We start from the raw sequence: 113,348 nt of genomic DNA on the forward strand, positions 1-113,348 counted from the left end.
AACGGTGCGCTTGCCGTGGCCGAGAACGCCAACCTGCATCTGGCGGAACGGCTCAAGGCCCAGGAGGCGGAGCTGGCCCAGGCCCATGAGCGCCTGCTGGCCGTGGAGCGCGAGCAGACGCTGATGCAGGAGCGCCAGCGCCTGATGCGCGAGATGCACGACGGCGTGGGCTCCTCGCTGATGAGCGCGCTGCGCGTGGTGGAGTTCAACCAGGCCGGCACGGTGGACCTGGTGCAACTGCTGCAGGAGTGCATCGATGACCTGAAGCTGTCCATCGACTCGCTGGAGCCGCTGGACTGCGATCTGCTGGCGCTGCTGGCCGGGCTGCGCTACCGGCTGGGGCCGCGCCTGGAGGGGGCGGGGCTGCGGCTGCACTGGGAGGTGAGCGACCTGCCCGCGCTGCCCTGGCTGGACGCGCAGGCCGCCCTGCATGTGCTGCGCATCCTGCAGGAGGTGCTGACCAACATCATCAAGCACAGCGGCGCGCGCGAGATCACGGTGCGCACGGCCCAGGCCCCGCTGGACGGCCGGGCCGGCGTGCAGGTGCTGGTGGAGGACGACGGCCACCCCTTCGACCGCGCCCAGGCACCCACCGAGGGCCGCAAGGGACTGGTGAACATGCGCACGCGCGCGCTGGCGCTGCAGGCGCGGCTGGACTGGGCGCCGCTGGCCGGCGGCAATCGCTTCACGCTGTGGATGCCGCTGGAGCGGGCGGGGCCCTAGCCCTGCGCCGTGCGCGCCATGTAGCGCTTGCGCCAGAAGAACATGGTCAGGCCCACGGCAATCGCCATCATCGAGCCCATGGCCCACCAGAAGCCGTCCTGCTTGTGCACCAGGGGGATGAACTCGAAGTTCATGCCGAAGATGCCGGCAATCAGGTTCAGCGGCAGGAACACGGCCGTCAGCGCGGTGAGCGTGCGCATGATGTCGTTGGTGCGGTTGCTCTGCACCGAAAAATGCATCTGCACCACGGTCTCGGTGCTTTGCTCCAGCCGCCGCACATGGTGGACCACGCGCTCTATGTGTTCCAGCACGTCGCGGCTGCGCACCTTGAGCAGGTCCAGCTCGCGCAGCGCCGCCGCATCTTCAGGCGGCGCCCAGGTCTCCAGCGCGTCCGTCCAGTCCTGCACGGCAGCGCGCTGGTCTTCGCAGACTTCGTCCAGCTCATGCAGGGCCAGCCGTGCGTCCAGCAGCGCCCCCCAGTTGGCAAAGCGCGTGCGCGGGCGCAGCAGCTCGGTCTGCCAGTGGTCCAGCTGGCGCGACAGTTCGCGGCGCAGGTCCAGGAAGCCGTCCACGATGAGGTTGACCACGCGCAGCATGAGGTCGGCCGGGCTGGCCGGCAGCCGCGTGCCGGATGTGGGGTTCAGCCGTCCCTCGCGCAGATCGCTGGGCATGGCGGCCAGCAGCCGCGCGGCATAGGCGTCGCGCACGGTGCAGTCGTCGGGGTGCACGGACAGCAGCACCTGGTCGAACATGGCAAAGCCCACGGGGCTGGTGTCGATGTTGCGCAGCACGGGCGGGCCTGTGCGGCGCACGGGAGGCGAGGGGGGCGCCGCCTGCGCCGCAGGCGAAGAGGCCGTGCCGGCCTGCGCGGCGGCACGCGCCTGCCCGCTGGCCAGGCGGCGAAAGACCAGCAGGTCGTACTGCGAGGTGTAGTCGTAGCGCGATGGCAGCTGGGCGTTGAGCAGGTCCGAGACATGCAGGTCCACCAGCTGCTGGCCCGACAGCAGCTGCAGCGTGCGCTGCACCTCGGCCAGCCGCTCCTGCAAGGTGGCGCGGGTGCAGGAGATCCACAGGAAGCCCTGCGCGGGCGCCTGCCCGGGCAGGTCGGCCAGTTCGGTGGCGCCGCCCGGCTGCAGGTGGAAGATGCGCATGCTCCTGGCGTTCCCGGCTGGGGGAGCGGCTCCCGTGCCCGTGGGCGGCGTCACCGGCGGCATGCGTTCAGCCGCGCAGCTTGCGCGCGGCGTCGATGGCGAAGTAGGTCAGGATGCCGTCGGCACCCGCGCGCTTGAAGGCCAGCAGCGATTCCATCATCACCTGGTCATGGTCCAGCCAGCCGTTGGCGGCGGCGGCCTTGAGCATGGCGTACTCGCCGCTGACCTGGTAGGCGAAGGTGGGCACGCCGAACTCGTCCTTGACGCGGCGCACCACGTCCAGGTACGGCATGCCGGGCTTGACCATGACCATGTCGGCACCCTCGGCCAGGTCCTGGGCGACTTCGCGCAGGGCCTCGTCGGTGTTGGCGGGGTCCATCTGGTAGACGTTCTTGTCGGCCTTGCCCAGCGCGCCGCGCGTACCCACGGCGTCGCGGAACGGGCCGTAGAAGGCGCTGGCGTACTTGGCGCTGTAGGCCATGATGCGCGTGTGGATGTGGCCGTGGGCCTCCAGCGCCTCGCGGATGGCGCCGATGCGGCCGTCCATCATGTCGCTGGGCGCCACCATGTCCACGCCGGCCTCGGCATGGGTGAGGGCCTGGCCCACCAGGACCTGCACGGTCTCGTCGTTGATGATGTAGCCGGACTCATCCAGGATGCCGTCCTGGCCGTGGCTGGTGTAGGGGTCCAGGGCCACATCGGTCATCACGCCCAGTTGCGGGAACTCCTTCTTGAGCGCCCGCACCACGCGCGGGATCAGGCCGTCGGGGTTGAGCGCCTCCTTGCCGTCGGGCGTCTTCAGCGAGGTCTCGATGGCGGGGAACAGCGCCAGGAACGGGATCTCCAGCTGCACGCATTGCTCGGCCACGGGCAGCAGCAGGTCCAGACTCAGGCGGTCCACGCCGGGCATGGAGGGAACGGCCTCGCGCTGGTTCGTGCCTTCGTGCACGAACACGGGGTAGATGAAGTCATGGGCCGTGAGCACGTTCTCGCGCACCAGATTGCGCGTGAAGGCATCGCGGCGCAGGCGGCGGGGGCGGTTGTGCGGGAAGGGGGTGGGGCTGGACAGATGCATGCCGAAAATTGTGCCCCATTCCCGCCGCAGGCCCCGCAACCCCGGCGACGACGCCGGCACGCGGGACTCGGCTTTTGCGCCTGCGCAGCCTGGCGCACCCCTGTACGCACGTACACTGCCCGCATGCTGTGGGTCAAAGCCTTTCATATCGTTTTCGTGGCAAGCTGGTTCGCGGGCCTGTTCTATCTGCCTCGCATCTTCGTCAACGTGGCCATGGTCACGCCCGGCTCGGTGGCCGAGCGCGAGCGCCTGCTGCTGATGGCACGCAAGCTGCTGCGCTTCACCACGCTGCTGGCCGTGCCCGCATTGGGCCTGGGCCTGTGGCTGTACCTGGGCTACGGCATCGGCAAGGGGCCGGGCAACGGCTGGATGCATGCCAAGCTGGCCGGCGTGCTGCTGGTCATCGGCTACCACCATGCCTGCGGGCGCCTGCTGCGCAAGCTGATCGACAACCGGGACCAGCACAGCCACCGCTGGTTCCGCTTCTTCAACGAGGTGCCGGTGCTGCTGCTGGCGGCCATCGTCATCCTGGTGGTCGTCAAACCTTTCTGAGAAACCGTTCCAACGAAGAGGGAGGCAGGGCGTGGTGCAAAGGACTTCGGCCTGGCCGCTGGCACTGGTCTATGCGGTGCTCATCGTTTTCGCCAGCCTGTTTCCCTTCGATGGCTGGCGTGCCCAGGGCATTGATCCGCTGGTCTTCCTGACGGCAAAGATCCCGCCGCCGTACTGGACCTGGTTCGACGTCAATACCAATATCGTCGGCTACGCGCCGCTGGGCTTTTTCCTGGCGCTGGCCCTGGTGCGCAGCGGCAGCCCGCGCGCGGCCGTGCCGCTGGCGGCGCTGGCAGGCACCCTGCTGTCGCTGTCCATGGAGTTCCTGCAGATCTACCTGCCGCGGCGCGTTCCCTCCAACCTGGATCTGGTGCTCAATGCGGGCGGCACCTTGTTGGGCGCGCTGGTGGCGCTGCTGCTGGAGCGCCTGGGCGCCCTGGCGCGCTGGAGCGCCTTTCGCACCCATTGGCTGGGCGAGGATGGCGGCGGCGCCATGGTGCTGCTGGCGCTGTGGCCCTGGGCGCTGCTCTTTCCTGCCGCCGTGCCCTTCGGTTTGGGCCAGGTGCTGGAGCGGCTGGAGCAGGGCCTGCTGGACCTGCTCGAAGGCACGCCCTTTCTCATGTGGCTGCCGCTGCGCGAGTCGGCCCTGACGCCGCTATCGCCCGTGACCGAGATGCTGTGCGTGATGCTGGGCCTGTGGGTGCCCTGCCTGCTGGCCTATTGCGTGATGCGCCACATGGGTCGGCGCGCCGTGCTGGCGGGCTCGGCCATTGTGATCGGCATCGCGGTCTCGGCGATGTCGGCCGCGCTGAGCTGGGGGCCTGCCCATGCCTGGGAGTGGGTGGACCTGCCGGTGCGCATGGGCGTATGGGGCGGCGTGGGCCTGGCCATGGTGGCCCTGCCGCTGCCGCGCCGCGCCTGTGCAGCCCTGCTGATGCTGGTGCTGGTGCTGCAACTGAGCATCCTGAACCAGGCGCCCACCAGTGCCTATTTCTCCGAGACGCTGCAGGCCTGGGAGCAGGGGCGTTTCATCCGCTTCTACGGGCTGGGGCAGTGGCTGGGCTGGCTGTGGCCCTATGCCACCCTGGTCTACGTGCTGCTCAGGGTGGCGCGCCGCGATGCAGGGCCGCTGCCGCCTGCACCTTCAGCGCCCCCGGCGCCTTCGGGGCAGCAGACGCAGGCCTAGAATCCGCTGCATGAGCGAAAACCCACGTCCCGGGGCCGAAGGCGGCCAGCAAGGCGCAGGCAACTACTATGCGCGCCACATCTTCTTTTGCCTCAACGAGAGGCCTGGCGGCGAGGACTGCTGTGCGCTGCACGGCGCCAAGGCAGGCTTCGACCACTGCAAGAAGCAGGTCAAGCAGCTGGGCCTGGCCGGCAAGGGCCAGGTGCGCGTGAACAAGGCCGGCTGCCTGGACCGCTGCGCGGGCGGGCCCGTGGCCGTGGTCTACCCCGAAGGCACCTGGTACACCTTCGTGGACGAGACCGATATCGACGAGATCGTCGAGTCCCATCTCAAGAACGGCCAGCCCGTGGAGCGCCTGCTGCTGCCGCCCGACGTGGGCCGCTGAGCACCGGCTGGAACTTTGGGCCTTTCCGGGCATCAGTGCTTTGTCAGCTTGGACTGGCTGCTACTACTAGGATAGCGATTGTGAATGCGCAGACCGAACGTTTGACCCTGACCGGCCTTGCCGGGGCCGTGGAGGCCCTGCGCGACGCGCCGGCCGCCGATGCGACTGCGCGCGGCGTGGCCATCATCGCCCACCCCCATCCGCTGTTCGGCGGCACCATGGACAACAAGGTGGTGCAGACCCTGGCGCGTGCCTTCGTGCAGTGCGGCTACACGGCCGTACGCTTCAACTTCCGTGGCGTAGGTGCCAGTGCCGGCGAGCACGACGCAGGCATCGGCGAGGCCGAGGACATGCTGTCCGTGGTCCGCCAGGTCGCTCCCGAAGGGCCGATCGCGCTGGCGGGCTTTTCCTTCGGCGCCTTCGTCACCAGCCATGTGCTGGCGGGCCTGTGGAATGAAGGCCGGGTGGAAAAGGCTGTGCTGGTGGGCACGGCGGCCAGCCGTTTCTCGGTGGCCCCCGTGCCGCCCGAAGCCCATGACCGGACATTGGTGGTGCACGGCGAGGCCGATGACACGGTGCCGCTGTCGGCCGTCATGGACTGGGCGCGCCCGCAGATACTGCCTGTTACCGTCGTGCCCGGGGGCGGTCATTTCTTTCACGGACAATTGCCGCTGCTCAAGAGTCTCGTGGTCCGCCATTTGCGCTCACTTCCCTAGCGGCCCGCGCCGCTGCTCAATAGGCCCGCCCCAGCCGGCGGGCATCTTCCGCCTTTCCTGCTTTACCTGCCCTTTAGCGAGAGTTTTCCTCATGAAGCCCATTTCCTCCACGCTGCGAGTCCTGGCACTGGCAGCGGCCATGGCGCCGGCCCTGGCGCTGGCGCAGATCACCCCGCCCCAGCCGCCCGAGATCGCGGCGCGCAACTATCTGCTGGTCGATGTCACCGCCAACCAGGTGCTGGGTGCCAAGGACATCGATGCGCCCATCGAGCAGGCCTCGCTGACCAAGCTCATGACCGGCTACCTGGTCTTCGACGCACTGCGTGCGAAGAAGATCACGCTGGAGCAGCGCCTGCCCGTCAGCGAGCGCGCCTGGAAGATGCCGGGCTCGCGCATGTTCATCGACCCCAAGATGCAGGTGCCGGTGGATGACCTGATCAAGGGCATGATCGTGCAGTCCGGCAACGACGCCACCATGGCCTTGGCCGAAGGCGTGGGCGGCTCGGCCGAGAACTTCGTGCGGCTCATGAACGAGCAGGCCAAGGCGCTGGGCATGAAGAACACCAGCTACAAGAACCCCGAAGGCCTGACCGAGCCCGGCCACCTGACCACGGCGCGCGACCTGTCCATCCTCGCGCAGCGCCTGATGCAGGACTTCCCCGAGTACATGCACTACTACTCGACCAAGAAGTACTTCTACCCGGGCACGCCGGCCTCCAACGGCACCAACCGCAACTCGCTGCTGTTCCGCGACCCGACCGTGGACGGCCTCAAGACCGGCCACACCGCTGCGGCCGGCTACTGCCTGGTGGCCACGGCCAAGCGCGATCTGCCCAACGTGGGCAGCCGCCGCCTGATCTCCATCGTGCTGGGCGCCGCCAGCGAGAACGCGCGCGCCAATGAAAGCCAGAAGCTGCTGAACTGGGGCTATGCGGCCTTCGACTCGGTCAAGCTGTTCGATGCCGAGCAGGCCGTGGCCACGCCCGAGGTCTGGAAGGGCAAGGCGGGCACCGTCAAGATCGGCCGCACCACGCCCATCGTGGTCACCGTGCCGGCCGGCAGTGGCGGCAAGCTGAGCACCGAAGTCGTGCGCCAGGACCCGCTGATCGCTCCGTTCACCAAGGGCCAGGCCATGGGCACGCTCAAGGTCAAGCTGGGGGCCGACACCGTGGCCGAAGTGCCGCTGGTGGCGCTTGAAGGCGTGGAGCAGGCAGGCTTCTTCGGCCGTGCCTGGGATGCGATCCGCCTCTGGATCAAGTAAGCCCTGCGCCTGTCGCGCAGGCCCTCGCGTACCGGCTTGAAGGGGGTGCAGTTGTGCGATCTCCTGCAAGCTGGTACAGTCGAGGGCTTTTCGGAATTTCCGAAGGGATTCACGTTTTCGCTTTTCGCAAGCAATTCACGTTTAGGGACGTTTATTAATGCCAACCATTAACCAACTCGTGCGTCAGGGCCGCACGGTCGAAGTTGTCAAATCCAAGAGCCCTGCTATGGAAAACTGCCCTCAGCGCCGCGGCGTGTGCACCCGTGTGTACACCACGACGCCCAAGAAGCCTAACTCCGCTCTGCGTAAGGTTGCCAAGGTGCGCCTGACCAACGGCTTCGAGGTCATCTCCTACATCGGTGGTGAAGGCCACAACCTGCAAGAGCACAGCGTTGTGCTGGTGCGCGGCGGCCGTGTGAAGGACTTGCCCGGTGTGCGTTACCACATCGTGCGTGGCTCCCTTGACCTGCAAGGCGTCAAGGACCGCAAGCAAGCCCGTTCCAAGTACGGCGCGAAGAAGCCCAAGGCCAAGTAAGCCCTGCGTTTTTTCGAAGAAGGTGCTGTATCCCGCGTGGCGCGAGATCCAGCGTAGTGACCCCAAACGCAAGTGTTTTGCGCGGGTCGAGTAAGTGGGAGTCCTGTTGGCTCTCGCGGTGTCTGAAAAGACGCCAACTGAAGCAAGATAGAGGTAAAAAATGCCACGTCGTCGCGAAGTCCCCAAACGTGAAATCCTGCCGGATCCCAAGTTCGGCAATGTCGAGCTGTCCAAGTTCATGAACGTGATCATGGAAGGCGGCAAGAAGGCGGTCGCAGAACGCATCATCTACGGTGCCCTGGACCTGATTCAAAAGAAGCACCCTGACAAAGACCCGCTGGAAGCCTTCATCGTTGCCATCAACAACGTGAAGCCCATGGTCGAAGTGAAGTCCCGCCGCGTCGGCGGTGCCAACTACCAGGTGCCCGTCGAAGTGCGTCCCGTGCGTCGCCTGGCCCTGTCCATGCGTTGGCTGAAGGAAGCTGCACGCAAGCGCGGCGAGAAGTCCATGGCCCAGCGCCTGGCCAACGAGCTGCTCGAGGCCACCGAAGGCCGTGGCGGCGCCATGAAGCGCCGTGACGAAGTGCACCGCATGGCCGAAGCCAACAAGGCGTTCAGCCACTTCCGCTTCTAAGAGCGCTTCGCTCCTGATCAGACGGGCCGCATGCATTTTTGCCTGCGGCCTTGTCTCGATTAGGAGCATCCCCAGATAAGACTGCTGTCCGTCTGCACCATGAGGCTGGAACGGGCAGAGACTCCCTCCATACGATCAATCAAGGATCCATCATGGCTCGCAAGACCCCCATCGAGCGCTACCGCAATATCGGTATCTCCGCCCACATCGACGCCGGCAAAACCACCACCACCGAACGTATCCTGTTCTACACCGGTGTGACCCACAAGCTGGGCGAAGTGCACGACGGCGCTGCTACGACCGACTGGATGGAGCAAGAGCAAGAGCGCGGCATCACCATCACTTCCGCTGCAGTGACCTGCTTCTGGAAGGGCATGGACCTGTCCTACCCCGAGCACCGTTTCAACATCATCGACACCCCCGGCCACGTGGACTTCACCATTGAGGTGGAGCGTTCCATGCGCGTGCTGGACGGCGCCTGCATGGTGTACTGCGCCGTGGGCGGCGTGCAGCCCCAGTCGGAAACCGTGTGGCGTCAGGCCAACAAGTACAAGGTGCCTCGTCTGGCCTTCGTGAACAAGATGGACCGTACCGGCGCCAACTTCTTCAAGGTCGTCGAGCAGATGAAGCTGCGCCTGAAGGCCAACCCCGTGCCCGTCGTGATCCCGATCGGTGCCGAAGAAAACTTCAAGGGCGTGGTCGACCTCGTCAAGATGAAGGCCATCATCTGGGACGAAGCCTCGCAAGGCATGAAGTTCGAATACCACGAAATCCCCGCCGAGCTGGTGGAGACCGCCAACAAGTGGCGTGAAAACCTCGTGGAAGCCGCTGCCGAAGCCAGCGAAGACCTGATGAACAAGTACCTGGAAGAAGGTACTCTGTCCGAAGAAGACGTGAAGGCCGGCCTGCGCGCTCGTACGCTGGCTACCGAAATCCAGCCCATGCTGTGCGGTACCGCCTTCAAGAACAAGGGTGTGCAGCGCATGCTGGACGCCGTGATCGACTACCTGCCGGCGCCTGTGGACATCCCTGACGTCACCGGTACCGATCCCGAAAACGAAGAAACCAAGCTCAGCCGCAAGGCAGACGACGGCGAAAAGTTCTCGGCCCTGGCCTTCAAGCTGATGACCGACCCGTTCGTCGGCCAACTGACCTTCGTGCGCGTGTACTCGGGCGTCCTGACCAAGGGCGACACCGTTTTCAACTCGGTCAAGGGCAAGAAGGAGCGTATCGGCCGTATCGTGCAGATGATGGCCAACGAGCGCGTGGAAGTCGAAGAAATCCGCGCCGGCGACATCGCTGCCTGCGTGGGCCTGAAGGACGTGACCACCGGCGAAACGCTGTGCGCCGTCGAAGCTCCCATCGTGCTGGAACGCATGGTCTTCCCCGAGCCCGTGATTGCACAGGCCGTGGAGCCCAAGTCCAAGGCCGACCAGGAAAAGATGGGCATCGCCCTGTCGCGCCTGGCTGCTGAAGATCCGTCCTTCCGCGTGCGCACCGATGAAGAATCGGGCCAGACCATCATCGCCGGCATGGGCGAGCTGCACCTGGAAATCATCGTTGACCGCATGAAGCGCGAATTCAACGTGGAAGCCAACGTGGGCAAGCCCCAGGTGGCCTACCGCGAAACCATTCGCCAGAAGGTTACCGATGTGGACGGCAAGTTCGTTCGCCAGTCCGGCGGCAAGGGCCAGTACGGCCACGTCGTGCTGACCCTGGAACCCCAGGAAGCCGGCAAGGGCTTCGAGTTCGTCGACGAAATCAAGGGCGGTGTGGTTCCTCGCGAATACATCCCTGCGGTCGAGAAGGGCGTGATCGAGGCGCTGACTTCCGGCGTGCTGGCCGGCTACCCCGTGGTGGACGTCAAGGTGCGCCTGACCTTCGGTTCGTACCACGATGTGGACTCGAACGAAATGGCCTTCAAGATGGCTGCCATCTTCGGCTTCAAGGAAGGCGCCAAGAAGGCCAGCCCCGTCATCCTCGAGCCCATGATGGCCGTGGAAGTCGAGACGCCCGAAGACTACGCCGGCACCGTGATGGGCGACCTGTCCTCGCGTCGCGGCATGGTCCAGGGCATGGACGACATGGCCGGCGGTGGCAAGTCCATCAAGGCTGAAGTGCCGCTGTCGGAAATGTTCGGCTACGCCACTTCGCTGCGTTCGCAGACGCAAGGCCGCGCTACGTACACGATGGAGTTCAAGCACTACGCCGAAGCTCCCCGCAACGTGGCCGAAGCCATCGTGGCTGCTCGCGCCAAGTAAGGCTTTTTGTATAATCGAAGGCTTTTGAGTCGCAGCCCCTGAAAAGGGGCTGCGATTTTTGCCGGTCTGCGATCCCATGCCGTCCTGTCACCTGTGCGGGGCGACCAAGCAATGGGATGCAGACCTTAAACATCACACAGGTTTTGCTCTTTCGGAGAAATCATGGCAAAGGAAAAATTCGAGCGGACCAAGCCCCACGTCAACGTGGGCACCATCGGTCACGTGGACCACGGCAAGACGACCCTGACGGCTGCCATCGCCACCGTTCTGTCCAAGAAGTTCGGCGGCGAAGCCAAGGCTTACGACCAGATCGACGCAGCACCTGAAGAAAAGGCCCGCGGCATCACGATCAACACCGCCCACGTCGAGTACGAAACGGCCAACCGCCACTACGCTCACGTTGACTGCCCCGGCCACGCCGACTACGTCAAGAACATGATCACCGGCGCTGCTCAGATGGACGGCGCTATCCTGGTGTGCTCGGCCGCTGACGGCCCGATGCCCCAGACCCGCGAGCACATCCTGCTGGCTCGTCAGGTGGGCGTGCCCTACATCATCGTGTTCCTGAACAAGTGCGACATGGTGGACGACGAAGAGCTGCTGGAGCTGGTCGAAATGGAAGTGCGCGAGCTGCTGGCCAAGTACGACTTCCCCGGCGACGACACCCCCATCATCCGCGGCTCGGCCAAGCTGGCCCTGGAAGGTGACGCAAGCGACAAGGGCGAGCCCGCCATCCTGCGTCTGGCTGAAGCCCTGGACACCTACATCCCCACGCCCGAGCGCGCTGTGGACGGTGCCTTCGCAATGCCCGTGGAAGACGTGTTCTCGATCTCCGGCCGTGGCACCGTGGTGACCGGTCGCGTTGAGCGCGGCATCATCAAGGTCGGCGAAGAAATCGAAATCGTCGGTATCCGCGACACCCAGAAGACCATCGTCACCGGCGTGGAAATGTTCCGCAAGCTGCTGGACCAAGGCCAGGCTGGCGACAACGTGGGCCTGCTGCTGCGCGGCACCAAGCGTGAAGACGTGGAACGCGGCCAAGTGCTGTGCAAGCCCGGCTCCATCAAGCCCCACACCCACTTCACGGCTGAGGTGTACGTGCTGTCCAAGGACGAAGGTGGTCGCCACACTCCGTTCTTCAACAACTACCGTCCCCAGTTCTATTTCCGCACGACCGACGTGACCGGCTCTATCGAGCTGCCCGCCGACAAGGAAATGGTGATGCCTGGCGATAACGTGTCGATCACCGTCAAGCTGATCGCCCCCATCGCCATGGAAGAAGGTCTGCGCTTCGCTATCCGCGAAGGCGGCCGTACCGTGGGCGCTGGCGTGGTTGCAAAGATCATTGCGTAATTCTTAGAAAACTAGGAATACACAATGTCCAAGCAAAAAATCCGCATCCGCCTGAAGGCGTTTGACTACAAGCTGATCGACCAGTCGGCTGCTGAAATCGTTGACACTGCCAAGCGCACCGGCGCCATCGTCAAGGGTCCCGTGCCCCTGCCGACACGCATGAAGCGCTTCGACATCCTGCGCTCGCCGCACGTCAACAAGACCAGCCGCGACCAGTTCGAAATCCGCACTCACCAGCGCCTGATGGACATCGTTGACCCGACTGACAAGACGGTTGACGCTCTGATGAAGCTGGACCTGCCCGCAGGTGTGGACGTCGAGATCAAGCTGCAATAAGTACTTCACAGGCCCCTTGCGGGGCCGTTGAAGGGCTTTGATTTAACGCGAACTTGCTTGAAAAGGCAGTTCGCGTTAAAATTTGGGGCTTCGCCTTTCTTGAGCGAAGTTTTATCAACCTTCTTTCGTGCGCAAGGCCTTGGTCATCTGGGGCGGGAGCGCAACGCTGGGCCAATTGCAGTTTCAGCGGCGGAAGTTTTGGAGCAAACAAATGAGTCTGAGCAACTCCCTCGGGTTGCTGGGTCGCAAGGTGGGCATGATGCGTCTGTTCACTGATGATGGGGACGCAGTGCCTGTCACAGTGGTGGATGTGTCGAACAACCGCGTGACTCAGGTCAAAACCCAAGAGAACGATGGCTACGTGGCCCTGCAGGTCACTTTCGGTTCGCGCAAGGCATCTCGCGTGACCAAGCCAGAAGCCGGCCACCTTGCCAAGGCAGGTGTCGAAGCCGGTGAAGTGATGGGTGAATTCCGCGTGACCGAAGAAACCGCTGGCAAGTACGCCGCAGGCTCCGTCCTGCCCGTCGCCGAGCTGTTCTCGGTGGGCCAGAAGGTGGACGTGCAAGGCACTTCCATCGGTAAGGGCTTCGCCGGCACCATCAAGCGTCACAACTTCCGCTCGCAGCGCGCCTCGCACGGCAACAGCCGTTCGCACAATGTTCCCGGCTCCATCTCGATGGCCCAGGATCCAGGTCGCGTGTTCCCGGGCAAGAAGATGACCGGCCACATGGGCGATGAAACCATCACCACCCAAAATCTCGACGTGGTTCGCATTGACGAAGCACGCCAACTGCTCTTGATCAAGGGCGCTGTTCCGGGCTCCAAGGGTGGCTTCGTGACGGTGCGCCCCGCCATCAAGGCCAAAGCTTCCAAGGGAGCGAACTAATGCAGCTCGAACTCCTGAATGAACAAGGCCAGGCCGCATCCAAGTTTGATGCGCCCGAGACTGTTTTCGGCCGTGAATTCAACGAAGACCTCGTCCACCAGATCGTGATCGCCTACCGTGCCAACGCACGCCAGGGCACTCGCGCTCAGAAGGACCGCGAGCAGGTTCGTCACACGACCGCCAAGCCGTTCAAGCAAAAAGGCACCGGCCGTGCTCGTGCCGGTATGTCCTCCTCGCCTCTGTGGCGTGGCGGCGGCCGCATCTTCCCGAATCTGCCTGAAGAAAACTTCACGCAGAAGATCAACAAGAAGATGTACCGCGCCGGCATGGTTGCCATCCTGTCGCAGCTGGCCCGCGAAGGCCGTCTGGCCGTGGTGGACTCGCTCAAGCTCGAAAGCCCCAAGACCAAGGTGCTGGCCGACAAGTTCAAGGCCATGAACCTGGAATCGGTCATGGTGATCGCTGAAGAAGTCGACGAGAACCTGTACCTGGCTTCCCGCAATCTGAAGAACGTGTTCGTGGTCGAGCCGCGCTACGCCGACCCCGTGTCGCTGGTGCACTACAAGAAAGTGCTCGTCACCAAGGGTGCGATCGACAAACTCAAGGAGATGTTCGAATGAGCACGCTCAAGTTTGACGAAGGTCGTCTGATGCAGGTGTTGGTTGCTCCCATCGTGTCCGAAAAGGCCACCATGGTTGCAGAGAAGTCCAACGCCGTGACGTTCAAGGTGCTGCAGAGCGCCACCAAGCATGAAATCAAGGCCGCCGTGGAACTGATGTTCAAGGTGGAAGTTGCTGGTGTCTCCGTGGTGAACATCAAGGGCAAGACCAAGCGCTTTGGCAAGACCACCGGCCGCCGCGACCACGTTCGCAAGGCCTACGTGATGCTCAAGCCCGGTCAAGAGCTGAACCTGTCCGGGGAGGCTGCGTAATCATGGCTGTTATCAAGCTCAAACCGACGACCCCCGGCCAACGCGGCACGGTCAAGGTCACGCGTGACCATCTGCACAAGGGTGCAGGTTTCGCCCCCCTGCTGGAGCCTCAGCACCAGAAGTCGGGGCGTAACAACAACGGTCACATCACCACCCGTCACAAGGGCGGTGGCCACAAGCACCACTATCGCGTGGTGGACTTCAAGCGCACCAAGGACGGCATCCCCGCCAAGGTCGAGCGCATTGAGTACGACCCCAACCGTACGGCCCACATCGCTCTGGTGTGCTATGCCGACGGCGAGCGTCGCTACATCATTGCTCCGCGCAACCTGGAAGTCGGCGCAACGATCGTCAGCGGTTCGGAAGCCCCGATCCGCGTGGGCAACACCCTGCCGATCCGCAACATCCCCGTGGGTTCGACCATCCACTGCATCGAACTGAAGATCGGCGCTGGCGCGCAGATCGCCCGTTCGGCAGGTACGTCGGCTACGCTGCTGGCCCGTGAAGGCATCTACGCCCAAGTGCGTATGCGTTCCGGCGAAGTGCGCAAGGTGCACATCGAATGCCGCGCGACCATCGGTGAAGTCGCCAACGAAGAGCACAGCCTGCGCCGTCTGGGCAAGGCCGGTGTGAAGCGCTGGATGGGTATCCGCCCGACCGTTCGCGGCGTGGTGATGAACCCTGTCGATCACCCGCACGGTGGTGGTGAAGGCAAGACCGGTGAAGGTCGTCACGCTGTTGACCCATGGGGCAACCTGACGAAGGGCTACCGTACCCGTAACAACAAGCGCACGCAGTCGATGATTGTGTCGCGTCGTAAGAAGTAAAGGGTAGCAAATGACTCGTTCTCTTAAAAAGGGTCCGTTTGTTGACCATCACTTGCTGGCAAAGGCCGAGAAGGCCGTCGCCACCAAGGACAAGAAGCCCGTCAAGACCTGGTCGCGTCGCTCCATGGTTCTGCCCGAGTTCATCGGTCTGACCATTGCCGTGCACAACGGCAAGCAGCACGTGCCCGTGTATGTGACTGACCAGATGGTCGGCCACAAGCTCGGCGAATTCGCGCTGACCCGTACCTTCAAGGGTCACCCGGCGGACAAAAAAGCCAAGAAGTAAGGAATAGAACATGTCTGAAACACGTGCTGTTCTCCGTGGCGTCCGCCTGTCTGTGGACAAGGGTCGCCTGGTCGCGGACCTGATCCGCGGCAAGAAAGTGGACCAAGCCCTGAACATCCTGACGTTCACGCAGAAAAAAGCTGCCGTGATCATCAAGAAGGTGCTCGAGTCCGCCATCGCCAACGCCGAGCACAACGACGGCGCCGACATCGACGAACTGAAGGTCAAGACCATCTTCGTCGAACAAGGCACCACGCTCAAGCGCTTCACCGCGCGTGCAAAGGGCCGCGGCAATCGCATCAGCAAGCCCACGTGCCACGTGTACGTGACGGTTGGCAACTGAAAGGCCTGGGAAGAATATGGGACAGAAAATCCATCCTACCGGCTTCCGCCTGGCTGTTAGCCGCAACTGGGCCAGCCGTTGGTACGCAAGCAACCGCGACTTCGCCGGCATGCTGGCCGAAGACATCAAGGTGCGCGAGTTCCTGAAGGCCAAGCTGAAGAACGCCGCCGTGTCGCGCATCCTGATCGAGCGTCCTGCAAAGAACGCCCGCATCACGATCTTCTCGGCACGTCCTGGTGTCGTGATCGGCAAGAAGGGCGAGGACATCGAGAACCTGAAGAAGGAACTCGCAACCCGTCTGGGCGTGCCCGTGGCTGTGAACATCGAAGAAGTGCGCAAGCCTGAAATCGATGCCAAGCTGATCGCCGACTCGATCTGCCAGCAGCTCGAAAAGCGCATCATGTTCCGCCGCGCCATGAAGCGTGCGATGCAAAACGCCATGCGTCTGGGTGCCCAAGGCATCAAGATCATGTCTTCGGGCCGTCTGAACGGTATCGAAATTGCACGCTGCGAGTGGTACCGCGAAGGCCGTGTGCCACTTCACACGCTGCGCGCCGACATCGACTATGGCTTCTCCGAAGCCAAGACGACCTACGGTGTGATCGGTGTGAAGGTCTGGGTCTACAAGGGTGACACGCTGGGTCGTAACGACCTGCCGGCAGCCGAGACCCCCCGCCCCGAAGAAGAGCGTCGTCCTCGCGGCCCCCGTCGCGATGGTCGCGGCGATGGTCGTCGTGACGGTGCTGGCCGTGGTGCCCGCCGCCCCGCAGGCGCTAACGCAGCACCTGCAGACGGCAGCGACAAGCCCGCCGGCGCTGGCGCTGATTCCGTTAAGCGCGTTCGCAAGACTGACGCGCCCGCTACAGCAGCGGACGGTAAAGGAGAATAAAGATGCTGCAACCTGCTCGCCGCAAATACCGCAAGGAGCAAAAGGGTCGCAACACCGGTATTGCAACGCGTGGTAACTCCGTTGCTTTCGGTGACTTCGGCCTGAAGTCCACTGACCGTGGTCGCCTGACGGCACGTCAGATCGAAGCGGCTCGCCGCGCGATCTCGCGTCACGTCAAGCGCGGCGGTCGTATCTGGATCCGCGTGTTCCCGGACAAGCCAATCTCTACCAAGCCCGCAGAAGTGCGTATGGGTAACGGTAAGGGCAACCCCGAGTACTACGTGGCCGAAATCCAGCCCGGCAAGGTGCTCTACGAAATCGTGGGCGTCCCTGAAGAGCTGGCTCGTGAAGCGTTCCGCCTGGCCGCTGCAAAGCTGCCGCTGCGTACGACCTTCGTGTCCCGTCAAATTGGTGCCTAAGGAGAACAACATGACGAAAGCTGCTGAACTCCGCCAAAAAGACGTTGCCGGCCTGGAAGCCGAAGTGAAGTCCCTGCAAAAGGCTCACTTTGGTCTGCGTATGCAAAAGGCCACGCAACAGCTGGGTAACACGAACACGCTGCGTACCACGCGCCGTGACATCGCCCGCGCCAAGACCATCCTTGCTGAAAAGCAAGCCGCCAAGTAATCAGGAAGCCGACATGACGGAAGCTAAAAAATCCCTCAAGCGCACCTTGATTGGCAAGGTGGTCAGCGACAAGCGTGCCAAGACCGTGACGGTCATGGTTGAACGCCGCGTCAAGCACCCGATCTATGACAAGATCATGATCAAGTCCAGCAAGTACCACGCTCACGACGAGCAAGGTGAGTACAAGCTGGGCGACGTGATCGAAATCACGGAAAGCCGCCCGCTGTCCAAGACCAAGAACTGGGTTGCTACCCGCTTGGTGCAAAAGGCTGCTCTGGTGTAAGCCTACCTAGGCCCACCGGCTGCAAAGCCACAGGAAACGACCCACAATGTGGGTCGTTTTTTCGTTTGGGGACCGCCATTTCGGCGGCCCCCGGTTTTGCACCACAAAGGAGATAGAGATGATCAAAGTCGGAGATGCCCTGCCCGCTGCCACCCTGATGGAATACGTGGAAGTCGAAGGCAATGGCTGCAGCATCGGCCCCAACCCCGTGAAGCTGCCCGAAGCCGCTGCAGGCAAGACCATCGCGGTCTTCGCCGTGCCCGGGGCATTCACTCCCACCTGCTCGGCCAAGCATGTGCCCGGCTTCGTGGAGCAGGCCGAAGCCTTCAAGGCTGCCGGCGTGGACGAGATCTGGTGCCTGTCGGTCAACGACGCCTTCGTGATGGGCGCATGGGCCCGCGACCAGAAGACCGATGGCAAGGTGCGCATGCTGGCCGACGGCGACGCCGCATTCGCCAAGGCCACCGGCCTGACGCTGGATCTGAATGGCAAGGGCCTGGGCCTGCGCAGCAACCGCTATTCCATGCTGGTCAAGGACGGCAAGGTCGTCACGCTGAACGTGGAAGGCCCTGGCAAGTTCGAGGTCAGCGACGCGGCCACTTTGCTGGGCCAGGCCAAGGCCTGATCGCGCTGCAGGCCTTCTGGCCTGCGCACCGTGCTATTGCGAAAAAAGGCATTGCACCCGGGTGCAATGCCTTTTTGTATTGGGGGCGCTGGTTCAGCCAGGCCGGCCTAGAAAATATCGGCCTTGAGGTAGTGCGCCCCCGCGATGGGGTTGTGATAGTAGGGCGGGATTTCCTCGAAGCCCAGGTCGACGTAGAGGGCGCGGGCCGATTCCATGTCGTCCAGCGTGTCCAGCAGCACATGGTCATAGCCGGCCTGGCGCGCCACATCAAGCATGGCTTCGGCCAGCTGCCGACCCAGCCCGAAACCGCGAAAGGCCTTGCGCACGAACAGGCGCCTCATCTCGGCGGCATTGGCGTAGTCGCAGTTGTCCAGGGGGCGCAGGGCGCAGCAGCCGGCCACTGCGCCATCGACCCTGGCCAGCAGGATGTGGCCGCGCGGCGCAGCGTAGTCGCCGGGCAGATCGGCGATCTCGGCCTCGAAATCTTGAAATTGCAGATCGACATCCAGGCTTGCAGCGTACTCCCGGAAGATCTGGCGGACTTCGTCCCAGTCTTCCGCGGGATTCGGCGCCAGCAAGGCGACAGCAGGCTTGTCCACGGGCACTCAGCTAAAACGACGGAAAGCGCAGTGTAGCGGCAAGCGGCCCACCTCTGGCTGCGCCGTCAGAAAGCGCCACCAAGCTGCTGTACCCACCATGCCGCAGCGCCTGCCCCGAAGGCCAGGGCCAAGGCCAGCCAACGGCTGCCTGCCGTGTCGCGTGAGGCGGGTACTGGCGCGGACAACTGTTTGTCCCCGGTCACCATGGCTCGCACCAGGCCGCGCCCGCGCCAGGCATAGAACACGATGGCCAGAAGATGCAGGGCCACCAGTGCGTACAGCAAATACTGTCCCCAATGCGCGTGATAGGCCGTGGCCTGCGCCACCGTGCCGCCCGATGCGAAGCGGCTCAGCGGTCCGGAGAACGCAATCTCGTCATCGCTGAGCAATCCGCTGCCTACCTGGGCGATCAGCACCGCCAGCATGGCCAGCACGGACAGAGCGCCCAACGGGCTGTGGCCTGCGCTGTCGCTCTCCGCTCCTTGTCCGCGCAGATGGCGCAGCAGGGCGGAAGGTGCATGGATGAAGCTGGCAAAGCGCGACCAGCGGCCACCCACCAGGCCCCACAACAGGCGAAACAGCAGCAAGGCCAGCATGACATGGCCCAGCAGCAGATGCCAGTTCATGGCATTGCCGCCCAGTTTGGCCGTCACGACCAGGGCAATCACGGTTGCGGCCAGCAGCCAGTGAAACAGCCGGGTGGGCAGGTCCCAGATGCGGACCTTGTGCTTGGCGGCGCCTTGTGCGGTCGGTTCTTGTGCCATGGCATGAGCGTGTGGGTGGGAATGAGTGCATTGTGCCGACCTGCATTCCGGAGCCGGCAGTCAATGCACCCTGGCTGCGGTCAATCAAAGCTGCGCCCGCAAGGCGTCACTGCCATACTGGCCCGGCAGATTTCCCCACACTCGAAAAGGAAAACCACGATGAAGAAAGTTTCTGCATGGGCGCTGGCCGCCCTGGTGGCCGCTACCGCGCTGCCGGCTTCCGCCCAGTTTGCCAAGTCCGAGGACGCCATCAAGTACCGCCAGGGCGCGCTCGACGTGCTGGGCCAGCATTTCGGGCGCCTGGGCGCCATGGCGAACGGAAAGATCCCCTTCGATGCCAAGGCGGCCCAGGAAAACGCCGAGGTGGTGGCCTTCATGGCCAAGCTGCCCTGGGCAGGTTTCGGCGCAGGCACGGAGGGTGGAAAGGCCAAGCCTGAAATCTGGAAGGAGCAGGCCAAGTTCCAGGATCTGTCGGAGAAGATGCAGGCCGAGACGGTCAAGCTCGCGGCTGCGGCCAAGTCCGGCAACCTGGACCAGCTCAAGGCGGCCTTCGGCCCGGCCGCTGCCAGCTGCAAGGCCTGCCACGACAGCTTCCGCAGCCGCTGATCGGCATGCAGATGCAAAAAAACCGGCGTGATGCCGGTTTTTTCTGGGCTTGCCTGCGCCGTATCAGGCTTCGGCCAGCAGTTTCTCGATCAGCCGGTGCAACTCGGCGAAGTCAGGCGCTCCCACATAGCGCTTCACGATGTCGCCGCGCTTGTTGACGATGTAGGTGGTGGGCGTCAGCTGCACATCACCCCAGGCGCGGGCCACGGCGCCGGTGTTGTCCAGCGCCACCTTGAACGGCAGCTTGCGCGAATCGGCGAAGTTCACCACATAGCTGGGCGGGTCGTAGCTCATGGCCACGGCCAGGGTCTCGAAGCCCTGGCCCTGGAATTTCTGGTGGGTGGCGACGATCTCCGGCATCTCGGCCACGCAGGTGGTGCAGCTGGTGGCCCAGAAATTGACCAGCGTCACCTTGCCCTTGAAATCGGCCGTGGTCTGCTTGCTGCCATCCAGCAGCACGAAGGTCGATTGCGGCGCCGCCGTCTGGCCTGCGCCCGAATACACCCATGCGCCCATTCCGGCGGCTGCGGCGATCACCACGCCTGCGATCCAATGTTTGCTTGCCATAGCGACGATTGTGCCCAAAGTTGTGCCCGTAGGCCTGCACGCATGCCGTGCACCGCGTTTCGATGCGCGGCAAGGGCAAAAGTTCGGGTCTCGGTCAAGCGGGCCGTGTCGATAATGCCGGCATGACATTGATGGAAAGCTTTTTGATCCCCATGGCAAGGCTCCGCGCTCCTGCCATGCGGTTTGCTGCCGCTGTGCTGGTGTTGACGCCCTTGGCCGCATGCAGTCCCCGGCTGGATTGGCGGCAGGTTGCGGTCGAGGGCACGCCACTGCGTGTGCTTTTGCCTTGCGATCCGCAATCGGCCACCCGGCCGGTGGAACTGGGCCAGGGCATGGGCACGGTGCAGATGTCCATGATGGGATGCGACGCCGATGCGTCCACCTACGCGGTTTCCCACTTCCTGGTCAGCGAGCCCTCCAGGGCCGCCGAGATGCTGTCGTACTGGCAGGCGGCCGTGCTCGGTCAGATGAATCCGGGTGCGCCGGGACAGGCGCCGGCCGGCGCCAAGCAATTGCGCTCCAAGGAAGATGGCTCCTTCGTGCCTGCAGGCGCCTTGAATCTGCCGCAGTCGCTGCGCACCACGTTTGAAGGCGTGGGTCCCCAGGGCTGGAAGCTCACGGCCCATGGCGTGTGGTTTGCACGAATGGAGCCGGCGGGCGCGCGCCTCTACCATGCCGTGATCTACAGCGACAAGCCGCGCACAGACGAGGCCAACAACTTCTTCGCCAGCCTGCAACTGCAGTAGCAACAGGTTTGGAGCCACGGATGCGGGAGGCAACTGTGGCATGGAGCGCAGCGCAGGCGCGCCGTTTGCCCTGCATGCGCCTTCGCACGCCATAATCGACTCCGAACCCTGTGACTTCATGACCACGCGCATCCTTTTGTTCACCCACGCACCTTTGGCCCAGGCACTGCGCGAATGCGCCCTGCATGTGTTCGCCGACAGTGCCGAGGACGTCCTTGCCCTGGATGTGCCCGCTCAGGAGCCGCCCGAGGCCACCCTGATGCGTGCCGAGCAGTTGCTTGAAGACCATGGCGGCCTGCTGGGGCTGCCCACGCTGGTGCTGACCGACCTCTTTGGTGCGACGCCCTGCAACGTGGCGCAGCGCCTTGTGGCGCAACTGCCTGCCGGGCGGCTGGTGGCCGGAGTGAACTTGCCCATGCTGCTGCGCTCCATAGGCTATCGCCACGAGGCGCTGGAAGCCGTGGCCGAGCGTGCCTTGGCGGGAGGCAGCCATGGGGTGATGCAGGTGGGCGTGAACACGCCTCAGAACCAGAGTCCGCGACCATCCAATGATCAAGACCCCTATCACCATCAGCAATAAACTGGGCCTGCACGCCCGCGCCTCCGCCAAGCTCACCAAGCTTGCAGGCAGCTTTCCCTGCGAAGTCTGGATGAGCAAGGGCGAGCGGCGCATCAATGCCAAGAGCATCATGGGCGTGATGATGCTGGCTGCCGGCATGGGCTCCGAGGTGTTGCTGGAGACCGACGGAGCACAGGAGCAGGAAGCCATGGATGCGCTGACCGCCCTGATCAACGACAAGTTTGGCGAAGGCCAGTAATGTGCCTTTGCGGCGCTGGCAGGCGGTGAGCGCAACAGAGCAACACGCGCTGGAACTGGACGATGCCGCATTGCGACGGTCCGGGGCCTGCGCAGCAGCAGGCAAAGGACAGGCGCAATGACGTTTGCAATCCACGGACTGGCCGTGTCACGGGGTATCGCCATAGGGCGTGCGGTGGTGGTGGCCTCCAGCCGCATGGAGGTGGTGCACTACTTCATCCGGCCCGACCAGGTGGACGCGGAAATCGACCGTGCCCGCAGTGCGCGCAATGCCGTCATCGACGAGCTGCGCCGCCTGCAGGATGAAATGCCCAAGGATGCGCCGGGCGAGCTCGATGCCTTGCTCGACGTCCACCTGCTGCTTTTGCAGGACGAGGCCCTGGCCGCCGCCATCAAGCACTGGATATCCGATCGCCTCTACAACGCCGAATGGGCGCTGACCACGCAGCTGGAGGTCGTCTCGCGCCAGTTCGACGAGATGGAGGACGAATACCTGCGCGAGCGCAAGGCGGACCTCGAGCAGGTGGTCGAGCGCATCCTGCGCCATATGAAGGGCATGGCCAGCCCCGTGCCCGCACCGGCCGAGCTGTTGGCAGTCGAGGCAACGGGGGAGAGCACGCCGCCGCAGCAGCCGCTGCTGCTCGATGGCGCCACCGAGGCGCCGCTGGTTCTGGTGGCGCAGGACCTGTCGCCAGTGGACATGCTGCAGTTCAAGAGCCGGTTGTTTGCCGGCTTCATCACGGCCGTGGGTGGCCGCACTTCGCACACGGCCATCGTGGCGCGCAGCATGGACATTCCTGCCGTGGTCGGCGCCCGGGCTGCGGGGCAACTGATCCGCCAGGACGACTGGATCATCATCGACGGCAATGCAGGGGTCGTCATCGTCGATCCCTCACCCATCATCCTGGCCGAATATGGCTTTCGCCAGCGCCAGAACGAGCTCGAGCGCGAGCGCCTCTCGCGCCTGCGCCACACGCCTGCACTGACGCTGGACGGAGAGCGTATCGAGCTGCTGGCCAACATCGAGCAGCCCGGCGACGGGCCTGCGGCCGTGCATGCGGGCGCGGTGGGCGTGGGGCTGTTCCGCACGGAATTCCTGTTCATGGGGCGTGGCGGCAACCTGCCCGGCGAGGAAGAGCAATACCGGGCCTACCGCGAAGCCGTGGATGGAATGCAGGGCATGCCCGTGACCATTCGCACGCTGGACGTGGGCGCCGACAAGCCGCTGGACAAGGCCCAGCCCAAGGACTACTACCTGAATCCCGCGCTGGGTCTGCGCGCCATCCGCTGGAGCCTGGCCGATCCGGCCATGTTCCGCACCCAGCTGCGCGCCATCCTGCGTGCTGCCGCGCATGGGCAGATCCATCTGCTGTTCCCCATGCTGGCCCACCAAAGCGAGATCGAGCAGACCCTGGCCCAGGTGAGGTTGGCGCAAAGCGAGCTTGACGCGCGCGGCGTGGCGCACGGCCCGGTCAAGCTGGGCGCCATGATCGAGGTGCCTGCGGCAGCGCTGATCGTGCGCACCTTCCTGCGCTATTTCGACTTCCTGTCCATCGGCACCAACGACCTGATCCAGTACACGCTGGCCATCGACCGCGCCGACGAGACCGTGGCCCATCTCTACGATCCCCTGCATCCCGCCGTGCTCAAGCTGGTGGCGGATGTGATCGCCGAAGGAAGGGCGCAAGGCAAGAGCGTCTGTGTCTGCGGGGAGACCGCCGGCGATGTGGCCATGACGCGCCTGCTGCTGGGCCTGGGCCTGCGCAGCTTTTCCATGCATCCGGCGCAGATCCTGGTCGTCAAGCAGGAAATCTTGCGTGCCGACACACGCAAGCTGGCCGCCTGGGCGCAGGAAGTCCTTCGTTCGGACAGCCCGGCAGCGCTGCTGAGCCCATGACTTCGGTCAAGTGAAGGCGCGAGGCAAAAAAATCAACTTCAGTTGCGATTGATTCTCATTCGATGTTATGATCCGCTCCAATGCAGCAAGAAGCTCTCTGGTGGGGAATTCGAGCTGCAAGCTTTTTCAGTTTCATCGTGGGGCGACTCGCCAGGCCTGTTCAGCCTGCAGCAAGTCGGTTTGCCAGCCAGCGGTCTGCCGGTTAGCCAGGCTTTTTTTCTACGTGGAACGGGAAAGCACGATTGCATTCAATTCAAGCAGGGCATGCACGTTGGCCCTGCTTTTTTATTGCCTTCAACTGCGTCGGCATCAGTTGTTTTCCGGCTCAGGATGGCCTCGTACGACAAAGCGCCGCGAAAACCCCAGGGGGCGCGTGACGGCGCGCGGATCGCCAAGAAATGGCAGCCGGAATCCAGGTTCCTGCAGGATTTCGACACTCCAGTCCGTATTTCCCATGAATCGAAATCGCACCAGCGATCGTTCGTCCGATGGCAGCAACGAGAAGCTGCCCGTGGAATACATGCTGCCTATCACGGCCTTGTCGAGTGCCTGCAAATTCTCGTCGAGCAGCGTGATCCGCAGCATATCCTCCATGGGCGTGTCATCGGTGGTGAACAGAAGGTAGAGGTCGTTCCATTGAAAGGCTGCCTCGAGAATGGTGCCGTCCACCAGAAAGGGCGTTGCATTCCCGTTGAGCACCAGGCGGCTTTGCGGTACCTGCCCTGCAGGATGGGATGCGGCGGGCTGCAGTGACAACTGCCGGTCGGAGAGGATGCGCATCTGTTGTCCTGAAGTGTCACCAGAGGAATTCGACGCCTATGGCAGCCAGTGCCCCGCCGACAAATGCGCCGACCACCACGCAGGCAGGTGCCCCGGGCCCGCAGGCCAGCCCGGCCAGGGCACCACCTGCCATGCCTCCACCGATCCCGGCACCTGTGACGGCCAATTCCTTGCCGGCGGCCTCCACCTTGTTGTCTGCGTTGGCGATGGTGTAGACCGATACCGCAATGGAGAAGACCAGGAGGCCGCGTCCTGCCCGGGAGAGCGTGCGCATTCTCTGGGTGATGGCGGCATTGGACTTGCCGGCGGATTTGACGATTTCGCCATACACGGCGTTTTGCTGGGCCGCCGTGAGGCGATCGAACCGCACGTTGGGGCCGTGCAATTGCTGGGCCTTGCGGGCAATCAGCTCATTGAGCGTCTTGCCCTCGCTCTTGATGCGTTGCGCCATGGCTCTGCCCACGGGGGTGCTGCGGCCTCGGATGATCTCCATGACGACATTGCGGGCCTCCTGGGCCTGTTGTGCAGCCTGTCCCCAGGTGATGCGGCCGCTCGTGGCCTGCAACTGAAGCTCGTTGGCCATGGCCTGAATCTGTCGGGCATAGGCCAGGCGTGCAGATGAGTCCAGCGAGAGATGCACCCCGGCATTGGCAACCTCTGCTTTCAGTGCCTGTATGGCGGCATCGAATGCTGCACGGTCCTTTTGCTCGTCATTGGCCATATGCACTTATCCCTTTGTCAATGGAGCGGCGCCCGAACGCCCGAAATCCGGGATTTCATGTCGTTGAGCCGCATTCCTGGGTCGTTCGGATTTTTTTGAATGCAGAAAGCATTCGGAAAATCGGCATCATAAAGAGATCGGGAAATTCATCAACCGAGATGCCGGTGACATCGATTGTTTGTTGCTGAATGTGTATTCAGGTCAAAACCGGCGCCTGAATGGCATGCCTCCAGACATGAAAAAGGGGATGGCCTGCAAAGGCCATCCCCGAAGTGCGTGAAGAAGGCCGCCCTGCAGGCAGGCGGCCATTGCCGGCTCAGACGCCGGCGGCGTGTGCCTGCTGGTCCGCGTGGTAGCTCGAGCGCACCATGGCGCCCACGGCTGCATGCGTGAAGCCCATCTTGTACGCCTCTTCCTCGAACATCTTGAAGGTGTCGGGGTGCACGTAGCGACGCACCGGCAGGTGGCTGTTGCTGGGTGCCAGGTATTGGCCGATGGTCAGCATGTCGATGTCATGCGCACGCATGTCGCGCATGACCTGCAGGATTTCCTCATCGGTCTCGCCCAGGCCGACCATGATGCCGCTCTTGGTCGGAACCTTGGGGTGCAAGGCCTTGAACTTCTTGAGCAGGTTCAGCGAGAACTGGTAGTCCGAGCCGGGACGCGCTTCCTTGTACAGGCGCGGTGCGGTCTCCAGGTTGTGGTTCATCACATCGGGAGGCGCGGCCTTGAGGATTTCCAGCGCACGGTCGTCGCGACCACGGAAGTCGGGCACCAGGATCTCGATCTGGGTCAGCGGCGAGAGCTCGCGGATGTTCTTGATGCACTCGACGAAGTGGCCCGAGCCACCATCGCGCAGGTCGTCGCGATCCACGCTGGTGATGACCACGTATTTCAGGCGCAGCTCGGCAATCGTCTTGGCGAGGTTGAGCGGCTCGTTAGTGTCCAGCGGGTCGGGGCGGCCGTGGCCCACGTCGCAGAACGGGCAGCGGCGCGTGCACTTGTCGCCCATGATCATGAAGGTGGCCGTGCCCTTGCCGAAACATTCGCCGATGTTGGGGCAGGAGGCTTCCTCGCAGACCGTGTGCAGCTTGTTGGCGCGCAGGATGTCCTTGATCTCGTAGAAGCGCGTGGTGGGGCTGCCCGCCTTGACGCGAATCCACTCGGGCTTCTTGAGCGCTTCGCCATGCTCGACCTTGATCGGGATGCGCGAAAGCTTCGCTGCCGCCTTCTGCTTGGCCAGCGGGTTGTACTCGGCTTGTGACTGCGCTTCGCGCACGACGGTGTTGGTGGTCATGGTTCTGGATTCAGGGGGCTAGGCGGCGCTGCAACTGTCGTCCCAGCACGCGCGCGGCTTCGTCCCAGGTTGTCTGAACGCCGATTGTAGAAAGGTCCACCGTTTGCAGCCCTGCGTAGCCGCAAGGGTTGATCCGGCCGTAGGGTTCCAGGTCCATGGCGGCGTTCAATGCAACGCCGTGATAGGTGCAATGCCGGCTGACCTTGATGCCCAGGGCTGCAATCTTGCCCAGCCCCGAAAAATCGGGTTGGGGCGCGGGCGAGCCGGGCGCGCGCAGTTGCGGACGCTGGGGCAGCATGGCATGGCTGCGAGGGTCGTCGAGGCGCACGTAGATGCCGGGGGCACCTTCCACGCGGTGGCCGGTGATGCCGAAATGCTCCAGCGTGCGGATGACCGCATCCTCGATGCGGAACACGTATTCCTTCACGAAGTAGCCCAGGCGCTGCAGGTCCAGCAAGGGATAGGCGACCACCTGGCCCGGGCCATGGTAGGTGACCTGTCCGCCGCGGTTGGTGGCCACCACGGGAATGTCGCCAGGGCTCAGCAAGTGGTCACTTTTGCCGGCGAGGCCTTGTGTGAAATGTGCGGAGTGCTCGCATATCCACAGCTCGTCGCGCGTGCAGGCATCGCGTTGGCTGGTGAAGGCCTGCATGGCCTGCACCGTGGCCTCGTAGTCCGTGCGGCCCAGCAGGCGCAGGTCCAATGACTGCGACTGCTGCGCGTCGAGGGTGCTCACAGCACCACTTTCACCAGCGGATGCGAGGTGAAGGCGCGGTACAGATCGTCGAGTTGTTCGCGGCTGGTTGCCGTCACCGTGACGGTGACGCCCAGGTATTTGCCGCTGCTGCTGGGGCGCAATTCAATGGTGCTGGCGTCAAAGGCAGGGTCGAAGCGTTGGGCGATCTGGGTGATCTCGTGCACCAGATGCTCGGCCTTGACGCCCATGACCTTGATGGGGAACTGCGACGGGTACTCGATCAGCGAATCCTTGCGCGGGTCCGCGCCCGGCTCGGTGGCTGGGGTGGGGGTAGGGGTGGAGGCGTCGGTCATAGGTGAATCAAGGTTAATCGCTTGGCGTTGGAGGCGATTGTGCGCTATCGTTCGCGGCCATGTCGCAGCCCGGGGCTGCCGCGTCGTCCGCCACGAGAACTCCACACACAACAAACAAGTGGCCTGCGGCGCGAGGCTGGCGCTGTTGGCCGGCTGCCACACAGCCCGGTCGCCGCCTCCGTTTTGGGCATGCCCGTAACAACCCCTATCGTTCGGCAGGGGTTTTTACTTATAATCAGAGGCTTTGTGAAAAAGTCTTGTCTGGTCTGCGGCCTTAGAGAATTCAATGAAAAACTACGCCGCCGACACAGACGCTGACAGGGAACTTGAGGGCGAGGATTCCGACTTCAAGCCCCTGACCTCCGAGGAGGCTCAGGAGTGGCGCACGCGAAACCCGCAGATGTCTGTGTGGCGTTTCGTGGTGGTCCAGGCGGTGGTGGGCGTGCTGGTGGCACTGGTCGCATGGCTGGTGACGGGGCGCGCCGAGGTCGGATGGTCGGCTGCCTACGGTGCCTTGTCGGTGGTGTTGCCGGCAGCGCTGTTTGCGCGTGCCGTCGTACGAAAGAGGCCGGGCGGCGCTGCAGCCGCCATGGTGGGAATTTTTGGCTGGGAACTGGTGAAGCTGGTGCTGTGCATTGCCATGCTGGCGGCTGCACCCAAGCTGGTCCCGGGGCTGAGTTGGCTGGCGCTGCTGGCGGGCTTGGTAGTCGTCATGAAAACGTATTGGGTCGCGCTGATAGTGCGATCCAGTGTCCGAAAAACCGATTGATATTTGAAGAGAAGTTGACCGATGGCCGCAGACGCGCACGCACCTACTGCAAGTGAATACATCGTTCACCACCTGCAGCACCTCCAGAACATCAAGCAAAAGTCGATCATCGACTTTTCGGTCATCAACCTGGACTCGATCGTCGTCAGCGCCACGCTGGGCGTGCTGAGCCTGTTCGTGCTGTGGCTTGCCGCGCGCAAGGCCACATCGGGCGTTCCGGGGCGCTTCCAGGCGGCTGTAGAGCTGCTGGTCGAGATGGTGGACAACCAGGCCAAGGCCAACATCCACAACGCGCAAAGCCGCAAGTTCATCGCTCCCCTGGCACTGACCGTGTTCGTGTGGATCTTCATGATGAACGCCATGGACATGCTGCCGGTGGACCTGCTGCCGGTGCTGTGGCAGGGCTTCCAGGGTGACTCGCACGCCTACCTGCGCGTCGTTCCCACGGCTGACCTCTCGACCACGCTGGGCCTGTCCTCGGCCGTGCTGATCCTGTGCTTCTTCTACAGCATCAAGATCAAGGGCATGGGCGGCTGGGCCCACGAACTGGTGACTGCCCCGTTCGGCACCAGCAAGAATCCCGTGTTTGCACTGATCCTGGGTGTCGTGAACCTGGCCATGCAAATCATTGAATATGTCGCCAAGACGGTTTCGCATGGCATGCGACTGTTCGGCAACATGTACGCTGGTGAGTTGGTGTTCTGTCTGATCGCTCTGATGGGCGGTGCGGCTGCCATGTCGCTTTCCGGTGTGTTGCTCCCCTTGGGGCACATCATTGCAGGCTCTATCTGGGCGATCTTCCACATTCTGATCATCACCCTGCAGGCCTTCATTTTCATGATGCTGACGCTGATCTATCTCGGCCAGGCGCATGAAGCCCACTGACCATTTCCTTTCCCTCTCAACCTTTCTCTTTCTTTAATCTCAGGAGTCATCATGGAAAACATTCTCGGTCTCGTCGCTCTGGCTTGTGGTCTGATCGTTGGTCTGGGCGCTATCGGCGCTTCGATCGGTATCGCCCTGATGGGTGGCAAGTTCCTGGAATCGTCGGCACGTCAGCCTGAGCTGATCAACGAACTGCAAACCAAGATGTTCATCTTGGCCGGTCTGATCGACGCTGCCTTCCTGATCGGTGTGGCCATCGCTCTGCTGTTCGCTTTCGCCAACCCCTTCGTCCTGGCCTAAGCTCCGATCAACGCCCTAGATAGAAAGGTGTTGCCGTGAGTATCAACGCGACCCTGTTCGTCCAGGCCATCGTTTTCCTGATCCTGGTGCTGTTCACGATGAAGTTCGTGTGGCCCCCGATCGCGAAGGCGCTGGATGAACGAGCTCTGAAAATCGCCGATGGCCTCGCTGCTGCCGACAAGGCCAAGACCGACCTGGCCGCTGCCAACAAGCGCGTCGAGCAGGAACTGGCACAGACGCGCAACGAAACGGCATCGCGGCTTGCGGACGCCGAACGCCGTGCCCAGGCCATCATCGAAGAAGCCAAGGCCCGTGCCTCCGAAGAAGGCAACAAGATTGTTGCTGCTGCCCGCGCCGAGGCCGAGCAGCAGACAATCCAGGCCCGTGAAGCCCTGCGCGAGCAAGTGGCTGCGCTGGCCGTCAAGGGCGCCGAGCAGATCCTGCGCAAGGAAGTGGATGCCGGCGTCCATGCCGACCTGCTGAACCGCCTGAAGACCGAGCTGTAAGGAAGAGCAAACATGGCAGAACTCGCCACCATTGCCCGTCCTTACGCAGATGCCCTGTTCAAGGCCAGCACCCAGCAGGGTGCTGACCTGTCCGGCACTGTTGCCTGGGCGGAGGAATTGGCGGCGATTGCCGCCAATCCGCAATTGCGCCAGCTGGCCGACGACCCCAAGGTGACCGACGAACAACTGTTCGACGTCATCAGCGGCGTGGCCGGCTCGGCATTGCCCGATGCCGCACGCAACTTTCTGCGCGTCATCATTGAAAACGGCCGACTGCAAGCCCTGCCAGAAGTGGCGGCCCAGTTTCGCAGCCTCGTGAACCGCGCCGGTGGCTCGTCCGACGCCGTGGTTCAAAGCGCATTCCCCATAGATGCTGCCGCACTGGCCGCACTCGGGACTTCGCTGGAGAAGCGTTTCGGCCGAAAGCTGAACCTGTCGGTGCAGCAAGATCAGTCCCTGATCGGTGGCATCCGCGTCGTGGTGGGTGATGAAGTTCTTGACACCTCCGTCAAGGCCCGCCTGGAACAAATGAAAGCGGCCCTCATTGCGTAACAACGCGACTGAGGTCTCGGCTAACCAAAGCTAAAGAAGGAAAGAGTCATGCAACTCAATCCCGCAGAAATTTCTGAACTGATCAAGAGCCGCATCGAGGGTCTGGCTGGCAGCAGCGACATCCGTAACGAAGGCACCGTGGTTTCGGTGACCGACGGTATCGTGCGCGTGCACGGCCTGTCGGACGTGATGCAAGGCGAAATGCTGGAATTCCCCGCAGGCAAGGACGGCCAGCCCTCCTTCGGCCTGGCGCTGAACCTCGAGCGCGACTCCGTCGGCGCCGTGATTCTGGGCGAGTACGAGCACATCTCCGAAGGCGACACCGTCAAGTGCACGGGCCGCATTCTGGAAGTGCCCGTCGGCCCCGAACTCATCGGCCGCGTGGTCAACGCCCTGGGTCAGCCCATCGACGGCAAGGGCCCGATCAACGCCAAGATGACGGACGTGATCGAGAAGGTCGCTCCCGGCGTGATCGCACGCCAGTCCGTGGACCAGCCCCTGCAGACCGGCATCAAGTCCATCGACTCGATGGTGCCCGTCGGCCGTGGCCAGCGCGAACTGATCATCGGCGACCGCCAGACCGGCAAGACCGCCGTGGCCATCGACGCCATCATCAACCAGAAGGGTCAGGGCGTTACCTGCATCTACGTTGCGATCGGCCAGAAGGCTTCCTCGATCAAGAACGTGGTGCGTGCCCTGGAGCAGGCCGGCGCGATGGAATACACCATCGTTGTGGCTGCCACCGCTTCCGAATCCGCTGCCATGCAGTACGTGTCGGCCTACTCGGGCTGCACGATGGGCGAGTACTTCCGCGACCGCGGCGAAGACGCGCTGATCGTCTATGACGATCTGTCCAAGCAGGCCGTGGCCTACCGCCAGGTTTCGCTGCTGCTGCGCCGTCCCCCGGGCCGCGAAGCCTTCCCCGGCGACGTGTTCTATCTCCACAGCCGTCTGCTCGAGCGCGCAGCCCGCGTGAATGCCGACTATGTCGAAGCCTTCACCAAGGGCGAAGTCAAGGGCAAGACGGGTTCGCTGACGGCTCTGCCCATCATCGAAACCCAGGCGGGTGACGTGTCGGCCTTCGTGCCCACCAACGTGATCTCGATCACGGACGGCCAGATCTTCCTGGAAACCAGCCTGTTCAACGCCGGTATCCGCCCCGCCATCAACGCCGGTATCTCGGTGTCGCGCGTCGGTGGTGCTGCACAGACCAAGCTGGTCAAGGGCCAGTCCGGCGGTATCCGTACCGACCTGGCGCAATACCGTGAGCTGGCTGCCTTCGCGCAGTTTGCCTCCGACCTGGACGAAGCCACCCGCAAGCAGCTCGACCGCGGTGCCCGCGTGACCGAACTGCTCAAGCAGGCCCAGTACAGCCCCCTGTCCACCGCCCTGATGGGCGCTTCGCTGTTCGCAGTGAACAAGGGCTACATGGACGACATCCAGGTCAAGCAAGTGCTGGCTTTCGAGTCTGGTCTGCACCAGTTCCTGAAGACCAGCCACGGCGCCCTGATCGACAAGCTGAACGCTTCCAAGGCCATGGACAAGGATTCCGAAGCCGAATTGAACGCCGCCATCGTTGCGTTCAAGAAGTCGTTCGCTTAAACCGGACGAGGAGCCATCATGGCAGCAGGTAAGGAAATTCGCGGCAAGATCAAATCGGTGGAAAACACCAAGAAGATCACCAAAGCCATGGAAATGGTGGCCGCATCCAAGATGCGCAAGGCGCAGGAACGGATGCTGGCTGCACGCCCGTACAGCGAAAAGATCCGCAACATTGCAGTCCATCTTGGCCAAGCCAACCCCGAGTACGTGCACCCGTTCATGCAAGTGAACGGTGATGCCAAGACTGCCGGCGTCATCGTTGTGACGACGGACAAGGGGTTGTGCGGCGGCATGAACACCAACGTGTTGCGTGCTGTCACGGCCAAGCTGCGGGAGCTGCAGGATCAAGGCGTGTCGGCAGAAGCGGTGGCCATTGGCAACAAGGGTCTGGGCTTTCTGAACCGTGTCGGCGCCAAGGTGGTTTCGCACGCGACGGGTCTGGGCGATACGCCCCATCTGGAAAAGCTGATCGGCCCTGTGAAGGTGCTGCTCGATGCGTACGCAGCGGGCAAGCTGAGCGCGGTGTACCTGAGCTACACCAAGTTCATCAACACCATGAAGCAGGAATCGGTGGTGGAGCAGTTGCTGCCCCTGTCGTCCGAGAGCATGCAGGCCGAGAAGACGTCTGGCCATAGCTGGGACTACATCTACGAACCCGATGCGCAGTCCGTGATCGACGAGCTGCTCGTGCGTTACGCAGAGTCCCTGGTCTACCAAGCGGTTGCAGAAAACATGGCGTCCGAGCAATCGGCGCGCATGGTGGCCATGAAGGCCGCGACCGACAACGCCGGCAACGTCATCAGCGAGTTGAAGCTCGTCTACAACAAGACGCGTCAGGCAGCCATCACGACCGAACTGTCGGAAATCGTGGCTGGCGCCGCTGCGGTGTAAACGGCTTTAACAGACAAACTAATTGGAGCAAAAAATGGCTCAAGTGCAAGGCAAGATTGTTCAATGTATTGGCGCTGTGGTGGACGTCGAGTTCCCCCGCAACGCAATGCCCAAGGTGTTCGATGCCCTGAAGCTCGACGGCTCGGCCCTGACGCTGGAAGTGCAGCAACTGCTGGGTGACGGCGTTGTGCGTACCATCGCCCTGGGCTCGTCCGACGGTCTGCGTCGTGGCCTGATGGTGTCCAACACCGGCAACCCCATCACCGTGCCCGTGGGCAAGGCGACGCTGGGTCGCATCATGGACGTGCTGGGCAACCCCATCGACGAACGCGGTCCCGTGGATCAGGCCCTGACGGCCCCCATCCACCGCAAGGCACCGGCTTATGACGAGCTGTCGCCTTCGCAGGAACTGCTGGAAACCGGCATCAAGGTGATCGACCTGATCTCTCCCTTCGCCAAGGGCGGCAAGGTGGGTCTGTTCGGTGGCGCCGGCGTGGGCAAGACCGTGAACATGATGGAACTCATCAACAACATCGCCAAGGGCCACGGTGGTCTGTCGGTGTTTGCCGGTGTGGGTGAACGTACCCGTGAAGGCAATGACTTCTATCACGAAATGTCGGACGCCGGCGTGGTCAACCAGGAGTCGCTGAACGACTCCAAGGTCGCCATGGTCTACGGCCAGATGAACGAACCCCCGGGCAACCGTCTGCGCGTGGCGCTGACCGGCCTGACCATGGCCGAAGCCTTCCGTGACGAAGGCAAGGACGTGCTGTTCTTCGTGGACAACATCTACCGCTACACGCTGGCCGGTACCGAAGTGTCCGCTCTGCTGGGCCGCATGCCTTCCGCCGTGGGCTACCAGCCCACGCTGGCCGAGGAAATGGGCCGCCTGCAAGAGCGCATCACCTCGACCAAGGTCGGTTCGATCACTTCCATCCAGGCCGTTTACGTGCCTGCCGATGACTTGACCGACCCCTCGCCTGCCACGACGTTCGCCCACTTGGACTCCACCGTGGTGCTGTCGCGTGACATCGCTTCGCTGGGTATCTACCCCGCTGTCGACCCGCTGGACTCCACCAGCCGCCAGCTGGACCCCCAGGTCGTGGGTGAAGAGCACTACAAGGTGGCCCGCGAAGTGCAGGGCACGCTGCAGCGCTACAAGGAACTGCGCGACATCATCGCCATTCTGGGCATGGACGAGCTGGCTCCCGAAGACAAGCTGACCGTGGCCCGCGCCCGCAAGATCCAGCGTTTCCTGTCGCAGCCTTTCCACGTGGCCGAAGTGTTCACTGGCGCTCCCGGCAAGTACGTGTCGCTGGCTGAAACCATCCGTGGTTTCAAGATGATCTGCGCCGGCGAGTGCGATCACCTGCCCGAGCAGGCCTTCTACATGGTTGGCACCATCGACGAAGCCTTCGAGAAGGCCAAGAAGCTGGCGGCTTGAGCCTGCGGCACCCCCTGAGCGACTGCGTCGCCTCCCCCTCTCTACCCGCTTTGCGGGGGAGGGGGACGACACCCTCGCCGAGGGGCGGCCCTTGCTCGGTGTCCCCGATCTGGGCCCTGCCGGTTCCAAGTTCCAGTCCTACCTTTTCTGAGGAGCAAAGATGAACACCATCCACGTTGATGTGGTCAGTGCCGAAGAGTCCATCTTCTCCGGTGAAGCGCGCTTTGTCGCCCTGCCCGGTGAATCCGGCGAACTGGGCATTTTTCCCCGCCACACTCCGCTGATCACGCGCATCAAGCCCGGCTCGGTGCGTATCGAGATGGCTGACGGCAGCGAAGAGTTCGTCTTCGTGGCCGGCGGCATCCTGGAAGTGCAGCCCAACTGCGTGACCGTGCTGTCCGACACCGCCATCCGCGGTGCCGACCTGGACGCCGAGAAGGCCGAGAAGGCCAAGCTCGAAGCCGAGGAAGCGCTGAAGAACGCCAAGAGCGAAGTCGATCTGGCGCGTGCCCAGTCCGAGCTGGCCGTCATGGCCGCCCAGATCGCGGCCCTGCGCAAGTTCCGCCAAAAGCGCTGAGCCCTCCCGGGACCAGCCGCAATAAAGCCGCCCTCGGGCGGCTTTTTTCATGGTGCGCAGGCGTCTCAGTCGCCGCAGCGGGCCTGGTAGACGTAGGTCACGGCGTTGTCCTTGGGGTCGACCGTGCGCGACTTGTGCGTCACGGCCTTGGCTGGCACGGGGCACAGCGCGCGGATCTGCTGCTCGCATCGCTTGGGGTCGTCCTCGCGCAGCTTGCAGCTGAGCACATAGTCGTACTCTTGCGAGTCATCGAGGACGGGGCTTGCGCAGGCGCTCAGGGTCAGCACGGCGGCCAGCAGGCCCAGGCGGGCCAGGGTGTTCTTCATGGTGTGGATGCTCCTTGATGAAATGGCGTGACGCTATCACAGCCTCCGTGCCCGCGATAGCTCGATGAAGGGGGGCGCTCGGTCTGAGGGTCGTTTTGCCTCAGTGCCGCTGTATCACGACGGTATCGGGAAGATTGTCGCCACCTTCGTGCACAGGCTGCAACGGGTCGCGCGGGAAGTTGGTTTCCAGCAGCAGGCTCACGCGCTCGAGCGCCGCCGTCATGCCCATGGCATAGTGGCCGCCCTGGAAAGCGGCCTGCATGTCACTGATCAGCGTCTGCCACTGCTGCGCAGGCAGGGTGCGCGCCAGGGCGCGGTCGGCGACGATCTCGATGGCGTGGTCGGCCAGCAGCAGATAGATCAGGGCGCCGTTGTTGTGCTCGGTATCCCAGACGCGCAGCTTGCCGAACAGCGTGATGGCGCGCTCGCGCGGCGTGGCATCGCGCCAGATGTAGCTGGGCGGCAGGCCGGGCTCGACGCAGATACGGATCTGTCCTGTATGGCGCTGCTCGCTCATGGTGATCAGGCGCTCCAGCTCCGCCAGGGTCTCGGGTGGGAGCGCACGCCGCAGCTGCCCTTCGGCCCAATGGTGGCGCAGCAGCCGGACCAGACGCTGAACAAAGCCTGTGATTGCAGCCGCCATCTCACCAACTCCCCGAGGCGCCGCCGCCCCCAAAACTGCCGCCTCCCCCGGAGCTGAAGCCTCCGCCGCCACTGCTTCGTCCGCCGCCTCCGCCAAAACCACCGCCATAGCCACCCCCTCCGCCCCATCCACCGCCACCCCTGCCGGAGCGGCCGCTGCCCAGCAAGGTGAACAGCAGAGCGACGATGCCCGCTCCGCCTGCCACCAGCAGACTGGTGGTCACCACATAGGCGGCAATGCCGGCGCCTGTGCCTGCCAGCACCGAGGCCAGGGGCCGGCCCAGCATCGAGCGCAGGATGGGGCCCGCGATGACCACACCGAGAAAGAAGAACAGCATCAGGTCTTCCATGTCGAAGCCACGGTCCGGGCTTTTGGAGGAAGGGGCATTGGGGGAGGGGGCCGGCAGCTGCTCGCCCGCAATGCGTGCCGCCACTTGGTCCAGCGCAGCGGCAATGCCGCCTGCATAGTCGCCCTGGCGAAAGCGCGGGGTCATCTGCTGGTCGATGATGCGAGCGGCCGCCAGGTCGGGGATGGCGCCTTCCAGCGCGCGGGCCACTTCCAGCCGCATGCGCCTGTCGTTCTTGGCAATCACCATCAACAGCCCGTCGCCCACGTCGCGGCGGCCTATCTTCCAGTCGCTGGCCACGCGCCAGGCATAGGCGGCGATGTCCTCGGGCGCCGTGGTGGCCACCATCAGCACAACGACCTGCGAGCCCGACTTCTGTTCAATGCTGCGCAGCCTGTCTTCAATGGCCCGTGCCTCGTCGGGCGACAGCGTGCCCGTCTGGTCGATGAGCCGGGCCGTCAGCGGGGGGACGGGTTGCGGAGCCTGCGCCAGCGCGCTGCCTGGCAGCAACAACGCTGCCAGGAGCAGGGCGCAAAGCATGCGCCAGAGCGGCGCCAGGGATGTGGTCACGGTTTACTTGTTGCCGAAGTCCACCGTGGGCGGGCGAGAGATTTCGGCCTCGTTCTGCACGCTGAAGGTGGGCTTGGGCTCATAGCTGAAGACCTTGGCTGTCAGATTGGTCGGAAAGCTGCGCGCCAGCACGTTGTAGGACTGCACGGCCTGGATGTACTGGTTGCGCGCCACGGTGATGCGGTTCTCCGTGCCCTCCAGCGTGACGCGCAGGTCACGGAAGCCCTGATTGGCCTGCAACTGGGGGTAGCGCTCGGCCACCACCATCAGCCGGGACAGCGCACTGGACAGCTCACCCTGCGCCTGCTGGAACTTGTTGAAAGCCTCGGGGTTGTTGACCAGCTCGGGCGTGGCCTGGATGGAGGTGGCCTTGGCGCGCGCCTCCACCACCTTGGTCAGGGTCTCCTGCTCGAAATTGGCCTCGCCCTTGACCGAGGCCACGATGTTGGGCACCAGGTCGGCACGGCGCTGGTACTGGTTGAGCACCTCGCTCCAGGCCGACTTGGTCTGTTCGTCAAGGCGCTGGAAATCGTTGTAGCCGCAGCCGGTCAGTACCAGAACGGTGGCAAGTGTGGCGAGTAGACGTTTCATGAGATGACAACCTGAAAGCGACAATGGAAGACAGTATCGTGCACGATGCTGCGCATCGCTGGCGATTGTGCTGCGCACCCGGCCCGCTGCCCTGTAGGGCAAAGGCCATTCGCAGCGACTAGGACAAGGACTGCAAACGGGCTCTATGCATCAATTCAACGCGGCGCGCTGGCTGCCCGGTGGCCACGCGCAGACCATCTGGCCGGCGCTGTTCGCGCACCGTCGGCCGGCCGGCCATGCGGCACCCCGGTGGCGGTGGGAGCGCTGGGATACCCCGGATGGCGACTTCATCGATGTCGCCTTCGGCAGTGCTCCCACCCCGCCTGCCGATGCGCCATGGCTGGTGCTTTTCCATGGCCTTGAAGGCTCGGCGAACAGCCACTATGCCCAGGCCATGGCCTGTGTGGCCGAACAGCGTGGCTGGCACATGGCCGTGCCGCACTTTCGCGGCTGCAGCGGCGAGGTCAACCGGGCGCCGCGCGCCTATCACTCGGGCGATGTGCAGGAGGTGGACTGGATACTGCGCCGCCTGCGCGAGCGGTCTTCTCGCCCGCTGCATGCGGTCGGTGTCTCCCTGGGCGGCAATGCGCTGGCACGCTGGGCGGGCGTGCAGGCGGACAAGGCTGCCGAGGTGGTGCAGGCCCTGGCGGCGGTGAGTGCGCCGCTGGACCTGGCCGCCGGGGGAACGGCGCTGGGGAAAGGGCTGAACCGCTGGATCTACACGCGCATGTTCCTGCGCACCCTGGTGCCCAAGGCGCTGCTCAAGTGGGCGCAGTTTCCCGGTCTCTTCGATCGTGATGCCGTGTTGCGTGCACGTGATCTGAGAGAGTTTGACGATGCGTTCACTGCGCCGGTCCACGGCTTTCGTGATGCGCAGGACTATTGGCATCGGGCGGCGGCCAGACCGCTGCTGGGAAGCATTGCCGTGCCTGCACTGCTGCTCAATGCGCTGGACGATCCCTTTGTCCCTTCGTACAGCCTGCCGGCGCCAGGCGAAGTCGGCCCGCGGGTTACGCTGTGGCATCCGCCGCACGGCGGTCATGTGGGTTTTGCACAGGGGCGTTGGCCGGGACATGTACTGGCCATGCCGCAGGCCGTCACGCAGTGGCTGGCACACAGCGAAAAAGGATGAATGCAATGGACGATATCGTGAAGCAGGCCATGGCCAAATGGCCCCATGTGCCTGCCTGCAGCGGCTGGCTGGGACTGGACGAGCGCGGGCGCTGGTATCTGCGCGATGAACAGGCCCAGGCCAGCGGCGCTTTCGACAGCGGAATCCCGGGAGCCAAGGGCGCGGAGGTGCGCAACGAAAAGCTGGCGGACTTCATCGCCCGCAACTACCTGGCCGAGCCCGATGGTCGATGGTTCTTCCAGAACGGTCCCCAGCGCGTGTATGTGGAGCTGGAGAATGCTCCCTGGATATGGCGGTTGCGCTGGGATGGCGAGGGCCTGCAGATGCACAGCCATACAGGAGCCGAACTGGATGCCGGGGCCATCACCGAAGCGCTGATGGACGAGACGGGGCGCCTGTACCTGGCGACGCCTTCCGGCCTGGGCCTGGTCCATACGCAGGACATGATCGATGCCGCGGCTGCGCTGGAGGCGGGCGCGTTGCCGGCCTGTGCAGAGGTGCGGGCCGAGGCGTTGCCGCAGCGCTACGGTTTCGTGCGCAGTCCTGCGCGGGCATGAAAAAACCGGCCGAAGCCGGTTGGTTCCAGAAGTCCCGCGTGTTGCTCAATTGGCGGGGGCTGCTGCGCCTTCTGCCGCGGCGCCTTCTGCGGCAGGGGCCTTGGGTTCTTCGAACTTGCCGCCCGCTGCGTTGGCCATGTAGACCACGCCGCGTGCAATTTCGGTGTCGTTGAAGTCGCCGCCACCCTGAGGGGCCATGGCGCCCTTGCCCTTGAGTGCCGAGTGCACCAGGCCTTCCAGTCCCTGTGCAAGGCGAGGGCCCCAGGCCGCAGCATCCTCGAACTTGGGTGCTCCTGCAGCGCCCGTGGCGTGGCAAGCGGCGCACTGGCCCTTGTAGACCTCTTCGCCCGCGCGCAGGGGGCGGTTGGCATCACGGATCTCCACAAGGCCGATCTTCTGCAGGCGCTGAGCCTTGGCCATTTCGGTCTGAGAAGCGCCGGCACCGGACTTGTCGGCCGAACTCACGTACTGCACGAGGCCGATGATCACGAACACCGGAACCACGAACGAGAAAAACACCGCTATCAGCAGTTGCCTGGGATTCTTGATCGGGCCCGTATGGGCTTCTTCGGTGTGGGTTGCGCTCATGAAGTCCTCTTGTGTTGTGGGGGCGTGAGTCAACAACAAATTATATCGACGGCCCTCTTGCAGACACTGCGCGCAGACCCGGGTTGACCTGGGACGCACATATGCCATGAGATGGATCAAGCAATTGGCAAATGCTTGCCGCACTGAATGACAAAGAGGCGTTCACCTTGCGGTGAACGCCTCTTTGCGGTTGGCGCGGCAGATGCGGTTATTGCTGCGCGGGAGTTTGCGTGGTTGCAGCCGCTGTCGCCGTCCTGTCGGTCCAGCCGCCGCCCAGAGCCTTGTACAGCTCGATCTGATTGAGCAGTTGCGCCAGGCGCACGCTCACGGTGGATTGCTCCAGCGCGAACAGGGTGCGCTGTGCGTCCAGCAGGTCCAGGTAGCTGGCCACGCCGTTGCTGTAGCGCAGGTCGGACAGCTTCAGGCGTGCCTGCTCGGCTTCGAGCTGGGCGCGCTGGGCCATGATCTGGTCACGCAGCGTGCCTTGGCTGTCCAGTGCGTCGGAGACTTCGCGGAAGGCGCTCTGGATGGACTTCTCGTACTGCGCAATGGCCACTTCGCGATCGACCTTGGCCGCAGCCAGATTGGCCGAGTTGCGGCCCGCATCGAAGATGGGCAGCAGGGCCGAGGGCGCCAGGGTGAAACCCCAGCTGCCGCTCTTGAACAGGCCCGACAACTCGTTGCTGGCCGTGCCGAACTGCCCGGTCAGCGTGATGCGCGGGAAGAAGGCCGCACGCGCCGCGCCGATGTTGGCATTGGCGCTGATCAGTTGCTGCTCGGCCTGGCGGATGTCGGGGCGCTGCGTGAGCAGGTCAGACGGCAGGCCGGCCGGCACTGCAGGCAGGTCGGCCGTGTCGCGCAGGCCCTGGCTGGAGCCCAGGCTGGCGACCACGTCTGCAGGCAGCGCCTGGCCCAGCAGCAGCACCAGGGCGTTCTCGTCCAGGGCACGCTGGCGCTGCTGCTGCGCCAGGGTGGCGCGCGCAGCTTCGGTCAGCGAGACGGCCTGGCGGTAGTCCAGCTCGGAGGCCACGCCCGTGTCGAAGCGCAGCTTGGTCAGCTTGATCGACTCTTCGCGGGTCTGCAGCGTGTCGCGCGAGATCTTCAGCAACTGCTCGTCGGCCAGCAGCGTGTACCAGCCGCTGGCCACGGCGGCCACCAGGCTGGTCTGCGCGGCGCGGCGCGCTTCCTCGGTGGCCAGGTACTGGGCCAGGGCCGCTTCCTTCAGGCTGCCGATGCGCCCGAAGAAGTCCAGCTCCCAGGAGGTCACGGCCAGGCCGACCTGGTAGCTGTTGACGTACTTGGTGCCGGAGCCCGTGGTATTCGGGGCGCGGCTGGCGTTGACGCCTGCACCGACCGTCGGGAACTGGTCGGCGCGCGTGATCCGGTACTGCGCCTGGGCGCGCTCGATATTGAGCGCGGCCACGCGCAGGTCGCGGTTGTTGTCCAGCGCGGTGCGCACCAGTTGCTGCAGGCGTGCGTCCTGGAAGAAATCCTGCCAGGGCAGCTGTGCGGCAGCCGTTCCGCCTTCTGCCGCAGCAGTGGCGTTCGCGCGGGTGTATTGGGCCGCGACCGGAGCGGCAGGGCGCTCGTAGGTGGGGATGAGCGAGCATCCCGCCAGGAGCACGGCGGTGGCGATGGCCACCGGGGTACTGCGATTAATCATGGCTCAAGGCCTCCTTGCCGGCCGGTGTGGACGGCGGGTTGTGCGTTTTGATCTTGCCCTTGAACAGCTTGCGCACCACGACGAAGAAGGTGGGCACGAACAGCACGGCCAGCACGGTGCCGGTGATCATGCCGCCGAGCACGCCGGTGCCGATGGCACGCTGGCTGGCGGAGCTGGCGCCGGAGGCGATCACCAGAGGCACCACGCCCAGGCCGAAGGCCAGCGAGGTCATGATGATGGGCCGGAACCGCAGGTGCGCGGCTTCCAGCGCGGCCTCGATCAGGCCCTTGCCTTCGGCCTGCAGGTCCTTGGCGAACTCCACGATCAGGATGGCGTTCTTTGCCGACAGGCCGATCACCGTCACCAGTCCGATCTGGAAGTACACGTCGTTGGAATAGTTGCGCAGCAAGGTGGCAAGCACCACGCCCAGCAGACCCAGCGGCACGACCAGAATCACCGACAGCGGAATCGACCAGCTCTCGTACAGAGCGGCCAGGCACAGGAACACGGCCAGGATGGCGAAGGCGTACAGGAAGATGGCTTGCGAGCCCGCCAGCTTTTCCTCACGCGACTGGCCGGTCCACTCGAAGCCGAAGCCTTCGGGCAGCTTGGCAGCCAGCTTTTCCATCTCGTCCATGGCATCGCCCGAGCTGAAGCCCGGAGCTGCCGAGCCTTCGATGCGCACGGCCGGGTAGCCGTTGTAGCGCACCGTCTGCTGCGCGCCCTTGACCCACTTGTTGGTCGCGAACGTGGACAGCGGCACCGGATCGCCCTTGGCATTGCGCGCGTTCAGGCGCAGCAGATCGTCGGGCTGCATGCGGGCCGGAGCGTCGGCCTGCACGATCACGCGCTGCAGACGACCCTGGTTGGGGAAGTCATTGACGTAGGACGAGCCCAGTGCCGTGGACAGCGCCGCATTGATCGAGGTGAAGTCCACGCCCAGTGCGTTGGCCTTGTCGCGGTCGATCTCGATGCGCAGCTGGGGTGCGTCTTCCAGGCCGTCGGGACGCACGCCGGCCAGCACCTTGCTCTGCCCGGCCATGCCCAGCAGCATGTTGCGCGCATTGATCAGCGCATCGTGGCCGTGGCCGGCACGGTCCTGCAGGCGGAACGAGAAGCCCACGGCATTGCCCAGTTCGGGAATGGGCGGCGGGTTCACGGCGAACACGAAGGCGTCGCGTATGCCCGCCGTCATGCCCATGATGCGGCCCGTCATGGCATCCACCGTGGAGTCCGCTCCCTTGCGCTCGGACCAGTCCTTGAGCGGCACGAAGGCGAGGGCGGCGTTCTGGCCCTGGCCGGAGAAGCTGAAGCCCAGCACGCTGACCATGTTGGCCACTTCGGGCTGCGGCAGCACGGCCTCCTCGACCTGCTTCATGACTTCCAGCGTGCGCTCCTTGGCGGCGCCAGGAGGCAGTTGCACGTTGACGATGAAGTAGCCCTGGTCCTCGGTCGGCAGGAACGAGGTCGGCAGGCCACGGAACACCACCACGGCACCGGCGATCACGGCCAGGTACACGCCGATCATCAGCACCGAGCGCTTGAGCAGGCGAGCCACCCAGCCTTCATAGGACTTGGCCGAGCGTGCGAACGTGCGGTTGAACCAGCCGAAGAAGCCTTTCTTCTCGTGGTTGTGGCCAGCCTCCACGGGCTTGAGCAGGGTTGCGCACAGAGCCGGTGTCAGCGTCAGCGCCATGAAGGCCGAGAAGCTGATGGAGGCGACCATCACGATGGAGAACTGCCGGTAGATATTGCCGGTGGACCCCGCGAAGAAAGCCAGCGGTATGAACACCGCGATCAGCACCAGCGTAATGCCCACGATGGCGCCCGAGATCTGGCCCATGGCCTTGATCGCGGCCTCGCGCGGCGGCAGGCCTTCCTCGCTCATGATGCGCTCGACGTTCTCCACGACCACGATGGCGTCGTCCACCACGATGCCGATGACCAGCACCATGCCGAACATGGCCAGCACGTTGATCGAGAAGCCCACGGCCTGCATGACCGCGAAGGTGCCCAGCAGTGCAATGGGCACCACGATGGTCGGGATCAGCGTGTAGCGCCAGTTCTGCAGGAACAGGTACATCACCAGGAACACCAGCACGATGGCTTCCAGCAGCGTGTGGGCCACCTTCTCGATGGAGATGCTCACGAATTTGGAGCTGTCGTAGGGAATGGAGTAATTCACGCCCTTGGGGAAGAACTTCTTCAGTTCCTCCATGCGTGCATGCACGGCCTTGGCCGTGGCCAGCGCATTGCCGCTGGGCGTCAGCTGCACGCCGATACCCACGGCATCCTTGCCGTTCAGGCGTGCGGAGGTCGCGTAGGCCTGGCCGCCGATCTCGATGGTGGCCACGTCCTTGAGTCGCACGGTGGAGCCATCGGCATTGGCGCGCAGCACGATGTTCTCGAACTGGCTGATCGAAGACAGCTGGCCCATCACCGTCACCGTGGCGGCGATCTTCTGGCCCGTGATGTTGGGCAGGTCGCCGATGGCGCCGCTGGCCACCTGGGCGTTCTGGCTGCGGATGGCGGCCGTCACGTCCTCGGCCGAGAGCTTGTAGCCCTGCAGCTTGGCGGGATCGAACCAGATGCGCATCGCCTTTTCCGTGCCGAACAGCTGTGCCTGGCCCACGCCTGCCACACGCTGGATTTCGGGAACGATGTTGCGCGAGGCATAGTCGCCCAGGGCCACCGTGTCATAGGCCTTGGCGTCCTCGGACGACAGCATGATGAACAGCAGGAAGTTGGACGACGCCTTGTCCACGCGAACGCCCTGCTGCGTCACCGACGCAGGCAGGCGCGGCGTGGCGCGCGAGAGGCGGTTTTGCACGTCCACCTGCGCCAGGTCCACGTTGGTGCCGGCCTCGAAGCTGATGGTGATGCTGCCCGTGCCGTCGGCCTGGGCCACAGACTCCATGTAGACCAGGCCGGGCGAGCCGTTCATCTCGCGCTCGATCACGGACAGCACGCTGTCTTCGAGCACCTTCGCGGACGCGCCTGGATAGGCCGTGTTGATGACGATGGCCGGAGGAGCCACCTTGGGATATTGAGCGATCGGGAGCTTGGTCAGCGCGATACCACCGAGGACGATGATGAACAGCGCGACGACCCATGCAAAGATCGGTCTGTCGATAAAGAACTTGGCCATTGCTGAGCCCCTTGATTACTTCTTGTCTGCCTGGTCCGCAGGCTTGGCATCGGCTGCGGCTTGCGGGGCTGGCGCTGCCATGCCGGCCGGCTTCTGGGCGCCTGCGGCCTCGGGCTGCCACGGTACGGGCTTGACCGGCGTGCCGGGTGGCAGCATCTGCAGCTTCTGGAAGCCGTCGACCATCACCTTCTCGCCCGCCTGCAGGCCTTCGCTGACCAGCCACTGGTTGTTCTGGGCCGTGGTCACCTTCACTTGGCGCTTGGTGATCTTGCCGTCGTCGCTGACCACGCTCACGGTGTCGCCGGTCTCGGTGCGCGTCACCGCCTGCTGGGGCACGGCAATGGCGTTGGACGCCTGGGCCTGCTCCATGCGCACGCGCACATACATGCCGGGCAGCAGCAATCCCTTGGGATTGGGCACCTCGGCACGCAGCGTGACCTGGCCGGTGGAGCTGTCCACGGTCAGGTCGGTGAACAGCAGCTTGCCCTTGAGTTCGTAGGCCGTGCCATCGTCCAGGCGCACTTCGACGCTGGCGGCTTCGGCGCCATCGGCCTTCTTGAGCTTGCCCTGCTCCATCGCGCGGCGCAGCCGGAAGGCTTCGCTGGACGACTGGGTGAAATTCACATAGACCGGATTGATCTGCTGGACCACGGCCAGCGGGGTCGCCTCGCCCTGGCCGACCAGCGCGCCTTCGGTCACCAGAGACTGGCCGATGCGGCCAGAAATGGGGGCGGTGACGCTGGTATAGCCAAGATTGATCTCGGCGGTCCGCACGGAGGCCTTGCCGGCCGCGACGTCAGCCTGGGCCTGCTTGTAGGCAGCCTCTGCATTGACGAAGTCCTGCTTGCTGATCGCGTTGGCGGCAACCAGCGGGCGGTAGCGTTCCAGTTGCGCCAGTGCCTGGGCCTGGTTGGCCTCGGCACGGGCCTGCGTGGCCTTGGCACTTTGCAGCGTCGCCTGGTAGGGCGCCGGATCGATGCGGTACAGCACCTGGCCGGCCTTCACGTCGCTGCCTTCCTTGAACAGGCGCTCCTGCACGATGCCGGCGCTGCGGGCCCGGATCTGGGCCACGCGGCGCGCGTCCACGCGGCCGGGCAACTCGGTCACAAGTCCCACATCGGCGGGGGTGGCCACCACCACACCTACAGGGACGGCGGGCATCTGCTGCTGTGCGGCAGCTTGTTCTTCGGGCTTTTTCCCGCAGGCGGCCATGGCCATTGCGGCGGTGACGGCCAGGGCCACGGTGGTGAGGCGCAGACTGTTGTAAGGGGACGGAGCGGCTGACACATTGCTGCGTGTGCTGGGCATGATGGGTCCTTGTGCTGAATCAAATAACGATGTTGACGTTCCGGTCAGCGCTATCCGGAACGCCCGTGTCCACGGGCAAGTCGCGGATTATACATACATACATGAATGTATAATGACCGCAGTTGCTGCAAGGCGGCGCGAAGCATGGCGTAGCGTGGCATGGCCGGGCTCAACGATGGAAGGAAATACATCTTGGCACGACGAACGAAAGAAGATGCGTTTGCAACGCGCAACAGTCTGCTGGACGCTGCGGAGCAAGTGTTCTACGAGCAGGGTGTCGCCCGGGCCTCGCTCAACGAGATTGCCCAGCGAGCCGGCGCCACGCGCGGTGCGGTCTACTGGCATTTCAAGGACAAGCTGGATCTCTTCTATGCCATGCTGGATCGCGTCACGCTCCCGCTGGAGCAGGCCGCTCAGGGCGACTGCGAAGATGACTCCGAATGCGATGCGCTGGAATATGTGCGGCGCCTGATGGCGGTGGTCTTCGGGCGCATTGCGGATGACGACAGCACGCGGCGCGTCTTCGAGATCCTGTTGCTCAAGGTGGAGTACGTGGGCGAGCTCATGCCGGTGCAGGAGCGCAATCGCGCGGCACTGGACTCCTTTTCGTCCCGGCTGGAGCTGGCGCTGTGTGCCGCCGCCGAAAGCCATGCGGTCACCATGCCCATGTCGGCGCACCAGGCATCGATCGCACTGTGCGCCATGTTTGACGGGCTGCTGCAGAGCTGGCTGCTGGGACGGGCTTTCGATCTCAAGCATGTGGGTGCCCAGGCGGTGGATGTCTGCCTGCGCGGGCTGGGCTTCACGGTTTCGGAGGCTCCTGCCCAATGAGCGGGCGGGGCCGCGGGGCTTGTACGCGGTAGTGCAAAGTCATGCGACAATCATCGGCTTGTGCAGGGCAGCGATGCCTTGAGCGGCTGTAGCTCAGTGGATAGAGTATTGGCCTCCGAAGCCAAGGGTCGTGGGTTCGATCCCCGCCAGCCGCGCCACATTTTTCTTGGATTGCCCCGGTGGCCTGAGAAAAAAATGCACTGAATTTTTTCAGACGAAAAAAACGGTGCTAGAATTCAAATCTCTTCGGAGGGGTGCCCGAGTGGCTAAAGGGGGCAGACTGTAAATCTGTTGGCTTACGCCTACACTGGTTCGAATCCAGTCCCCTCCACCAGTAATGGTGAAGAAGAGAAGTCATCTGAAAAGGTGGCAGCGTGCAGTCAATCTGTGCGGGAGTAGTTCAATGGTAGAACCCTAGCCTTCCAAGCTAATGACGCGGGTTCGATTCCCGTCTCCCGCTCCAGTTTGCAAGCAAAGTTTTTTGAGGTTGCTTCGGCGGCTTCAAGGCCCATGTGGCTCAGTGGTAGAGCACTCCCTTGGTAAGGGAGAGGTCGGCAGTTCGATCCTGCCCATGGGCACCATTCTCTCTGGTGCGCTCGCTAGATGGGGTTGCGCCAAATCCTGTTGTAGTGATTTAGATTTTTTTCGGAGTCGGAAAAATGGCTAAAGAAAAATTCGAGCGTACCAAGCCCCACGTCAACGTGGGCACCATCGGTCACGTGGACCACGGCAAGACGACCCTGACGGCTGCCATCGCCACCGTTCTGTCCAAGAAGTTCGGCGGCGAAGCCAAGGCTTACGACCAGATCGACGCAGCACCTGAAGAAAAGGCCCGCGGCATCACGATCAACACCGCCCACGTCGAGTACGAAACGGCCAACCGCCACTACGCTCACGTTGACTGCCCCGGCCACGCCGACTACGTCAAGAACATGATCACCGGCGCTGCTCAGATGGACGGCGCTATCCTGGTGTGCTCGGCCGCTGACGGCCCGATGCCCCAGACCCGCGAGCACATCCTGCTGGCTCGTCAGGTGGGCGTGCCCTACATCATCGTGTTCCTGAACAAGTGCGACATGGTGGACGACGAAGAGCTGCTGGAGCTGGTCGAAATGGAAGTGCGCGAGCTGCTGGCCAAGTACGACTTCCCCGGCGACGACACCCCCATCATCCGCGGCTCGGCCAAGCTGGCCCTGGAAGGTGACGCAAGCGACAAGGGCGAGCCCGCCATCCTGCGTCTGGCTGAAGCCCTGGACACCTACATCCCCACGCCCGAGCGCGCTGTGGACGGTGCCTTCGCAATGCCCGTGGAAGACGTGTTCTCGATCTCCGGCCGTGGCACCGTGGTGACCGGTCGCGTTGAGCGCGGCATCATCAAGGTCGGCGAAGAAATCGAAATCGTCGGTATCCGCGACACCCAGAAGACCATCGTCACCGGCGTGGAAATGTTCCGCAAGCTGCTGGACCAAGGCCAGGCTGGCGACAACGTGGGCCTGCTGCTGCGCGGCACCAAGCGTGAAGACGTGGAACGCGGCCAAGTGCTGTGCAAGCCCGGCTCCATCAAGCCCCACACCCACTTCACGGCTGAGGTGTACGTGCTGTCCAAGGACGAAGGTGGTCGCCACACTCCGTTCTTCAACAACTACCGTCCCCAGTTCTATTTCCGCACGACCGACGTGACCGGCTCTATCGAGCTGCCCGCCGACAAGGAAATGGTGATGCCTGGCGATAACGTGTCGATCACCGTCAAGCTGATCGCCCCCATCGCCATGGAAGAAGGTCTGCGCTTCGCTATCCGCGAAGGCGGCCGTACCGTGGGCGCTGGCGTGGTTGCCAAGATCATTGCCTAACTGATTCGTAGGGGTATAGCTCAATTGGCAGAGCGTCGGTCTCCAAAACCGAAGGTTGTAGGTTCGATTCCTACTGCCCCTGCCACCTGATGGTGGAATCGCAACGAGCCCGCCCCAAAGCGGGCTTCGGTGTCTTGGCGTTGCGCAAAAAATGCGCATTAGAAATGGATTATGGCCACTACTCAGGTTGAAACGGTCAGCTCCGGAGCTGACAAAGCCAAGCTTGCCGCAGTCGCGGCTTTAGTCGTTGCTGCGATCGCAGGTTTCTATCTGCTGAGCAAGCAAGGGCCCATCGTTCAGTGGCTGGTGCTGCTGGTCGGTCTGGCTGCGGCTGCTGGCACGTTCCTTGTTTCCGAGCCCGGAAAGCGTTTCGTCAGCTTTGCGCAGGATGCCTGGCGCGAAGTCAAGAAGGTCGTCTGGCCGACGCGCAAGGAGACCATGCAGATGACCTTGTACGTCTTCGGCTTTGTGGTCATCATGGCCTTGTTCCTGTGGTTCACGGACAAGACGCTGGAGTGGGTCCTGTATGACCTGATTTTGGGCTGGAGGAAGTAATGGATGCTGTCGAAACAGGTGTGAACGACGGAGGGGCAACGCCTGCCAATCCGGATCTGCGCTGGTACATCGTCCATGCCTACTCCGGCATGGAAAAGGCCGTGGAGCGCAACATCATCGAGCGCATCGCGCGTTCGGACATGCAGTCCAAGTTCGGCCGCATCCTGGTTCCCACCGAGGAAGTGGTGGAGATGAAGAACGGCCAGCGCCGTACCACCGAACGCCGCTTGTTCCCTGGCTACGTGTTCGTCGAGATGGTCATGGACGACGACACCTGGCACCTGGTCAAGCACACCAGCAAGGTGACGGGTTTCGTGGGTGGTGCCAAGAACCGCCCAGCACCGATCTCCGAAGAGGAAGTGCGCAAGATCGTCAGCCAGATGCAGGAAGGCACGGACAAGCCGCGCCACAAGATCGAATTCATGCCCGGCGAACTGGTGCGTGTCAAGGAAGGCCCCTTCACGGACTTCAATGGCTCGGTCGAAGAGGTCAACTACGAAAAGAGCCGCCTGCGCGTCTCGGTGATGATCTTCGGTCGCTCCACGCCGGTCGAGCTTGAATTTGCCCAGGTTGAAAAAACCTGAGTTACCGCTTACAATCTCTGGCTCTGCATTTTTAGGCTCGGTGCAGGGCGTGTCAGCAAGAGTCTTTTAACCCCCGGGGAGCTGCCGGCTGCAACTGTTGTTGGTTGGGCCGGCGGCGCTATACCCGCAAGGAGCATTCAATGGCGAAGAAAATCGTCGGCTTCATCAAGCTGCAAGTGCCAGCTGGTAAGGCCAATCCCTCTCCTCCGATCGGTCCTGCGCTGGGTCAGCGCGGCCTCAACATCATGGAATTCTGCAAGGCGTTCAACGCCCAGACCCAAGGTGTCGAGCCCGGCCTGCCCCTGCCCGTGGTCATCACGGCCTTTGCCGACAAGAGCTTCACCTTCATCATCAAGACGCCTCCGGCGACTGTGCTGATCAAGAAGGCCATCAAGCTGGACAAGGGCTCCTCCAACCCCCTGAAGAACAAGGTCGGCAAGATCACCCGCGCTCAGCTGGAAGAGATCGCCAACACCAAGCTGAAGGACATGAACGCTGCTGACGTCGACGCCGCCGTGCGTACGCTGGCTGGTTCGGCCCGTTCGATGGGCGTGATTGTGGAGGGCGTGTAAATGGCCAAGTTGACCAAGAAGCAAAAGGCTCTCCAGGGCAAGGTGGAGTCCACCAAGCTGTACGCTTTCGCCGACGCCGTGGCGCTGGTGAAGGAAGCCGCCACCGCCAAGTTCGATGAATCCATCGACGTGGCCGTGCAACTGGGCGTGGACGCCAAGAAGTCTGACCAAGTGGTTCGTGGCGCCGTCGTGCTGCCCCACGGCACTGGCAAGACCGCCCGCGTGGCCGTGTTCGCCCAAGGCGCCAAGGCTGAAGAAGCCAAGGCTGCTGGCGCCGACGTGGTCGGCATGGACGACCTGGCTGCCCGCGTGAAGGCTGGCGACATGCCCTTCGACGTGGTCATCGCTGCCCCCGACGCCATGCGCGTCGTCGGTACGCTGGGTCAGATCCTGGGCCCGCGCGGCCTGATGCCCAACCCCAAGGTGGGTACGGTGACTCCCGATGTGGCCACGGCCGTGAAGAACGCCAAGGCTGGTCAGGTGCAATACCGTGTCGACAAGGCCGGCATCATCCACGCCACCATCGGCCGCCGCTCGTTCGACAACGAGAAGCTGCAAGGCAACCTGGCTGCGCTGATCGACGCCCTGAACAAGTCCAAGCCCGCCTCGAGCAAGGGCCTGTACCTGCGCAAGGTGGCTGTTTCGTCGACCATGGGTGTGGGCGTTCGCGTCGACACGCAAACCATCTCGGCCTGATAGCCAAGAAATCTTGAGGCGGCTTGCGGGCTGCCTCAGTGGTGGGCCGGCGCAGCGATGCGCCGGGTCATCCAAGACCGTTGGTGTGCCTTGCGGCACTTAAACCTCAGGGGCCAACGCAGATGGCGATCCCGCTGCAGATGGATGCATTTCCAAAACAGTTGGTCGCTGCAACAAGAGCGCGCATGAGGGGCCTGCCCCGAGTGTGCATTTGAAGGAGTAGACCTTGAGTCTTAATCGCAGTGAGAAAGAAGCGGTCATCAATGAAGTGACCAGCCTCGCCGCAAAAGCTCAAACGCTTGTGATCGCGGAATACCGCGGCATCACGGTCGCCGACATGACCAAACTGCGCGTTGACGCCCGCAGCAAGGGTGTGAGCCTGAGCGTGTTGAAGAACACGCTGGCCCGCCGTGCTGTGGCTGGCAGCCAGTTCGACGTTGTCGCCGACCAGATGACCGGCCCTCTGATCTATGGCTTCTCTGAAGACGCAGTGGCTGCCGCCAAGGTGGTGGCCGACTTCGCGAAAACCAACGACAAGCTGGTGATCCGCGGTGGTGCGTTTGCAGGCAAGGCCCTGGACGTGAACGGTGTGAAGCAACTGGCGAACATCCCCTCGAAGGAAGTTCTGCTGGCACAACTGTGTGGCTTGCTGATGTCGCCTATCTCGCGTACGGCCGTTGTGCTGGGCGCCCTGGCGGCAAAGAAGAGCGAAGGCTCTGCCGAAGAACCGGCAGCCGAAGCAGTCGCAGCCTGAGCGCGCGGCAGTTAACCAATATTGTTAGGAAATCAAAATGGCATTCGATAAAGACGCATTTCTGACCGCGCTCGACGGCATGACGGTCCTGGAACTCAATGACCTGGTGAAGGCCATTGAAGAGAAGTTCGGCGTGAGCGCTGCCGCCATGGCCGCTCCCGCTGCTGGTGGCGCTGCTGGCGGCGCTGCTGCTGCAGAAGAAAAGACCGAGTTCAACGTTGTGCTGACCGAAGCCGGCGCGAACAAGGTTTCCGTCATCAAGGCCGTGCGTGAAATCACCGGCCTGGGTCTGAAGGAAGCCAAGGACCTGGTCGACGGCGCTCCCAAGAACGTCAAGGAAGGCGTTGCCAAGGCTGACGCTGAAGCCGCTGTGAAGAAGCTGGTGGAAGCCGGTGCCAAGGCTGAACTGAAGTAATTCAGTCCCCTCAAGGGCTGGAGGCTCCGAAAAAGGGCCTCCAGCCTTTGGCGCTTGTGGAGAGCGTATCCATAGAGCACACTAGAAAGCGGTCTGGAGCAGCCTGTTTTCTAGTGTCTTCTGACAACCCGACAGCAGAAGATGCCTTGGTTCGGGCGATGTGCAACGCATCGCCGTCAGCCATGGTTGGTAGTGGCCAACCGCCAAGCCCGCAGGGAGCTTTCCATGTGGGGCAGTCGTCGCAGACCCAGGACTCATGTCTTTGCCCGGAGATCTCATGGCCTATTCTTACACCGAACGCAAGCGAATCCGCAAAAGCTTCGGGAGCCGCGACAGCGTGCTCGAAGTGCCTTACCTGCTGCAGATGCAAAAAGATGCATATACCGCATTCTTGCAGGCAGATGTAGCCCCCAAAAAACGCACCATCGAAGGCCTGCAAGCGGCCTTCAACTCTGCCTTCCCCATCGTCTCCCACAACGGTTTTGTGGAGATGAAGTTCGTCGAGTACAACCTCGCCAAGCCTGCTTTCGATGTGCGCGAGTGCCAGACCCGTGGTCTGACCTTCGCCTCTGCCGTGCGCGCCAAGGTTCAACTGATCATCTATGACCGTGAGTCTTCGACCTCGCAGTCCAAGGTGGTCAAGGAAGTCAAGGAGCAAGAGGTCTACATGGGCGAAGTGCCCCTGATGACCGACAAGGGCTCGTTCATCATCAACGGCACCGAGCGCGTCATCGTCTCGCAGCTGCACCGCTCGCCTGGCGTGTTCTTCGAACACGACAAGGGCAAGACCCACAGCTCGGGCAAGCTGCTGTTCTCGGCACGCATCATTCCTTACCGCGGCTCGTGGCTGGACTTCGAGTTCGACCCCAAGGACCTGCTGTTCTTCCGCGTCGACCGTCGTCGCAAGATGCCCGTGTCCATTCTGCTGAAGGCCATCGGCCTGACGCCGGAATCGATCCTGGCCAATTTCTTCGTCAACGACAACTTCCGCCTCATGGATTCGGGCGCGCAGATGGAGTTCGTCCCCGAGCGCCTGCGCGGCGAGGTCGCGCGCTTCGACATCACCGACAAGTCGGGCAAGGTCGTGGTCGCCAAGGACAAGCGCGTCACTGCTCGCCACACGCGTGAGCTGGAGCAGTCGGGCACCAAGTTCATCAGCGTCCCCGAAGATTTCCTGATCGGCCGCGTGGTCGCCAAGAACATCGTCGATCCGGACACTGGCGAGATCATCGCCAAGGCCAACGAAGAGCTGACCGAGTCCCTGCTCAAGAAGCTGCGCAGCGCCGGCATCCAGGATCTGCAGTGCATCTACACGAACGAGCTGGACCAGGGCGCCTACATTTCGCAGACCCTGCGCACCGACGAAACCGTCGATGAGTTCGCTGCGCGCGTGGCCATCTACCGCATGATGCGCCCCGGCGAGCCGCCGACCGAGGACGCCGTGCAGGCCCTGTTCCAGCGCCTGTTCTACAACCCCGACACCTACGATCTTTCGCGCGTGGGCCGGATGAAGTTCAACGCCAAGGTCGGCCGCGATGGCGCCACCGGCCCCATGGTGCTGTCCAACGAGGACATCCTGGCCGTGGTCAAGATCCTGGTGGATCTGCGCAACGGCAAGGGCGAAGTCGATGACATCGACCACCTGGGCAACCGCCGCGTGCGTTGCGTGGGCGAACTGGCCGAGAACCAGTACCGCACGGGCCTGGCACGTATCGAGAAGGCCGTGAAGGAGCGTCTGGGTCAGGCCGAGCAAGAGCCGCTGATGCCCCATGACCTGATCAACAGCAAGCCGATTTCGGCCGCCCTGAAGGAATTCTTCGGTGCGTCGCAGCTGTCGCAGTTCATGGACCAGACCAATCCTCTGGCCGAAATCACGCACAAGCGTCGCGTCTCGGCCCTGGGCCCGGGCGGTCTGACGCGCGAGCGCGCAGGCTTCGAAGTGCGCGACGTGCACGTGACCCACTACGGCCGCGTCTGCCCTATCGAAACGCCTGAAGGCCCCAACATCGGCCTGATCAATTCGCTGGCCCTGTACGCCCGCCTGAACGAGTACGGCTTCATCGAGACGCCTTACCGTCGCGTGGCCGACGGCAAGGTCACGATGGAGATCGACTACCTGTCGGCCATCGAGGAAGGCAAGTACATCATCGCCCAGGCCAATGCCGAGCTGGATGCCGAAGGCCGCCTGATCGGCGACCTGGTGTCGGCACGCGAAAAGGGTGATTCGACCCTGGTGTCGGCCGAGCGCGTTCAGTACATGGACGTGTCGCCCGCACAGATCGTGTCGGTGGCTGCCTCGCTGATTCCGTTCCTGGAGCACGATGACGCGAACCGCGCATTGATGGGCGCCAACATGTCGCGTCAGGCCGTGCCTGTGCTGCGTCCCGAAAAGCCCATGGTGGGCACGGGCATCGAGCGCGTGGCGGCAGTGGACTCCGGCACCGTGGTGACGGCAACCCGCGGCGGTATCGTGGACTATGTCGATGCAACGCGCATCGTGGTCCGCGTGAACGATGCGGAAGCCGTGGCCGGCGAAGTCGGCGTGGACATCTACAACCTCATCAAGTACCAGCGTTCCAACCAGAACACCAACATCCACCAGCGTCCCATCGTCAAGCGTGGCGACAAGCTGGCCAAGGGTGACGTGGTGGCCGACGGCGCATCGACCGACCTGGGCGAAATCGCCATCGGTCAGAACATGCTGATCGCCTTCATGCCCTGGAACGGCTACAACTTCGAGGATTCGATCCTGATCAACGAGCGCGTGGTGGCCGAAGACCGCTACACCTCGATCCACATCGAAGAACTCGTGGTGATGGCCCGCGACACCAAGCTCGGTGCAGAGGAAATCACGCGCGACATCCCGAACCTGTCCGAGCAGCAGCTCAACCGCCTGGACGAGTCCGGCATCATCTACGTGGGTGCGGAAGTGCAGCCCGGCGATGTGCTGGTCGGCAAGGTCACGCCCAAGGGCGAGACCACGCTGACGCCTGAAGAGAAGCTGCTGCGCGCCATCTTCGGCGAGAAGGCTTCCGACGTGAAGGACACCTCGCTGCGCGTGGACCAGGGCTCGCAAGGCACCGTGATCGACGTGCAGGTCTTCACCCGTGAAGGCATCCAGCGCGACAAGCGTGCCCAGCAGATCATCGATGATGAACTCAAGCGCTACCGCCTGGACCTGAACGACCAGCTGCGCATCGTCGAGGCCGACGCCTTCGACCGTATCGAGAAGCTGCTCAATGGCCGCGTGGCCAACGGCGGCCCGCAAAAGCTGGCCAAGGGCGCCAAGATCGACAAGGCCTACCTGGACGGCGTGGAGAAGTTCCACTGGTTCGACATCCGTCCTGCAGAGGACGAGGTCGCCACCCAGCTCGAGTCCATCAAGAACTCGCTGGAGCAGACGCGCCACAGCTTCGACCTGGCTTTCGAAGAAAAGCGCAAGAAGCTCACCCAGGGCGACGAGCTGCCCGCTGGCGTGCTCAAGATGGTCAAGGTCTACCTGGCCGTCAAGCGCCGCCTGCAGCCCGGCGACAAGATGGCCGGCCGCCACGGCAACAAGGGCGTGGTCTCCAAGATCGTTCCGGTCGAGGACATGCCCTACATGGCCGACGGCTCCACTGCCGACATCGTGCTGAACCCGCTGGGCGTGCCTTCGCGCATGAACATCGGCCAGGTGCTGGAAGTGCATCTGGGCTGGGCCGGTAAGGGCCTGGGCCAGCGCATCGGCGACATGCTGCAGCAGGAAGCCCGTGCCGCCGAAATCCGTGCCTTCATGGAAGAGATCTACAACTCGCGCGGCCGCAAGGAAGACCTGGCCCAGCTCGATGACAACGAGATCGTGTCCATGGCGCAGGCGCTGACCACGGGCGTGCCGTTTGCCACGCCGGTGTTCGACGGCGCTTCCGAGCAGGAAATCCAGGACATGCTGCATCTGGCATATCCGGAAGAGCTGAAGGAGCGTAAGGGCCTGACCGAAAGCCGCACGCAGGCCTACCTGTATGACGGCCGCACCGGTGACCGCTTCGAGCGTCCGACCACCATCGGCTACATGCACTACCTGAAGCTGCACCACTTGGTCGACGACAAGATGCACGCCCGCTCCACGGGTCCGTACTCTCTGGTGACGCAGCAGCCCCTGGGCGGCAAGGCCCAGTTCGGCGGCCAGCGTTTCGGGGAAATGGAAGTGTGGGCGCTGGAAGCCTACGGCGCCGCCTATGTGCTGCAGGAAATGCTGACCGTGAAGTCCGACGACGTGGTGGGCCGTACCAAGGTGTACGAATCCATCGTCAAGGGCGAGCACGCCATCGAGGCAGGCATGCCCGAGTCGTTCAACGTGCTGGTCAAGGAAATCCGCTCCCTGGGCCTCGACATCGAGCTTGAGCGTTCTTAAATATTGAAAAGGGAAAGAGTCTTATGAAATCTCTACTCGACCTGTTCAAGCAATTCACGCCCGATGAGCATTTCGATGCCATCAAGATCGGTCTGGCTTCTCCCGAGAAGATCCGTTCCTGGTCCTTCGGCGAGGTGAAGAAGCCCGAGACCATCAACTACCGCACGTTCAAGCCCGAGCGCGATGGTCTGTTCTGCGCCAAGATCTTTGGCCCCATCAAGGACTACGAGTGCCTGTGCGGCAAGTACAAGCGCCTCAAGCACCGCGGCGTGATCTGCGAGAAGTGCGGCGTCGAAGTGACCCAGACCAAGGTGCGCCGCGAGCGCATGGGCCACATCGACCTGGCTGCGCCCTGCGCCCACATCTGGTTCCTGAAGTCGCTGCCGTCGCGTCTGGGCCTGGTGCTCGACATGACGCTGCGCGACATTGAGCGCGTGCTGTACTTCGAAGCCTACGTGGTGACCGACCCCGGCATGACCCCGCTGAAGAAGTTCAGCATCATGACCGAGGACGACTACGAGGCCAAGCGCACCGAGTACGGTGACGAGTTCGAAGCCAAGATGGGCGCCGAAGGCATCAAGGACCTGCTCGAAGGCATCGACATCGACGTCGAGACCGAGCGCCTGCGCGGCGACCTGACCGGCTCCGAAGTCAAGGTCAAGAAGAACGCCAAGCGCCTGAAGCTGCTGGAAGCGTTCAAGAAGTCCGGCATCAAGCCGGGCTGGATGGTCATGGAAGTGCTGCCCGTGCTGCCCCCGGACCTGCGTCCGCTGGTGCCGCTGGACGGCGGCCGCTTCGCAACGTCCGACCTGAACGACCTGTACCGCCGCGTCATCAACCGCAACTCGCGTCTGCGCCGCCTGCTGGAGCTGAAGGCTCCGGAAATCATCGCGCGCAACGAAAAGCGCATGCTGCAGGAAGCAGTGGACTCGCTGCTGGACAACGGCCGCCGTGGCAAGGCCATGACGGGCGCCAACAAGCGTGCCCTGAAGTCGCTGGCCGACATGATCAAGGGCAAGAGCGGCCGTTTCCGCCAGAACTTGCTGGGCAAGCGCGTGGACTACTCGGGCCGTTCCGTGATCACGGTGGGTCCGTACCTCAAGCTGCACCAGTGCGGTCTGCCCAAGCTGATGGCGCTGGAACTGTTCAAGCCCTTCATCTTCGCGCAGCTCGAGCAGCGCGGCATCGCCACCACCATCAAGGCGGCGAAGAAGGAAGTGGAATCCGGCACGCCCGTGGTGTGGGACATCCTCGAAGAGGTCATCAAGGAGCACCCGGTCATGCTGAACCGTGCTCCCACGCTGCACCGCCTGGGCATCCAGGCCTTCGAGCCCATCCTGATCGAAGGCAAGGCCATCCAGCTGCACCCGCTCGTCTGCGCGGCCTTCAACGCCGACTTCGACGGTGACCAGATGGCCGTCCACGTTCCGCTGTCGGTGGAAGCACAGATGGAAGCCCGCACGCTGATGCTGGCCTCCAACAACGTGCTGTTCCCCGCATCGGGCGAGCCCTCCATCGTTCCTTCGCAGGACGTGGTGCTGGGTCTGTACCACGCGACGCGCGAGCGCATCAACGGCAAGGGCGAGGGCATGGTCTTCGCCGACATCGGCGAAGTGCAGCGCGCGCTGGACGCCGAGCAGGTCGAGCTGGCCGCCAAGATCAGCGTTCGCCTGACCGAGTGGACGAAGAACAAGGACTCCGGCGAGTTCGAGCCTTCGACCAGCCTGGTGGAAACCACCGTGGGCCGCGCCCTGATGTCCGAGATCCTTCCCAAGGGCCTGCCGTTCAGCCACATGAACAAGGCGCTCAAGAAGAAGGAGATCTCCAAGCTCATCAATGCCTCGTTCCGCAAGTGCGGTCTGAAGGCCACGGTGGTGTTTGCCGACAAGCTGCTGCAAAACGGCTTCCGCCTGTCCACGCACGCCGGCATCTCGATCGCCATCGGCGACATGCTGGTGCCGCCGCAAAAGGCCGAGATCATCGGCCGTGCCGAAGCCGAGGTGAAGGAGATCGAACAGCAGTACGTCTCCGGTCTCGTGACCGCTGGCGAGCGCTACAACAAGGTGGTGGACATCTGGGGCAAGGCCGGCGACGAAGTCTCCAAGGTCATGATGGCCCAGCTGGCCAAGGAAAAGGTCATCGACCGCCACGGCAACGAAGTCGAGCAGGAATCGTTCAACGCCATCTACATGATGGCCGACTCCGGCGCCCGCGGCTCGGCCGCGCAGATCCGCCAGCTGGCCGGCATGCGTGGCCTGATGGCCAAGCCTGACGGCTCCATCATCGAGACGCCCATTACGGCGAACTTCCGTGAAGGCCTGAACGTTCTGCAGTACTTCATCTCCACCCACGGCGCCCGAAAGGGTCTGGCCGACACGGCGTTGAAGACGGCCAACTCCGGCTACCTGACGCGTCGTCTGGTGGACGTGACGCAGGATCTGGTGGTCAACGAGGACGATTGCGGCACGAGCAATGGCGCACTGATGCGCGCCATCGTCGAAGGCGGTGAAGTCATCGAATCGCTGCGCGACCGCGTGCTGGGCCGTACCACGGCCGAGGACGTCGTGCATCCCGAGACGCTGGCCGTGCTGCTGCCCGCAGGCACGCTGCTCAACGAAGACGTGATCGACGAGCTGGAATCGCAAGGCGTGGACGAGATCAAGGTCCGCACCGCGCTGACCTGCGAGACCCGCTACGGCCTGTGCGCCAAGTGCTACGGCCGCGACCTGGGCCGCGGCGGCCTGATCAACCTCGGCGAAGCCGTGGGTGTGATCGCCGCCCAGTCCATCGGCGAGCCCGGCACGCAGCTGACCATGCGTACCTTCCACATCGGTGGTGCCGCTTCGCGCGCTGCCATCGCCTCGAGCGTGGAAGCCAAGTCCAACGGCTCCATCAGCTTCAACAGCACGATGCGCTACGTCAGCAACACCAAGGGTGAGCTGGTCGTGATTTCGCGTTCGGGCGAAATCGTCATCAGCGACAACGGCCGCGAGCGTGAGCGCCACAAGGTGCCCTACGGTGCCGTGCTGACCGTCAGGCCCGACCAGCAGGTCAAGGCCGGTCTGATCCTGGCCAACTGGGATCCGCTGACCCGACCCATCATTACCGAGTACGCCGGCCAGGTGCGCTTCGAGAATGTGGAAGAGGGCCTGACCGTGGCCAAGCAGGTCGATGAAGTGACCGGCCTGTCCACGCTGGTGGTGATCGATCCCAAGCGCCGTGGCTCTGCCAAGGTCGTGCGTCCCCAGGTCAAGCTGATCGATGCCAACAACCAGGAAGTCAAGATCCCCGGCACCGACCACTCGGTGACGATCGGCTTCCAGGTCGGCGCTCTGATCCAGGTGCGTGACGGCCAGGACGTGGGCCCCGGCGAAGTGCTGGCCCGTATCCCTGTCGAAGGCCAGAAGACCCGCGACATTACCGGCGGTCTGCCCCGCGTGGCCGAGCTGTTCGAAGCCCGCACGCCCAAGGACAAGGGCACGCTGGCCGAGATGACCGGCACCATTTCCTTCGGCAAGGAAACCAAGGGCAAGGTGCGCATGCAGATCACCGATCTGGATGGCAAGGTCTGGGAAGAACTCGTGCCCAAGGAAAAGAACATCCTGGTGCACGAAGGCCAGGTGGTCAACAAGGGTGAGTCCATCGTCGACGGCCCGGCCGATCCGCAGGACATCCTGCGCCTGCTGGGCATCGAGGAGCTGTCGCGCTACATCGTCGATGAAGTGCAGGACGTCTACCGCCTGCAGGGTGTGAAGATCAACGACAAGCACATCGAGGTGATCGTTCGCCAGATGCTGCGCCGCGTCGTGGTCGAGAACACCGGCGACTCGACCTACATCGCTGGCGAGCAGGTCGAGCGTTCGGAGATCCTCAATACCAACGAGGCGCTGCAGCGCGAAGGCAAGATCCCTGCCACGTACTCCAACGTGCTGCTGGGTATTACCAAGGCATCGCTGTCGACCGACTCCTTCATCTCTGCCGCGTCGTTCCAGGAAACGACCCGCGTGCTCACCGAGGCTGCCATCATGGGCAAGCGCGACGAGCTGCGTGGCCTGAAGGAAAACGTCATCGTGGGTCGCCTGATCCCCGCCGGTACGGGTCTGGCATACCACCAGGCGCGCAAGGCCAAGGACGCCATGGACGACGCAGAGCGCCGCGCCATCGCCGACGCCGAAGCGGCCGAACTGGCCGGTGTGATGGCTGACGACGACGCTGGCGTGGCTGCCGTCGCCGGTGACGCTTCCGCTGACTGATAGGCGGTGTCACCCCCTGAGCGGCTGTGCCGCTTCCCCCTCTCTCGCTACGCGGGAGGGGGACGACGCCCTCGCTGCGGGGGCGGCCCTTGCTCGGCGTCCCTCTTGTTGGGACATGCTGTCTCCTAGAGCAGTGCATGGCGCAAGTGCTTGATGATGTGACGCTCCCGGCCTGCCCTGCGCAGGCGGGAGCGTTTTTCTTTGGGAATAACCAGAGTTCGGCCGGACCAGCTTCCGGCCGGGCCATTGCAGACGATGTGGTCCTTGTCTCTTGAATGGATGCTGCTGGCACTGCTGGTGTTCTGGGCCGTCGGCGCATACAACCGGCTGGCCCGGCTGCGCAGCGGCTGCGTGCAGCAGTTCGGTACGCTCGATGCATACCTGGGCCAGTGGCATGCCATGCTGCAGGCCTTCGAGGCACAGCCCAAGGGCGAAGGCCAAAGCCCCGCCCTTGTGCATGCCCAGGCCGCGCTGCACCAGACCGCCGCGCAGTTGCAGGCGGCGCTGGTCGATGCCCGTGGCCGGCCGCTGCGCGAGAGCGCGCTGGCCTCGCTGGAGCATGCCTGCTCGGCGCTGGAGGTGGCCTGGCAGGCCATGACCAAGGTCGCCGTTGACACCGGCACCGGCGCCGCTGGCACTGGCGCTGCGCCATCAGATGCCCCGTCGCCGGACCCCGATCCGCTGCAGCCCTGGCAGCAGCGCTGGACCGAGCACCAGGTGCGCAACCGCCTGGGACTGCAGCAATTCAACGCCGCGGCCGAGCGCTACAACGCCGCCATCGCGCAATATCCGGCCAGGCTGCTGGCCTGGCTGCTGGGCTTTCGCCCGGTGCGCAGCCTGCTGGTCGAACCTGCGCCCAGCAAGGTGCAGGAAAGTGGAACATGAACCAACGCACGCATTCTTCCCCGCGCCGCGCTGCGGCGCCCTCGCAGGCGCATGCCGCACCGGCCGCACCTCCTCTTTGGCAGCAGCTCGACGCCGTCGCCCAATGCCTGCAGGCCGTGCTCGAAGGCCAGTCCAGCCGCAGCGTGCTGGCGCGTGTGCCGCAGCCGCTGCGTCCCGGCGTGCAGGCCCTGCTGTTCCAGGTGCTGCGCCAGCTGGGCCGTGCCCAGGCGCTGCAAAAGCAGTTGGCCTCACGCAACCCGCCGCCGCGCGTCAGCGCGTTGCTGAACACCGCCCTGGCCCTGGCCTGGGATGAATCTCGCGCGCCATACCCGCCGTTCACCCTGGTCAACCAGGCCGTGGAAGCGGCCAAGCAGGGGCCGACCCGCGCCCAGTCCGGCTTTGTCAACGCCTGCCTGCGCCGCTTTCTGCGCGAGCGCGATGCCCTGGTCGCCGCCACCGAAGCCCAGCCGCAGGCGGTCTGGAACCATCCCGCCTGGTGGATTGCCCGCCTGCGCAAGGACCATCCCGATCACTGGCAGGCCATCCTGCAGGCCAACAACGAGCAGCCGCCGATGACGCTGCGCGTCAATCGCCAAAGGGCAGACCGCGCGCAGTACCAGGCGGCGCTGCAGGCCATGGACGTGCCATCGCTTGCCGTGGCCGACAGCGGCCTGCAACTGCAGCAGGCCTTGCCCGTGCAATCCCTGCCGGGCTTCGACCAGGGCCTGGCCTCCGTGCAGGATGCGGCGGCGCAACTGGCCGCACCGCTGCTGCTGCAAGGGCTGGAGCAGCCCGCCGGCCGAGCGTTGCGGGTACTTGATGCCTGCGCCGCCCCCGGTGGCAAGACGGCCCACCTGCTGGAATACGCAGCGCCGCAGACCCTGCAGGTCACGGCGCTGGAGATAGACGCCGAGCGCGCCGCGCGCATCGAGGACACGCTGGGAAGGCTGCAGTTGCAGGCGCAAGTGGTCGTGGCCGATGCGTCCCAGCCTGCGCAGTGGTTCGAGGCGCAATGCGGCGGCCAGCTGTTCGACGCCATCTTGCTGGACGCGCCCTGCACGGCCTCGGGCATCGTGCGGCGCCAGCCCGACGTGCGCTGGCTGCGCCGCGAAAGCGATGTGCACCAGCTGGCCCAGATCCAGTCCCGGCTGCTCGACACCCTGTGGCCCCTGCTGCAGCCTGGCGGGCGCCTGCTGTACTGCACCTGCTCGGTCTTCAGGCAAGAGGGCGAGGCACAGGTTCAAGCGTTTGTTGCACGCAACAGTGAGGCGCGAACACTGCCGGCGCCGGGGCATTTAATCCCGGGCAAGGACTACAAAGCCGGCATGCTGGCTGACAATGCTTTGGGTGACCACGACGGCTTCTTCTACGCCTTGCTGCAAAAGACGCGCTGACCCCCGTCCCCGGACCAGGTCGCCAGCCTGGCTGCGCCTGCTGGCGCGGCTGGCCGGGACACTTGTGCTGGCCGCCGTGCTGGCCGGCCTGGGCCTGCAGGCCAGGGCCGATGCGCTGACCGCCGAGATCGGATCCATGCAGCTCGAGCGCTCCGACGATGGTCTGCTGCTGTCCGCCAATCTCCAGTTCGAGTTGCCCTACCAGATCGACGACGCGCTGCGCCAGGGCATTCCCATGTACTTCGTGGCCGAGGCCCAGGTCCAGCGTGAGCGCTGGTACTGGTCCGATCAGCAACTGGCCACCGCCAGCCGCCACTACCGCCTCAGCCACCAGCCGCTGACACGCCGCTGGCGCCTGCACATCTCCAATACCCCCTTCTCCAGCGCCGGGCTGGGGCTGGCCCTGGGCCAGACCTTCGAGACCCTGGAAGATGCGCTGTCCTCCATGCGGCGCATCTCGCGCTGGAAAATCATGGACACGGCACCCACGCAGTCGGGTGTCTCGGTGCAGCTGCGCTTTCGCATCGACCTGTCCCAGCTGCCAAGGCCGTTGCAGATCGGTGCGCTGGGCCGCTCTGGCTGGAACCTGCAGCTGTCGCGCGCCCAGATGCTGGAAGACGCGCCATGAACCGGGACACCGACGCCGACGAACGCATGGCCCTGCCGGCCTCGGCCGGCCTGTCGCGCGGCACGCGCTGGGCCGTGGGCGTGGGCGCCGGTCTCATGGGGCTGGTCGGCGTGCTGCTGCTGTTCCTGCTGACTCTGGCCACCAACAACCGGCTGGACTACGAGCGCAACTACAACTGGCTGTTCGCCGCCAACGTGGTCGTGGCCGGCCTGCTGCTGGCCATCCTGGTCTGGGGCGGCATCCGCCTGGCCATACGCCTGCAGCGGGGGCGCTTCGGCAGCCGCCTGCTGCTCAAGCTGGCCGGCATCTTCACGCTGGTGGGACTGGTGCCGGGCCTGCTGATCTACATCGTTTCCTACCAGTTCGTCTCGCGCTCCATCGAGAGCTGGTTCGACGTGCAGGTCGAGGGTGCGCTGTCGGCAGGCGTGAGCCTGGCCAGTTCCACGCTGGAGACCGTGGCCAACGACATGGCCAACAACACGCGCACCGCAGGCGCCCAGCTGTCCCAGGTCTCCGATGCGGGCGCCGCGCTGATCCTGGAGCGCGTGCGCGACCAGTTGGGTGCCACCGATGTCGTGCTGTGGAGCGCCTCCGAAATCGCCGTCGTGGGTCCGGCGCCGGTGCCGCGCAGTGGCGAGCTGGCTGGCTTGCGCGCGGTTGCCAGCGCAGGCCAGTCGCGCTTCAACCTGCAGCCCGAACGCCCCAGCGCGCAAATGCTGCGCTCGCTGCGCGAGCAGCGCGCCGTGGCCAGCATCGAAGGACTGGACGACGACGGCACGGCCCAGCCGGGTGCCACAGCGCCGAATGCCCAGGTCCGCACGCTGGCCGTGGTTCCCAACCCCAGCGTGGGACTGCTGACCGAGCCGCGTTATTTGCAGGCCACCATTGCACTGCCGCAGGCGCTGGTGACCAACGCCCTTGCCGTGCAGGCCGCCAACCGCGAATACCAGGAGCGCGCGCTGGCACGCGGCGGCCTGCAGCGCATGTACATAGGCACGCTTACGCTCAGCCTGTTCCTGGCGGTCTTCGGCGCCGTGGTGCTGGCCATCGTGCTGGGCAACCAGCTGGCCAGGCCGCTGCTGCTGCTGGCCCAGGGCATGCGCGACGTGGCGCGCGGCGACCTGCGGCCCAAGCCGGCGCTGCAGACGCGCGACGAGATCGGCGGGCTCACGCGCTCCTTCGCGCTCATGACCCAGCAACTGGCCGACGCGCGCGCCGAAGCCAACCGCAGCATGGGCCAGCTCGATGCCGCACGCGGCAACCTGCAGACCATCCTCGACAACCTCACATCGGGCGTCATCGTGCTGGACGCGCGGGGCGCCATCGTCCTGAGCAATCCCGGGGCCACGCGCATACTGCGCGCGCCCATGGCCGTCCATGAAGGACGGGCTCTGTCCCAGGTGCCGGGGCTGGAGCAGTTCGGCGAAGTCGTGCAGGAGCAGTTCGCGCTCTTCCTGGGCGAGCAGGGGCGCGATCGCTGGCAACTGGTGCATGAGCTGCATGCCTCCACCGATGGCGGCGTCATCCAGCACACCACCACCCTGGTCATGCGCGGTGCGGAACTGCCCGATGCGCAGCGGCTGCTGGTCTTCGACGACATCTCCGAGATCGTCTCGGCCCAGCGCGCCCAGGCCTGGGGCGAGGTGGCGCGCCGCGTGGCCCATGAGATCAAGAACCCGCTCACGCCCATCCAGCTGTCGGCCGAGCGCATGGCCATGCGGCTGACCGACAAGCTGCAGCCGGCTGACCAGGCGCTGCTGGCCAAGTCCGTCAAGACCATCGTCGATCAGGTCGGCGCCATGAAGCGCCTGGTCGATGAATTCCGCGACTACGCGCGCCTGCCTGCCGCCAATCTGCAGTCGCTGGACCTCAACGCGCTGGTGACCGACGTGCTACAGCTGTACGGTGAAGAGAACGCCGAAGTGCGCGTGGAGTGTGTGCTGGACCCGCAATGCCCGCCGATTTCCGGCGATGGCCAGCAACTGCGCCAGGTCATTCACAATCTTTTGCAGAATGCCCAGGACGCCACGGCCCAGCGTGCGCAGGAAAGCGGCCAGCCCCCCGGCCCCGTGACCATAGAGACGCGCTGGAACGAGTCCACGCGCCGCGTGCGCCTGAGCATCAGCGACAGCGGCACGGGCTTCGCGGCCAACATCCTTCAACGGGCCTTCGAGCCCTATGTCACGACCAAGGCGCGGGGCACCGGACTGGGCCTGGCCGTGGTCAAGAAAATCGCAGACGAGCATGGCGCCCGCATCGACCTGGGCAACAGGGACGACGGCGGGGTGATTCAAGGTGCGCAAGTGTCGCTATCATTTGCGCCTGAGCGTACAGGATAGGCCTGACGCCCCCCCGCGCCTCAGCACATAGGCTTAAGACACATGGCAAACATACTGGTGGTCGACGACGAACTGGGGATCCGGGATTTGTTGTCGGAAATCCTCAACGACGAAGGTCATAGTGTGGACGTGGCCGAGAACGCCGGCCAGGCGCGCACGGCGCGCGCCTCCAACACCTACGACCTCGTGCTGCTCGACATCTGGATGCCCGACACCGATGGCGTATCGCTGCTCAAGGAATGGGCCTCGGCGGGCCAGCTGACCATGCCGGTCATCATGATGAGCGGCCACGCCACCATCGAGACGGCGGTGGAGGCCACGCGCATCGGTGCGCTGTCCTTCCTGGAGAAGCCCATCACCATGCAGAAGCTGCTCAAGGCGGTGGAGCAGGGCCTGGCGCGCAATGCCGCCAGCCAGGCGCCGGCTGCAGCGCCTGCCGCAGTGGCCGAGCCCGCCGACATCGCAGCCGTCGTCACGCCTGCGGCCAGCCGTGTGCCGGTGGACAACAACGTGCCGCATGCACACCAGGGTTTCGATCTGGACCGCCCCCTGCGCGAGGCGCGCGACGGTTTCGAGAAGGCCTACTTCGAGTTCCACCTGGCGCGCGAAGGCGGCTCCATGACCCGCGTGGCCGAGAAGACCGGCCTGGAGCGCACCCACCTGTACCGCAAGCTGCGCCAGCTGGGCGTGGACCTGGGCCGCAACAAGCGCGGATAGACTTTTTGAAGGAATTTTGGCTTTTTCGTTTTTGGGTCAAAAAATCCTGCATATAATCTAGTTCTCGGCCCGGTAGCTCAGTCGGTAGAGCAGAGGATTGAAAATCCTTGTGTCGGCGGTTCGATTCCGTCCCAGGCCACCAGATACAGTGAAAAAGATTACGGACTGCTTCGCAAGAAGCAGTCCGTTTTTCTTTGTGCCTCAGGCAATGCGTGATCCTGCCTGTGCGGCGGCTGCGGCCGCCTTCAGTCGTTCGCGCCCGCAATCGTCACCAGCAGCACGCAGCCCTGGTCGCCGCGCGCGTGCACATCGTGCAGCTCGCCGGCAGGCACCAGCACCACCGAGCCGGCCACCAGCCGCAGGCTTGCCAGGCGCGTGGCAATGCCGGCCTCGCCCGCCAGGCAGTGGATGGTGGCCTCGCCGGGGACCTGATGGCTGGGCAGGGCATGGCCGGGCGGTAGCACCAGGCGCAGCAGCTGCAGCTTCGGCGTTCGGATCAGGCTGGTGCTGATGGGCATGCCGTCGCGGGCGTGCAGGGCGATGACCTCCAGTGGCTTTGCGTGTTCGAGTGCCATGCTTGGCTCCTGCTTGATGTGGGTCAGAAGGTGGTGCCGCAGCGGCCCCGCCCGCGCGCCTGAAGATGTACGCTGAATACATCTTATGCAGGCGCACGGCGGGCCGGAAGGAGTGCACATCATGGCGCAATGGATGGAGCTGGAGGAACCCCTGAGAACCCGGGAGCCGGCGCCGCAATGGACGGCATTCCTCGAATTGGGATTTCGGCCGCTGTACCTGCTGGGCTGCCTCTGGGCCGCGCTGTCGGTGGCGCTGTGGGTCCATGCTCCGCAGTGGATCGCGGGGCGCATGCCCGGCGTGTTCTGGCATGCACACGAGATGCTGTGGGCCTTCGTGGCCACCATCGCCGTAGGCTTTCTATTCACGGCGGGCAGCAACTGGACAGGGCGCAACCCCCTGCAGGGCCGGGCATTGGGCGCGCTGTGCCTGCTGTGGCTGGTGGCCCGCGCAGGCTTCTTGCTGCCGGGGCCGCAGGCCTTTGCGGTCGCCGCGCTGTGCGAGACGGCCTTCTTCTGCTGGGCCGCGCTGGCGCTGGGCCGTGCCATTCAGGTGGCGCGCAGCCGGCGCAACTACGGGCTGCCCCTGCTGCTGGCCGGCCTGGGCGCGGCCGATGCGCTGTACCTGTGGTCCATCTGGCAGGGCGACTACGGCGCGCTGATGCAGCGCTTCAACGCAGGCCTGCTGTGCATGGCCGTGATTGCGCTGCTGATCGCGCGGCGCGTGATCCCCTTCTTCGCCATGCGCGCAGTGTCCGGCCTGCAGATCCCCATGCACACGGCCAGCGGCCAGTGGCAACTGGGTGCGGGCGTGGTGGCCATCGCCTGCCTGCTGGCGGGCTGGTGGCCGGGCCTGGCCGCCGGCCTGGCCGTGGCGGGCGTGATCGCCCTGTGGCAGGTGCTGGCCTGGAAGCCCCAGGCCGTGCGCCGCGTGCCGCTGCTGTGGATTCTCTACCTGGGCCACGCGGCGCTGGGTGCGGGCCTGCTGGTGGCCGGCGCGCATGCGGCCGGATGGGTGCTGCGCCCCGCCTGGCCCGTGCATGTGATCGGTGCGGGCAGCTTTGCCCTGCTCATCATCGGCATGTGCACACGGACGTCGATGGGCCACTTGGGCCTGCCGCTGCGCACCGACCGCAGCATGGTCGCCGCCTATGCCCTGGTCATTGCCGCTGTCGTGCTGCGCCTGGCGGCCCTGCTGCCCACGGCGCTGTCGCTGGCGGCGCTGCATGCCTCGGCCGCTGCCTGGGTATTGGCCTTTGCGCTGTACCTGTGGCGTTTCGCCCCGCTGCTGGTGCGCCCGCGTGCCGACCGGCAGGCATGATCGCAGGCCTGCCATGCGCCTGACTCTGATGACCGACTACGCGCTGCGCCTGCTCATGCATGTGGCGCGCCACCCCGGACGGCTGTGCACGATTGCCGAGATCGCCCAGGCCCATGCCATCTCCGAAGCCCATCTCATGAAGGTCACGCACCAGCTGGCGCTGCGCGGCTGGATCGTGACCGTGCGCGGCAAGGGCGGCGGCATGCGCCTGGCCCATGCGCCGGCCGACATCGGCCTGGGCGACGTGGTGCGCGGCATGGAGCCGGACCTTGCCATCGTCGAATGCTTCACGGGCACCAGCCCACCTGCCTGCACGCTTGTGCAGGACTGCCGGCTGGCCGGCGTGCTGGGCGGGGCGCTGGACAGCTTCCTGGCCCATCTGGACGGCTTCACGCTGGCCGATCTGATGCCGGCTCCCGCATCCCTGCCGCTGCCCCTGCCCCTGCCGCACAGGAGGCGCGCATGAGCTACGGCCTGCTGCTGACCCTGCACCTGCTGGCTGCCATCGCCTTCGCGGGTACGGTGTTCTTTGAAGTGGTGCTGCTGGCCGGGGCGCGCCGCCACCTGCCCGCCATCGTGGCGCGCGCCACCGAGCAGGCGCTGGGCGACCGAGCGGTGGCCGTCATGCCCTGGGTGCTGCTGGTGCTGTACGGCGCGGGGCTGGGTCTGGCCTGGCAGCATCGCGCGGCACTGGCTGCAGCCTTTGCCGCTCCGCTGGCCAGCAGCTTCGGCCTGCTGCTGGCGCTCAAGATCGGGCTGGCGCTCAGCGTGTTCGGACATTTCCTGGCAGCCATGTGGTGGCGCCGGCGCGGTGTGCTGGGCGGGCGCCGCTCGCACCGCCTGCACCTGAGCGTGTTCTGCCACATGCTGGCCATCGTGCTGCTGGCCAAGGCCATGTTCTACCTGCATTGGTAATGGACCCGCGCGGTCCCGGCCCGTGTCAACCGCGTTAAGCTCGCTGCTCGCATGGCTTGGAGCACGGGAGCGCAGAGGTGGCATCGCATTGGCAGCCGGGCTTGATCGCCCTGCACGGTAATCAGACGGAGGTGCTGGCCGATACGGTGCTGGCATGGCTGGCTGCGCACCCGCTGGACGTGCTGGAGCCGGAGGTGGTGCTGGTGCAGAGCAACGGCATGGCCGAGTGGTTCAAGATGCGCATGGCCGAGCAGCTGGGCGTGTGCGCCGCCGCGCGCGTGGAACTGCCCGCGCGCTTTGTCTGGCGCAGCTACCGCCAGGTGCTGGGCCGCCAGGCCGTGCCGCGCGAATCGCCGCTGGACAAGACACCCATGACCTGGCGGCTGATGCGCCTGCTGCCGCAGTGCCTGCATGACCCGGCCTTCGCCCCCATTGCAGGCTTTCTGCGCCCCGGCGAGCCCGAGCGGCTGCTGCAGCTGGCCCAGCGCCTGGCCGACCTTTTCGACCAATACCAGATCTACCGCGCCGACTGGCTGGACGCCTGGGAGGCCGGGCATGACGTGCTGCCCATGCCCTTGCGCCCTGGTGTGGCGGACGCCTCGGTGCCCGAAGGCCAGCTGTGGCAGCCGCGCCTGTGGCGCGCCGTGCTGGCCGAGCTGGACGAGGACCAGCGCGGCGCCACGCGCGCGCGCCTGCAGGGACGGGTTCTGGCCGCGCTGCAGTCGGGCGAAGCGCCGGCCGCGCCGCTGGCGCGCCGCGTGGTGGTGTTCGGCATCAGCCAGCTGCCGCTGAGCCTGCTGGAGTTCCTGGCCGCCATTGCCCGCCACAGCCAGGTGCTGCTGGCCGTGCCCAATCCCTGCCGCTTCCATTGGGCCGACGCCATCGACGGGCGCGAGCTGCTGCGCATGGCGCGGCGCCGCCAGCCGCTGCGCGGCGGCCGCGACCTGGCGCAGCTGCCGCTGGAGGCCATGCATGCCCACGCCCATCCGCTGCTGGCCGCCTGGGGCCGGCAAAGCCGCGACTATGTGCGCCAGCTCGACGCCTTCGACACCACGGGTGCCGCAGCCCAGCTGCAGATGCCGCGCGTGGACCTGTTCGACGAAACCGATGCCGAGGACCTGCGCACCGCGCCGCTGCTGGCCCAGGTGCAGCAGCGCATCCGCGACCTGGTGCCGCTGGCCGAGCACCCGCCGCTGGAGGTGGCGCGGGCCGACCGCTCCATCGTGTTCCACAGCGCGCACAGCGTGGTGCGCGAGCTGGAGGTGCTGCACGATCAGCTGCTGCAGATGCTGGCCCGGCCGACCGATCCCGGGCAGCCGGGGCAGGCACCGCTGGCACCGCGTGACGTCGTAGTCATGCTGCCGTCCATAGAGACCGCCGCGCCCTCGATACGCGCCGTGTTCGGCCAGTACGGCAGGCATGATCCGCGCCACATTCCCTTTGACATTGCCGACCTGGGCGCACGCGCCAGCAGCCCGCTGGCCGTGGCCCTGCAATGGCTGCTGCGCCTGCCGCAGCAGCGCTGCCGGCTCAGCGAGCTGTGCGACCTGCTCGATGTGCCGGCCATCGCCGCGCGCATGGGTCTGGCGGCCGACGACCTGCCCCAGCTCACGCGCTGGATGGCGGGGGCCGGTATCCGCTGGGGCCTGAATGCACCGCAGCGCCAGTCGCTGGGCCTGCAGGCCTGCGGCGAGCACAACAGCGCCTGGTTCGGCCTGCAGCGCATGCTGCTGGGCTATGCCAGCGGCGTGGCGCAGGACGGCCAGGCCTTCGGCGGCATCGAGCCCTATGACGAGGTGGGCGGCCTGTCGGCCGAGCTGGCCGGCGTGCTGGCCGCGCTGCTGGAGCGCATGCTGGCGTGGTGGCGCGAGGCCGAGCAGCCCGCCATGCCCGAGGCCTGGGCGCAGCGCTTTCGCGCGCTGCTGCAGGACTTCTTCAAGGCGCAGGACGATGAGGACGAGGCCATGCTGGCCGCACTGGACGCCGCCCTCACGGACTGGCAGCGCGCCTGCGAGCAGGCCGGCTATGCGCAGGCCGTGGAACTGGGCGTGGCCCAGGAGGCCTGGATGCAGGCGCTGGAGCAGCCCTCGCTGTCGCAGCGCTTTCGGGCCGGTGGCGTGACCTTTTGCACGCTGATGCCCATGCGCGCCATTCCCTTCGAGGTGGTCTGCCTGCTGGGCATGAACGATGGCGACTATCCGCGCCGCGCCACGCGCAGCGACTTCGACCTGATGGCGCTGCCCGGCCAGCAGCGCCCCGGCGACCGCGCGCGCCGCGACGATGACCGCCAGCTCATGCTCGAAGCCCTGCTGTCTGCGCGCCGCGCGCTCTACATCAGCTGGACCGGCCACCATGTGCGCGACAACAGCGAGCAGCCGCCCTCGGTCCTGGTCTCCCAGCTGCGCGACTACCTGGAGGCCGGCTGGCGCGGCGAAGGCGGCCAGCCGCTGCTGGCGCAGCGCACGCAGCAGCACCCGCTGCAGCCCTTCAGCCGCCGCTATTTCGAAGAAGGTTCGCCGTGGACCACGTATGCGCGCGAATGGCGGGCCGCGCATGCGCAGTCTGACGGCACGGACGCGTTGCCTGCGCTGCCCGCGCAGCCGCGCCCGCCCTTTGTCCCGGACGCCTCGGCGCCGCTGACGCTGGCCCGGCTCACCGATTTCCTGCGCCACCCGGCGCGCGCCTACCTGCGCCAGCGCCTGCAGGTGCGCTTCGAGCAGGAGGACAACCCGGTCGTGGACGAGGAGTTGTTCCAGCTCGACGGCCTGACCGAATACCTGCTGGTGCAGCAGTTGCAGCAGCAGGTGGCGGCCGGCCTTTCCGAGCCCGGGCAGGCGCCCCAGGCCATGGAAGACAGCGTGCGCGCCGCCGTGGCGCGCCTCACGCGCTCGGGGCGGCTGCCGCTGGCGGGGCTGGGCGAGCGCGGCGCGCGGGCGCTGCAGTCCTCGGTCACGCCTTCGCTGCGGGCCTGGCGCCAGCAACTGGATCGGTATGCCCATCCCGCGCCGCGCAGGCGGCTGCTGATCGAGGACGATGGCCTGGTGTTCGACGACTGGATCGACGGGCTGCGCCAGTCCTGCGAAACCGAAGAGCCCCCCGAGGCGGACGACGCACAGTGCTGGCTGCTGCTGGACCCGCGCAACCTGCTCAATGCCAAGGGCCGGCCCCATGCCGACAAGCTCATGCCGGTCTACCTGCGCAGCCTGGCGCTGGCCGCCAGCGGCTCGCAGGCCGAGTTGCGCGTGGTGGCGCGCGACGGCCTGGTGCAGGTCCTGCCCATGGACCCTTCCGAAGCGCTGGCACGGCTGCGTGCATTGATGGCCCTGTGGCGCGAAGGCCAGAACGGCCCGCTGCCCCTGCCGCTGCGCAGCGGCCTGGCCATGGCCGAAGGCTTTCCCGCTGCGGCCCAGCAGGCCTATGAGGGCGGTCATCTGGTCGGCGGCGAAGGCGAGGACCCGTCCTGGGCACGCTGCTACCCGGACTTCGAACGGCTGAGCGCCGATGGCCGTTTCGAGGCCCTGGCCCATGCCGCCCACGCGCCGCTGCTCGACTGGGTGGCCGCGCAGGTGCAGGTCCAGCCCTACCAGGCGGATGCACCATGAGCACCAGCGAAGTGACCGGCGACGTGACCAGCCATGTGCTCGATGCACAGCGTTTTCCGCTGTGGGGCAGCCGCCTGATCGAGGCCAGCGCCGGCACCGGCAAGACCTGGACCATCGCTGCGCTCTACCTGCGCCTGGTGCTGGGGCATGGCGAGGGCAGCCTGGACGGCATCAGCAGCACGGCCTTCGAGCGCCCGCTGATGCCGCCCGACATCCTTGTCATGACCTTCACGCGCGCGGCCACGCGCGAGCTGTCCGACCGCATACGCAGGCGCCTGATCGAGGCCGTGCAGTGCTTTCGCGGCGAGGCCGAGCCAGCGCCCCACGACGCCTTCCTGCACGCGCTGCGCGAGGCCTACCCTGAAGGCGCGGCCCGCGAGCGCGCGGCCTGGCGCCTGGCCATGGCGGCCGAATGCATGGACGACGCGGCCATCCACACCATCGACGCCTGGTGCCAGCGCATGCTGCGCGAGCATGCCTTCGACAGCGGCAACCTCTTCGACGAAACGCTGGAGCCCGACGAAAGCCAGCGACAGACCGAGGCCGCGCAGGACTACTGGCGCCAGCAGTGCTACCCGCTGTCCGACGAGCTGCTGGACGAGGTCCTGAAGATCTGGCCCCACGTCGGTGCCCTGGTCGATGACATGCGCGCCCTGCTGCGCGAGCCCCCCGTGCCCGGCGCGGGCGAGGGCAGCCTGGCCGACTGCCTGCAGCGCGCCACGGAGCAGCGCCGCAGCCGCCTGCTGGCCCTGGCGGCCGGCTGGGACGACAAGGCACAGCGCCTGCAGTTGTGGCTGGATGGACAGCTCGACGGCCATGGCGCGCTGTGGGACAAGCGCAAGCTGCAGCCCGCGCGCTACACCGGCTGGCTGGCCGCGCTGGCCGACTGGTCGCGCGCGCCGCTGGACGGCCCGCTGGCGCTAACCGAGGCCGCGCGCCACCGCCTCAGCCCCGAAGGCCTGGCCGAGGCCTTCAAGGGATCGGCCGGCGATGTGCTCATGCCGCTGGAGCTGGCCGAGTTGCAGGCGCTGCTGGTGCAGCTGGAGCAATTGCCGCCCGTCAGCGTGGCCGTGCGCCTGCATGCGGCCGCGCGCGTGGCGCAGCGGCTGGCTCACCTCAAGCGCCAGGCCGGCAGCTTCGGCTTTGCCGACATGCTGCAGCGCCTGGACACGGCCCTGGCCGGCGACAACGGTGCCGTGCTGCGTGAGCGCATCCTGGCCCAGTACCCGGTGGCGCTGATCGATGAATTCCAGGACACCTCGCCGCTGCAGTACCGCCTGTTCGACCAGATCTACCGCACCGCGGCCAACGACCCGCACAGCGCCCTGCTGCTTATCGGCGACCCCAAGCAGTCCATCTACGGCTTTCGCGGCGCCGACATCCACAGCTACCTGCAGGCGCGCCGCGCCACCGAGGGGCGCCACTACGTGCTGGGCACCAACTACCGCTCCACCGAGGCGCTGGTGGGCGCCGTCAACCATTGGTTCGCGCAGGCCGAGCAGCGCCCGGGCGAGGGCGCCTTCATGTTCAGGCGCGGCAGCCACAACCCGCTGCCGTTCGAGCCCGTGGCCGCCCAGGGGCGCAGCGAGCAACTGCACACGCGCGACGGCGCCATGCCCGCCCTCACCGTGGCCTGGAGCGCGGGCCGTGACGAGGACACCGGCATCCCCCTGCCTTTGTCGGCCGACGAGGTACGGCGGCGCTTTGCGGCCCATTGCGCCGAGCAGATCGTGCAGTGGCTGGCCGACCCGCAGGCCGGCTTTGTGCAGCCCGATGGCCGCCTTGTGCGCCTGCGGCCTGCCGACATCGCCGTGCTGGTGCGCACGGGCCGAGAGGCGGCCGCCGTGCGCCGCGAACTGCAGGCGCGCGCCGTGGCCTCGGTCTACCTGTCGGACCAGGATTCGGTGTTCGCCAGCGACGAGGCCCATGACCTGCTGTACTGGCTGCGCGCCGTCGCCGCGCCGCTGGACGCCCAGGCCGTGCGCGCGGGCCTGGCCACGCGGCTCATCGGCCTGTCGCTGGACGAGCTGGCCTGGCTGGCCGCCGACGAGGAAGCCTTTGACGCGCGCAGCGAGCAGCTGCGCGAACTGCACAGCATCTGGCTGCGCCTGGGCGTGCTGGCCATGCTGCGCCAGACCCTGTACCGGCTGGACCTGCCCGCGCGCTGGCTGCAGGACCCGGCCCTGGGCGGCGAGCGGCGCCTGACCAACTACCTGCACCTGGCCGAGCTGCTGCAGACCGCCAGCGCCCAGCTGGAGGGCGAGCAGGCCCTCATCCGCTGGCTGGCCACCCAGATCGAGGCGCCGGGCAGCGGCAGCGAAGAGCAGGTGGTGCGCCTGGAAAGCGATGCCGACCTGGTCAAGATCGTCACTGTGCACAAGAGCAAGGGCCTGGAGTACCCGCTGGTCTGCCTGCCGTTCGCAGGCAGCTTCCGCCCCATGGAGCGGGCCAGGACGCCGTTCCTGACCCTGTCCGCGCAGGAGGGGGTGGAAGACGATGCCGCCCCGGCCCGCCGATTGCTGCTGGACTTCAGCGACGAAGACCTGGCCCAGGCCGACCGCGAGCGGCTGCGCGAGGACCTGCGCCTGTTCTACGTGGCGCTCACCCGCCCGCGCCATGCGCTGTGGCTGGGCTTGGCCCCGCTCAGGCGCGGCAACGGCAAGGCCTGCGTGAACGAGCAGGGCGCCGCCGGCTACCTGCTGGGCGGCACCGAGCCGCGCTCGGCCCAGGGCTGGCTTGACGGCCTGCGACAGCTGTGCGGAGAAGACCCGCACATGGCCTGGCGCGATCTGGACGCCGAGCCGCTGCAGCGCACGCGCTGGCAGCCGCCGGACGCTGCCACGCCGCTGCACGATGCCCGGCCCTACGAGGCACGCTTCGACACGCGCTGGGGCATCGGCAGCTTCTCTGCCCTGGTGCGTGCCATGGCCGCGCCCAGCCTGCCCGTGCTGCCCGTGGCCGTGCAACGCCCGGCCGAGGATGAGCAGGCGCTGGAGCCTCCGCCATCGCCGGAACTGGCGGACATCGCCGGCCTGGCGGGCCTGCAGCCCCTGCAGAATGGACCGGCCGGCGGGCCTGCGGTCTGGCACCGCTTTCTGCGCGGCCCCGTGGTCGGCAACTTCGTGCACGACCAGCTGGAATGGCTGGGCGGCGAAGACTTTGCCCTGCCCGTGGACGGCCAGGGTGCGCTCGCTGATCGCCTGGTGCGCCGCTGCGAGCGCGCGGGCCGGGGCGAGCAGGCGCGCGACCTGCTGGCCTGGCTCACGGCCGTGGTGCACCAGCCGCTGGCGCCGCTGGATGTGACGCTGGCCACGCTGGGCCCGCAACTGTCCGAGATGGAGTTCTGGCTGCCCGCGCGCCAGCTGCCGGCCGAGCGCATCGACCAACTGTGCCGGCGCTTCATCCTGCCGGGGCAGGAGCGGCCCGCGCTGCCCCAGCGCTCGCTGCACGGCATGCTCATGGGCTTCGCCGACCTGGTGTTCTGCCACGAGGGCCGCTACTGGGTGCTTGACTACAAGAGCAACCACTTGGGCCCGGACGGCGCCGCCTACGGCCAGGAGGCCCTGGCCCGCGCCATGCTCCACCACCGCTACGACGTGCAGGCCGCGCTCTACCTGCTGGCCCTGCACCGGCTGCTGCGCAGCCGGCTGGGCACGGCCTACGAGCCGCAGCGCCAGCTGGGCGGCGCGCTGTACTACTTTTTGCGCGGCATCGATGGCCCGGCCGGTGGCATGCATGCCATGGCGCCCGAGCTGCCCCTGCTCGATGCGCTCGATGAACTGCTCGGTCCCGGCCGCGCCAACGCGGAGGAACTGCCATGAGCCCGCGCCCCCGTTCGCGCACCATCGATACGGCCACGCTGGACCTGTTCGATGAACGGCCGGGCGGCGAACCGCCGGGCGGCAAACCGCCGGGCTCCGTTCCGCCAGACACCAATGAAGTGCTGGCCCTGCTGCGCCGCTGGGCCGACGCGGGCCTGCTGCGCCGGCTGGATGCGGCGCTGGCTTCCTTCGTCGCCGGGCAGGATGCACAGGCCGGGCCCGCCTTGCTGGTGGCCGCCGCGCTGCTGGCGCAGATGGAGGGGCGCGGCCACAGCTGCCTGCCCCTGGCGCCGCTGGCCGGCCACCCCAACGACGTGCTGGCCTGGCCCGCCGAGGTGCTGCCCGCGCAGCAGGCCCTGTGGCAGATGCTGCCTGCGCGCCTGTCCGGCTGGGTGGCGGCGCTGGGTGCCAGCCCCGTGGTGCGTGTGATCGGCGACGCGGGCCAGGATGGCAGCGAGGACCTCGGCCAGCCCCTGGTGCTGGCCGGCGCAGACGGCCCCGCGCCGCTGCTGTACCTGCGCCGCTACTGGGACTACGAACGCGCCGTGGCCACCCACGTCATCCAGCGCACGGCGGCGCAGGCCGTGGCCGGACAGCCGCTGGACGAAGCCCAGGCCCGGCGCTGGCTGGACCGGCTGTTCCCGCCTGTGGCGGACGGTGGCGCCGTGGACTGGCAGAAGCTGGCCTGCGCGCTGGCGCTGCGCGGCCGGCTGTCGGTGATCACGGGCGGCCCCGGCACCGGCAAGACCTATACCGCCGCACGGCTGCTGGCCCTGCTGTTTGCCACGGCGCCCGACGCCGGCCAGCTGCGCGTGGCCCTGGCCGCCCCCACGGGCAAGGCGGCCGCGCGCCTGAAGCAATCGATCGACGGGGCCTTGCTGCAATTGCAGGGCAGCATGGGCGGCGAGATCGACCTGGCGGGCCTGGTGCAGCGCATGGGTGCGGCGCGCACCCTGCACTCCATGCTGGGCGCGCGGCCCGATACGCGGCACTGGGGATTCCATGCAGGGCGGCAGCTGGACGTGGACGTGCTCATCGTCGATGAGGCCTCCATGGTCCACCTGGAGATGATGGCGGCGCTGCTGGAGGCACTGCCGGCCGGCGCCCGCCTGGTGCTGCTGGGCGACAAGGACCAACTGGCTTCGGTGGAGGCGGGCGCCGTGCTGGGCGACCTGTGCCGCGATGCCCAGGCCGGGCGCTACCTGCCCGACACGCTGGACTACGCACTGCGCGTGGCCGGCCAGCGGCTGCCGCCGCAGTTCGCGGCGCCCGACGGCGATCGTGCGCCAGCGCTGGCGCAGCACACCGTCATGCTGCGCGAGAGCCGGCGCTTCGGGGGCCCCATCGGCCAGCTGGCACACGCCGTGAATGCCGGTGAGGCGGTGAAGGCCCAGGCCCTGCTCGATGCCGGCACGCAAGCCGGCGCAGGTTCCGAGCTGTGGGAACGCCATGGCGGCGGCGTGCACGCCGTGACCGAACTGGCCGTGCACGGGCGTGGCGGTCTTGCCAGCTATGCCCTCTATGCCCAGGCGCTGCAGGGCCGGCCGGATGCGGCCGGCGCCGACGAGGCAGCGCACCGCGCCTGGGTGGTCGCTGTGCTGCAGGCCTTCGAGCGCTTCCGGCTGCTGTGCGCCGTGCGCGAGGGGGACTGGGGCGTGTCCGGCCTCAACCGGGCGGTGGAGCAGGCCCTGGAAGCGCAGGGCGCGATCCGCCGCAGCGGCGAATGGTATGCGGGCCGTCCCGTCATGGTCACGCGCAACGACGCGCAGCTGGGCGTGTTCAACGGCGACATCGGCATTGCGCTGCCGGGAGCGCACCAGGGGCAGCCAGGGCAACTGCTGCGCGTCTACTTCCTGCAGGGCGACGAATTGCGCTCGGTCGGCGTCAGCCGCATGGCCCATGTGGAGACCGCCTTCGCCATGACGGTGCACAAAAGCCAGGGCTCGGAGTTCGAGCACACCGCCCTGGTGCTGCCCTCGCGCGGCGGCAGCGTGCTGGGGCGCGAGCTGGTCTACACCGGCATCACGCGCGCCCGCCAGGCCTTCTCGCTGTTCTCCGAGGTGCCGGGCCTGCTGGCCTCGGCCGTTGGCAGCCCCACGCAGCGCGCCAGCGGGCTGCTGCGCTGGCTGCAGGACTGAGGCGGGCAGGGCGGCGGCTCAGGCCGGAGTCTTGTCGCTGGCGTAGCGGGACATCATCAGCGCCGTATTGGTCTTGCGGTCGGCATTGACCTGCTGCACCGTGGGCCGCTCGGCCATGCGCGCCAGGTACTCGCGCACGGGCAGGTCGGCCAGCACGTCGCGCCCGCCAACGATCTTGCTGGCCGCGCTGACCAGGGGCAGATGGACGATGGCGCAGCAGTCGGCCAGCGTGAAGCTGTCGCCCGCCACAAAGGGTGAGAAACGCGCGAGTTTGGCGAAGGCCGCCACGTTCTTGTCGAGCTGGGCCAGCGTGCGCTCCCGGGTGGAGTCGCTGACCTGGCCGCCGAAGAAGGCCTGCGGGTAGAGGATGCGCGCCACCAGCTCCAGGTGCAGGTCCAGGTACACGCACAGCTCGCGCACCTTGGCGGCCTCGAAGGCGTCGGCCGGCAGCAGGGAAGGGGAGGGCGACAGCGTCTCCACGTACTCGACCATGGCGGCCGACTCGCACAGGCCACGGCCGTCGTCGATGCGCAGGTACGGCACCTTGCCCAGCGGCGACAGTGCCATATCGGTCTCGCCCAGCCAGTCCAGTTCCTCGTTGAAGGGCAGCTGCTTTTCCAGCAGGGCCAGCTTGACCTTGTTGTAGTAGTTGCTGGCCGCGAATCCGCACAGGGTGAGCATGGGTGTCTCCTAGGGTGTTGGTGAGGGCTGGGGGATGCGCCTGCGATGGTAGGGGCGGGCAGGGCCTGGCGGGGTCACGGACATGACGTCCTGGGGCAGACCCCTAGAATGACGCCATGCCGCTTCGCCTGCCCTCCACCTTGGCTGCCTGCGCCCGCTGGGCGCTGGGCCTGTGGCTGTGCGTGGCGCTGGCATCGGCGTTTGCGCCGCTGGCGCGTGCCTCGGGCTGGGAGCGCCTGTGCTCGGCCGCTGGCGAATCGGTCTGGGTGCCCTCGCCGGCCGGTCAGGACAATGCCCTGGCCGGAAGCCACGGCATCGACTGCCCGCTGTGCCTGCCCCCGCTGGCGCCGCCGCCCGCCCGGTGCAGTGCGGCCCCGGCACCGCTGGTGGCAGATGCGCAGCCACGGGCGCACCCGGCCTCCGTCCACAGCGTGGCCATGCCGGCCCTGCCCCAGGCCCGCGCACCGCCCCGGTGACTCCCGGATTCACTCCCGCTTCCTTCGCTTGGCCAACCCTTTTTGCAAGGCACGAAGACCGTGCCGCAATGCATTGAAATTTCTGGAGAAACCGTGATGACACTGCGTCAATGGACCACCCCTTTCCTGATCGCCGCCTCCCTGTCCATGGGCCTGGCCCATGCCCATGCCGATGCGGCCCATGTCAAGGCCGACGCCGCCTGGGCGCGTGCCAGCGTGCCGGGCCAGCAGGCCACGGGCGCCTTCATGCGCCTGACGGCCGAGGAGCCGCTGCGCCTGGTGGGCGTGGAGTCGCCCGCCGCCGGCGTGGCCGAGGTGCATGAAATGAAGATGGAAGGCGATGTGATGCGCATGCGCGCCATCGACGGCCTGGACCTGCCCAAGGGCGTGGCCGTGGATCTGAAGCCCGGCGGCTACCACGTCATGCTGCAGCAGCTCAAGAGCCCGCTGCTCAAGGACAGTCAGGTACCCATCACCCTGGTGTTCAAGGACGCCAAGGGCGAGACCTCGCGCCTGAGCCTGCAGGTCCCCGTGCGCGCCATGGCGCCCGGCGCAGGTGCGGCATCGGCTGCGCAGGGCGGCGCGCATGGCGGACATGGCGGACATGCCGGCCACTCCCACTGAGCTTTTTGTCATCCACCGGGTTTGTGCGCAGCGGGCCGTGCATGACTTGCGATGGACTTGGCGTGTGCCTGGGTTAAGCTGAGCGCATGGCCGGTGTGCTTCACCGGCATGTTCTTCCAACCCAGTCCTAGCGAGTGCTGCCATGAGTGATGCGTCCTCCTTCGGTTTCGGCAAGTTCATCCCCGGTTTCGACTTCCTGCAGGGCCTGGCCCAGAGTGCAGGATCGGCCACCGCCCGGCCCCTGGGGCGCCTGCCCGAATGGGTGGCGCCCACGGTGAGCATCGAAGAGGTGGACAAGCGCATCACCGAACTCAAGGCCGTGCAGTTCTGGCTCGACCAGAACGGCAAGGCGCTGGCCGCCACCATCCAGGCCCTGGAAGTGCAGCGCATGACGCTGTCCACCTTGCAGGGCATGAACGTCAGCATGGGCGAGCTGGCGCAGGCCTTCCAGTTCCCTGCAGCCGCAACCGCCGCGGCCACCGCTGCGGCCAAGGGCGCCGCCAGCGCGGGGCAGGGCGACCTTTCGGACTGGCCCATGTCCTCGGCCGCCAGCCGGGCGAGCAAGAAGGAAAAGCCGCAGCCCGAGCCCGCACAGGCCGCTGCCGCGCCGCCTGCAGCCCCCGAGGCGGCCAAGGCCGCCGACAGACCCGCAGCCGCAGAGACTGCGGCGCCCAAGGACGAGTCCGCCCAGGCCGCCGCCATGGGCCAGGCCATGCAGTGGTGGGGCGCGTTGACCCAGCAATTCCAGCAGATCGCCGCCAAGGCCATGGCCGAGCCCATGGCCCCGGAGGCCGTGGCGGCCGTGGCGGCCGCCCAGCGCGCCACCGGCATGGCCGGGGACCTGGCCAAGGCCACCATGGACCGCATGGCGGCACAGGCCAGCGCCTTTGCTGCGCAGGCGGGCAAGGCGGCGGCGGTCTCCCCTGCCAAGGCGCCGTCCGCAAAGCCGGCGGCCAAGGCTGCGGCGCAGGCCGAAGCCCCCAGGACCGCTGCCAAGGCTCCCGCCAAAGCGGCTGCCAGGAAAACCGCTGCAAAGGCTGGAGCCAAGGCGCCGGCCGCAAGCAAGCCGGCAGCCAAGAGCCGGCCGGCGCGTTGACCGATCGGGCCGGACCCATGGATGCGCAAGGCCCCAGCCACCCGCAAGCCGGGTGCTGGCGGGGCTAGAAAGAAGGTTGGTATGTCGTTGTTTCCTGTAGGCCATGCCAGCCATTCCGACTGGCGCGCCGCGGCCGACGCGGTGCTGCAGCAGCTGCGCTTGCAGATGGCCGGGCCCGGCCACGCGCAGCGGCCCCGTCTGGGACTGGTGTACCTGTCCCATGCGCATGCCGCCCACGCACGGCCGCTGCTGCAGCATCTGGCCAGGGCCCTGCCCCATGTGGCGGACTGGGCCGGCTGCTCGGCCGGCGGCGTTCTGGCCATGTCGCATGAGTACCTTTCAGGAACCGCGCTCGCGGTGATGCTGCTGGATGTACCGGCCGCCCACTACCGCCTGTATTCGGGCCTGGCGCCCCTGCATGCGCCTGGCGGCGAGGCCGGCTTCACCGCCCATTTGGCCCTGGTCCATGCCGCAGGCGGCCAGCCCGAGCTGGCCGAGCTGCTGTACGAGCTGTCCGAGCGCACCGAGTCCGGCCTGCTGTTCGGCGGCGTGGGCGATGACGGAGAAGATGGCGTGGAGGGCGTGCAGATCGCCTGCCGTACCGAGGATCTGCATGCGCAGCATGCGGACGCGCGCGGCATTTTTCGTGGCGGCTTTTCAGGCGTGGCCTTCGGTGCCGGCGTGCCCTGCATCACGGGCATGGCCCAGGGCTGCGTGCCGCTGGGCGAGGGGCTGGAGATCACCGAGGCGCGCGGCGCCCTGGTCACCGGGCTCAATGGCGATCCGGCCCTGCAGCGCCTGCTGCAACTGCTGGGCGTGGAGCTGGAAGGCAGCGACTGGCAGCCCGCGCTGACCACGGTCCGCACCACGCTGGCGGCCATTGCGCCGCCGGGCCGGGGCCTGGCCCACGGCGTGCTGACCGAAGAGGCCCAGGTGCTGACCCTGGTCGGACTGGACCCGCTGCGCCAGGGCGTGGCCCTGTCATCGGCCGTGGAGGCCGGGCATTCGGTGATCTTCTGCCGCCGCCAGGCCCAGGTCGCGCGCCAGGAACTGCTGCAACTGGGCGCTGCGCTGCGCGATGCGGCGGAGCCCGAGGAGGCGGCGCCCGAAGGCGAGGCACAGCCCCGCATCCGTGGCGCCATCTACATCAGTTGCCGGGGCCGCGGCGGCGGCCTGTTCGGCGGCCCCGATGCCGAACTGCGCACCCTGCGCCACGCACTGGGCGATGTGCCATTGATCGGCTTCGTTGCCGAAGCCGAGATCATGGACGCCCGCCTGCACCGCTTCGCCGGGGTGCTGACGGTGTTCACTGCCTAGGCGTCGTACACGCCGTACACACGGTACACACCGTCTGCACCTCAGACCGCGCGCGGGCGCACCGTGCCTGCGCTGCGATCCGGGTCCATGGCTGCGGCTCCCAGAAAATCGAAATCCACGGCCGGCCGCCTGCCGCTGACCAGGTCGGCCAGCGCCATGCCGGAGCCGCAGGCATGGGTCCAGCCCAGCGTGCCGTGGCCGGTGTTCAGGAACAGGTTGGCGATGGGTGAGCGTCCGATCAGCGGCACATTGCTGGGCGTGGCGGGGCGCAGGCCGCTCCAGAACTGGGCGCGGCCGGTATCGCCGGCGCCGGGGAACAGCTGCTGCACGCGCCGCACGATGGCCTCGCAGCGCACGGGGTCCAGGTTGCGGTCGTAGCCGTTGAACTCGGCCGTGCCCGCAATGCGCAGGCGGTCGCCTTGCGCGCCCGTGTAGCGCGAGAACACCAGCTTGAACTCGTCGTCCGTGAGGCTGACCTGATAGGCCTTGGCGGGGTCCAGCACCGGCAGGGTCACGGAGTAGCCCTTGGCCGGATAGATGGGCAGGCGCAACCCCAGCGGCTGGGCCAGCAGCGGGCTGAACGAGCCCATGGCCAGCACATAGGCGTCGCCCTGGATGCGTTCATAGCGGCCCTCGGCATTGGTCACCTCCACATGGTCGATATGGCGGCTGGCGCCCGCGCCCGTGGTGCGCAGCGCCGTCACGTGGTGGCTCTGGCGGAACTGCACGCCCGTGGCGGCGGCGATGCGCGCCAGCTCGCGTGTGAAGAGGTTGGCGTCGCCTGATTCATCCTCGGCCGTATAGGTGGCGCCCGCTATCTGCCCGCGCACATGGGCCAGGGCCGGCTCCAGGCGCACGGCCTCGTCGGCATCGATCAGGCGGCGGTCGCAGCCCAGGGCCTGCATCTGCTCGGTGGGCTTGAGCGCGCCCTCGAACTCGCGGGCGTTCGTATAGAAGTGCAGGATGCCCTGCATGCGCTGCTCGTACTGGATGCCGGTGTCCGATCGCAGCTGCTGCAGGGCCTCGCGGCTGTAGGTGCCCAGGCGAACGATCTGCTGGATGTTGTGGCGCGTGCGCGCGGGCGTGCAGTTGCGCAGGAAGGACAGGCCCCAGAGCCACTGGCGCATGTCGGCGCGCAGGCGGAACAGCAGGGGGGCGTCCTGCCGGCCCAGCCAGCCCAGCAACTTCAGCGGTGCGCCGGGGTTGGCCCAGGGCTCGGCATGGCTGACCGAGATCTGCCCGCCGTTGGCGAAACTGGTTTCGGCGCCGGGCGCTGCCTGGCGGTCGATGACGGTCACTTCATGACCGAGGGATTGCAGATAGTAGGCCGACGTGGTGCCGATCAGACCGGCTCCGAGAACGATGACGCGCATGACGATGCCCTTTCAAAGGCATGTGCCGGGTCACGCGAAAGCTGGCCGCTATGGTCTGGATAGCAGGCAGCCGGCGTCCGTCGTGACGCAGCTGCCGCTCCCCCTGTCCTTGGTACCTGAGAGATTCACCACCGTCCATGGGAACGGGGCTTGCTCCTTCGGTGCGTCGCACATTGCGTGCGGCGGCTCTCCAGACGGCATGTTGTGTTTGCAGTACGGAACCTGAGCGTGTATGGGAGTTTGCGCCTTCGGTGAGGCTCGGCACCGTGGCGCCCGCCTGCTCTCCTGCAGGGGCGATTCTATGGGGCTTGCGCAGCCAGTTCCAGTCGTATTGGGGATACCACCAGTTACCTGTATGTGGTGTGGCTGATTCAGGGTATTCCCTAGATCGCTCAAGTGCCTCCCTCGTAGCGCTGGTACGAGTGTCTGGTTTCATGTAAAAAAACTATTGAAATAGAAAAAAACATGATTTAGCCTATCGATATGTGCAGTGGTTTGTCAGTGCATGTTCTGGTCGATTGGACCTGCATGGGTTAACCATGGGTTGTATATATGTCTGATAGGCGACTTACCGTTGCACAGGTGCGGGTCCATGGAAACTGGTCCGTCACTGAAAAAATACAAGCACGGTGAATATGGTTTGTCGAGGGAGGAATGTTTTGCGTCGCAAACCCGACTGAAGGTGTGTCCGCTCAACGGGCAGTGGAGCAGCGCGCAAGCGTTGATGGAAATCTGCCTTTTTTTGATTGACGCGCAGGATCTGCGCGAAACATTTTGCTTCCAATCTCATCGGCTGCAAGGTGAGTTGTGAGCTCGTGATTCAAATAGAACTATTCGAGGTACGGCGATGCAAATGCGCTGGGTACAACTGATGGCCATTGCCATTGGGAAAATCATTTTCCTGTCATATCTCCTTGAGAAAACGGGGAATATCATGCATGCTCTCAATCGCCTGCCTGGTTCGGCATTTTTTCGCAAGTGGCGTGCAGCGAAGTGCCTTTTCTCTTTGCTGCTGCTTTCATGCGCGGGTATCTCATCCACGGCACTGGCAGCGACCATCGTCTTCACGGTCACCGACAACAGCGATGCTCCCAATGCCAATGCAACGACACCAACCACCTGTGTCAGCACGCTGGGGGGCACCTTTGCTGGCGCATGTACGCTGCGAGCGGCCATTCAGGCAGCCAACTACACGCTGCAAACGCTGGATCCGAGTGCCGATGTTTCCATCGTCTTTGCGCCGACACTGACCACGTCGGTACGGACCATACAGAGCGGGACATCCAAGGATGCGGCGGGAAACCTCCATCCGTATGTCGACAATCAGACGGTTTACGTGCGCTGTGCCAATACATTCATCAGCGGAGCCCAGTCCGGCGCCGTGACGGGAGCCACCAATGCCTGTGGTCAAACCCAGATGATCAGCGGCGGCGATACGGGCACCACCACTGGTGCCGGTGGTGCCTGGTACTGGCTCAAAGGCACCGTGCCAGCCGGCACGGGCTCATTGACCATCGATTTCGGTGGAGTCATACAAGTCCAGAACTGGGCGGACTCCCCCTGGGAAACTTTTTATCTTGGTGGGAAGAACATCACGCTCACCAATTCGCCCAACATGACCTGTGGCGAAGCAGTATTCGTCGTTGGCTCCCCGGCGAACAATGTCACCATTGATCGCGTCGGCCTGGTGAATGTGGCTCCAACTCCTGCGGGAGAGGGGACGCCGTTCAACTGCGAGCTGTACGCGGAGATTCATCAAGGCGCACAAAACGTATTCTTTACCAATAGCACGATCAATTCCGCGATATGGAATGGAAATTACGGCAATAACAAGGGCTCGGCTATTTCCGTTGCTGCAAGCAACGGTGCAGGCATAGTTTCCAACATTGTTGTCGATAATTTCACGGTAACGAATCTGCCCAACCCTATCGGGGGAATGCAGCTCGAGCAGTTCTTCCAGGTCATGTCGAACATGACCGTCAACGGATTGACGATCAAAGATTCGAATATCGCACTGAGCCCGACTGGTGGAAATGCGCCCAGGGCCGTGGTGTCGGTTGATGGAACGATCAACCTGGGCAATGGAATTGGTCTTGCCGTGACGGGTAATACCTTCTCGCTGCCTATTGCCGCCTATACCGCTTCATCGCCAATGCATGTGTCGGCACCAACGGTGAATACGGCAGCCTCAGGCACGATGCAGGTAGTGACGGTGACCGATAACAATTTCACTGGCGGCGGGGACGGGTTGAATATTAGTGGGACGGGTACGGCACCAGGGTTGATTGGCAACAACAAGATGACAAGCCAGTCGAGAAGTGCCATTCGTATCACTACGCATGATTTCTTCAAGATTTCTCAGAACACGCTGTTTTCCGTGCCTGTGGCTGCAAACTCAGGTATCAGTTTGCTGACGACGGCCAATGGACAAACCGGATGGACCCCGACCCTTGGCGTTGGCGCCAGTGACACCGCCGCCTGCACCTGGACATTCAATATCACGGCAAATGCCAATGCGAGCGAGCCGGCACCGTATACGGTGGAAGCCTTTTGGTCGCCGACCGGCGCGGGCGCCAACGACGCGCAGGTCTATCTGGGCTCAGGGACCATGGCCGGAGCCTCGGGAACGCTGACCGTTCCTTCGTATCTCAGCGGCCAGGTGCGAGTCACAGTGACGGACAGCAATTCCGGTGGAGCCCAGACCTCGCAGCTTTCAACGGCGGCAAGCGTCACCGGTTTTCCCTGTGCCCTGAAATCCGGCGTTCTGGCGACGACCAACAATCAACCTGTCGGCAGCAGCGACTTGCTGGAGGTCTACATTGTTGACGGCCAAGGCAATGCCTGGACGGGGGGCAGTGACACCGTCACCTTCGCAGCGCCGCCTGCAGGTGTCACGTTCAATGGCGGCTCCGCCGCAGTCAGCTGCACGACCAACTCCAGCGGAAAGTGCGCGTCTCCCATCAATGCCAGCAGCAGTGTCGCCGGAACATTCACGACACCCGTGACCTTGTCGTCGTCAGTCGCTGGTGCCACATTCTCCAATCTTCCATTGGGTGGAAGTCCGGTATCTGGCGCAGTGACCTATCAGCCTTCGCCGGTTGCTTACAGCTTCACCGGGCTGCCGGCCAGCACGAGTGGGTCTGAAATCGCCGCGAGTCCGCCATCGATTGCGGCCAACGGCGTCTCCACCAGCACCTTGGCCGTGCAGTTGAAGGATGCTTTAGGCAACCTTGTCACCACCTGTACCGATACGGTGGCCTTCACCCTCAATGCGGGGACGCAAGGCGTTCCTGCCGTCAGCGTCACGGGCTGCAGTGCCGGCATGTACACGGGGACGGTGACATCGCCGGTGCTGGTCGGCAGCGGCACCTTCGGGTTCACCATCAACGGGTCTGCGGCTGTTGCCACCGCAACGGTCTCCTATGTGGCCGCAACGCCGAGCACGAGTGCATCGACGATAGTCGCCACACCGACATCGATCGTGGCCAACGGCAGCTCCACCAGCGTGCTGCGCGTGCAACTGGTCGATGCCAGCAGCAATCCGATCAACACCTGCACGAACACGGTGGCATTCACCCTGAACGGCGGAACGCAGGGAACGCCGAGTGTGGGCGCGGCCTCATGTACCGCCGGTATCTATACGGGCACCGTCACATCGCCCACGGCCGTCGGCAGCGGGATCTTCGGATTCACCATCAACGGCTCTGCCGCAGTTGCTACGGCTTCAGTGAGCTACACGGCGGGTCCGCCAAGTACCAGTGCCTCGACCATCGTTGCGAGTCCGACCTCGATCATTGCCAATGGCACTGCAACCAGCACATTGACGGCGCAGCTCAAGGATGCGTCAGGCAATTCGATTGCAACCTGTGCCAATACGGTGGCCTTCACGCTGAACAGCGGAACACAGGGCTCGCCTGCGGTCGGCGCGGGTTCGTGCAGCGCAGGGGTGTACACGGCAACCGTCACGGCACCTACCGCAGTCGGCAGTGGCACCTTTGGTTTCACCATCAATGGCTCGGCCGCCACGGCTACGGCTGTGGTGAACTACACGGCCGGCCCGCCCAGCAATGGCGCGAATGGAAACCTGATCAGTGCCAGTCCGCTCAGCGTTGTCGCAGACAACACTGCCACGAGCTCGATCAGCGTGACCCTGCGCGATGCCAATGGCAATCCCGCCACGGATACGGTGGCGCACACGATTGTCTTCACCAAAACGGGCGTGGGCACGACCACGCCGGCCGCACCCACGTGCACGATCGCGGCCAACGCCAATCCGGCCACCTGCTCCGTGACGGTGAAATCGGCCACGGTCGGCACTGCAAGTTTCACGGCAACGGACAACGGAACGGCCGTGAGCAATGGCAGTCCGGTATCGGTCACCTTCATTGCCGGGCCGCCCAGCAATACAGCCAGTGGCAATCTGCTCAGTGCCACGCCGCTCTCGGTGATGGCCGACGGTACGAGCACCGGCACGGTGACCGTCGCACTGCAGGACGCCAATGGCAATGCAACGGTCGATACGGTCGCCCACACCATCGGCTTTGTCCATACCGGCGCCGGCACACCGTCGGCAACTTCCTGCACGATTGCGGCCAATGCGAATCCAGCGCGCTGCTCCATCACGGTGACATCCACCGTGGCGGGTGCGGCGAGCTTCACAGCCACGGACAACAACGGCACCACCACCCAGAGCGTGGCAAACGGCAGTCCGGCCGTGATCAACTTCACGGCCAATGCCGCCGACCCCGCCAGGTCGGGGGTACGTACCGTCAGCAGTCCGGTCACGGCCAATGGCTCGGCGACAGATGTGCTTGAAGCGTTTGTGGGAGATGTCAACGGCAATCCGGTGGCCGGAAGCGTTGTCACGTTCTCTCCCACCGCAAACATCACCTTCAGCGGTACCTGCACCACCAATGCGGCCGGTACCTGCCAGGTCACCGCCAAGACAACCGTCGCGGGTTCCTACACTTCCGGCGCAAGCATCGCGAGCGGCGCATTGAGCGGCAGCGGCGTCAGCTCCGGTGGCAATACGTACGGTGCGACGGCTGCCTATGTCTTTACGGCAGGTGCCGTCGATCCAGCCAATTCGACCATGTCGGTCGATGTGAACAACCAGGCAGCCGGTGGCGGCCAGGACGTCGTTTCCGTGGTCACCAAGGATGCGTTCGGCAATCCGGTCACCGGCGTTGCCGTGAACTTCAGCGTGACGCCTGCCGGAGCGGCGCCTGCCACCGCCAGTTGCACGACTGCCGGTGCGGCGGCGACCTGCTCGGTGTCGTTCACCAGCGTGACCGCATCGACTTACTCGGCTGCCGCCACGGTGGGGACAGTTGCCATCGGCAACAGCCCGCAATCGATGGCCTTTGTCGCCGGCAATGCCTCGGCAAGCAATTCGGGCCTGCGTGTCGTGAGCGACAACGCGGCTGCAAATGGCACGGCAACCGATGTGGTGGAAGCGTATGTGCGCGATGCCGGTGGCAACCCCAAGGGCGGCGAGGTCGTGACCTTTGCCGGTACTCCCGGCGTGAAGCTGAACGGTGGCGCGGACGGCGCGTCAGCCACTTGCACCACTGGAACAAGCGGCGCAACTTTGGGCATCTGCTCGATCACTGCCACCAGCACAGCGAGTGGTACCTACAGCATCGCCACCAGCATTCCTGCAGGAACCCTGGGTGGCACGTTCACCGTGGGAGCAAACGCGTATTCGCCAAGCGCCGCACAAATTCATTTTGTGAGCGTGGTGAACCTCAGTGTCACCAAGGCCAACCCTGGCAGCCTGACTGTGGGCACGCCCTTCAACTATGCGTTCTCCGTGTCCAATGCCGCCAGTGCCTTCGGTTCCGCCACCAGCGTGACCATCAAGGACCTGGTGCCTGCGGGGATCAGCATCACGGGTGTGCCGACCGGCGCGAACGTGGCCAGTGCGACCTGCACGCCCAACACCTTCCCCTTCGTGGGCAATGGCACGGCGATCCTGTCTTGCACGGTGAACTTCACTGCGGCAGTGGCAGCCGGTGGCAACACCAGCTTCAATCTGCCGGCTGTACCGACGGCTGTGGGTTCGAGCACCAACACGGCCTCCTACGATCCGTCGGGTGGCATCAGCCCGGTCAATCCGACGGCGGGTTGCACGACGGATTGCGCATCGACGCCTTCCACGCCGGTGACGCCTGGTACGCCAGCGTTGACGGTCACCAAGGCCAATCCCGGCAGCCTGGCTGTGGGCACGCCGTTCAACTACGCCTTCACGGTAGCGAATGCGGCTGGAGCGTTTGGCCCTGCCAACAGCGTGACCATCAAGGATCTGGTGCCTGCGGGCATCACCATCACGGGCGTGCCGACCGGCGCAAACGTGGCCAGTGCGACCTGCACGCCCAACACCTTCCCGTTTGCGGGCAATGGCACGGCGATCCTGTCTTGCACGGTGAGCTTCACCACGCCGGTGGCAGCTGGTGGCAACAGCAGCTTCAACCTGCCGGCTGTGCCGACGGCTGTGGGTTCGAGCACCAACACGGCCTCCTACGATCCGTCGGGCGGCATCAGTCCGGTCAATCCGACGGCTGGTTGCACGACAGACTGCGCTTCCACACCGGTGACTCCAGTCACGCCAGGCACGCCAGCGTTGACGGTCACCAAAGCCAACCCGGGTAGCCTGGCTGTGGGCACGCCCTTCAACTACGCCTTCACGGTAGCGAATGCGGCTGGAGCGTTTGGTCCCGCCACCAGCGTGACCATCAAGGATTTGGTGCCTGCAGGCATCAGCATCACGGGTGTGCCGACCGATGCGAACGTGTCCAGTGCGACCTGCACGCCCAACACCTTCCCGTTTGCGGGCAATGGCAGCTCCGTGCTGACGTGTACGGTGAACTTCACTGCGGCAGTGGCAGCGGGTGGCAACAGCAGCTTCAACCTGCCGGCTGTGCCGACGGCTGTGGGTTCGAGCACGAACACGGCCTCCTACGATCCGTCGGGCGGAATCAACCCGGTCAATCCGACGGCCGGCTGCACGACGAACTGCGCATCGACGCCTTCCACGCCGGTGACGCCTGGTACGCCAGCGTTGACGGTCACCAAGGCCAACCCCGGTAGCTTGGCTGTGGGCACGCCCTTCAACTATGCGTTCTCCGTGTCCAATGCCGCCAGTGCCTTCGGTTCCGCCAGCAGCGTGACCATCAAGGACCTGGTGCCGGCAGGCATCAGCATCACGGGCGTGCCGACTGGTGCAAACGTGGCTAGTGCGACCTGCACGCCCAACACCTTCCCGTTTGCGGGCAATGGCAGCTCCGTGCTGACTTGCACAGTGAACTTCACTGCGGCAGTGGCGGCGGGTGGCAACACCAGCTTCAACCTGCCGGCTGTTCCGACGGCGGTGGGTTCGAGCACCAACACGGCCTCCTACGATCCGTCCGGCGGAATCAGCCCGGTCAATCCGACGGCAGGGTGCACGACGAACTGCGCGTCGACACCCACCACACCGGTCACCCCTGGCACGCCTGCGTTGACGGTCACCAAGGCCAACCCCGGTAGCCTGGCTGTGGGCACGCCGTTCAACTACGCCTTCACGGTAGCGAATGCGGCTGGAGCGTTTGGCCCTGCCAACAGCGTGACCATCAAGGATCTGGTGCCTGCGGGCATCACCATCACGGGCGTGCCGACCGGCGCAAACGTGGCCAGTGCGACCTGCACGCCCAACACCTTCCCGTTTGCGGGCAATGGCACGGCGATCCTGTCTTGCACGGTGAGCTTCACCACGCCGGTGGCAGCTGGTGGCAACAGCAGCTTCAACCTGCCGGCTGTGCCGACGGCTGTGGGTTCGAGCACCAACACGGCCTCCTACGATCCGTCGGGCGGCATCAGTCCGGTCAATCCGACGGCTGGTTGCACGACAGACTGCGCTTCCACACCGGTGACTCCAGTCACGCCAGGCACGCCAGCGTTGACGGTCACCAAAGCCAACCCGGGTAGCCTGGCTGTGGGCACGCCCTTCAACTACGCCTTCACGGTAGCGAATGCGGCTGGAGCGTTTGGTCCCGCCACCAGCGTGACCATCAAGGATTTGGTGCCTGCAGGCATCAGCATCACGGGTGTGCCGACCGATGCGAACGTGTCCAGTGCGACCTGCACGCCCAACACCTTCCCGTTTGCGGGCAATGGCAGCTCCGTGCTGACGTGTACGGTGAACTTCACTGCGGCAGTGGCAGCGGGTGGCAACAGCAGCTTCAACCTGCCGGCTGTGCCGACGGCTGTGGGTTCGAGCACCAACACGGCCTCCTACGATCCGTCTGGCGGCATCAGCCCGGTCAATCCGACGGCTGGTTGCACGACAGACTGCGCTTCCACACCGGTGACTCCAGTCACGCCAGGCACGCCTGCGTTGACGGTTACCAAGGCCAACCCCGGCAGCCTGGCTGTGGGGACTGCGTTCAACTACGCCTTCACGGTAGCGAATGCGGCTGGAGCCTTCGGCCCCGCCACCAGCGTGACCATCAAGGACCTGGTGCCTGCAGGCATCAGCATCACGGGCGTGCCGACCGGTGCGAACGTGGCCAGTGCGACCTGCACGCCCAACACCTTCCCGTTTGCGGGTAATGGCAGCTCCGTGCTGACGTGCACGGTGAACTTCACTGCGGCAGTGGCGGCGGGTGGGAACACCAGCTTCAACCTGCCGGCTGTTCCGACGGCGGTGGGTTCGAGCACGAACACGGCCTCCTACGATCCGTCGGGTGGCATCAGCCCGGTCAATCCGACGGCCGGTTGCACGACAGACTGCGCTTCCACACCGGTGACTCCAGTCACGCCTGGTACGCCAGCGCTGACGGTCACCAAGGCCAACCCGGGCAGCTTGGCTGTGGGCACGCCCTTCAACTATGCGTTCTCGGTAGCGAATGCGGCCGGTGCCTTCGGCCCTGCCACCAGCGTGACCATCAAGGACTTGGTGCCTGCGGGTATCAGCATCACGGGCGTGCCGACCGGTGCGAACGTGGCCAGTGCGACCTGCGCGCCCAACACCTTCCCGTTTGCGGGCAATGGCAGCGCCGTCCTGACGTGTACGGTGAACTTCACGACCTCGGTCGCAGCCGGTGCCAGCACCAGCTTCAACCTGCCGGCTGTGCCGACGGCTGTGGGCTCGAGTACGAACACGGCCTCCTACGATCCGTCGGGCGGCATCAGCCCCGTCAATCCGACGGCAGGGTGTACGACAGACTGCGCTTCCACACCGGTGACTCCAGTCACTCCTGGCACGCCTGCGCTGACGGTTACCAAGGCCAACCCGGGTAGCCTGGCTGTGGGGACTGCGTTCAACTACGCGTTCTCCGTGTCCAATGCCGCCAGTGCCTTCGGTCCCGCCACCAGCGTGACCATCAAGGATCTGGTGCCTGCAGGCATCAGCATCACGGGCGTGCCGACCGGTGCGAACGTGGCCAGTGCGACCTGCACGCCCAATACCTTCCCCTTCGTGGGCAATGGCACGGCGATCCTGTCTTGCACGGTGAGCTTCACCACGCCGGTGGCGGCTGGCAGCAACAGCAGCTTCAATCTGCCGGCTGTTCCGACGGCGGTGGGTTCGAGCACGAACACGGCTTCCTACGATCCGTCGGGTGGCATCAGCCCTGTCAATCCGACGGCAGGGTGCACAACAGACTGCGCGTCGACACCCACCACACCGGTCACGCCTGGTACGCCTGCGCTGACGGTCACCAAAGCCAACCCCGGTAGCTTGGCTGTGGGGACTGCGTTCAACTACGCCTTCACGGTAGCGAATGCGGCTGGAGCCTTTGGCCCCGCCACCAGCGTGACCATCAAGGACCTGGTGCCTGCAGGCATCAGCATCACGGGAGTGCCGACCGGCGCGAACGTAGCCAGTGCGACCTGCACGCCAAACACCTTCCCGTTTGCGGGCAATGGCAGCTCCGTGCTGACTTGCACGGTGAACTTCACGGCTTCGGTCGCAGCGGGTGGCAACACCAGCTTCAACCTGCCAGCTGTTCCGACGGCGGTGGGCTCGAGCACGAACACGGCCTCCTACGATCCGTCGGGTGGCATCAGCCCGGTCAATCCGACGGCAGGTTGCACTGTGAACTGTGCATCGACACCAGCAACGCCGGTCACTCCCAGCACGCAGGTGCCGGTGGCTCCGACGCTGACGGTTTCGCCGACCACGGTGGGAGGCTATCCGCAGATTTCCGGCACCGGCACGCCGGGCTACACGATCACGGTGAAGGATGGCTCGACGACACTGTGTACGGCAATCGTCGCGGCCGATCAGACGTGGAGCTGCACGCCAGGCGGCGGCTTGCCGACGCCGGGTCTGCACACGATCAGCGCGACCCAGACCAATCCAGGCAATGGCAATACCGGACCTGCCACAACGACTTCGCTCAACGTGCTCGGAAAGACCTTCACGGGTCCGACAGCCACCGGGGCAGGCAATGCCACGGCGACCTTGAGCGGTGGTGGCGCGGGCTGCGGGTTCGATGTGTCGCAGTCGTCCTTCGTCGCGGCTGCGGCGGGTGCGCCGGGCCAGTTGAGCTTCCCGTACGGCAATGTGCACTTCGTGGCCCGGGGCTGTACGGCCAGCAGCTCGATCACGGTCAGCGTCACCTGGCCGGGGCCGGTGACCGGCATGGCGTACTGGAAGTTCGGTCCAGCGTCCGCAGGGGCGGCGGACTCCTGGTATCAGCCTGCGGGTGCTGTGGTGTCGGGCAATACGACCTCGGTGGTGGTCACCGATGGCGGCCAGGGTGATGACGATCGCGCAGCCAATGGCGTGATCGTGGATCCCAGCGGTCCGGCGCGTGTGGGGGCGGCACCGGGTGCCCGGCCGATCCCTGCCCTCGAACCGCGCATGCTCGCCATGGCCATGCTGCTGATGCTGGCTGCAGGCCTGTGGAATCTGCGCCGTAGACGCGGTTGACACACGGTTGAAGAGGCGCTGAACCATCGCCTGCCGAACCTGTTTCGGCAGGCGATTTCCATTGGGTAGAGGCGCTGCATCCCGGTGGCTCAAGCCTGCACGAAACCCCAGGCCGCCTTGCGGGCCTATCGCGCGTGCAACACGCCGTAAATGAGAACAATTTAGAATTTCGCGCTGATGGGTGCCTTGCATCCCTGGGTCCCGGCCGACGCACAGGCGCCTGGCCCCTTCATTCCTGCACGCCTGCCTTCCATGCACCGTTCTGTCCTGATGTTCCGTTGCGCACCGTGATGGACCGCTGAACGCCGCCGCCTGCTCCCCATGACTTTCAAGAAAATCTGGTTCCAGTTGCACTGGTTCGTCGGCATTACGGCCGGCACGGTGCTCATCGTCATCGGGCTGTCGGGCGCGGTGTTCTCGTTCCATGAGGAGATCCTGGGCTGGCTGAATCCCGGCACTGTCTCCGTGCCTGCGCGCGATGACCCACCGCTGGGGCCGCCGCAGATTGCGCAGGCGCTGCGCGAGGCCGGCGAGCAGCGCGTGGTCCAGCGCATTACCGTCTTTGCCGAGCCCGGCCGCTCGGCCCAGGTGGCCTTCAAGCCACCGGCCGGCCAGCGCCGGGGCCAGACGGTCTTTGTCGATCCCTACACGGGCGCGCAGCTGCCCGAGCAACACGGCACGGAGTTCTTCGAATGGGTGGAGCGCCTGCACCGCTGGCTGCTGCTGCCGCGCGATGACGGCAAGCCGATCACGGGCACCCTGGCCGGCCTGTTGCTGATGCTGTCGCTGTCGGGCCTGTACCTGCGCTGGCCGCGCCGGCCGCTGTCCTGGCGCATCTGGCTGACCTTCGACCCGGCGCTCAAGGGCCGCTCCTTTCTCTGGGGCCTGCACTCGGTGGCGGGCACCTGGGCCCTGGTGGCCTATGTGGTGTTCACCTGCACCGGCATGTACTGGGCCTTTGGCGTGGTGCGCAGCACGGTGGATGGCTGGGCCGGCGTGCCGCCGCGTGTGGCCGCTCCCGCGGCGCCGTCCTCGAAACCCGGTGGCGGCCGGCCTGAGCCGACTGGCGCGCAGCAGCTCATCGACATCGCGCCCGGCTGGGCCGCCTTCGAGCGCATCGCCCATGGCTGGCAGTTCGCCCAGCTGCGCCTGCCCGAGCGCGCGGGCCAGCCCCTGCAGATCAGCTGGCTGGATGCCGATGCCGCCCATGAGCGCGCGCGCAACCAGATGGCCCTGCTGCCCGACGGCGCCGTGCAGCGCGACGAGCGCTATGCCGACCTGCCCACGGGCCGCCGCGCCGTGGGTGCCATCTACCCGCTGCACATGGGCACTTATTTCGGCATGCCGGGGCGCATCTTCATGACGCTGGCCTCGCTGATCATGCCCCTGTTCGCCATCACGGGCTGGATGCTCTACCTGGACCGCCGGCGCAAGGCGCGTGCCCTGGCCAAGGAGCGCCAGGCGCTGATGGCGGACCCGCCACCGTCCGCCCCTGCGGGCCAGGACACCGTGCTGGTCGCCTTCGCCAGCCAGGCCGGCCGCGCCGAGCGCCTGGCCGTAGCCACCGTGGCTGCGCTGCGCGGCGCAGGCATGGCGGCCAGCCTGCAATCCGTGGCGGCGCTGGATGCCGAGCAACTGCGCCACCACCGGCGCGTGCTCTTCGTGGCCAGCACCTTCGGCGAAGGCGACCCGCCCGATGCCGCGCGCCGCTTTGCCCGCCTGCTGGGCGCGGCCTCGGGCTCGGCCCTGCCGCACCTGCAATACGGCCTGCTGGCGTTGGGCGATCGGCAGTACGCGGCCTTCTGCGGCTTTGGCCATGCACTGGACCACCAGCTGCGCCGCCTGGGCGCACAGCCCGTGTTTCCGCTGATCGAGATGGATGGCGAGGACGCCCAGGCCTGGCATGCCTGGCAGCAGGCGCTGGCAGGGCATTTCGGCGCCGTGCTGCCCGTGTGCGATGCCCTGCCTGCGTCTTCGGCGGAACCGCTTGCCGATGCCACGGCCTTTGCCGCATGGCCGCTGCAGGCGCGCAGCCTGTGCAATGCGGGCAGCCAGGGCGCAGGGCTTTATGTGCTGGACTTGGCACCGCCCGAAGGCGTGGCCCCGCTGTGGCGGGCTGGTGCGCTGGCCGAGGTGCTGCCACGCCATGGCGCAGCCACCGTGCAGGCCTGGCTGGCCGCCCAGGAATGTGACGGCTCGGCCCCCGTGCAATGGCGCCAGCAGACCTGCACGCTGGCCGAGGCGCTGGCCGCCAGCGTGCTGCCGGCCCCGGGCGACATCGCCCCCGGCACCGCGCCCCAGGCCGTGGCCGATGCGCTGCGGCCGCTGCTGCCGCGCAGCTACTCGGTCGCCTCGCTGCCGCAGGACGGCCATGTGCGGCTGCTGGTGCGCCAGGCCCGCCATGACGGCGGCCTGGGCGTGGCGTCGGGCTGGCTGACGGCGCATGCGGCCCGGGGCACCTCCGTGGCCATGAGACTGGTGGAAAACCGCGCCTTCGAGCCGCGCGAAGAGGCAGGTGCCGAGCCCGATGCGCCGGCCATCTTCATCGGCAACGGCTCCGGCTATGCCGGCCTACGCGGCCACCTGCTGGCGCGCATGCACGCAGGCCGCCACCGCAACTGGCTGCTGTTCGGCGAACGCCAGCGGGCCCATGACGGGTACTGCGAGGCCGAGGTCTCCGGCTGGCTGGCCGCAGGCAAGCTGCAGCGCGCCGACTTCATCTACTCCCGCGACCAGGCCCGGCGCCGCTACGTGCAGGATGCCCTGCGCGAAGCCGCCGAACCCCTGCGCGACTGGATCACCGACGGCGCCGTGCTCTACGTCTGCGGCAGCGCCGACGGCATGGCCGCAGGCGTTGATGCCGCGCTGGCCGACATCCTGGGCGCTACCGCCGTCGAAGATCTGATCGTCGAAGGCCGTTACCGCAGGGATGTGTACTGAGGTGAAGCGCCGCGTCTTAATGCACAGCGCATGAAACTGGCGCGGCCTAAGTCAGGGACACCGAGCAAGGGCCGCCCCGCCGCGAGGGTGTCGTCCCCCTCCCGCGTAGCGAGAGAGGGCGCCGTGCATACGGGGGAAGGCGCGTAAGCGCCTCAGGGGGTGATGTACCTCTCCTTGCCGAGATTGAGCATCAACCGGTTCGCCCAGCCGAACAGCGCGGCCGAGTGCAGCATGTCCAGGATTTCCTGGTCCGTGAGGCCGGCATCGCGCAGCGGCTGCAGCTGGGCAGCGCCAAAGCTGCCCGGCGCGCGCGTCAGGGCCAGCGAGGACTGGATGATGGCGCGTTCGCGCGCATTGGTGCCGGCCGTGTCGGGGTCGTCGAACATCTGTGCCATGACATCGTTGCGCTTGGCCAGTTGCTCGAAACGCTGGGCGTGGACCGATGCGCAGTACACGCAGCCGTTGGAGCGCGAGACGGCCGTGGCCGCCACCTCGCGCTCGGCGCGCGACAGGCCGCCGGGCGCGTACATGATGGCGTTGAAGGCCTGCGAGCGCTCCGACAGCACGCGCGGCTGGCGGGCCAGCAGCAGGTAGAAGTCCGACGTGCGCGCCTTGGGGTGGCTCAGGTCCAGCACGGCCTGCTGCTCGGCCGTGGCCGTGGCGGGGTCGAGCACGGGCAGCCAGGACGTCCAGTCCAGCGTCTCGCTGGTGTAGCCGTTGCGGCGCAGCGGCTCGCCCGGTGGCGGCAGGTTGGCGGGGTGCACGAAGGGGGCGGCGGCGGCTTCGGCAGCCGGCGTGCTGGCCTGGCCGCCCAGCGCGACCATGGCCTGCACGCCCGCGAACAGGCGCAACTGGTAGGCGATGAAACCCACCAGCTGGGCCACCAGCACGGTGTCGTCGATGGACAGGCCGGACTCGGGCATGGCCAGCAGGGCCGCGCGGTCGCTTTCGGCCGGGTGCAGGGCCAGGGTGCGCACGAAGTGCAGGGCCGCATCCAGGCGGGCGTTGCCGGTCTGGGCGCCGGGCTGGGCCAGCACGGTGCGCAGCGCGGGCGTCAGGGCGTCGCCCAGGGACTCGGCACGCTGGCGGTATTCATCGGCCAGGGCCTGGACGCCGCTGACGCGGCATTGCTCGCTGGCCAGCACCAGGCGCTCGGCGCGCGACAGGCTGTCGGCCAGGCCGTCGCCCAGCAGCAGGTCCTCGCAGGCCTGGGTGGCGATGGCCACCTTGTCGCGCTGGCGGCGCGTGGCGAAAACGGGGGACTGGTCGGTCAGGCCGGCCAGGCGGTCGATGGTGTCGTTGGCGGTGGTCATGGGTATCTCAGGTCTTGTCTGCCAGGGCCCGCACGCGGGCTTCGGGGTCGGCGGGCGTCCATTCGCCGCCGTCGAGCTCGGGCTCGGAATAGGACTGCAGCTGGGCGTAGTGGTGTTCCAGGTCCTCGCGGTAGAACAGCGAGGCCAGGCCCTGGGCCAGCTTGCGTGCGCCGTCGCTGATGGCGGGGATATCGCCCGACACCGTGCCGTGCGACAGCGCGGCCGGATAGCAAAAGCAGTGCACATGGTCCAGGCCGGGCAGGGCGCCGGGCGTCTTTTCCTGGAACTCGAACAGCGGGCCCAGGTCGGGCGAGTCCGACAGTTCCTGGTCCTCGGCACCCGCCTCGGGCACGAAGCGGTCGCTCCAGATGCGCACATGGGGCGCCAGGTCGGCGAACTCGGGGCGCTGGCGCCAGTCGATGGCAAAGCCGGTGGAGACGATCAGGAAGTCCAGCACGAACACGCCGCGCGGCGTGTCCACGCGCAGCCGGTCTCCGTCCTGCTCCACCTTCTGCACGGCGCAGCCCAGGTTGAAGTGGGCGTTGGCGTGGCGCGAGACGCGCAGCGTGCTGCCGTGCGGCGGTGGCACCTGCTGCACGTTGATGTAGTGGCGTATGCGCCATTTCCAGGCGTCGGGCAGCAGGAACTGGCCGTGCGTGAGGCCGGGCGTGCCCGAGCCCTTGGATTTGTTGATGCGCGGCAGGTCGCTGCGGCGCACCAGCAGGTCCACGCTGGCGGCGCCGTTCTCCAGCGCGGTGGCCGCGCTGTCCATGGCCGACGAGCCCGCGCCCACCACGCCCACGTGCAGGCCGGCCAGGCGGCCGTAGTCGAGCACGTCGGAGGAGTGTGCCCAGCGGCTGCGGTCCACGCCCTGCATGAAGGCGGGGATCTGCGGGCCGCCCAGGCCGTCGCGGCCCGTGGCCAGCACCACGCGGCGCGCCAGCCAGGTGCGCGAGGCGCCATCGGCCGTCACATCGACCTCGACCGTGCCGTCGGCCTGCGGGCGGATGGCCGTGACCTGGTGGCCGTTGCGCACGTCGCAGCGCATCACGCGGCGGTACCAGCGCAGGTAGTCCATCCACTGCAGGCGCGGGATCTTGTCCAGCGCGGCCCAGGCTTCGCGGCCCCATTGGGCGATGAACCAGGCGCGGAAGGTCAGCGAGGGCAGGCCCAGCGCGGGGCCGGTCAGCTCCTTGGGCGAGCGCAGGGTTTCCATGCGCGCCGTCGTGGCCCAGGGGCCTTCGAAGTCCAGCGGGGCCTTGTCCAGCAAAACGGCCGCGATGCCCAGCTGGGACAGCGCGGCCGACAGGGCCAGGCCGGCCTGGCCGGCGCCGATGACCAGGACATCGTGCACGGGCTGGCCGTCGCGGGTGGAGGGAGGGATCCAGGCCTTGGCAGGCCAGCCCAGGGCGACGAGGTCGTCGCGCAGGCGTTCTTCAAGGGCAGCCAGGCCCGCAGGGGCCGCGGCTGCCGGTTCGGTCAGGGACATAGACTCACCAGGAACTCACGAGGAAAGGCGCGCCAGCGGGGCAGGGCCTGCGGGCGCGCGCGGCATCAATCGATGCTGATTTTCGCGTCTTTGACCACCTGTGCCCACTTCAGGCGGTCGTTGTGCACGGTTTTCTTGAACTGCTCGGGCGTCTCTATGCGGATGGCATTGCCCTGGGACTCGAAGCGCGCACGCACCTCGGGCAGCTCCAGCACCTCGCGCACGGCCTGGCCGAGCTTGGCCACGATGGCCGGGTCCGTGCCCTTGGGCGCGAAGATGCCGAACCAGATCGAGCTGTCGAAGCCCTTGGTGCCCGTCAGGCCGCTGGAGGCGATGGTGGGCACTTCCTTGATCACTTCCACGGGCTTGGCCGTGGTCACGCCCAGCAGGCGCACCTTGCCGCTCTTGTAGTGCGGCAGCACGGTCTGGACCTGGTTCATGATGCAGCAGGTCTCGCCGCGCAGCACCGAGGTGATGGCCTCGGGGCCGCCCTTGTAGGGCACGTGGACCATGTTCAGCCCCAGGCGCGCATTGAACTCTGCAAAGGCCATGTGCGTGCCCGCGCCGTTGCCCGTGGAGGCGTAGTTGTACTTGCCGGGGTTGGCCTTGATCTCGTCCACGAACTCCTTGAGGTTCCTGACGTTGATCACGTTGGGATTGATGGTCAGCACGTTGGACACATCGATCAGCGGCGCCACGGGCACGAAGTCGGTTTCCACGTCAAACGGCAGCTTCTTGTACAGCGCCGCATTGCTGCCGTGCGTGGCCGCCGTGCCGAAGGCCAGCGTGTAGCCGTCCGGCTTGGCGCGCGCCACGATCTCGCTGGCGATGTTGCCGGCCGCTCCCGACTTGTAGTCAATGATCAGCGGCTGGCCCAGGCGCTGGGACAGCGGCTCCTGCACGCCGCGCGCGATCACGTCCACGCCCGAGCCTGCCGGGAAGCCCAGGATCATGGTCACGGGCTGGTGCGGCCACGAAGCCGCCGAATCGGCTGCCACCGCTGCGGTGGAGCCGAGGACGGCCAGGGCCGCGGCGGCGGCGGGAATCCAGGAGCGGAAAAGCGAGGGGCGCATGGTGTGCAGGGAAATCCGGTGAATCAATTCCCATATTTTCCTGAGAACTTAATGAGCCACTTTTATATGCATATGTTGGTATGAAGCCAGTGTGGGCATGGCCGCAGCGCTCAGCAAAAAGCCCGCCGATGGGGCGGGCTTCATGCCGGGCGCAGGCGCCTCTCAATGGCGGTAGGGGTTGTTGGGGCGGCGGTCATGGCGGTCCGGCACGCCGTCGCGGTCACGGTCCCAGCGGCCGGGTGCGTAGCCCCAGCGGCCACCGTGCTGCGACCACACGGGCTGGCGGTACACATAGCCGGGGCGCGCCTTGACCCAGTGGCCGGCCACCCAGGCATGGCGGTGGCCCTGCGGGCGCCAGTAGCCCGGCGCCCACACATAGCCGCGGCGCGGTGCCGGAACGGCCTCGTAGCGCATGGGGGGCGGCGCGCCGAACTGCACAGAGATGGCGGCACCCGGCGCCGCGTAGGTCACGTTGGCCTGGGCCTGCGCGGTCCCGGCCCATCCGGCCAGGGCCACGGTCGCGGCGATCAGCGGTGTGCGAAGGGAAATCATGGCGGCTCCTTGTCCTTGGTTCATCGGGCTGGAGTCCCTGTGACGGGAATCCATGACTGCATGGTGCGAGTGCTGCGTCAAGCCCGGGTTGCCGCGACGCGAAGTCTTGCAATCTTGTGTATCGCCTTGGTGAAGCCTTGTTGCCAGGCGCTGCAGCGCAGGCTGCCGTCAGACAGTGCCTCTTCTCAGGGCCGTGAACGCCGTGAATTCCCAGCTGCGCATGGCCAGCACCAGGGTGTAGCCCTCGCGCTGGCCGGGCGGCAGGCGCTGGTCCTGCAGGTGCTGCTGGGAAAAATCATGGGCCAGCCGCTGTATGCGTTCCACGAAGCTGGGCGCCAGATGCCGGCCGATGGAGCCGTGCACCATCAGCATGCCCTCGCCCGGCTGGTCGAAGCCGCCGCCGAAATAGTCGAGCACGGCGTTCTCGCGGAAGTACTCCATCACCGGCCCGCGTGCGCGCCAGCGGAAGGTCTTGGCCAGGCGCAGCCGGTAGCGGTTGCCGGGGCGCAGTTCGATGATGCCGATGCGGTCCAGCTGGGCCAGGTAGCGGATGCCTTCGGCCTCGGTCATGCGGTAGGTGGCCACGATCTGCTCCAGCGTCCACTGGCTGAGCACGCAGATGGCCATCAGCAGCAGCTTGCGGTCGGCGACCACGGCGTTCTCCTGCTCGGGCGTCATCTCCTGCAGTAGCGGTTGGCTGTCGGCCACGCGGCGCGCCAGGTCGGCGAAGTCCAGGCTCAGCGCGCGGCAGATGGCATCGATGCGCGACAGCGGCATGTCGCCCTTGGCCAGCATGCGCTTGACGCTGGACTCGGCCATGCCCAGGGCGCGCGCCAGGTCGGCATAGGTCATCTGGGCGGCCTTGAGTTCCTTCTTGAGGGCGATGACGAGGTCGGCAGTGGTGCTCATGGGTAGCGATTATCGATACCCGAGGTGCTGGTTTGCGCGGCGGGTGCAGAAAAACGATGCTGGAAGGGCCGATGGCTCGCCACACTCCGCCTCACTTTTCACGAGGAGCAACACATGCCATCCGTATCGATTTCACCGGCCGCCGCCCTGCGCGCGCTGTACTGGGGCGCTGCCCTGCTGCTGCTGGCCGCCTGGCTTGGCCCCGCCGTGCCGCAGCCGCAGGACTTTCACGCGTTTGCCGACCAGCGCGCCTGGGGGGCGCTGCCCCATGCGCTGGATGTGCTCAGCAACCTGGGCTTTGCCTGGGCCGCCGTGGCGGGCGCGCGCCTGCTGCTGGACCGGCGTAGCCAGGCGCTGGCGCCGGCCCTGCGCTGGTTGGCCGCGCTGTTCTTCACGGGGCTGGCGTGTTCGGCCATAGGTTCGTCCGTCTACCACTGGGCACCCCACGATGCCACCCTGGCCGGCGACCGGCTGGGCATGTCCATGGCCTTTGCCGGCATGCTGGGGCTGGCGCTGCAATCGCGCATTGCCGACCGCGTGGCCGTGCGTGCCGCGGTGGCCATGCTGGTCGCCGCCGTGGCCTCGGTGGTGGTCTGGCTGCATGGCGGCAACCTGCTGCCCTGGGCGCTGGTGCAGGGCGGCGGCATGCTGGCGGTGCTGGGCCTGGCCTGCGTGGCGCCGCGCCATGGCGCGCTGGCGCTGCGCCTGGGCGTGGTGATTGCCTGGTATGGCGCGGCCAAGCTGCTGGAGTGGGGCGATGCGGCCGTCTTCGAGGCCACGGCCGGGCTGGTGTCCGGCCACAGCCTCAAGCATGTGGTGGCGGCGGCCGCCGCCCTGCCCGTGATCGCCGCGCTGCGTGCGGCCGGCACGGCGCGCATGACCAGTACGGGCACAATGTGCGCCGATGCGTGCGGCCACGGCGGCGCCACCAACCGTTGAGGGAAGACAAGATGTTCCAGCAAGAGACCGGCAGCCCGTCTGCCCCCACCGCAACGGCCGGCGCCGTGCCATCGGCCGCGCACGAGCACCCCAACCAGTTCGCCCTGCTGGGCCAGCGGCGCTTTGCGCCGTTCTTCTGGACGCAGTTCTCGGGGGCGGCCAACGACAACCTGTTCAAGTTCGCGCTCACCGTGATGGTGACCTACCAGCTCAGCGTCTCCTGGCTGCCTTCGGCCATGGCGGGGCTGGTGATCGGGGCGCTGTTCATCCTGCCGTTCCTGCTGTTCTCGGCCACCTCGGGCCAGCTGACGGACAAGTGGGACAAGACCCGCATGTTCCGCCTGGTCAAGAACCTGGAGATCGCCATCATGGCGCTGGCCGCCTGGGGCTTCATCCAGGCCAATGTGCCGCTGCTGCTGGGCTGCGTCTTCCTGATGGGCCTGCACTCCACGCTGTTCGGCCCCGTGAAATTCGCCTACCTGCCCCAGGTGCTCAGCGAGCGCGAGCTGACGGGCGGCAACGGCATGGTGGAGATGGGCACCTTCGTGGCCATCCTGCTGGGCAACGTGGCAGGCGGCCTGCTGGTGGCCGTGCCCGAGGTGGGCCATATGCAGGTGGCCGTGGCCTGCCTGGCGCTGGCGGTGATCGGGCGGATCTTTGCGCAGTTCATCCCCAATGCGCCGGCCACCGACCCGCACCTGGTCATCAACTGGAACCCCTTCACCGAGACCTGGCGCAACCTGCAGCTGGCCCGCGAGCAGCCCGCCGTGTTCCGCTCGCTGCTGGGCATCAGCTGGATGTGGTTCTTCGGCGCCGTGTTCCTGGCCCAGTTCCCCAGCTTTGCCAAGGAGGTGCTGCATGGCGACGAGCATGTGGCCTCGCTGCTGCTGGTGGTGTTTTCCGTGGGCATTGGCACGGGCTCGCTGCTGTGCGAGGTGTTCAGCCGCCGCCATGTGGAGATCGGCCTGGTGCCGCTGGGCGCCATCGGCATGAGCGTGTTCGCCGTGGACCTGTTCTTTGCCTCGCGCGCGCTGCCGGCCTCCGAGCTGATGGGCGTGGGTGCCTTCTTTGCCCAGCCCGCGCACTGGCGCGTGATGGCCGACCTGGGCATGCTGGCCCTGTCGGCCGGCATCTACAGCGTGCCCATGTACGCGCTGATCCAGATGCGCAGCCAGCCCACGCACCGCGCGCGGATCATCGCGGCCAACAACATCCTCAACGCGCTGTTCATGATCGCCTCCAGCGTGCTGGCCGGCGCGCTGCTGGCGGCGGGCTTCAGCATTCCCCAGGTTTTCCTGATCACGGGCATTGCCAATGCCGTGGTGGCGGCCTACATCTTCTTGCTGGTGCCCGAGTACCTGCTGCGCTTCGTGGCCTGGGTGGTCTCGCGCTTCGTGTACCGCTTCAAGGTGCAGGGCGACGAGCACATCCCGGCCACCGGCGCGGCCATCCTGGCCTGCAACCATGTGAGCTTTGTCGATGCCGTGCTGCTCATGGCCGCCAGCCCCCGGCCCATCTACTTCCTGATGGACCACCGCATCTTCCGCGTGCCCGTGCTGGGCTGGCTGTTCCGCCTGGCCAAGGCCATTCCGGTCGCGCCCCAGAAGGAAGATCCCGCCACCTACGAGGCTGCGTTCGAGCGCGCCGCCCAGGTGCTGCGCGAGGGCGACCTGCTGGCCATCTTCCCCGAGGGCGGCATCACGCGCGACGGGCAGCTGCAGGAGTTCCGTGGCGGCATCATGAAGATCGTCGAGCGCGCCCAGGCCGATGGCCTGCAGGTGCCCGTGGTCCCCATGGCGCTGACCAATCTCTGGGGCTCGTACTTCAGCCGCATCGAGCAGGGCGGCGCCATGGTGCGGCCCTTCCGCCGTGGCCTGTTCAACCGTGTGGGCCTGAACGTGGGCCAGCCCATGGCCCAGGCCGAGGTGCAGCCCGCGCTGCTGCGCGAGCGCGTGCAGCGGCTGCTGGCGGCCTAAGAGGGGTTCTGTTCCTCCACCGTGAAGCTCAGGCCGGCATTGGCCTTGAGCCTGGCGATGAGCGCGTCGCCCATGGCAGGCGCCGTGGTCCAGATGCCGCCGGGCGTGTCCGGGGCGTCCTGCAGCAGGCAGACGGCGGCCTCGGTGATCATCTTGGACGTGGAGCCGTAGCCCGGATCGCGGTCGCCCTTGACGCCCACGCGCAGGCTGTGGCCGGTCGTGTCGGTGCCGATGAACAGCACGTCGTAGAAGCCCGATTCACGCTCTTCGCGCGATGGCCCCTCGCCAGGCTTGGGGCCGTCGTCCGCGCCCAGCGACTTGTCGGCCGCCACGGCGTTGGCCAGGGCCTCGCCCTTTTCGCCCGCGCCTGTGACCATCATCTCGTCGTAGACAAAGTCGGCGCCATAGGCATGGCCCAGCAGAAAGTTGGAGCGGTGCACGTTGCGCGTGTTGATGGCCGCCATCACGAAGGGCGCCACCCACAGGCCCAGCACCTCGTCCACCATGGGCTTGCTGCCGGACGGTTGGCGCGGACCCTCGAAGCCCGGCGTGAGCGAGAACGGATTGCGCAGCAGTTCCAGCACGCCCGGCTGGGCGGCCGCCGCCATGGTGGCCTTGAGGCTGGCCGCCGTGCCGCCCGAGAACGTGCCCTTCATCTTGCGCACCCGGCCCCGCACGCGCTGGGCGGGCTGGCCGAAGCGGGCCTGCATCTCTCGCTGCAGCATGAACACGCCCAGGTCGAAGGGAATGGAATCGAAGCCGCAGGAGAACACGATGCGCGCGCCGCTGGCCCGGGCTGCGGCCTCGTGGGCATCGATCATCTGGCGCATCCACGCTGGCTCGCCGCACAGGTCCACATAGTCCACGCCGGCGCGGGCGCAGGCGGCCACGAGTTCGTTGCCGTAGAGCTGGTAGGGGCCCACCGTGGTCAGCACCAGGCGGGCCTGCTCCATCAGCGCCTGCAGGCTTGCGGGATTGCCGGTGTCGGTCACCACCAGCGGGGTATCGGCGGGCGCGCCCAGCTCGTCGCGCACGGCCGCGAGCTTGGCGGCATTGCGCCCGCCCATGGCCCAGCGCAGGCCGCTGCCTGCGGGGTAGCGCCTGAGCAGGTACTCCACCACCAGCCGGCCCGTAAAGCCGGTGGCGCCGTGGACGACGAGGTCAAAGGGTTTGGTCATGGGAGATCTCCATCAATCAGCGTGGCGAACGTGCGATTGCCCGCTGCACTGCAGCCGGGGTGGGCGCATTGTCTGTGGCGCGCCGCAGGGTTCCTGTCGCCCAGGTGCCGTGCCCGATGTCCTGTGTGCTGGTGTCACATGCAGGAACTTTTTGGGGTGTAAACAACAGTCAAAAACTTGAAAAGTACCGTTTGAAGATACTCGATGGCCTGTGTCTGGCCACTGTTACGGTTGAATGCAGACACGCAAGTTACGTCTGGGCACCATGCGTCCCGTGTTCAACCAATGCCCTTGAGGGGCACCTCGGCAAATGTCCTCTTCTCCCATCGTCGTTCAGCGTGATACCCGGGCCTGGCAACTGCAGGTGTGGGTGTCGTTCGGCATTGCGGTCTCGCTGTGCGCCATCGGCCTGGCATGGCTGCCCGGCGAGCAGCTGGAGCAGGCCTTCATGGTGATGGGCTATGTGTTCTGCCTCTCGGCCGCCTTCGTGCTGGCCAAGTTCGTGCGGGACAACGAGGGCGGCCGCAGCGGCGCAGGCGACACGCCCATGTGGAAGCTGGTGGTCTGGGGCGGCTTTGCCGTGTCCATGGCGCTGACCGGCTGGGGGCTGGTGAGCATGGACATCAACGTGACCTACAAGGCCTTCCTGGGCGTGAGCTGGCTCTATCTCATCACCACCGCCTTCACGCTGGCCAAGATGCTGCGTGACCGCCACGAGGCCGACCTGGCGCAGGCCCGCATGCATGGCCGCCGCGAGGCCGCGCAACCGGCCGACGCCGAGTGATGTCCACCCCTTCCCCGCATTTCCAGGAGTCCAAGCAATGATGGTCAACCAATCCGTTTTCACGCGCCTGCCGCGTGCCCTGCTGGCCGCTGGTGCGCTGTGCGCAGCCCTGGCCATGGCGCCTGCCCATGCGCAAAGCGAGGCCTCGGTGGCGCTGTCCATGCTGCCCGTGGCCTCCGTGGTGGGCACGGCTTCGGTGGCTTCGGCGGCCGCTGGCGCCGTGGTGGCCGTGCCTGCCGCTTTGTCGGTGGGCGGCGCGGTGCTGACCGTGAAGGCGGTGCAGGCCTCGGCCACGGGCACGGTCTACCTGCTGGAGCGTGCCTCCGACGGCGCCCAGGCCAGCGTGGAAGTGGTGGGGCGAGGCGCCTCCGCCTCGGCTTACGCCGTGGGCACGGTGCTGACCTGCAGCGTGATCGGCACGGGCGTCATCATCTCGGCGGCCGGCAAGGTGCTGGCCTTCATCCCCAACGAGATGGGCAAGGCCCTGCTGCACAACGAACGCCTGTGATGCCCGCCATGAAACCGCTGCTTTCTCCTTCCCCTGCAGCCCGTGCCGCCTGCCTGGGCCTGCTCCTGGCCGCCGCGCTGGGCACGGCCCATGCAGGGCGCAGCTGCGAGGACAAGCCCCTCACCCCCCAATCCCTGCAAAAGGGCCTGGACCTGGCCCAGCGCACATCCCAGGCGCTGGATGCCGAGTACGCGAAGAACGGCACCCGTGTCGTGCTGCTGGCGCGCGTGGGCCAGGACCTGAGCAAGTACGACCTGCACTACTCGCACTACGGCTGGGCCTACAGGACCCCCGAAGGCCCCTGGCGCGTGGCGCACAAGCTCAACGAATGCGGCACGGCCGGCGGCCATGTCTACCGCCAGGGCCTGGGCGAGTTCTTCCTGGACGACCTGTGGCGCTACGAGGCCGGCGTTCAGGTGCCCACGCCCGCCGTGCAGCAGGCGCTGTGGACCTTTCTGACCCAGCCCCAGACCGTGCTGCGCCTCCAGCACGAGCCCTACAGCATGGTCAGCTACGCCTGGGGGCAGCGCTACCAGCAGTCCAACCAGTGGGCCACCGAAACCCTGGCCGCCGCCATGGAGCCGGCCACGGTGCAGCGGCGCCAGCAGGCCCAGGCCTGGCTGCAGTTCAAGGGCTACGAGCCGGGCGTGCTGGTGATTCGCGCGCTGTCGCGGCTGGGCGGGCGCGTGACGGCTGCCAACATCGCCTTCGACGACCATCCCAACGACAAGCGCTATGCCAGCCGCATAGAGACCGTGACCGTGGAGTCGGTGACGCAATGGCTGCAGCGCAGCCAGCTGGCGGGTCCGGTGCGCGTGCTGCCCTGAGCCGAACCGGTTCTTCATCCGCCTGCGGTCTTCCTCGGCCGCAGGCCACTGAAACAGGAGTTTCCCCATGAGCAAGGCCCTGCGTCTGCCCGAGAAATGGTTCCGCCGAGGCCTGTGGCTGGTGGCGGTGGTGTTCGCGTCCTTCCTCATCGGCCTGGGCGGCCTGGTGGTGGGCGACCTGCCCCAGGTCGAGTCGCCGCGCACGGTGGAGGACTTCATCGCGCCCGAGGCGGCCGAGCCCGTGAAGGCCGAGATCAAGGCCGCCGATGCCGACCACGACAAGGCGGAAACGGCGCTGGAGAACGCACGGCTCAAGTACCAGGCCGCGCAGTCGCGCTACCGCTCGGCGCGCGAGACCTTCGACAACTGGGTGGCCACGCGCCGTGCCACCGCCCGGCCCGAGCAGGACAGCGAACTGCTGTCGCGCACCCAGGCGCTCGATGCCATCAAGCAGGAAGAGAACACCGCCCGCGCCTCCGTGGAGCGGCTGCAGGATACGAGCCTGCGGGCGCGGCAGCGCCTGGACGCGGCCAACCGCCAATGGGACGATCTGCGCGACGGGGCCATGGAGGCCTGGCGCACGGAGATGCGCGCCGTCGAGCTGCGTGTCTTTCTCTACCGCCTGGCGCTGACCCTGCCGCTGCTGCTGGCGGCCGGCTGGCTGTTCGCCAAACAGCGCAAGAGCACCTGGTGGCCCTTCGTCTGGGGATTCATCTTCTTTGCGCTGTTCGCTTTCTTCGTTGAACTTGTGCCGTACCTGCCCGACTACGGCGGCTACGTGCGCTATGTGGTCGGTATCGTGGTGACGGTGCTGCTGGGGCGCGCGGCCATCCTGGGCCTGAACCGCTATCTTGAAAGGCAAAAGCAGCAGGAATCGCTGCCGGAGACGCAGCGGCGCCAGGAACTGGGCTATGACGTGGCCCTGGCCCGCCTGGCCAAGGGCGTGTGCCCGGGCTGCGAGCGCCCCGTGGATCTGAAGGACGGCGCCATCGACTTCTGTCCCCACTGCGGCATCGGCCTGTTCGACCGCTGCGGCAGCTGCAGCACCCGCAAGAGCGCCTTTGTACGCTTTTGCCACAGCTGCGGCACCCAGGCCGATAGCCACGGCAGGAAGGCGGGCGCGGTGCTGCCCCGGGCGCAGGAGCCCGGGCCGGCGGCAGGCTGAGCCGGCCTGGCCGTCAGGGGCTCCAAGCCCCTTGAAGCTGCACGGGGTTGTGGTACACCATGGCTTGCGCGCTCGGCCGGGGCGCAGATGTCTTCAGCGAGGATGCCATGTCACGCCAGCTGCCGTATCCCCCACAACACACGCCAGCGCAGTCCGCCCACCCACCGGCCGGCGGGACCGCCCATGTCCTTCCCCTTGCGGCCTGGGCCGTGGGGGCGGCCCTTCTGGCAGGTCATGTGCTGGCGGGCCCTTCTTCATGGAAAGCATGGGCGGCCTACGCCGCGCTGTCGGCATTGGCCGGCATGGCCTGGATCTGGCGCTGCCATGCAGCCGGCTTGCCGCTGACCCGGACGCTGCGCGGCCATGGCTGGATACAGGCCACGATGGCTTTGCTGCTGGCGGCATGGCAGCCGACCCTGGCCTGGGCTTGTGCCCTGCTGTGGCTGGCGGCCGTCGCCTGGCTGCCCTGGGATGGCGAGCGCGAGCAGGCGCTGCATCTGCCCACGGGCCAGGTGGTGGTGCTGTGCGCCATGCTGGCCATGCTCTGCGCCGTGGTGGTGGCCAGGCCCATGCCGCAGATGGCGCCGGGCCCGGTCGCCGTGCGCATCCTGTGGCTGGCCAGCGTGCTGCTGCCGCTGGCCGTGCATGCGCTGGCGCTGTGGCAGGCGCTGAGCCGCATGCAGCGCCAGTACACCGAGGAGCTGGCGCAGCTGTCGAGCTATTGCGGCCAACTGGCCGACGATGTGCAGCAGTTGCAAAAACGCGTGGGCTCGCTGCAATTGCCCACGGGGCGCGACACACTCACCGGCGTGGCCAATTACGCGCGTTTGATGGATGTGGTCGATGGCCTGCGCGAACGCCATGCCCGCAAGCCCGAGCCGTTTTGCGTGGTGCTGCTGGAGCTGGACCCGTGGGTGGAGCGCGTGGGTGTTCACCAGGCCTACAAGGGCCCCTCGCTGCAGGACCGCGTGCTGCTCATGCTCAGCGGCCTGCTGGTCACGCATCTGCGCACCGTGGACGGCATAGGCCGCTACCGCGACGACACCTTCATGCTGGTGATGCCCGATACCGCCTCGGTCCAGGCCGTCTGGGCCCTGCAGCGCGTGCGCGAGGGTGTGCGCCAGCAGCGCTGGAGCGAAACGCCCATCCCCGATCCCGACAAGGACCCGCTGACCCTGACCCTGGCCGTGGCGGAGTTCCAGGCGGGCGAGACCTCGGAGCGGCTGGTGCAGCGGGCCGAGGCAGCCCTGTTGCATGGCCGCGCCTGCGGGCGCAACCAGATCGTGGTGGCCGAGGATGTGCGGCCGCCGCGCGCGTCCTAGACGCACAGCCTGCGATAGGGCCTGTTCATCCCCTGCGGGGGAGCGCGCTCCTCGGGATTTCCCGGATGCGGTCACAATGGGCGCCCATCGGGGCCGCCGGCCCGCCGCGCTTCATTGCATGCCCGTGCTTTCCTCCATTTCCCGGAATCTTCCCGACCGCCTCCTTTGGGGGCCGAAGCCGGCGTCACCGCTGGTGGACGAGGCGCTGCACCTGGAGCGCTGGAAACGCCGCACCTGGCAGCTGCACATCTCCGTGCTGCTCAGCCATCTCTATGCGCTGCTGCTGTTCCTGGGCCATGCATGGGCCGGCTACGCGCCCTGGCCCGTGGTGCTGGGCTATGGACTGTGGGTGGCGGCCGGCATGGGCTTCATCACCTGGGCCTATGCCAGCGACTGGTGCCACAAGCTGCGCGATCCGGGCATGTTCCTCACGCACCAGCTGGTGTCCATCATCGGCGTGCTGGGCATGGTCATGGCGGCACCCGCGCTGGCGTTCCAGTCGATGGTGATGCTGATCGCCTTCAGCGCCGACGGTTTTCTCGCACGCAGCCG

At 65.8% G+C, this 113,348-nt stretch carries 100 protein-coding genes, 6 tRNA genes, 1 pseudogene and 1 riboswitch (2 of these 108 cut by a window edge); of the genes and pseudogenes, 80 read left to right on the forward strand and 27 right to left on the reverse strand.

Going from position 1 to position 113,348, the window contains the following annotated elements; translation table 11 throughout:
- Positions 1-723 carry the 3' portion of an ATP-binding protein gene (locus tag AAN986_RS02005; protein WP_349335560.1) on the forward strand. The gene continues 1,206 nt to the left of window position 1, outside the view, so the window shows 723 of its 1,929 coding nt (coding positions 1,207-1,929); the start codon falls outside the window, past its left edge; its stop codon occupies positions 721-723.
- Here the strand turns inward: AAN986_RS02005 and AAN986_RS02010 are convergent.
- On the reverse strand, positions 720-1,937 hold the full coding sequence (locus AAN986_RS02010; RefSeq protein WP_047218815.1) for a magnesium transporter CorA family protein: 1,218 nt from the start codon (positions 1,935-1,937) through the stop codon (positions 720-722). The genes AAN986_RS02005 and AAN986_RS02010 overlap by 4 nt on opposite strands.
- 4 nt (positions 1,938-1,941) lie before the next feature.
- Positions 1,942-2,949: a porphobilinogen synthase gene (gene hemB, locus AAN986_RS02015; RefSeq protein ID WP_017405507.1), complete on the reverse strand. Its 1,008-nt coding sequence runs from the start codon at positions 2,947-2,949 to the stop codon at positions 1,942-1,944.
- A gap of 123 nt (positions 2,950-3,072) precedes the next feature.
- Here hemB and AAN986_RS02020 point away from each other — a divergent pair, with 123 nt between their 5' ends.
- From AAN986_RS02020 to AAN986_RS02120, 21 genes are all read left to right on the forward strand, one after another.
- Complete coding sequence (locus tag AAN986_RS02020; RefSeq protein WP_016453572.1) at positions 3,073-3,501, forward strand: CopD family protein; 429 nt, start codon at positions 3,073-3,075, stop codon at positions 3,499-3,501.
- A gap of 31 nt (positions 3,502-3,532) precedes the next feature.
- A complete protein-coding gene (locus AAN986_RS02025) occupies positions 3,533-4,687 on the forward strand; it encodes a VanZ family protein (RefSeq protein ID WP_016448520.1) in 1,155 nt (384 codons plus the stop codon).
- 10 nt (positions 4,688-4,697) lie between these two features.
- Positions 4,698-5,072, forward strand: coding sequence for a hypothetical protein (locus AAN986_RS02030; RefSeq protein WP_016448519.1), 375 nt, complete (start codon positions 4,698-4,700; stop codon positions 5,070-5,072).
- Between the two features lie 80 nt (positions 5,073-5,152).
- Positions 5,153-5,788: an alpha/beta fold hydrolase gene (locus AAN986_RS02035; protein ID WP_017405508.1), complete on the forward strand. Its 636-nt coding sequence runs from the start codon at positions 5,153-5,155 to the stop codon at positions 5,786-5,788.
- A 91-nt stretch (positions 5,789-5,879) separates the two neighbouring features.
- Positions 5,880-7,049, forward strand: coding sequence for a D-alanyl-D-alanine carboxypeptidase family protein (locus AAN986_RS02040; RefSeq protein ID WP_016453570.1), 1,170 nt, complete (start codon positions 5,880-5,882; stop codon positions 7,047-7,049).
- Between the two features lie 157 nt (positions 7,050-7,206).
- The gene (rpsL, locus tag AAN986_RS02045; RefSeq protein WP_003059441.1) at positions 7,207-7,584 is read left to right on the forward strand and encodes a 30S ribosomal protein S12; all 378 of its coding nucleotides are present in this window, start codon (positions 7,207-7,209) and stop codon (positions 7,582-7,584) included.
- Positions 7,585-7,744: 160 nt separating this feature from the next.
- A complete protein-coding gene (rpsG, locus tag AAN986_RS02050) occupies positions 7,745-8,218 on the forward strand; it encodes a 30S ribosomal protein S7 (protein WP_016448516.1) in 474 nt (157 codons plus the stop codon).
- Between the two features lie 152 nt (positions 8,219-8,370).
- On the forward strand, positions 8,371-10,479 hold the full coding sequence (gene fusA / locus AAN986_RS02055; protein WP_016448515.1) for an elongation factor G: 2,109 nt from the start codon (positions 8,371-8,373) through the stop codon (positions 10,477-10,479).
- A gap of 162 nt (positions 10,480-10,641) precedes the next feature.
- Positions 10,642-11,832 carry an elongation factor Tu gene (gene tuf / locus AAN986_RS02060; RefSeq protein WP_016448514.1) on the forward strand — a complete coding sequence of 397 codons (1,191 nt, stop codon included), beginning with the start codon at positions 10,642-10,644 and terminating at the stop codon, positions 11,830-11,832.
- Positions 11,833-11,856: 24 nt separating this feature from the next.
- On the forward strand, positions 11,857-12,168 hold the full coding sequence (rpsJ, locus tag AAN986_RS02065) for a 30S ribosomal protein S10 (protein WP_003059431.1): 312 nt from the start codon (positions 11,857-11,859) through the stop codon (positions 12,166-12,168).
- 211 nt (positions 12,169-12,379) lie between these two features.
- A complete protein-coding gene (gene rplC / locus AAN986_RS02070; protein WP_012202329.1) occupies positions 12,380-13,054 on the forward strand; it encodes a 50S ribosomal protein L3 in 675 nt (224 codons plus the stop codon).
- The gene (gene rplD, locus AAN986_RS02075) at positions 13,054-13,674 is read left to right on the forward strand and encodes a 50S ribosomal protein L4 (protein WP_012202330.1); all 621 of its coding nucleotides are present in this window, start codon (positions 13,054-13,056) and stop codon (positions 13,672-13,674) included. Before rplC ends, rplD begins: the two co-directional genes overlap by 1 nt.
- Positions 13,671-13,985: a 50S ribosomal protein L23 gene (gene rplW, locus AAN986_RS02080; RefSeq protein WP_012202331.1), complete on the forward strand. Its 315-nt coding sequence runs from the start codon at positions 13,671-13,673 to the stop codon at positions 13,983-13,985. The genes rplD and rplW overlap by 4 nt, the downstream gene beginning before the upstream one ends.
- A gap of 2 nt (positions 13,986-13,987) precedes the next feature.
- On the forward strand, positions 13,988-14,812 hold the full coding sequence (rplB, locus tag AAN986_RS02085; RefSeq protein WP_012202332.1) for a 50S ribosomal protein L2: 825 nt from the start codon (positions 13,988-13,990) through the stop codon (positions 14,810-14,812).
- 10 nt (positions 14,813-14,822) lie between these two features.
- Complete coding sequence (gene rpsS, locus AAN986_RS02090) at positions 14,823-15,098, forward strand: 30S ribosomal protein S19 (protein ID WP_012202333.1); 276 nt, start codon at positions 14,823-14,825, stop codon at positions 15,096-15,098.
- 10 nt (positions 15,099-15,108) lie between these two features.
- Positions 15,109-15,441 carry a 50S ribosomal protein L22 gene (gene rplV / locus AAN986_RS02095; protein ID WP_012202334.1) on the forward strand — a complete coding sequence of 111 codons (333 nt, stop codon included), beginning with the start codon at positions 15,109-15,111 and terminating at the stop codon, positions 15,439-15,441.
- Positions 15,442-15,457: 16 nt separating this feature from the next.
- Positions 15,458-16,330 (forward strand): 30S ribosomal protein S3, encoded by an 873-nt coding sequence (gene rpsC / locus AAN986_RS02100; protein ID WP_012202335.1) that lies wholly within the window; start codon positions 15,458-15,460, stop codon positions 16,328-16,330.
- A gap of 2 nt (positions 16,331-16,332) precedes the next feature.
- Positions 16,333-16,749: a 50S ribosomal protein L16 gene (rplP, locus tag AAN986_RS02105; protein ID WP_012202336.1), complete on the forward strand. Its 417-nt coding sequence runs from the start codon at positions 16,333-16,335 to the stop codon at positions 16,747-16,749.
- A 10-nt stretch (positions 16,750-16,759) separates the two neighbouring features.
- Positions 16,760-16,957 carry a 50S ribosomal protein L29 gene (gene rpmC / locus AAN986_RS02110; protein WP_012202337.1) on the forward strand — a complete coding sequence of 66 codons (198 nt, stop codon included), beginning with the start codon at positions 16,760-16,762 and terminating at the stop codon, positions 16,955-16,957.
- Between the two features lie 13 nt (positions 16,958-16,970).
- Positions 16,971-17,240, forward strand: a complete 270-nt coding sequence (gene rpsQ, locus AAN986_RS02115) for a 30S ribosomal protein S17 (RefSeq protein WP_016448513.1) — start codon at positions 16,971-16,973, stop codon at positions 17,238-17,240.
- Between the two features lie 118 nt (positions 17,241-17,358).
- Entirely contained in the window at positions 17,359-17,865 is a 507-nt protein-coding gene (locus AAN986_RS02120; protein WP_016448512.1) for a peroxiredoxin, read from the forward strand.
- Between the two features lie 107 nt (positions 17,866-17,972).
- Here the strand turns inward: AAN986_RS02120 and AAN986_RS02125 are convergent, their stop codons facing one another.
- Together AAN986_RS02125 and AAN986_RS02130 are read right to left on the reverse strand one after the other, a co-directional pair.
- Complete coding sequence (locus tag AAN986_RS02125; RefSeq protein ID WP_016448511.1) at positions 17,973-18,464, reverse strand: GNAT family N-acetyltransferase; 492 nt, start codon at positions 18,462-18,464, stop codon at positions 17,973-17,975.
- Positions 18,465-18,529: 65 nt separating this feature from the next.
- The gene (locus AAN986_RS02130; RefSeq protein WP_043792306.1) at positions 18,530-19,228 is read right to left on the reverse strand and encodes a cytochrome b/b6 domain-containing protein; all 699 of its coding nucleotides are present in this window, start codon (positions 19,226-19,228) and stop codon (positions 18,530-18,532) included.
- A gap of 159 nt (positions 19,229-19,387) precedes the next feature.
- Between AAN986_RS02130 and AAN986_RS02135 the strand changes: the two genes are divergently transcribed.
- Positions 19,388-19,834, forward strand: coding sequence for a cytochrome c (locus AAN986_RS02135; RefSeq protein WP_349335561.1), 447 nt, complete (start codon positions 19,388-19,390; stop codon positions 19,832-19,834).
- 63 nt (positions 19,835-19,897) lie between these two features.
- Here the strand turns inward: AAN986_RS02135 and AAN986_RS02140 are convergent, their stop codons facing one another.
- Positions 19,898-20,401, reverse strand: coding sequence for a TlpA disulfide reductase family protein (locus AAN986_RS02140; protein ID WP_017403794.1), 504 nt, complete (start codon positions 20,399-20,401; stop codon positions 19,898-19,900).
- 275 nt (positions 20,402-20,676) lie between these two features.
- On the opposite strand from AAN986_RS02140, the gene AAN986_RS02145 reads away from it, so the two are divergent.
- The 4 genes from AAN986_RS02145 (at position 20,677) to ptsP (ending at position 23,861) form a co-directional block, all read left to right on the forward strand.
- Complete coding sequence (locus tag AAN986_RS02145) at positions 20,677-21,147, forward strand: hypothetical protein (protein WP_227468475.1); 471 nt, start codon at positions 20,677-20,679, stop codon at positions 21,145-21,147.
- Positions 21,148-21,265: 118 nt separating this feature from the next.
- Positions 21,266-21,727, forward strand: coding sequence for a PTS fructose transporter subunit IIA (locus AAN986_RS02150; protein WP_026061990.1), 462 nt, complete (start codon positions 21,266-21,268; stop codon positions 21,725-21,727).
- Positions 21,696-21,965 carry an HPr family phosphocarrier protein gene (locus AAN986_RS02155; RefSeq protein ID WP_016448505.1) on the forward strand — a complete coding sequence of 90 codons (270 nt, stop codon included), beginning with the start codon at positions 21,696-21,698 and terminating at the stop codon, positions 21,963-21,965. The genes AAN986_RS02150 and AAN986_RS02155 overlap by 32 nt, the downstream gene beginning before the upstream one ends.
- A 117-nt stretch (positions 21,966-22,082) precedes the next feature.
- On the forward strand, positions 22,083-23,861 hold the full coding sequence (gene ptsP, locus AAN986_RS02160) for a phosphoenolpyruvate--protein phosphotransferase (RefSeq protein ID WP_349335562.1): 1,779 nt from the start codon (positions 22,083-22,085) through the stop codon (positions 23,859-23,861).
- 309 nt (positions 23,862-24,170) lie between these two features.
- Here the strand turns inward: ptsP and AAN986_RS02165 are convergent, their stop codons facing one another.
- The 5 genes from AAN986_RS02165 to AAN986_RS02185 all read right to left on the reverse strand — a co-directional run bounded on the left by AAN986_RS02165 (position 24,171) and on the right by AAN986_RS02185 (position 27,709).
- Positions 24,171-24,641: a hypothetical protein gene (locus tag AAN986_RS02165; RefSeq protein WP_047219527.1), complete on the reverse strand. Its 471-nt coding sequence runs from the start codon at positions 24,639-24,641 to the stop codon at positions 24,171-24,173.
- A 16-nt stretch (positions 24,642-24,657) separates the two neighbouring features.
- Positions 24,658-25,362 (reverse strand): hypothetical protein, encoded by a 705-nt coding sequence (locus AAN986_RS02170; RefSeq protein WP_047219528.1) that lies wholly within the window; start codon positions 25,360-25,362, stop codon positions 24,658-24,660.
- Positions 25,363-25,678: 316 nt separating this feature from the next.
- Positions 25,679-26,659: a lipoyl synthase gene (gene lipA / locus AAN986_RS02175; RefSeq protein WP_013800257.1), complete on the reverse strand. Its 981-nt coding sequence runs from the start codon at positions 26,657-26,659 to the stop codon at positions 25,679-25,681.
- 10 nt (positions 26,660-26,669) lie between these two features.
- Positions 26,670-27,395, reverse strand: coding sequence for a lipoyl(octanoyl) transferase LipB (gene lipB / locus AAN986_RS02180; RefSeq protein WP_047219529.1), 726 nt, complete (start codon positions 27,393-27,395; stop codon positions 26,670-26,672).
- Positions 27,392-27,709: a DUF493 family protein gene (locus AAN986_RS02185; RefSeq protein ID WP_016448499.1), complete on the reverse strand. Its 318-nt coding sequence runs from the start codon at positions 27,707-27,709 to the stop codon at positions 27,392-27,394. The genes lipB and AAN986_RS02185 overlap by 4 nt, the downstream gene beginning before the upstream one ends.
- Before the next feature lie 286 nt (positions 27,710-27,995).
- Between AAN986_RS02185 and AAN986_RS02190 the strand changes: the two genes are divergently transcribed.
- From AAN986_RS02190 to AAN986_RS02230, 9 genes are all read left to right on the forward strand, one after another.
- Positions 27,996-28,478 (forward strand): ATP synthase subunit I, encoded by a 483-nt coding sequence (locus AAN986_RS02190; protein WP_016448498.1) that lies wholly within the window; start codon positions 27,996-27,998, stop codon positions 28,476-28,478.
- Between the two features lie 21 nt (positions 28,479-28,499).
- Positions 28,500-29,363 (forward strand): F0F1 ATP synthase subunit A, encoded by an 864-nt coding sequence (atpB, locus tag AAN986_RS02195; RefSeq protein WP_016448497.1) that lies wholly within the window; start codon positions 28,500-28,502, stop codon positions 29,361-29,363.
- Positions 29,364-29,414: 51 nt separating this feature from the next.
- Complete coding sequence (atpE, locus tag AAN986_RS02200) at positions 29,415-29,663, forward strand: F0F1 ATP synthase subunit C (RefSeq protein WP_011803767.1); 249 nt, start codon at positions 29,415-29,417, stop codon at positions 29,661-29,663.
- 35 nt (positions 29,664-29,698) lie between these two features.
- Complete coding sequence (locus tag AAN986_RS02205) at positions 29,699-30,169, forward strand: F0F1 ATP synthase subunit B (RefSeq protein WP_016448496.1); 471 nt, start codon at positions 29,699-29,701, stop codon at positions 30,167-30,169.
- Between the two features lie 12 nt (positions 30,170-30,181).
- The gene (locus tag AAN986_RS02210; RefSeq protein WP_012202354.1) at positions 30,182-30,721 is read left to right on the forward strand and encodes a F0F1 ATP synthase subunit delta; all 540 of its coding nucleotides are present in this window, start codon (positions 30,182-30,184) and stop codon (positions 30,719-30,721) included.
- Between the two features lie 48 nt (positions 30,722-30,769).
- Positions 30,770-32,323 (forward strand): F0F1 ATP synthase subunit alpha, encoded by a 1,554-nt coding sequence (atpA, locus tag AAN986_RS02215; RefSeq protein WP_016448495.1) that lies wholly within the window; start codon positions 30,770-30,772, stop codon positions 32,321-32,323.
- Between the two features lie 18 nt (positions 32,324-32,341).
- The gene (gene atpG / locus AAN986_RS02220; RefSeq protein ID WP_012202356.1) at positions 32,342-33,214 is read left to right on the forward strand and encodes a F0F1 ATP synthase subunit gamma; all 873 of its coding nucleotides are present in this window, start codon (positions 32,342-32,344) and stop codon (positions 33,212-33,214) included.
- Between the two features lie 34 nt (positions 33,215-33,248).
- A complete protein-coding gene (gene atpD / locus AAN986_RS02225; RefSeq protein WP_012202357.1) occupies positions 33,249-34,658 on the forward strand; it encodes a F0F1 ATP synthase subunit beta in 1,410 nt (469 codons plus the stop codon).
- 160 nt (positions 34,659-34,818) lie between these two features.
- A complete protein-coding gene (locus AAN986_RS02230) occupies positions 34,819-35,235 on the forward strand; it encodes a F0F1 ATP synthase subunit epsilon (protein WP_012202358.1) in 417 nt (138 codons plus the stop codon).
- A 65-nt stretch (positions 35,236-35,300) separates the two neighbouring features.
- Here AAN986_RS02230 and AAN986_RS02235 read toward each other — a convergent pair whose 3' ends face one another.
- The 4 genes from AAN986_RS02235 to AAN986_RS02250 form a co-directional block, all read right to left on the reverse strand.
- Complete coding sequence (locus tag AAN986_RS02235) at positions 35,301-35,561, reverse strand: hypothetical protein (protein ID WP_047219530.1); 261 nt, start codon at positions 35,559-35,561, stop codon at positions 35,301-35,303.
- A gap of 100 nt (positions 35,562-35,661) precedes the next feature.
- Complete coding sequence (locus AAN986_RS02240; protein WP_016448493.1) at positions 35,662-36,204, reverse strand: TPM domain-containing protein; 543 nt, start codon at positions 36,202-36,204, stop codon at positions 35,662-35,664.
- A gap of 1 nt (position 36,205) precedes the next feature.
- Positions 36,206-37,090 (reverse strand): TPM domain-containing protein, encoded by an 885-nt coding sequence (locus tag AAN986_RS02245; RefSeq protein WP_047219537.1) that lies wholly within the window; start codon positions 37,088-37,090, stop codon positions 36,206-36,208.
- Positions 37,091-37,123: 33 nt separating this feature from the next.
- Positions 37,124-37,711 carry a LemA family protein gene (locus AAN986_RS02250; RefSeq protein WP_016453559.1) on the reverse strand — a complete coding sequence of 196 codons (588 nt, stop codon included), beginning with the start codon at positions 37,709-37,711 and terminating at the stop codon, positions 37,124-37,126.
- A gap of 145 nt (positions 37,712-37,856) precedes the next feature.
- Between AAN986_RS02250 and AAN986_RS02255 the strand changes: the two genes are divergently transcribed.
- A complete protein-coding gene (locus AAN986_RS02255; RefSeq protein WP_047219531.1) occupies positions 37,857-38,843 on the forward strand; it encodes an alpha/beta fold hydrolase in 987 nt (328 codons plus the stop codon).
- Between the two features lie 5 nt (positions 38,844-38,848).
- Positions 38,849-39,400, forward strand: coding sequence for a DUF2946 family protein (locus AAN986_RS02260; RefSeq protein WP_047219532.1), 552 nt, complete (start codon positions 38,849-38,851; stop codon positions 39,398-39,400).
- A gap of 51 nt (positions 39,401-39,451) precedes the next feature.
- Here AAN986_RS02260 and AAN986_RS02265 read toward each other — a convergent pair.
- The 4 genes and pseudogenes from AAN986_RS02265 to AAN986_RS02280 all read right to left on the reverse strand — a co-directional run.
- Positions 39,452-39,988, reverse strand: a pseudogene (locus AAN986_RS02265) (c-type cytochrome); the annotation flags it as partial.
- A 208-nt stretch (positions 39,989-40,196) separates the two neighbouring features.
- Entirely contained in the window at positions 40,197-41,651 is a 1,455-nt protein-coding gene (locus AAN986_RS02270) for an efflux transporter outer membrane subunit (RefSeq protein WP_046987756.1), read from the reverse strand.
- On the reverse strand, positions 41,644-44,799 hold the full coding sequence (locus tag AAN986_RS02275; protein WP_047219533.1) for an efflux RND transporter permease subunit: 3,156 nt from the start codon (positions 44,797-44,799) through the stop codon (positions 41,644-41,646). The genes AAN986_RS02270 and AAN986_RS02275 overlap by 8 nt, the downstream gene beginning before the upstream one ends.
- Before the next feature lie 15 nt (positions 44,800-44,814).
- Positions 44,815-46,107: an efflux RND transporter periplasmic adaptor subunit gene (locus AAN986_RS02280; protein ID WP_047219534.1), complete on the reverse strand. Its 1,293-nt coding sequence runs from the start codon at positions 46,105-46,107 to the stop codon at positions 44,815-44,817.
- Between the two features lie 192 nt (positions 46,108-46,299).
- Here AAN986_RS02280 and AAN986_RS02285 point away from each other — a divergent pair, with 192 nt between their 5' ends.
- The 21 genes from AAN986_RS02285 (at position 46,300) to AAN986_RS02385 (ending at position 67,112) form a co-directional block, all read left to right on the forward strand.
- Positions 46,300-46,938 carry a TetR family transcriptional regulator gene (locus AAN986_RS02285; RefSeq protein ID WP_193584789.1) on the forward strand — a complete coding sequence of 213 codons (639 nt, stop codon included), beginning with the start codon at positions 46,300-46,302 and terminating at the stop codon, positions 46,936-46,938.
- Between the two features lie 82 nt (positions 46,939-47,020).
- Positions 47,021-47,096: transfer RNA gene (locus tag AAN986_RS02290), tRNA-Arg, on the forward strand.
- A gap of 90 nt (positions 47,097-47,186) precedes the next feature.
- Positions 47,187-47,272, forward strand: a tRNA-Tyr gene (locus AAN986_RS02295).
- Positions 47,273-47,327: 55 nt separating this feature from the next.
- A tRNA-Gly gene (locus tag AAN986_RS02300) sits at positions 47,328-47,401 on the forward strand.
- A 43-nt stretch (positions 47,402-47,444) separates the two neighbouring features.
- Positions 47,445-47,519 (forward strand) — tRNA-Thr (locus AAN986_RS02305).
- A gap of 78 nt (positions 47,520-47,597) precedes the next feature.
- A complete protein-coding gene (tuf, locus tag AAN986_RS02310) occupies positions 47,598-48,788 on the forward strand; it encodes an elongation factor Tu (RefSeq protein WP_016448514.1) in 1,191 nt (396 codons plus the stop codon).
- A gap of 9 nt (positions 48,789-48,797) precedes the next feature.
- Positions 48,798-48,873: transfer RNA gene (locus tag AAN986_RS02315), tRNA-Trp, on the forward strand.
- Positions 48,874-48,959: 86 nt separating this feature from the next.
- Positions 48,960-49,343 carry a preprotein translocase subunit SecE gene (gene secE, locus AAN986_RS02320; RefSeq protein WP_012202436.1) on the forward strand — a complete coding sequence of 128 codons (384 nt, stop codon included), beginning with the start codon at positions 48,960-48,962 and terminating at the stop codon, positions 49,341-49,343.
- Positions 49,343-49,927, forward strand: coding sequence for a transcription termination/antitermination protein NusG (gene nusG / locus AAN986_RS02325; protein ID WP_016450388.1), 585 nt, complete (start codon positions 49,343-49,345; stop codon positions 49,925-49,927). Before secE ends, nusG begins: the two co-directional genes overlap by 1 nt.
- Positions 49,928-50,067: 140 nt before the next feature.
- A complete protein-coding gene (rplK, locus tag AAN986_RS02330) occupies positions 50,068-50,499 on the forward strand; it encodes a 50S ribosomal protein L11 (RefSeq protein ID WP_012202438.1) in 432 nt (143 codons plus the stop codon).
- Positions 50,500-51,195: a 50S ribosomal protein L1 gene (rplA, locus tag AAN986_RS02335; RefSeq protein ID WP_016450389.1), complete on the forward strand. Its 696-nt coding sequence runs from the start codon at positions 50,500-50,502 to the stop codon at positions 51,193-51,195.
- A gap of 226 nt (positions 51,196-51,421) precedes the next feature.
- Positions 51,422-51,949 carry a 50S ribosomal protein L10 gene (gene rplJ, locus AAN986_RS02340; protein ID WP_016450390.1) on the forward strand — a complete coding sequence of 176 codons (528 nt, stop codon included), beginning with the start codon at positions 51,422-51,424 and terminating at the stop codon, positions 51,947-51,949.
- 37 nt (positions 51,950-51,986) lie between these two features.
- A complete protein-coding gene (rplL, locus tag AAN986_RS02345; RefSeq protein ID WP_012202441.1) occupies positions 51,987-52,364 on the forward strand; it encodes a 50S ribosomal protein L7/L12 in 378 nt (125 codons plus the stop codon).
- A gap of 277 nt (positions 52,365-52,641) precedes the next feature.
- Positions 52,642-56,754 (forward strand): DNA-directed RNA polymerase subunit beta, encoded by a 4,113-nt coding sequence (gene rpoB, locus AAN986_RS02350; protein ID WP_016450391.1) that lies wholly within the window; start codon positions 52,642-52,644, stop codon positions 56,752-56,754.
- Positions 56,755-56,777: 23 nt separating this feature from the next.
- Complete coding sequence (rpoC, locus tag AAN986_RS02355; RefSeq protein WP_016450392.1) at positions 56,778-61,007, forward strand: DNA-directed RNA polymerase subunit beta'; 4,230 nt, start codon at positions 56,778-56,780, stop codon at positions 61,005-61,007.
- 255 nt (positions 61,008-61,262) lie between these two features.
- Complete coding sequence (locus AAN986_RS02360; protein ID WP_046986640.1) at positions 61,263-61,892, forward strand: LemA protein; 630 nt, start codon at positions 61,263-61,265, stop codon at positions 61,890-61,892.
- Positions 61,889-63,286, forward strand: coding sequence for a 16S rRNA (cytosine(967)-C(5))-methyltransferase RsmB (rsmB, locus tag AAN986_RS02365; protein WP_047219498.1), 1,398 nt, complete (start codon positions 61,889-61,891; stop codon positions 63,284-63,286). The genes AAN986_RS02360 and rsmB overlap by 4 nt, the downstream gene beginning before the upstream one ends.
- Positions 63,231-63,914: a DUF4390 domain-containing protein gene (locus AAN986_RS02370; protein WP_241150443.1), complete on the forward strand. Its 684-nt coding sequence runs from the start codon at positions 63,231-63,233 to the stop codon at positions 63,912-63,914. Before rsmB ends, AAN986_RS02370 begins: the two co-directional genes overlap by 56 nt.
- The gene (locus AAN986_RS02375) at positions 63,911-66,253 is read left to right on the forward strand and encodes an ATP-binding protein (RefSeq protein ID WP_016450396.1); all 2,343 of its coding nucleotides are present in this window, start codon (positions 63,911-63,913) and stop codon (positions 66,251-66,253) included. The genes AAN986_RS02370 and AAN986_RS02375 overlap by 4 nt, the downstream gene beginning before the upstream one ends.
- A gap of 42 nt (positions 66,254-66,295) precedes the next feature.
- A complete protein-coding gene (locus AAN986_RS02380) occupies positions 66,296-66,970 on the forward strand; it encodes a response regulator (RefSeq protein WP_016450397.1) in 675 nt (224 codons plus the stop codon).
- A 66-nt stretch (positions 66,971-67,036) separates the two neighbouring features.
- Positions 67,037-67,112 (forward strand) — tRNA-Phe (locus tag AAN986_RS02385).
- Between the two features lie 103 nt (positions 67,113-67,215).
- Here the strand turns inward: AAN986_RS02385 and AAN986_RS02390 are convergent.
- Complete coding sequence (locus tag AAN986_RS02390) at positions 67,216-67,545, reverse strand: cupin domain-containing protein (protein ID WP_012202449.1); 330 nt, start codon at positions 67,543-67,545, stop codon at positions 67,216-67,218.
- 121 nt (positions 67,546-67,666) lie between these two features.
- Between AAN986_RS02390 and AAN986_RS02395 the strand changes: the two genes are divergently transcribed.
- From AAN986_RS02395 to recD, 6 genes are all read left to right on the forward strand, one after another.
- Positions 67,667-68,863, forward strand: coding sequence for an NnrS family protein (locus AAN986_RS02395; RefSeq protein WP_047219497.1), 1,197 nt, complete (start codon positions 67,667-67,669; stop codon positions 68,861-68,863).
- A 13-nt stretch (positions 68,864-68,876) separates the two neighbouring features.
- Positions 68,877-69,329, forward strand: a complete 453-nt coding sequence (locus tag AAN986_RS02400; protein ID WP_047219496.1) for an Rrf2 family transcriptional regulator — start codon at positions 68,877-68,879, stop codon at positions 69,327-69,329.
- Positions 69,326-69,778: a membrane protein gene (locus AAN986_RS02405; RefSeq protein WP_047219495.1), complete on the forward strand. Its 453-nt coding sequence runs from the start codon at positions 69,326-69,328 to the stop codon at positions 69,776-69,778. The genes AAN986_RS02400 and AAN986_RS02405 overlap by 4 nt, the downstream gene beginning before the upstream one ends.
- 77 nt (positions 69,779-69,855) lie before the next feature.
- The gene (recC, locus tag AAN986_RS02410; protein ID WP_047219494.1) at positions 69,856-73,380 is read left to right on the forward strand and encodes an exodeoxyribonuclease V subunit gamma; all 3,525 of its coding nucleotides are present in this window, start codon (positions 69,856-69,858) and stop codon (positions 73,378-73,380) included.
- Positions 73,377-77,201 (forward strand): exodeoxyribonuclease V subunit beta, encoded by a 3,825-nt coding sequence (gene recB, locus AAN986_RS02415; RefSeq protein ID WP_047219493.1) that lies wholly within the window; start codon positions 73,377-73,379, stop codon positions 77,199-77,201. Before recC ends, recB begins: the two co-directional genes overlap by 4 nt.
- A complete protein-coding gene (recD, locus tag AAN986_RS02420; RefSeq protein ID WP_082138161.1) occupies positions 77,198-79,339 on the forward strand; it encodes an exodeoxyribonuclease V subunit alpha in 2,142 nt (713 codons plus the stop codon). Before recB ends, recD begins: the two co-directional genes overlap by 4 nt.
- Before the next feature lie 18 nt (positions 79,340-79,357).
- On the opposite strand, the gene AAN986_RS02425 is transcribed toward recD, so the two are convergent.
- Complete coding sequence (locus tag AAN986_RS02425; RefSeq protein WP_034397932.1) at positions 79,358-80,020, reverse strand: glutathione S-transferase; 663 nt, start codon at positions 80,018-80,020, stop codon at positions 79,358-79,360.
- Between the two features lie 116 nt (positions 80,021-80,136).
- Here AAN986_RS02425 and AAN986_RS02430 point away from each other — a divergent pair, with 116 nt between their 5' ends.
- From AAN986_RS02430 to AAN986_RS02445, 4 genes are all read left to right on the forward strand, one after another.
- Entirely contained in the window at positions 80,137-80,496 is a 360-nt protein-coding gene (locus AAN986_RS02430; protein ID WP_047219492.1) for a hypothetical protein, read from the forward strand.
- 96 nt (positions 80,497-80,592) lie between these two features.
- Complete coding sequence (locus AAN986_RS02435; protein WP_016450406.1) at positions 80,593-81,120, forward strand: copper chaperone PCu(A)C; 528 nt, start codon at positions 80,593-80,595, stop codon at positions 81,118-81,120.
- Positions 81,121-81,262: 142 nt separating this feature from the next.
- Complete coding sequence (locus tag AAN986_RS02440; protein ID WP_047219491.1) at positions 81,263-82,216, forward strand: PhaM family polyhydroxyalkanoate granule multifunctional regulatory protein; 954 nt, start codon at positions 81,263-81,265, stop codon at positions 82,214-82,216.
- Positions 82,217-82,297: 81 nt separating this feature from the next.
- On the forward strand, positions 82,298-83,533 hold the full coding sequence (locus AAN986_RS02445) for an FIST N-terminal domain-containing protein (protein ID WP_047219490.1): 1,236 nt from the start codon (positions 82,298-82,300) through the stop codon (positions 83,531-83,533).
- A gap of 41 nt (positions 83,534-83,574) precedes the next feature.
- Here the strand turns inward: AAN986_RS02445 and AAN986_RS02450 are convergent, their stop codons facing one another.
- Entirely contained in the window at positions 83,575-84,906 is a 1,332-nt protein-coding gene (locus AAN986_RS02450) for a D-amino acid dehydrogenase (protein ID WP_047219489.1), read from the reverse strand.
- A 93-nt stretch (positions 84,907-84,999) separates the two neighbouring features.
- Positions 85,000-85,110: riboswitch (glycine riboswitch) on the reverse strand.
- Between the two features lie 388 nt (positions 85,111-85,498).
- On the opposite strand from AAN986_RS02450, the gene AAN986_RS02455 reads away from it, so the two are divergent.
- The 3 genes from AAN986_RS02455 to AAN986_RS02465 all read left to right on the forward strand — a co-directional run bounded on the left by AAN986_RS02455 (position 85,499) and on the right by AAN986_RS02465 (position 98,761).
- On the forward strand, positions 85,499-85,717 hold the full coding sequence (locus tag AAN986_RS02455; protein WP_156180058.1) for a hypothetical protein: 219 nt from the start codon (positions 85,499-85,501) through the stop codon (positions 85,715-85,717).
- Between the two features lie 42 nt (positions 85,718-85,759).
- Entirely contained in the window at positions 85,760-95,821 is a 10,062-nt protein-coding gene (locus AAN986_RS02460; protein ID WP_349335563.1) for an invasin domain 3-containing protein, read from the forward strand.
- A gap of 321 nt (positions 95,822-96,142) precedes the next feature.
- Positions 96,143-98,761 carry a sulfite reductase flavoprotein subunit alpha gene (locus tag AAN986_RS02465; RefSeq protein ID WP_047219264.1) on the forward strand — a complete coding sequence of 873 codons (2,619 nt, stop codon included), beginning with the start codon at positions 96,143-96,145 and terminating at the stop codon, positions 98,759-98,761.
- Between the two features lie 152 nt (positions 98,762-98,913).
- Here AAN986_RS02465 and AAN986_RS02470 read toward each other — a convergent pair whose 3' ends face one another.
- From AAN986_RS02470 to AAN986_RS02490, 5 genes are all read right to left on the reverse strand, one after another.
- The gene (locus tag AAN986_RS02470) at positions 98,914-100,074 is read right to left on the reverse strand and encodes a peroxidase-related enzyme (RefSeq protein ID WP_082138132.1); all 1,161 of its coding nucleotides are present in this window, start codon (positions 100,072-100,074) and stop codon (positions 98,914-98,916) included.
- Between the two features lie 7 nt (positions 100,075-100,081).
- Positions 100,082-101,563: an NAD(P)/FAD-dependent oxidoreductase gene (locus AAN986_RS02475; protein WP_047219265.1), complete on the reverse strand. Its 1,482-nt coding sequence runs from the start codon at positions 101,561-101,563 to the stop codon at positions 100,082-100,084.
- Positions 101,564-101,628: 65 nt separating this feature from the next.
- Positions 101,629-102,636 (reverse strand): tripartite tricarboxylate transporter substrate binding protein, encoded by a 1,008-nt coding sequence (locus AAN986_RS02480; RefSeq protein ID WP_017406536.1) that lies wholly within the window; start codon positions 102,634-102,636, stop codon positions 101,629-101,631.
- Between the two features lie 162 nt (positions 102,637-102,798).
- Positions 102,799-103,188, reverse strand: a complete 390-nt coding sequence (locus tag AAN986_RS02485; RefSeq protein WP_016450353.1) for a YXWGXW repeat-containing protein — start codon at positions 103,186-103,188, stop codon at positions 102,799-102,801.
- 168 nt (positions 103,189-103,356) lie between these two features.
- Positions 103,357-104,097: a helix-turn-helix transcriptional regulator gene (locus AAN986_RS02490; RefSeq protein ID WP_012202467.1), complete on the reverse strand. Its 741-nt coding sequence runs from the start codon at positions 104,095-104,097 to the stop codon at positions 103,357-103,359.
- Between the two features lie 114 nt (positions 104,098-104,211).
- Between AAN986_RS02490 and AAN986_RS02495 the strand changes: the two genes are divergently transcribed.
- Positions 104,212-105,036, forward strand: a complete 825-nt coding sequence (locus AAN986_RS02495) for a hypothetical protein (RefSeq protein WP_047219266.1) — start codon at positions 104,212-104,214, stop codon at positions 105,034-105,036.
- Between the two features lie 11 nt (positions 105,037-105,047).
- Positions 105,048-107,012, forward strand: coding sequence for an MFS transporter (locus AAN986_RS02500; protein ID WP_047219267.1), 1,965 nt, complete (start codon positions 105,048-105,050; stop codon positions 107,010-107,012).
- On the opposite strand, the gene AAN986_RS02505 is transcribed toward AAN986_RS02500, so the two are convergent.
- The gene (locus tag AAN986_RS02505) at positions 107,009-108,190 is read right to left on the reverse strand and encodes a saccharopine dehydrogenase NADP-binding domain-containing protein (protein WP_047219268.1); all 1,182 of its coding nucleotides are present in this window, start codon (positions 108,188-108,190) and stop codon (positions 107,009-107,011) included. The two genes, AAN986_RS02500 and AAN986_RS02505, sit on opposite strands and share 4 nt — an antisense overlap.
- Positions 108,191-108,500: 310 nt before the next feature.
- Here AAN986_RS02505 and AAN986_RS02510 point away from each other — a divergent pair, with 310 nt between their 5' ends.
- The 6 genes from AAN986_RS02510 to AAN986_RS02535 form a co-directional block, all read left to right on the forward strand.
- Entirely contained in the window at positions 108,501-108,974 is a 474-nt protein-coding gene (locus AAN986_RS02510; protein WP_012202471.1) for a YiaA/YiaB family inner membrane protein, read from the forward strand.
- Between the two features lie 37 nt (positions 108,975-109,011).
- The gene (locus AAN986_RS02515; RefSeq protein WP_016450357.1) at positions 109,012-109,482 is read left to right on the forward strand and encodes a hypothetical protein; all 471 of its coding nucleotides are present in this window, start codon (positions 109,012-109,014) and stop codon (positions 109,480-109,482) included.
- Between the two features lie 8 nt (positions 109,483-109,490).
- A complete protein-coding gene (locus AAN986_RS02520) occupies positions 109,491-110,309 on the forward strand; it encodes a DUF2145 domain-containing protein (protein WP_016450358.1) in 819 nt (272 codons plus the stop codon).
- A 67-nt stretch (positions 110,310-110,376) separates the two neighbouring features.
- Positions 110,377-111,474 (forward strand): zinc ribbon domain-containing protein, encoded by a 1,098-nt coding sequence (locus AAN986_RS02525; RefSeq protein WP_047219269.1) that lies wholly within the window; start codon positions 110,377-110,379, stop codon positions 111,472-111,474.
- Positions 111,475-111,581: 107 nt separating this feature from the next.
- Positions 111,582-112,796 carry a GGDEF domain-containing protein gene (locus tag AAN986_RS02530; protein WP_047219277.1) on the forward strand — a complete coding sequence of 405 codons (1,215 nt, stop codon included), beginning with the start codon at positions 111,582-111,584 and terminating at the stop codon, positions 112,794-112,796.
- A 193-nt stretch (positions 112,797-112,989) separates the two neighbouring features.
- Positions 112,990-113,348: the 5' portion of a GGDEF domain-containing protein gene (locus AAN986_RS02535; RefSeq protein ID WP_241150427.1), read on the forward strand. The gene runs 802 nt beyond the window's last position; 359 of the gene's 1,161 nt are visible here — the first part of the coding sequence; the start codon lies at positions 112,990-112,992; the stop codon falls past the right edge of the window.

The organism is Delftia sp. DS1230 (assembly GCF_040112715.1).
GTDB classification, from domain to species: Bacteria; Pseudomonadota; Gammaproteobacteria; order Burkholderiales; family Burkholderiaceae_C; genus Comamonas; species Comamonas tsuruhatensis.

What these genes read in the sequence shown, in the direction of transcription:
- rpoC (WP_016450392.1), top strand. Translation starts at nt 56,778, where the DNA reads ATGAAATCTCTACTCGACCTGTTCAAGCAATTCACGCCCGATGAGCAT.
- rplK (WP_012202438.1), top strand. Translation starts at nt 50,068, where the DNA reads ATGGCGAAGAAAATCGTCGGCTTCATCAAGCTGCAAGTGCCAGCTGGT.
- AAN986_RS02360 (WP_046986640.1), top strand. Translation starts at nt 61,263, where the DNA reads ATGTGGTCCTTGTCTCTTGAATGGATGCTGCTGGCACTGCTGGTGTTC.
- rplA (WP_016450389.1), top strand. Translation starts at nt 50,500, where the DNA reads ATGGCCAAGTTGACCAAGAAGCAAAAGGCTCTCCAGGGCAAGGTGGAG.
- AAN986_RS02515 (WP_016450357.1), top strand. Translation starts at nt 109,012, where the DNA reads ATGATGGTCAACCAATCCGTTTTCACGCGCCTGCCGCGTGCCCTGCTG.
- AAN986_RS02495 (WP_047219266.1), top strand. Translation starts at nt 104,212, where the DNA reads ATGCCATCCGTATCGATTTCACCGGCCGCCGCCCTGCGCGCGCTGTAC.
- AAN986_RS02120 (WP_016448512.1), top strand. Translation starts at nt 17,359, where the DNA reads ATGATCAAAGTCGGAGATGCCCTGCCCGCTGCCACCCTGATGGAATAC.
- AAN986_RS02500 (WP_047219267.1), top strand. Translation starts at nt 105,048, where the DNA reads ATGTTCCAGCAAGAGACCGGCAGCCCGTCTGCCCCCACCGCAACGGCC.
- ptsP (WP_349335562.1), top strand. Translation starts at nt 22,083, where the DNA reads ATGACGTTTGCAATCCACGGACTGGCCGTGTCACGGGGTATCGCCATA.
- AAN986_RS02440 (WP_047219491.1), top strand. Translation starts at nt 81,263, where the DNA reads ATGAGTGATGCGTCCTCCTTCGGTTTCGGCAAGTTCATCCCCGGTTTC.
- recD (WP_082138161.1), top strand. Translation starts at nt 77,198, where the DNA reads ATGAGCCCGCGCCCCCGTTCGCGCACCATCGATACGGCCACGCTGGAC.
- rplB (WP_012202332.1), top strand. Translation starts at nt 13,988, where the DNA reads ATGGCTGTTATCAAGCTCAAACCGACGACCCCCGGCCAACGCGGCACG.
- AAN986_RS02445 (WP_047219490.1), top strand. Translation starts at nt 82,298, where the DNA reads ATGTCGTTGTTTCCTGTAGGCCATGCCAGCCATTCCGACTGGCGCGCC.
- AAN986_RS02235 (WP_047219530.1), bottom strand. Translation starts at nt 35,561, where the DNA reads ATGAAGAACACCCTGGCCCGCCTGGGCCTGCTGGCCGCCGTGCTGACC.
- AAN986_RS02245 (WP_047219537.1), bottom strand. Translation starts at nt 37,090, where the DNA reads ATGCTTTGCGCCCTGCTCCTGGCAGCGTTGTTGCTGCCAGGCAGCGCG.
- AAN986_RS02505 (WP_047219268.1), bottom strand. Translation starts at nt 108,190, where the DNA reads ATGACCAAACCCTTTGACCTCGTCGTCCACGGCGCCACCGGCTTTACG.
- AAN986_RS02525 (WP_047219269.1), top strand. Translation starts at nt 110,377, where the DNA reads ATGAGCAAGGCCCTGCGTCTGCCCGAGAAATGGTTCCGCCGAGGCCTG.
- AAN986_RS02260 (WP_047219532.1), top strand. Translation starts at nt 38,849, where the DNA reads ATGGACGATATCGTGAAGCAGGCCATGGCCAAATGGCCCCATGTGCCT.
- rplC (WP_012202329.1), top strand. Translation starts at nt 12,380, where the DNA reads ATGAGTCTGAGCAACTCCCTCGGGTTGCTGGGTCGCAAGGTGGGCATG.
- AAN986_RS02165 (WP_047219527.1), bottom strand. Translation starts at nt 24,641, where the DNA reads ATGCGCATCCTCTCCGACCGGCAGTTGTCACTGCAGCCCGCCGCATCC.
- AAN986_RS02480 (WP_017406536.1), bottom strand. Translation starts at nt 102,636, where the DNA reads ATGCGCCCCTCGCTTTTCCGCTCCTGGATTCCCGCCGCCGCCGCGGCC.
- AAN986_RS02465 (WP_047219264.1), top strand. Translation starts at nt 96,143, where the DNA reads ATGACTTTCAAGAAAATCTGGTTCCAGTTGCACTGGTTCGTCGGCATT.
- atpD (WP_012202357.1), top strand. Translation starts at nt 33,249, where the DNA reads ATGGCTCAAGTGCAAGGCAAGATTGTTCAATGTATTGGCGCTGTGGTG.
- AAN986_RS02135 (WP_349335561.1), top strand. Translation starts at nt 19,388, where the DNA reads ATGAAGAAAGTTTCTGCATGGGCGCTGGCCGCCCTGGTGGCCGCTACC.
- rpsS (WP_012202333.1), top strand. Translation starts at nt 14,823, where the DNA reads ATGACTCGTTCTCTTAAAAAGGGTCCGTTTGTTGACCATCACTTGCTG.
- AAN986_RS02210 (WP_012202354.1), top strand. Translation starts at nt 30,182, where the DNA reads ATGGCAGAACTCGCCACCATTGCCCGTCCTTACGCAGATGCCCTGTTC.
- AAN986_RS02490 (WP_012202467.1), bottom strand. Translation starts at nt 104,097, where the DNA reads ATGAGCACCACTGCCGACCTCGTCATCGCCCTCAAGAAGGAACTCAAG.
- tuf (WP_016448514.1), top strand. Translation starts at nt 47,598, where the DNA reads ATGGCTAAAGAAAAATTCGAGCGTACCAAGCCCCACGTCAACGTGGGC.
- AAN986_RS02405 (WP_047219495.1), top strand. Translation starts at nt 69,326, where the DNA reads ATGAGCTACGGCCTGCTGCTGACCCTGCACCTGCTGGCTGCCATCGCC.
- AAN986_RS02140 (WP_017403794.1), bottom strand. Translation starts at nt 20,401, where the DNA reads ATGGCAAGCAAACATTGGATCGCAGGCGTGGTGATCGCCGCAGCCGCC.
- AAN986_RS02240 (WP_016448493.1), bottom strand. Translation starts at nt 36,204, where the DNA reads ATGGCGGCTGCAATCACAGGCTTTGTTCAGCGTCTGGTCCGGCTGCTG.
- AAN986_RS02470 (WP_082138132.1), bottom strand. Translation starts at nt 100,074, where the DNA reads ATGACCACCGCCAACGACACCATCGACCGCCTGGCCGGCCTGACCGAC.
- rpsG (WP_016448516.1), top strand. Translation starts at nt 7,745, where the DNA reads ATGCCACGTCGTCGCGAAGTCCCCAAACGTGAAATCCTGCCGGATCCC.
- AAN986_RS02530 (WP_047219277.1), top strand. Translation starts at nt 111,582, where the DNA reads ATGTCACGCCAGCTGCCGTATCCCCCACAACACACGCCAGCGCAGTCC.
- AAN986_RS02400 (WP_047219496.1), top strand. Translation starts at nt 68,877, where the DNA reads ATGCGCCTGACTCTGATGACCGACTACGCGCTGCGCCTGCTCATGCAT.
- AAN986_RS02010 (WP_047218815.1), bottom strand. Translation starts at nt 1,937, where the DNA reads ATGCCGCCGGTGACGCCGCCCACGGGCACGGGAGCCGCTCCCCCAGCC.
- rpsL (WP_003059441.1), top strand. Translation starts at nt 7,207, where the DNA reads ATGCCAACCATTAACCAACTCGTGCGTCAGGGCCGCACGGTCGAAGTT.
- AAN986_RS02475 (WP_047219265.1), bottom strand. Translation starts at nt 101,563, where the DNA reads ATGTCCCTGACCGAACCGGCAGCCGCGGCCCCTGCGGGCCTGGCTGCC.
- nusG (WP_016450388.1), top strand. Translation starts at nt 49,343, where the DNA reads ATGGATGCTGTCGAAACAGGTGTGAACGACGGAGGGGCAACGCCTGCC.
- AAN986_RS02450 (WP_047219489.1), bottom strand. Translation starts at nt 84,906, where the DNA reads ATGCGCGTCATCGTTCTCGGAGCCGGTCTGATCGGCACCACGTCGGCC.
- AAN986_RS02230 (WP_012202358.1), top strand. Translation starts at nt 34,819, where the DNA reads ATGAACACCATCCACGTTGATGTGGTCAGTGCCGAAGAGTCCATCTTC.
- AAN986_RS02435 (WP_016450406.1), top strand. Translation starts at nt 80,593, where the DNA reads ATGACACTGCGTCAATGGACCACCCCTTTCCTGATCGCCGCCTCCCTG.
- AAN986_RS02370 (WP_241150443.1), top strand. Translation starts at nt 63,231, where the DNA reads ATGCTTTGGGTGACCACGACGGCTTCTTCTACGCCTTGCTGCAAAAGA.
- AAN986_RS02020 (WP_016453572.1), top strand. Translation starts at nt 3,073, where the DNA reads ATGCTGTGGGTCAAAGCCTTTCATATCGTTTTCGTGGCAAGCTGGTTC.
- AAN986_RS02170 (WP_047219528.1), bottom strand. Translation starts at nt 25,362, where the DNA reads ATGGCCAATGACGAGCAAAAGGACCGTGCAGCATTCGATGCCGCCATA.
- AAN986_RS02395 (WP_047219497.1), top strand. Translation starts at nt 67,667, where the DNA reads ATGGCGCAATGGATGGAGCTGGAGGAACCCCTGAGAACCCGGGAGCCG.
- AAN986_RS02485 (WP_016450353.1), bottom strand. Translation starts at nt 103,188, where the DNA reads ATGATTTCCCTTCGCACACCGCTGATCGCCGCGACCGTGGCCCTGGCC.
- atpA (WP_016448495.1), top strand. Translation starts at nt 30,770, where the DNA reads ATGCAACTCAATCCCGCAGAAATTTCTGAACTGATCAAGAGCCGCATC.
- AAN986_RS02150 (WP_026061990.1), top strand. Translation starts at nt 21,266, where the DNA reads ATGACCACGCGCATCCTTTTGTTCACCCACGCACCTTTGGCCCAGGCA.
- AAN986_RS02275 (WP_047219533.1), bottom strand. Translation starts at nt 44,799, where the DNA reads ATGGCCAAGTTCTTTATCGACAGACCGATCTTTGCATGGGTCGTCGCG.
- AAN986_RS02375 (WP_016450396.1), top strand. Translation starts at nt 63,911, where the DNA reads ATGAACCGGGACACCGACGCCGACGAACGCATGGCCCTGCCGGCCTCG.
- rpsJ (WP_003059431.1), top strand. Translation starts at nt 11,857, where the DNA reads ATGTCCAAGCAAAAAATCCGCATCCGCCTGAAGGCGTTTGACTACAAG.
- recB (WP_047219493.1), top strand. Translation starts at nt 73,377, where the DNA reads ATGAGCACCAGCGAAGTGACCGGCGACGTGACCAGCCATGTGCTCGAT.
- AAN986_RS02185 (WP_016448499.1), bottom strand. Translation starts at nt 27,709, where the DNA reads ATGACCGACGCCTCCACCCCTACCCCCACCCCAGCCACCGAGCCGGGC.
- atpE (WP_011803767.1), top strand. Translation starts at nt 29,415, where the DNA reads ATGGAAAACATTCTCGGTCTCGTCGCTCTGGCTTGTGGTCTGATCGTT.
- rplL (WP_012202441.1), top strand. Translation starts at nt 51,987, where the DNA reads ATGGCATTCGATAAAGACGCATTTCTGACCGCGCTCGACGGCATGACG.
- AAN986_RS02255 (WP_047219531.1), top strand. Translation starts at nt 37,857, where the DNA reads ATGCATCAATTCAACGCGGCGCGCTGGCTGCCCGGTGGCCACGCGCAG.
- hemB (WP_017405507.1), bottom strand. Translation starts at nt 2,949, where the DNA reads ATGCATCTGTCCAGCCCCACCCCCTTCCCGCACAACCGCCCCCGCCGC.
- AAN986_RS02425 (WP_034397932.1), bottom strand. Translation starts at nt 80,020, where the DNA reads ATGCTCACCCTGTGCGGATTCGCGGCCAGCAACTACTACAACAAGGTC.
- rpsQ (WP_016448513.1), top strand. Translation starts at nt 16,971, where the DNA reads ATGACGGAAGCTAAAAAATCCCTCAAGCGCACCTTGATTGGCAAGGTG.
- AAN986_RS02040 (WP_016453570.1), top strand. Translation starts at nt 5,880, where the DNA reads ATGAAGCCCATTTCCTCCACGCTGCGAGTCCTGGCACTGGCAGCGGCC.
- rpsC (WP_012202335.1), top strand. Translation starts at nt 15,458, where the DNA reads ATGGGACAGAAAATCCATCCTACCGGCTTCCGCCTGGCTGTTAGCCGC.
- AAN986_RS02380 (WP_016450397.1), top strand. Translation starts at nt 66,296, where the DNA reads ATGGCAAACATACTGGTGGTCGACGACGAACTGGGGATCCGGGATTTG.
- atpG (WP_012202356.1), top strand. Translation starts at nt 32,342, where the DNA reads ATGGCAGCAGGTAAGGAAATTCGCGGCAAGATCAAATCGGTGGAAAAC.
- rplV (WP_012202334.1), top strand. Translation starts at nt 15,109, where the DNA reads ATGTCTGAAACACGTGCTGTTCTCCGTGGCGTCCGCCTGTCTGTGGAC.
- AAN986_RS02460 (WP_349335563.1), top strand. Translation starts at nt 85,760, where the DNA reads ATGCGCTGGGTACAACTGATGGCCATTGCCATTGGGAAAATCATTTTC.
- AAN986_RS02455 (WP_156180058.1), top strand. Translation starts at nt 85,499, where the DNA reads ATGGAAACTGGTCCGTCACTGAAAAAATACAAGCACGGTGAATATGGT.
- AAN986_RS02130 (WP_043792306.1), bottom strand. Translation starts at nt 19,228, where the DNA reads ATGGCACAAGAACCGACCGCACAAGGCGCCGCCAAGCACAAGGTCCGC.
- AAN986_RS02030 (WP_016448519.1), top strand. Translation starts at nt 4,698, where the DNA reads ATGAGCGAAAACCCACGTCCCGGGGCCGAAGGCGGCCAGCAAGGCGCA.
- rsmB (WP_047219498.1), top strand. Translation starts at nt 61,889, where the DNA reads ATGAACCAACGCACGCATTCTTCCCCGCGCCGCGCTGCGGCGCCCTCG.
- rpmC (WP_012202337.1), top strand. Translation starts at nt 16,760, where the DNA reads ATGACGAAAGCTGCTGAACTCCGCCAAAAAGACGTTGCCGGCCTGGAA.
- AAN986_RS02280 (WP_047219534.1), bottom strand. Translation starts at nt 46,107, where the DNA reads ATGCCCAGCACACGCAGCAATGTGTCAGCCGCTCCGTCCCCTTACAAC.
- AAN986_RS02510 (WP_012202471.1), top strand. Translation starts at nt 108,501, where the DNA reads ATGTCCTCTTCTCCCATCGTCGTTCAGCGTGATACCCGGGCCTGGCAA.
- AAN986_RS02250 (WP_016453559.1), bottom strand. Translation starts at nt 37,711, where the DNA reads ATGAAACGTCTACTCGCCACACTTGCCACCGTTCTGGTACTGACCGGC.
- AAN986_RS02270 (WP_046987756.1), bottom strand. Translation starts at nt 41,651, where the DNA reads ATGATTAATCGCAGTACCCCGGTGGCCATCGCCACCGCCGTGCTCCTG.
- atpB (WP_016448497.1), top strand. Translation starts at nt 28,500, where the DNA reads ATGGCCGCAGACGCGCACGCACCTACTGCAAGTGAATACATCGTTCAC.
- secE (WP_012202436.1), top strand. Translation starts at nt 48,960, where the DNA reads ATGGCCACTACTCAGGTTGAAACGGTCAGCTCCGGAGCTGACAAAGCC.
- rplP (WP_012202336.1), top strand. Translation starts at nt 16,333, where the DNA reads ATGCTGCAACCTGCTCGCCGCAAATACCGCAAGGAGCAAAAGGGTCGC.
- rpoB (WP_016450391.1), top strand. Translation starts at nt 52,642, where the DNA reads ATGGCCTATTCTTACACCGAACGCAAGCGAATCCGCAAAAGCTTCGGG.
- AAN986_RS02390 (WP_012202449.1), bottom strand. Translation starts at nt 67,545, where the DNA reads ATGGCACTCGAACACGCAAAGCCACTGGAGGTCATCGCCCTGCACGCC.
- AAN986_RS02190 (WP_016448498.1), top strand. Translation starts at nt 27,996, where the DNA reads ATGAAAAACTACGCCGCCGACACAGACGCTGACAGGGAACTTGAGGGC.
- AAN986_RS02155 (WP_016448505.1), top strand. Translation starts at nt 21,696, where the DNA reads ATGATCAAGACCCCTATCACCATCAGCAATAAACTGGGCCTGCACGCC.
- AAN986_RS02520 (WP_016450358.1), top strand. Translation starts at nt 109,491, where the DNA reads ATGAAACCGCTGCTTTCTCCTTCCCCTGCAGCCCGTGCCGCCTGCCTG.
- fusA (WP_016448515.1), top strand. Translation starts at nt 8,371, where the DNA reads ATGGCTCGCAAGACCCCCATCGAGCGCTACCGCAATATCGGTATCTCC.
- AAN986_RS02430 (WP_047219492.1), top strand. Translation starts at nt 80,137, where the DNA reads ATGCCGCTTCGCCTGCCCTCCACCTTGGCTGCCTGCGCCCGCTGGGCG.
- tuf (WP_016448514.1), top strand. Translation starts at nt 10,642, where the DNA reads ATGGCAAAGGAAAAATTCGAGCGGACCAAGCCCCACGTCAACGTGGGC.
- rplW (WP_012202331.1), top strand. Translation starts at nt 13,671, where the DNA reads ATGAGCACGCTCAAGTTTGACGAAGGTCGTCTGATGCAGGTGTTGGTT.
- rplD (WP_012202330.1), top strand. Translation starts at nt 13,054, where the DNA reads ATGCAGCTCGAACTCCTGAATGAACAAGGCCAGGCCGCATCCAAGTTT.
- lipA (WP_013800257.1), bottom strand. Translation starts at nt 26,659, where the DNA reads ATGACCACCAACACCGTCGTGCGCGAAGCGCAGTCACAAGCCGAGTAC.